105 protein-coding genes, 3 pseudogenes and 1 riboswitch (1 of these 109 only partly in view) are annotated in these 115,343 nt (G+C 38.7%); of the genes and pseudogenes, 60 read left to right on the top strand and 48 right to left on the bottom strand.

The window, feature by feature from the left end; genetic code table 11:
- Positions 1 to 325 carry the 5' portion of a permease gene (locus PDT38_RS16420; RefSeq protein ID WP_270803098.1) on the bottom strand. It extends 587 nt beyond the left edge of the window, so the window shows 325 of its 912 coding nt (coding positions 1–325); its start codon is at positions 323 to 325; the stop codon falls past the left edge of the window.
- Positions 326 to 415: 90 nt separating this feature from the next.
- Between PDT38_RS16420 and PDT38_RS16415 the strand changes: the two genes are divergently transcribed.
- The 3 genes from PDT38_RS16415 (at position 416) to PDT38_RS16405 (ending at position 2,254) form a co-directional block, all read left to right on the top strand.
- The gene (locus PDT38_RS16415) at positions 416 to 1,372 is read left to right on the top strand and encodes an acetylxylan esterase (protein WP_270803097.1); all 957 of its coding nucleotides are present in this window, start codon (positions 416 to 418) and stop codon (positions 1,370 to 1,372) included.
- A 94-nt stretch (positions 1,373 to 1,466) separates the two neighbouring features.
- Complete coding sequence (locus PDT38_RS16410) at positions 1,467 to 1,889, top strand: MarR family winged helix-turn-helix transcriptional regulator (protein WP_270803096.1); 423 nt, start codon at positions 1,467 to 1,469, stop codon at positions 1,887 to 1,889.
- Positions 1,880 to 2,254 (top strand): DUF3147 family protein, encoded by a 375-nt coding sequence (locus PDT38_RS16405; protein WP_270803095.1) that lies wholly within the window; start codon positions 1,880 to 1,882, stop codon positions 2,252 to 2,254. The genes PDT38_RS16410 and PDT38_RS16405 overlap by 10 nt, the downstream gene beginning before the upstream one ends.
- On the opposite strand, the gene PDT38_RS16400 is transcribed toward PDT38_RS16405, so the two are convergent.
- Positions 2,203 to 2,643 carry a hypothetical protein gene (locus PDT38_RS16400; RefSeq protein ID WP_270803094.1) on the bottom strand — a complete coding sequence of 147 codons (441 nt, stop codon included), beginning with the start codon at positions 2,641 to 2,643 and terminating at the stop codon, positions 2,203 to 2,205. The two genes, PDT38_RS16405 and PDT38_RS16400, sit on opposite strands and share 52 nt — an antisense overlap.
- A 57-nt stretch (positions 2,644 to 2,700) precedes the next feature.
- Here PDT38_RS16400 and PDT38_RS16395 point away from each other — a divergent pair, with 57 nt between their 5' ends.
- Positions 2,701 to 3,423 carry an AAA family ATPase gene (locus tag PDT38_RS16395; RefSeq protein ID WP_270803093.1) on the top strand — a complete coding sequence of 241 codons (723 nt, stop codon included), beginning with the start codon at positions 2,701 to 2,703 and terminating at the stop codon, positions 3,421 to 3,423.
- A 149-nt stretch (positions 3,424 to 3,572) separates the two neighbouring features.
- On the opposite strand, the gene PDT38_RS16390 is transcribed toward PDT38_RS16395, so the two are convergent.
- Positions 3,573 to 4,469, bottom strand: a complete 897-nt coding sequence (locus PDT38_RS16390; protein ID WP_270803174.1) for a DMT family transporter — start codon at positions 4,467 to 4,469, stop codon at positions 3,573 to 3,575.
- A gap of 137 nt (positions 4,470 to 4,606) precedes the next feature.
- Here PDT38_RS16390 and PDT38_RS16385 point away from each other — a divergent pair, with 137 nt between their 5' ends.
- Positions 4,607 to 5,953, top strand: coding sequence for an aminotransferase-like domain-containing protein (locus PDT38_RS16385; protein ID WP_270803092.1), 1,347 nt, complete (start codon positions 4,607 to 4,609; stop codon positions 5,951 to 5,953).
- Here PDT38_RS16385 and PDT38_RS16380 read toward each other — a convergent pair.
- Positions 5,950 to 6,621: a 4'-phosphopantetheinyl transferase family protein gene (locus PDT38_RS16380; RefSeq protein WP_270803091.1), complete on the bottom strand. Its 672-nt coding sequence runs from the start codon at positions 6,619 to 6,621 to the stop codon at positions 5,950 to 5,952. The two genes, PDT38_RS16385 and PDT38_RS16380, sit on opposite strands and share 4 nt — an antisense overlap.
- 792 nt (positions 6,622 to 7,413) lie before the next feature.
- Here PDT38_RS16380 and PDT38_RS16375 point away from each other — a divergent pair.
- Both PDT38_RS16375 and PDT38_RS16370 read left to right on the top strand, forming a co-directional pair.
- A complete protein-coding gene (locus PDT38_RS16375; protein WP_270803090.1) occupies positions 7,414 to 9,087 on the top strand; it encodes a pyridoxal phosphate-dependent decarboxylase family protein in 1,674 nt (557 codons plus the stop codon).
- Between the two features lie 3 nt (positions 9,088 to 9,090).
- Positions 9,091 to 10,809, top strand: coding sequence for a methyl-accepting chemotaxis protein (locus PDT38_RS16370; protein WP_270803089.1), 1,719 nt, complete (start codon positions 9,091 to 9,093; stop codon positions 10,807 to 10,809).
- Positions 10,810 to 10,853: 44 nt separating this feature from the next.
- Here PDT38_RS16370 and PDT38_RS16365 read toward each other — a convergent pair whose 3' ends face one another.
- The 4 genes from PDT38_RS16365 to PDT38_RS16350 form a co-directional block, all read right to left on the bottom strand.
- Entirely contained in the window at positions 10,854 to 11,597 is a 744-nt protein-coding gene (locus PDT38_RS16365; RefSeq protein ID WP_270803088.1) for an amino acid ABC transporter ATP-binding protein, read from the bottom strand.
- 12 nt (positions 11,598 to 11,609) lie between these two features.
- Positions 11,610 to 12,287: an amino acid ABC transporter permease gene (locus PDT38_RS16360; RefSeq protein WP_270803087.1), complete on the bottom strand. Its 678-nt coding sequence runs from the start codon at positions 12,285 to 12,287 to the stop codon at positions 11,610 to 11,612.
- Entirely contained in the window at positions 12,274 to 13,077 is an 804-nt protein-coding gene (gene tcyA, locus PDT38_RS16355; RefSeq protein WP_270803086.1) for a cystine ABC transporter substrate-binding lipoprotein TcyA, read from the bottom strand. The genes PDT38_RS16360 and tcyA overlap by 14 nt, the downstream gene beginning before the upstream one ends.
- A 108-nt stretch (positions 13,078 to 13,185) precedes the next feature.
- Positions 13,186 to 14,547 (bottom strand): sigma-54 interaction domain-containing protein, encoded by a 1,362-nt coding sequence (locus PDT38_RS16350; protein ID WP_394356299.1) that lies wholly within the window; start codon positions 14,545 to 14,547, stop codon positions 13,186 to 13,188.
- Between the two features lie 185 nt (positions 14,548 to 14,732).
- Between PDT38_RS16350 and PDT38_RS16345 the strand changes: the two genes are divergently transcribed.
- Complete coding sequence (locus PDT38_RS16345) at positions 14,733 to 15,935, top strand: ornithine--oxo-acid transaminase (protein ID WP_270803083.1); 1,203 nt, start codon at positions 14,733 to 14,735, stop codon at positions 15,933 to 15,935.
- Positions 15,936 to 16,283: 348 nt separating this feature from the next.
- Here PDT38_RS16345 and PDT38_RS16340 read toward each other — a convergent pair whose 3' ends face one another.
- From PDT38_RS16340 to PDT38_RS16325, 4 genes and pseudogenes are all read right to left on the bottom strand, one after another.
- A complete protein-coding gene (locus PDT38_RS16340) occupies positions 16,284 to 17,075 on the bottom strand; it encodes a hypothetical protein (RefSeq protein ID WP_270803081.1) in 792 nt (263 codons plus the stop codon).
- Positions 17,076 to 17,401: 326 nt separating this feature from the next.
- Positions 17,402 to 17,557: pseudogene (locus tag PDT38_RS16335) on the bottom strand (T7SS effector LXG polymorphic toxin); the annotation flags it as partial.
- Positions 17,558 to 17,728: 171 nt separating this feature from the next.
- A complete protein-coding gene (locus PDT38_RS16330) occupies positions 17,729 to 18,007 on the bottom strand; it encodes a YwqI/YxiC family protein (protein WP_270803079.1) in 279 nt (92 codons plus the stop codon).
- Positions 18,008 to 18,020: 13 nt separating this feature from the next.
- The gene (locus tag PDT38_RS16325) at positions 18,021 to 18,416 is read right to left on the bottom strand and encodes a YwqH-like family protein (protein WP_270803078.1); all 396 of its coding nucleotides are present in this window, start codon (positions 18,414 to 18,416) and stop codon (positions 18,021 to 18,023) included.
- A 348-nt stretch (positions 18,417 to 18,764) separates the two neighbouring features.
- Between PDT38_RS16325 and PDT38_RS16320 the strand changes: the two genes are divergently transcribed.
- The 6 genes from PDT38_RS16320 to mmsB all read left to right on the top strand — a co-directional run bounded on the left by PDT38_RS16320 (position 18,765) and on the right by mmsB (position 26,595).
- On the top strand, positions 18,765 to 19,742 hold the full coding sequence (locus PDT38_RS16320; RefSeq protein WP_270803077.1) for a substrate-binding domain-containing protein: 978 nt from the start codon (positions 18,765 to 18,767) through the stop codon (positions 19,740 to 19,742).
- Positions 19,729 to 21,495, top strand: coding sequence for a cache domain-containing sensor histidine kinase (locus PDT38_RS16315; protein WP_317134959.1), 1,767 nt, complete (start codon positions 19,729 to 19,731; stop codon positions 21,493 to 21,495). Before PDT38_RS16320 ends, PDT38_RS16315 begins: the two co-directional genes overlap by 14 nt.
- Before the next feature lie 6 nt (positions 21,496 to 21,501).
- Positions 21,502 to 22,644, top strand: a complete 1,143-nt coding sequence (locus tag PDT38_RS16310) for a response regulator transcription factor (RefSeq protein WP_270803073.1) — start codon at positions 21,502 to 21,504, stop codon at positions 22,642 to 22,644.
- A gap of 112 nt (positions 22,645 to 22,756) precedes the next feature.
- On the top strand, positions 22,757 to 23,836 hold the full coding sequence (gene chvE / locus PDT38_RS16305; protein WP_270803070.1) for a multiple monosaccharide ABC transporter substrate-binding protein: 1,080 nt from the start codon (positions 22,757 to 22,759) through the stop codon (positions 23,834 to 23,836).
- A gap of 4 nt (positions 23,837 to 23,840) precedes the next feature.
- On the top strand, positions 23,841 to 25,406 hold the full coding sequence (gene mmsA, locus PDT38_RS16300; protein WP_270803068.1) for a multiple monosaccharide ABC transporter ATP-binding protein: 1,566 nt from the start codon (positions 23,841 to 23,843) through the stop codon (positions 25,404 to 25,406).
- The gene (gene mmsB, locus PDT38_RS16295; RefSeq protein WP_270803067.1) at positions 25,384 to 26,595 is read left to right on the top strand and encodes a multiple monosaccharide ABC transporter permease; all 1,212 of its coding nucleotides are present in this window, start codon (positions 25,384 to 25,386) and stop codon (positions 26,593 to 26,595) included. Before mmsA ends, mmsB begins: the two co-directional genes overlap by 23 nt.
- 88 nt (positions 26,596 to 26,683) lie before the next feature.
- Here mmsB and PDT38_RS16290 read toward each other — a convergent pair whose 3' ends face one another.
- The 5 genes from PDT38_RS16290 to PDT38_RS16270 all read right to left on the bottom strand — a co-directional run bounded on the left by PDT38_RS16290 (position 26,684) and on the right by PDT38_RS16270 (position 33,278).
- Complete coding sequence (locus tag PDT38_RS16290; protein WP_270803065.1) at positions 26,684 to 27,943, bottom strand: MFS transporter; 1,260 nt, start codon at positions 27,941 to 27,943, stop codon at positions 26,684 to 26,686.
- Between the two features lie 15 nt (positions 27,944 to 27,958).
- Entirely contained in the window at positions 27,959 to 28,873 is a 915-nt protein-coding gene (locus PDT38_RS16285; RefSeq protein WP_270803063.1) for a bifunctional helix-turn-helix transcriptional regulator/GNAT family N-acetyltransferase, read from the bottom strand.
- A gap of 157 nt (positions 28,874 to 29,030) precedes the next feature.
- A complete protein-coding gene (locus tag PDT38_RS16280; protein ID WP_270803061.1) occupies positions 29,031 to 30,182 on the bottom strand; it encodes a phytase in 1,152 nt (383 codons plus the stop codon).
- Between the two features lie 272 nt (positions 30,183 to 30,454).
- Positions 30,455 to 31,600 (bottom strand): phytase, encoded by a 1,146-nt coding sequence (locus PDT38_RS16275; RefSeq protein WP_270803060.1) that lies wholly within the window; start codon positions 31,598 to 31,600, stop codon positions 30,455 to 30,457.
- Positions 31,601 to 31,787: 187 nt separating this feature from the next.
- Positions 31,788 to 33,278 carry a peptide MFS transporter gene (locus PDT38_RS16270; RefSeq protein WP_270803058.1) on the bottom strand — a complete coding sequence of 497 codons (1,491 nt, stop codon included), beginning with the start codon at positions 33,276 to 33,278 and terminating at the stop codon, positions 31,788 to 31,790.
- A 286-nt stretch (positions 33,279 to 33,564) separates the two neighbouring features.
- Between PDT38_RS16270 and PDT38_RS16265 the strand changes: the two genes are divergently transcribed.
- Positions 33,565 to 35,289, top strand: coding sequence for a right-handed parallel beta-helix repeat-containing protein (locus PDT38_RS16265; RefSeq protein ID WP_270803172.1), 1,725 nt, complete (start codon positions 33,565 to 33,567; stop codon positions 35,287 to 35,289).
- 9 nt (positions 35,290 to 35,298) lie between these two features.
- Here the strand turns inward: PDT38_RS16265 and PDT38_RS16260 are convergent, their stop codons facing one another.
- Complete coding sequence (locus tag PDT38_RS16260) at positions 35,299 to 35,520, bottom strand: hypothetical protein (protein ID WP_270803056.1); 222 nt, start codon at positions 35,518 to 35,520, stop codon at positions 35,299 to 35,301.
- 129 nt (positions 35,521 to 35,649) lie between these two features.
- On the opposite strand from PDT38_RS16260, the gene PDT38_RS16255 reads away from it, so the two are divergent.
- Genes PDT38_RS16255 through PDT38_RS16245 form a run of 3 tightly spaced genes read left to right on the top strand, consistent with a single transcriptional unit; the run spans position 35,650 to position 39,595 of the window.
- Complete coding sequence (locus tag PDT38_RS16255; RefSeq protein WP_270803054.1) at positions 35,650 to 37,272, top strand: spore germination protein; 1,623 nt, start codon at positions 35,650 to 35,652, stop codon at positions 37,270 to 37,272.
- A complete protein-coding gene (locus PDT38_RS16250; protein WP_270803053.1) occupies positions 37,262 to 38,461 on the top strand; it encodes a Ger(x)C family spore germination protein in 1,200 nt (399 codons plus the stop codon). Before PDT38_RS16255 ends, PDT38_RS16250 begins: the two co-directional genes overlap by 11 nt.
- A 36-nt stretch (positions 38,462 to 38,497) precedes the next feature.
- Complete coding sequence (locus PDT38_RS16245) at positions 38,498 to 39,595, top strand: GerAB/ArcD/ProY family transporter (RefSeq protein ID WP_270803051.1); 1,098 nt, start codon at positions 38,498 to 38,500, stop codon at positions 39,593 to 39,595.
- Positions 39,596 to 39,785: 190 nt separating this feature from the next.
- Here the strand turns inward: PDT38_RS16245 and PDT38_RS19520 are convergent, their stop codons facing one another.
- Together PDT38_RS19520 and PDT38_RS19515 are read right to left on the bottom strand one after the other, a co-directional pair.
- On the bottom strand, positions 39,786 to 40,733 hold the full coding sequence (locus PDT38_RS19520) for a methyl-accepting chemotaxis protein (protein WP_394356298.1): 948 nt from the start codon (positions 40,731 to 40,733) through the stop codon (positions 39,786 to 39,788).
- Positions 40,734 to 41,498, bottom strand: a pseudogene (locus PDT38_RS19515) (MCP four helix bundle domain-containing protein); the annotation flags it as partial. It lies immediately after the preceding gene.
- 343 nt (positions 41,499 to 41,841) lie between these two features.
- Between PDT38_RS19515 and PDT38_RS16235 the strand changes: the two are divergent.
- The gene (locus PDT38_RS16235) at positions 41,842 to 42,336 is read left to right on the top strand and encodes a GNAT family N-acetyltransferase (protein ID WP_270803048.1); all 495 of its coding nucleotides are present in this window, start codon (positions 41,842 to 41,844) and stop codon (positions 42,334 to 42,336) included.
- A gap of 326 nt (positions 42,337 to 42,662) precedes the next feature.
- Here the strand turns inward: PDT38_RS16235 and PDT38_RS16230 are convergent, their stop codons facing one another.
- From PDT38_RS16230 to PDT38_RS16195, 8 genes are all read right to left on the bottom strand, one after another.
- Positions 42,663 to 43,673 carry an SIS domain-containing protein gene (locus PDT38_RS16230; RefSeq protein ID WP_270803047.1) on the bottom strand — a complete coding sequence of 337 codons (1,011 nt, stop codon included), beginning with the start codon at positions 43,671 to 43,673 and terminating at the stop codon, positions 42,663 to 42,665.
- Positions 43,674 to 43,690: 17 nt separating this feature from the next.
- Positions 43,691 to 44,749, bottom strand: a complete 1,059-nt coding sequence (locus tag PDT38_RS16225; protein WP_270803046.1) for an SIS domain-containing protein — start codon at positions 44,747 to 44,749, stop codon at positions 43,691 to 43,693.
- A gap of 37 nt (positions 44,750 to 44,786) precedes the next feature.
- A complete protein-coding gene (locus PDT38_RS16220) occupies positions 44,787 to 45,644 on the bottom strand; it encodes a PTS system mannose/fructose/sorbose family transporter subunit IID (protein WP_270803169.1) in 858 nt (285 codons plus the stop codon).
- Positions 45,631 to 46,407: a PTS mannose/fructose/sorbose/N-acetylgalactosamine transporter subunit IIC gene (locus tag PDT38_RS16215; protein ID WP_270803045.1), complete on the bottom strand. Its 777-nt coding sequence runs from the start codon at positions 46,405 to 46,407 to the stop codon at positions 45,631 to 45,633. The genes PDT38_RS16220 and PDT38_RS16215 overlap by 14 nt, the downstream gene beginning before the upstream one ends.
- A 24-nt stretch (positions 46,408 to 46,431) precedes the next feature.
- A complete protein-coding gene (locus PDT38_RS16210; RefSeq protein ID WP_270803043.1) occupies positions 46,432 to 46,902 on the bottom strand; it encodes a PTS sugar transporter subunit IIB in 471 nt (156 codons plus the stop codon).
- 18 nt (positions 46,903 to 46,920) lie between these two features.
- The gene (locus tag PDT38_RS16205) at positions 46,921 to 47,340 is read right to left on the bottom strand and encodes a PTS sugar transporter subunit IIA (RefSeq protein WP_270803041.1); all 420 of its coding nucleotides are present in this window, start codon (positions 47,338 to 47,340) and stop codon (positions 46,921 to 46,923) included.
- A gap of 72 nt (positions 47,341 to 47,412) precedes the next feature.
- The gene (locus PDT38_RS16200) at positions 47,413 to 50,190 is read right to left on the bottom strand and encodes a sigma 54-interacting transcriptional regulator (protein WP_270803038.1); all 2,778 of its coding nucleotides are present in this window, start codon (positions 50,188 to 50,190) and stop codon (positions 47,413 to 47,415) included.
- Positions 50,191 to 50,677: 487 nt separating this feature from the next.
- The gene (locus PDT38_RS16195; protein ID WP_270803036.1) at positions 50,678 to 52,045 is read right to left on the bottom strand and encodes an aspartate kinase; all 1,368 of its coding nucleotides are present in this window, start codon (positions 52,043 to 52,045) and stop codon (positions 50,678 to 50,680) included.
- A 270-nt stretch (positions 52,046 to 52,315) separates the two neighbouring features.
- On the opposite strand from PDT38_RS16195, the gene PDT38_RS16190 reads away from it, so the two are divergent.
- From PDT38_RS16190 to PDT38_RS16175, 4 genes are read left to right on the top strand one after another with little or no spacing between them, the layout of a single operon-like run.
- Positions 52,316 to 53,269 carry an ABC transporter permease gene (locus PDT38_RS16190; protein ID WP_270803034.1) on the top strand — a complete coding sequence of 318 codons (954 nt, stop codon included), beginning with the start codon at positions 52,316 to 52,318 and terminating at the stop codon, positions 53,267 to 53,269.
- On the top strand, positions 53,259 to 54,203 hold the full coding sequence (locus tag PDT38_RS16185) for an iron chelate uptake ABC transporter family permease subunit (protein ID WP_270803032.1): 945 nt from the start codon (positions 53,259 to 53,261) through the stop codon (positions 54,201 to 54,203). Before PDT38_RS16190 ends, PDT38_RS16185 begins: the two co-directional genes overlap by 11 nt.
- The gene (locus tag PDT38_RS16180) at positions 54,203 to 54,964 is read left to right on the top strand and encodes an iron ABC transporter ATP-binding protein (protein ID WP_270803030.1); all 762 of its coding nucleotides are present in this window, start codon (positions 54,203 to 54,205) and stop codon (positions 54,962 to 54,964) included. Before PDT38_RS16185 ends, PDT38_RS16180 begins: the two co-directional genes overlap by 1 nt.
- Positions 54,965 to 54,974: 10 nt before the next feature.
- On the top strand, positions 54,975 to 55,916 hold the full coding sequence (locus PDT38_RS16175) for a siderophore ABC transporter substrate-binding protein (protein ID WP_270803028.1): 942 nt from the start codon (positions 54,975 to 54,977) through the stop codon (positions 55,914 to 55,916).
- Positions 55,917 to 55,967: 51 nt separating this feature from the next.
- Here PDT38_RS16175 and PDT38_RS16170 read toward each other — a convergent pair whose 3' ends face one another.
- The 4 genes from PDT38_RS16170 to PDT38_RS16155 all read right to left on the bottom strand — a co-directional run bounded on the left by PDT38_RS16170 (position 55,968) and on the right by PDT38_RS16155 (position 59,444).
- On the bottom strand, positions 55,968 to 57,380 hold the full coding sequence (locus PDT38_RS16170) for an MDR family MFS transporter (RefSeq protein ID WP_270803026.1): 1,413 nt from the start codon (positions 57,378 to 57,380) through the stop codon (positions 55,968 to 55,970).
- Positions 57,377 to 58,249 (bottom strand): TetR/AcrR family transcriptional regulator, encoded by an 873-nt coding sequence (locus PDT38_RS16165; protein ID WP_270803025.1) that lies wholly within the window; start codon positions 58,247 to 58,249, stop codon positions 57,377 to 57,379. Before PDT38_RS16165 ends, PDT38_RS16170 begins: the two co-directional genes overlap by 4 nt.
- Before the next feature lie 165 nt (positions 58,250 to 58,414).
- Entirely contained in the window at positions 58,415 to 59,152 is a 738-nt protein-coding gene (locus PDT38_RS16160; protein ID WP_270803024.1) for an NADPH-dependent oxidoreductase, read from the bottom strand.
- Entirely contained in the window at positions 59,145 to 59,444 is a 300-nt protein-coding gene (locus PDT38_RS16155) for a putative quinol monooxygenase (protein ID WP_270803023.1), read from the bottom strand. Before PDT38_RS16155 ends, PDT38_RS16160 begins: the two co-directional genes overlap by 8 nt.
- Positions 59,445 to 59,584: 140 nt before the next feature.
- Between PDT38_RS16155 and PDT38_RS16150 the strand changes: the two genes are divergently transcribed.
- Positions 59,585 to 59,881: an ArsR/SmtB family transcription factor gene (locus PDT38_RS16150; protein ID WP_270803022.1), complete on the top strand. Its 297-nt coding sequence runs from the start codon at positions 59,585 to 59,587 to the stop codon at positions 59,879 to 59,881.
- 188 nt (positions 59,882 to 60,069) lie between these two features.
- Positions 60,070 to 61,464: an NAD-dependent succinate-semialdehyde dehydrogenase gene (locus PDT38_RS16145; protein WP_270803021.1), complete on the top strand. Its 1,395-nt coding sequence runs from the start codon at positions 60,070 to 60,072 to the stop codon at positions 61,462 to 61,464.
- 80 nt (positions 61,465 to 61,544) lie between these two features.
- Here the strand turns inward: PDT38_RS16145 and PDT38_RS16140 are convergent, their stop codons facing one another.
- From PDT38_RS16140 to PDT38_RS16125, 4 genes are all read right to left on the bottom strand, one after another.
- Complete coding sequence (locus PDT38_RS16140) at positions 61,545 to 62,288, bottom strand: Bax inhibitor-1/YccA family protein (protein ID WP_270803020.1); 744 nt, start codon at positions 62,286 to 62,288, stop codon at positions 61,545 to 61,547.
- Positions 62,289 to 62,515: 227 nt separating this feature from the next.
- A complete protein-coding gene (locus tag PDT38_RS16135) occupies positions 62,516 to 63,151 on the bottom strand; it encodes a YcnI family copper-binding membrane protein (protein ID WP_270803168.1) in 636 nt (211 codons plus the stop codon).
- Positions 63,152 to 63,153: 2 nt separating this feature from the next.
- Positions 63,154 to 64,791 (bottom strand): copper resistance CopC/CopD family protein, encoded by a 1,638-nt coding sequence (locus tag PDT38_RS16130; protein ID WP_270803019.1) that lies wholly within the window; start codon positions 64,789 to 64,791, stop codon positions 63,154 to 63,156.
- 1 nt (position 64,792) lies between these two features.
- Positions 64,793 to 65,365, bottom strand: coding sequence for a DeoR family transcriptional regulator (locus PDT38_RS16125; RefSeq protein ID WP_270803018.1), 573 nt, complete (start codon positions 65,363 to 65,365; stop codon positions 64,793 to 64,795).
- A gap of 203 nt (positions 65,366 to 65,568) precedes the next feature.
- Here PDT38_RS16125 and nirB (PDT38_RS16120) point away from each other — a divergent pair, with 203 nt between their 5' ends.
- From nirB (PDT38_RS16120) to PDT38_RS16085, 8 genes are all read left to right on the top strand, one after another.
- Positions 65,569 to 67,863, top strand: coding sequence for a nitrite reductase large subunit NirB (gene nirB / locus PDT38_RS16120; RefSeq protein ID WP_270803017.1), 2,295 nt, complete (start codon positions 65,569 to 65,571; stop codon positions 67,861 to 67,863).
- Positions 67,860 to 70,019, top strand: a complete 2,160-nt coding sequence (nasC, locus tag PDT38_RS16115) for an assimilatory nitrate reductase catalytic subunit NasC (RefSeq protein WP_270803016.1) — start codon at positions 67,860 to 67,862, stop codon at positions 70,017 to 70,019. The genes nirB (PDT38_RS16120) and nasC overlap by 4 nt, the downstream gene beginning before the upstream one ends.
- Before the next feature lie 110 nt (positions 70,020 to 70,129).
- Positions 70,130 to 72,559 carry a nitrite reductase large subunit NirB gene (gene nirB, locus PDT38_RS16110; RefSeq protein ID WP_270803014.1) on the top strand — a complete coding sequence of 810 codons (2,430 nt, stop codon included), beginning with the start codon at positions 70,130 to 70,132 and terminating at the stop codon, positions 72,557 to 72,559.
- A 15-nt stretch (positions 72,560 to 72,574) separates the two neighbouring features.
- On the top strand, positions 72,575 to 72,904 hold the full coding sequence (gene nirD / locus PDT38_RS16105) for a nitrite reductase small subunit NirD (RefSeq protein WP_172292982.1): 330 nt from the start codon (positions 72,575 to 72,577) through the stop codon (positions 72,902 to 72,904).
- Positions 72,905 to 72,929: 25 nt separating this feature from the next.
- The gene (gene cobA, locus PDT38_RS16100) at positions 72,930 to 74,354 is read left to right on the top strand and encodes a uroporphyrinogen-III C-methyltransferase (protein ID WP_270803012.1); all 1,425 of its coding nucleotides are present in this window, start codon (positions 72,930 to 72,932) and stop codon (positions 74,352 to 74,354) included.
- 210 nt (positions 74,355 to 74,564) lie between these two features.
- Complete coding sequence (locus tag PDT38_RS16095) at positions 74,565 to 74,783, top strand: hypothetical protein (RefSeq protein ID WP_270803010.1); 219 nt, start codon at positions 74,565 to 74,567, stop codon at positions 74,781 to 74,783.
- Positions 74,784 to 74,914: 131 nt separating this feature from the next.
- A complete protein-coding gene (locus PDT38_RS16090; protein ID WP_270803009.1) occupies positions 74,915 to 75,385 on the top strand; it encodes an SMI1/KNR4 family protein in 471 nt (156 codons plus the stop codon).
- Positions 75,386 to 75,893: 508 nt separating this feature from the next.
- On the top strand, positions 75,894 to 77,513 hold the full coding sequence (locus tag PDT38_RS16085) for an SLC13 family permease (protein ID WP_270803008.1): 1,620 nt from the start codon (positions 75,894 to 75,896) through the stop codon (positions 77,511 to 77,513).
- A gap of 65 nt (positions 77,514 to 77,578) precedes the next feature.
- Here the strand turns inward: PDT38_RS16085 and PDT38_RS16080 are convergent, their stop codons facing one another.
- A complete protein-coding gene (locus PDT38_RS16080) occupies positions 77,579 to 77,956 on the bottom strand; it encodes a MerR family transcriptional regulator (protein WP_270803007.1) in 378 nt (125 codons plus the stop codon).
- 67 nt (positions 77,957 to 78,023) lie between these two features.
- Here PDT38_RS16080 and PDT38_RS16075 point away from each other — a divergent pair, with 67 nt between their 5' ends.
- The 14 genes from PDT38_RS16075 (at position 78,024) to PDT38_RS16010 (ending at position 92,828) form a co-directional block, all read left to right on the top strand.
- The gene (locus tag PDT38_RS16075) at positions 78,024 to 78,398 is read left to right on the top strand and encodes a carboxymuconolactone decarboxylase family protein (protein WP_270803005.1); all 375 of its coding nucleotides are present in this window, start codon (positions 78,024 to 78,026) and stop codon (positions 78,396 to 78,398) included.
- Between the two features lie 345 nt (positions 78,399 to 78,743).
- On the top strand, positions 78,744 to 80,792 hold the full coding sequence (locus PDT38_RS16070) for a BglG family transcription antiterminator (protein WP_270803004.1): 2,049 nt from the start codon (positions 78,744 to 78,746) through the stop codon (positions 80,790 to 80,792).
- Between the two features lie 16 nt (positions 80,793 to 80,808).
- On the top strand, positions 80,809 to 81,090 hold the full coding sequence (locus tag PDT38_RS16065) for a PTS sugar transporter subunit IIB (protein ID WP_270803003.1): 282 nt from the start codon (positions 80,809 to 80,811) through the stop codon (positions 81,088 to 81,090).
- 20 nt (positions 81,091 to 81,110) lie between these two features.
- The gene (locus PDT38_RS16060; protein WP_270803001.1) at positions 81,111 to 82,466 is read left to right on the top strand and encodes a PTS ascorbate transporter subunit IIC; all 1,356 of its coding nucleotides are present in this window, start codon (positions 81,111 to 81,113) and stop codon (positions 82,464 to 82,466) included.
- A gap of 82 nt (positions 82,467 to 82,548) precedes the next feature.
- Entirely contained in the window at positions 82,549 to 83,298 is a 750-nt protein-coding gene (locus PDT38_RS16055; RefSeq protein WP_394356297.1) for a Cof-type HAD-IIB family hydrolase, read from the top strand.
- Positions 83,299 to 83,562: 264 nt separating this feature from the next.
- Positions 83,563 to 84,324 carry a LamB/YcsF family protein gene (locus PDT38_RS16050; protein ID WP_270802997.1) on the top strand — a complete coding sequence of 254 codons (762 nt, stop codon included), beginning with the start codon at positions 83,563 to 83,565 and terminating at the stop codon, positions 84,322 to 84,324.
- A gap of 75 nt (positions 84,325 to 84,399) precedes the next feature.
- On the top strand, positions 84,400 to 85,542 hold the full coding sequence (locus PDT38_RS16045) for an NRAMP family divalent metal transporter (protein WP_394356296.1): 1,143 nt from the start codon (positions 84,400 to 84,402) through the stop codon (positions 85,540 to 85,542).
- Between the two features lie 64 nt (positions 85,543 to 85,606).
- A complete protein-coding gene (gene pxpB, locus PDT38_RS16040) occupies positions 85,607 to 86,338 on the top strand; it encodes a 5-oxoprolinase subunit PxpB (protein WP_270802994.1) in 732 nt (243 codons plus the stop codon).
- Positions 86,335 to 87,348 carry a 5-oxoprolinase subunit C family protein gene (locus PDT38_RS16035; RefSeq protein WP_270802993.1) on the top strand — a complete coding sequence of 338 codons (1,014 nt, stop codon included), beginning with the start codon at positions 86,335 to 86,337 and terminating at the stop codon, positions 87,346 to 87,348. Before pxpB ends, PDT38_RS16035 begins: the two co-directional genes overlap by 4 nt.
- Positions 87,349 to 87,370: 22 nt before the next feature.
- Positions 87,371 to 88,120, top strand: a complete 750-nt coding sequence (locus tag PDT38_RS16030; RefSeq protein ID WP_270802992.1) for an IclR family transcriptional regulator — start codon at positions 87,371 to 87,373, stop codon at positions 88,118 to 88,120.
- Between the two features lie 90 nt (positions 88,121 to 88,210).
- Positions 88,211 to 88,849 (top strand): GDSL-type esterase/lipase family protein, encoded by a 639-nt coding sequence (locus PDT38_RS16025; RefSeq protein ID WP_270802991.1) that lies wholly within the window; start codon positions 88,211 to 88,213, stop codon positions 88,847 to 88,849.
- Positions 88,850 to 89,134: 285 nt separating this feature from the next.
- Positions 89,135 to 90,838 carry a methyl-accepting chemotaxis protein gene (locus tag PDT38_RS16020; protein WP_270802990.1) on the top strand — a complete coding sequence of 568 codons (1,704 nt, stop codon included), beginning with the start codon at positions 89,135 to 89,137 and terminating at the stop codon, positions 90,836 to 90,838.
- Positions 90,839 to 91,193: 355 nt separating this feature from the next.
- On the top strand, positions 91,194 to 91,619 hold the full coding sequence (locus tag PDT38_RS16015; RefSeq protein ID WP_270802989.1) for a pyridoxamine 5'-phosphate oxidase family protein: 426 nt from the start codon (positions 91,194 to 91,196) through the stop codon (positions 91,617 to 91,619).
- 399 nt (positions 91,620 to 92,018) lie between these two features.
- Positions 92,019 to 92,828 carry a lipid II flippase Amj family protein gene (locus PDT38_RS16010; protein WP_270802988.1) on the top strand — a complete coding sequence of 270 codons (810 nt, stop codon included), beginning with the start codon at positions 92,019 to 92,021 and terminating at the stop codon, positions 92,826 to 92,828.
- 42 nt (positions 92,829 to 92,870) lie between these two features.
- On the opposite strand, the gene PDT38_RS16005 is transcribed toward PDT38_RS16010, so the two are convergent.
- Together PDT38_RS16005 and PDT38_RS16000 are read right to left on the bottom strand one after the other, a co-directional pair.
- Positions 92,871 to 93,164: a DUF3817 domain-containing protein gene (locus PDT38_RS16005; protein ID WP_270802987.1), complete on the bottom strand. Its 294-nt coding sequence runs from the start codon at positions 93,162 to 93,164 to the stop codon at positions 92,871 to 92,873.
- A gap of 47 nt (positions 93,165 to 93,211) precedes the next feature.
- Entirely contained in the window at positions 93,212 to 93,622 is a 411-nt protein-coding gene (locus tag PDT38_RS16000; RefSeq protein WP_270802986.1) for a carboxymuconolactone decarboxylase family protein, read from the bottom strand.
- 117 nt (positions 93,623 to 93,739) lie between these two features.
- On the opposite strand from PDT38_RS16000, the gene PDT38_RS15995 reads away from it, so the two are divergent.
- The 6 genes from PDT38_RS15995 (at position 93,740) to PDT38_RS15970 (ending at position 99,810) form a co-directional block, all read left to right on the top strand.
- Entirely contained in the window at positions 93,740 to 94,156 is a 417-nt protein-coding gene (locus tag PDT38_RS15995; protein WP_270802985.1) for an Lrp/AsnC family transcriptional regulator, read from the top strand.
- Between the two features lie 103 nt (positions 94,157 to 94,259).
- On the top strand, positions 94,260 to 94,721 hold the full coding sequence (locus PDT38_RS15990) for a 6-pyruvoyl trahydropterin synthase family protein (RefSeq protein WP_270802983.1): 462 nt from the start codon (positions 94,260 to 94,262) through the stop codon (positions 94,719 to 94,721).
- Between the two features lie 88 nt (positions 94,722 to 94,809).
- The gene (locus tag PDT38_RS15985) at positions 94,810 to 96,993 is read left to right on the top strand and encodes a DNA topoisomerase III (RefSeq protein WP_270802981.1); all 2,184 of its coding nucleotides are present in this window, start codon (positions 94,810 to 94,812) and stop codon (positions 96,991 to 96,993) included.
- Positions 96,994 to 97,216: 223 nt separating this feature from the next.
- Positions 97,217 to 98,470 carry an MFS transporter gene (locus tag PDT38_RS15980; protein WP_270802980.1) on the top strand — a complete coding sequence of 418 codons (1,254 nt, stop codon included), beginning with the start codon at positions 97,217 to 97,219 and terminating at the stop codon, positions 98,468 to 98,470.
- Between the two features lie 114 nt (positions 98,471 to 98,584).
- The gene (locus tag PDT38_RS15975) at positions 98,585 to 99,688 is read left to right on the top strand and encodes a response regulator aspartate phosphatase (RefSeq protein WP_270802979.1); all 1,104 of its coding nucleotides are present in this window, start codon (positions 98,585 to 98,587) and stop codon (positions 99,686 to 99,688) included.
- Positions 99,685 to 99,810, top strand: coding sequence for a hypothetical protein (locus PDT38_RS15970; protein ID WP_270802978.1), 126 nt, complete (start codon positions 99,685 to 99,687; stop codon positions 99,808 to 99,810). The genes PDT38_RS15975 and PDT38_RS15970 overlap by 4 nt, the downstream gene beginning before the upstream one ends.
- Before the next feature lie 54 nt (positions 99,811 to 99,864).
- Here the strand turns inward: PDT38_RS15970 and PDT38_RS15965 are convergent, their stop codons facing one another.
- The 7 genes and pseudogenes from PDT38_RS15965 to PDT38_RS15935 form a co-directional block, all read right to left on the bottom strand.
- Positions 99,865 to 100,116, bottom strand: coding sequence for a hypothetical protein (locus tag PDT38_RS15965; protein ID WP_270802977.1), 252 nt, complete (start codon positions 100,114 to 100,116; stop codon positions 99,865 to 99,867).
- A 65-nt stretch (positions 100,117 to 100,181) separates the two neighbouring features.
- Positions 100,182 to 100,723, bottom strand: a pseudogene (locus PDT38_RS15960) (GNAT family N-acetyltransferase).
- Between the two features lie 53 nt (positions 100,724 to 100,776).
- Entirely contained in the window at positions 100,777 to 102,057 is a 1,281-nt protein-coding gene (locus PDT38_RS15955) for an Nramp family divalent metal transporter (RefSeq protein ID WP_270802976.1), read from the bottom strand.
- A gap of 155 nt (positions 102,058 to 102,212) precedes the next feature.
- On the bottom strand, positions 102,213 to 102,968 hold the full coding sequence (locus PDT38_RS15950; protein ID WP_270802974.1) for an ABC transporter permease: 756 nt from the start codon (positions 102,966 to 102,968) through the stop codon (positions 102,213 to 102,215).
- The gene (locus tag PDT38_RS15945; RefSeq protein WP_270802972.1) at positions 102,965 to 103,906 is read right to left on the bottom strand and encodes an ABC transporter ATP-binding protein; all 942 of its coding nucleotides are present in this window, start codon (positions 103,904 to 103,906) and stop codon (positions 102,965 to 102,967) included. The genes PDT38_RS15950 and PDT38_RS15945 overlap by 4 nt, the downstream gene beginning before the upstream one ends.
- Complete coding sequence (locus PDT38_RS15940) at positions 103,893 to 104,360, bottom strand: GyrI-like domain-containing protein (RefSeq protein ID WP_270802971.1); 468 nt, start codon at positions 104,358 to 104,360, stop codon at positions 103,893 to 103,895. The genes PDT38_RS15945 and PDT38_RS15940 overlap by 14 nt, the downstream gene beginning before the upstream one ends.
- A gap of 16 nt (positions 104,361 to 104,376) precedes the next feature.
- Positions 104,377 to 105,234: an AraC family transcriptional regulator gene (locus PDT38_RS15935; protein WP_270802970.1), complete on the bottom strand. Its 858-nt coding sequence runs from the start codon at positions 105,232 to 105,234 to the stop codon at positions 104,377 to 104,379.
- Between the two features lie 312 nt (positions 105,235 to 105,546).
- Here PDT38_RS15935 and PDT38_RS15930 point away from each other — a divergent pair, with 312 nt between their 5' ends.
- The gene (locus PDT38_RS15930; RefSeq protein ID WP_270802968.1) at positions 105,547 to 106,746 is read left to right on the top strand and encodes a macrolide family glycosyltransferase; all 1,200 of its coding nucleotides are present in this window, start codon (positions 105,547 to 105,549) and stop codon (positions 106,744 to 106,746) included.
- A 66-nt stretch (positions 106,747 to 106,812) separates the two neighbouring features.
- On the top strand, positions 106,813 to 107,643 hold the full coding sequence (locus tag PDT38_RS15925; RefSeq protein ID WP_270802966.1) for an EcsC family protein: 831 nt from the start codon (positions 106,813 to 106,815) through the stop codon (positions 107,641 to 107,643).
- 29 nt (positions 107,644 to 107,672) lie between these two features.
- On the opposite strand, the gene PDT38_RS15920 is transcribed toward PDT38_RS15925, so the two are convergent.
- Positions 107,673 to 108,962, bottom strand: a complete 1,290-nt coding sequence (locus tag PDT38_RS15920) for a Na+/H+ antiporter NhaC family protein (protein ID WP_270802964.1) — start codon at positions 108,960 to 108,962, stop codon at positions 107,673 to 107,675.
- Between the two features lie 397 nt (positions 108,963 to 109,359).
- On the opposite strand from PDT38_RS15920, the gene PDT38_RS15915 reads away from it, so the two are divergent.
- The 5 genes from PDT38_RS15915 to PDT38_RS15895 all read left to right on the top strand — a co-directional run bounded on the left by PDT38_RS15915 (position 109,360) and on the right by PDT38_RS15895 (position 114,959).
- Complete coding sequence (locus tag PDT38_RS15915; protein WP_270802963.1) at positions 109,360 to 110,400, top strand: AI-2E family transporter; 1,041 nt, start codon at positions 109,360 to 109,362, stop codon at positions 110,398 to 110,400.
- A gap of 71 nt (positions 110,401 to 110,471) precedes the next feature.
- Positions 110,472 to 110,612: riboswitch (cyclic di-AMP (ydaO/yuaA leader) on the top strand.
- A gap of 73 nt (positions 110,613 to 110,685) precedes the next feature.
- Positions 110,686 to 111,930 carry a dicarboxylate/amino acid:cation symporter gene (locus tag PDT38_RS15910; protein WP_270802962.1) on the top strand — a complete coding sequence of 415 codons (1,245 nt, stop codon included), beginning with the start codon at positions 110,686 to 110,688 and terminating at the stop codon, positions 111,928 to 111,930.
- A gap of 70 nt (positions 111,931 to 112,000) precedes the next feature.
- Entirely contained in the window at positions 112,001 to 112,939 is a 939-nt protein-coding gene (locus PDT38_RS15905; RefSeq protein ID WP_270802961.1) for an ABC transporter ATP-binding protein, read from the top strand.
- The gene (locus tag PDT38_RS15900) at positions 112,917 to 113,684 is read left to right on the top strand and encodes an ABC transporter permease (RefSeq protein WP_270802959.1); all 768 of its coding nucleotides are present in this window, start codon (positions 112,917 to 112,919) and stop codon (positions 113,682 to 113,684) included. Before PDT38_RS15905 ends, PDT38_RS15900 begins: the two co-directional genes overlap by 23 nt.
- Positions 113,685 to 113,807: 123 nt before the next feature.
- A complete protein-coding gene (locus tag PDT38_RS15895) occupies positions 113,808 to 114,959 on the top strand; it encodes an acyl-CoA dehydrogenase family protein (RefSeq protein WP_270802957.1) in 1,152 nt (383 codons plus the stop codon).
- Positions 114,960 to 115,008: 49 nt separating this feature from the next.
- Here PDT38_RS15895 and PDT38_RS15890 read toward each other — a convergent pair whose 3' ends face one another.
- Complete coding sequence (locus PDT38_RS15890; protein ID WP_270802956.1) at positions 115,009 to 115,173, bottom strand: Fur-regulated basic protein FbpA; 165 nt, start codon at positions 115,171 to 115,173, stop codon at positions 115,009 to 115,011.
- Between the last annotated feature and the right edge of the window lie 170 nt (positions 115,174 to 115,343).

The following is a 115,343-nucleotide window of genomic DNA, read 5'->3' as shown; positions in this document are numbered from 1 at the left end:
GATTAACAATTGGAGCTGTTAGCATAAACGCTATCGCTGCATGCAGTGGAACCCCTTTTAACAAAAGACGACGGGTGATCGGTACAATGCCGCATTCACAGGCCGGGAATAACATACCAGCAAACGTTCCTGATAGTACTGCGAGAAATCGATTTTTCGGAATGATTTTCGCCATCATTTCTTCAGTCACAAACATTTGAATCAAACCTGATATGAAAACGCCGATTAATACAAAAGGGATTGCTTCTATTAATATACTAATGAAAATTGAATTAAGCTGCAGAAATGATTGTGAAACCACAAAAAAAAACCTCCGCAATGACATTTTTTAGTTCTAGCCTAATATTATATCACAAACTCGTTAAGCCGGTATGGTATCATAAAAACACTTAAACCATTAAAGGGGATGAAGGAGATGCAGCAACCCTATGATTTACCATTAGATCAACTATATACATACCAACCTGAACGAACGGCAACCGAAGATTTTGAAGATTTTTGGAAGGAGTCATTGGAAGAACTAACCAAAGTAAAAGCAGAGCCTGAGCTTAAACGATTTGATTATCCAGCTGATGGTATTCAAGTTTATTGGCTCACATACAAAAGCAGCGGCGGGGCCCTCATTAAAGGCTGGTATGCCGTTCCTGATCAGAAAGGCCCACATCCGGCCATTGTAAAATATCACGGTTATAATGCCAGCTATGACGGAGATATTCACGATATTGTCAATTGGGCGTTGCATGGTTATGCGACTTTCGGGATGCTTGTTCGAGGGCAAAACAGTAGTGAGGACACAAGTGGTTCCCCTGATGGACATGTGCCAGGCTGGATGACAAAAGGGATTCTTGCTCCGAAAACGTATTATTACAAAGGTGTTTACCTTGATGCTGTAAGAGCGGTTGAGGTGGTCAGCGGTTTTCCCGAAGTCGATGAAACACGAATCGGAGTGATCGGTGCAAGTCAAGGCGGCGGACTGGCCATTGCTGTTTCCGCATTGTCAAATATTCCGAAAGTCACAGTTTCTGAATTTCCGTATTTAAGCAACTTCCAGAGAGCGATTGATATCGCGTTAGAACACCCTTATATTGAAATCAATTCTTTTTTTAGAAAAAATAGCCATCCTGACATTGAAAAGACCGCTATGAATACTTTATCTTACTTTGATATGATGAACCTTGCAGGATCAGTAACAACATCTGTTTTGATGTCGATTGGCCTTGTTGATACAATCACACCGCCATCCACCGTCTTTGCGGCATACAATCATTTAAAGACTAACAAAGATATAAAAGCATACCGTTATTTTGGACACGAATATATTCCGGCTTTTCAAACAGAGAAATTAGCATTTTTAAAAAAACATTTAAAATGAATCATGACGAACACCTGGTGTATACTGCTGGGTGTTATTTAATGTCTTAATTTGAGAATATATCGTACACTGAGATATAAGTAGGGGGATTTCAATGAATCTAGACAAGTTAAGTGAATCAATTAATCAAAACTGGACAGATATATACTATAACTTACACGAAAGACATGCTGATAACTTAACACACCAAGCTATTCGATTGCTTCAATATCTTGAAAAAAACCAATCGGTTACCATTGGTGCTGTAGCTTATTTTTTCAATGTATCCCATAATACGGCATCAGAACATGTGAAACGATTGCTTCAAAAAAAGTTTGTGCAAAAACAGAGGGACAGCCAAGACGAACGAAAAGTTTATGTTACATTAACAGTTGAAGGTGAAGACGTAGTAAAACGGCACACCCAGCTAGACCAGAAAAAACTACAAAAGGTATTGCAACAATTAAATGAAGATCAACTTAAATTGTTTGAGGATGCATTTTCCATGTTAAGCCAGGCGGCAAAATCATGTTTTTAATTATTAAAATTATTGTTTCCGCAGTTTTGATTGGCATAGTAACCGAGATCGCCAGAAAATATCCCGAGGCTGGAGGTATTATTGCGGCACTTCCACTTGTCAGTCTCTTAAGTTTATTTTGGTTAAGTGTCCAAGGGGCTACTCCAAAATATTTAAGCCAATTTGCGGTTGGTGTGTTGTGGGGTTTCCCGGCAACTGCGGTTCTTCTTGTCATCGTCGTTCTTAGTTTAAAAGCATCATTTTCTTTCATGCTGTCTTTTATCTTTGGAATCTGTGGCTGGGGTGGATGTTTACTGTTGCAAAAAGTGACGGTTTATGGTACATATGGGGGATCTGGAACAGGCCCATATGTGCCTTTTACATGAATGTTTTGACATTCGCCTTCTGTATTTTCAAAATAGAGCCGATATGTGCGTTGCATAACAGGAGTAACGTCTTCAGCCGTACGATTCGGCATATTGCCGACGAACTCTTTTATACTTAAACTCATATATCTGCCAGAAAGATGCATCATTTGTATTTTAATTTTCGTTTTACAATTTTCGGCATTGAAAATTGTAAACCTATACCCTAATTTCCAGTGATCATATAATGGTGGAGCAAAATCAGTGTGGGGAATATCTTGGATGTGGGTCGCAGTAAAAGTCATATCTAATTTTTTGGGATACTTCACTATTTCAGCTTCTGCACGAATCCCAAAACTAAACAGACTGCTAACTAGCATAAAAACAGCTATTAACAAAAAACGTGTCAATAAACACCCCTCCTTCTTTCCATATTATAACATAAAATTTCACCTGAGGTGATTCATATGTTTTTGAAAAAATTGATGATGCTTCAAGAAAAAGTGTCTTCTTATTCGGAATATCCGTTTTCAATTCCGGCGATTCATCATTTGAAAGAATTGACTTTCCAAAAAGGTGTGACTTTTTTTGTCGGAGAAAACGGCACCGGAAAATCAACCCTGCTTGAAGCTATTGCCGATAAGTGTGAATTCAACACGGCAGGCGGGGGAAGACAGAATACATATGAAGTGGATCAATCTGAATCTGTTTTAGGAGACTATATCAGACTTTCCTGGCTCCCTAAAGTAACGACTGGTTTTTTCCTACGGGCTGAATCGTTTTATCATTTTGCATCACATATTGATGAGATAGAGGAAGATCTTAACATGTTTATCAATTATGGTGGACGTTCACTTCATCAGCAATCCCATGGAGAATCGTTTTTGTCGCTTTTTAAGTATCGATTCACAGGAAAAGGAATCTATTTACTTGATGAACCTGAAGCTGCTTTATCCCCGACAAGACAATTGACTTTCTTAAAAATGATTCATGATCTAACCAAGAAGAAGCAAGCTCAGTTCATCATCGCTTCCCACTCTCCGATTTTACTCGGATATCCAGATGCAGATATTTTCAGTTTTGATGGTGACCAGATTGCCAAAGTAAACTATGAGGACACCGAACATTACCAGTTAACAAAATATTTTCTTCAGCACCGTGAAAAATTATTGGCTGAATTGTTTAAGTAGTATAAGGAAGGAGCTGTTTAAAAAATCCTTTATCAACATGAATCAGGGGGAATTGCGAGACTCCTACGGGAACAACGAGCTCCTGCGAGGTCTCGCGGATCGCCCGCGGAACGCGAGCAAATCCCCAAATTTATTCATCCATACTACTTTCAGGACACCCCCTTCCGTTGTTGTGTTTTCGTCGCTCCAATGATTCCGGTCATAATCATGATGGTACCGATCAGATGAAACCATTCTAACCTTTCCCCTAAAGCGATAACTCCTGCTAGAATCGTTACTAATGTTGCTAAATGATTGAACATGCTCATTTTTGCAGCTTCAATTTTTGATAGAGCATAATTTGACAAAAAGGCAGTTGCAAACGATGAAAATACCCCTAAATAAAGAACTGTCAACATAAAGATTGGCTTTGTAAAGGGAATAAAGAATTCACTGAGTGTTCCATTTGAGATATGACCGAAAACAGCGATTCCGTTGAAAAAAAGAAAGCCTACCGCTAAAATCACATATGTTAGTTCCAGTGAAGTGAATGTCCGGCTCAGTTTTCTTACCATTATGCTGTAACCCGCTGAAGAAAGAGCTGACATTAGGATTAGCAAAATACCTATTAAATTGCTCATTTGTACATTGGTACTTTTCATCAAGAAGATATAAGTCACTCCTGCCGCTGATAAAACAGTGAAAAACAACTGCTGTTTGCTGAAACGCTCTTTTAAAAAATAGTGAGCCAACAGCATCGTTAAAATGGGAATGGCCGCTTGAATGATCCCTGCTTCAGAAGAAGAAGTATAGACAAGCCCAAAGACTTGAAAAGCAAAAAACATGACTGGGTAACATAAAGCGACCGGCAACATGACGAAAACGTCTTTCAAACGAATTTTAATCTTAAGCGTACCAAATAGAACGACAAGACAAAACGCAATTGTAAAGCGATGAGCGAGTATATCAAGCGGTTCAGCAACTGTAAGGGCTAGTTTAATAAATAAAAATGAAAAACCAATTATCAAAGCGTACAACAACGCTGCCAAATAAGCAGATTTATACATCATTAACCATCTCCGTCATGTATGCATGCAACATTTGATATTTGCCGGCTCATGTCATCATATCTTGAAGATCAGTTTGCTACAATATAAAAAAAGCCAATCTGTACCGGTACAGATTGTGGACCAAAGGAGACCACATGCAAAAATACGTTGAGTTGATGAATCAATTAGAAAGTTTGATTAAGAGCCGTTTTTATAAAGAAGGAGACAAGCTTCCATCCATTCGCACCCTTGCTGAGCGGCACAGTTTGAGCAAGAGCACGGTGATTAGGGCCTTAAACGAACTTGAAAAACAACACATGATCTATTCCGTTCCTAAAAGCGGCTATTATGTTGTGAAAACAACTCATCTATCAAACACTCACAGTCGTGTCATTGACTTTGTCGCATCCAGCCCAGATCCTGACGTATTCCCATATCTGGATTTTCAACATTGCATCAATAAAGCCATTGATATCTATAAAAATGATTTGTTTATTTATGGAACCCCAAAAGGGTTGCCGTCTTTAATTGAAGTTATACAAAAAGAGCTTGTGAATTCTCAAGTATTTACAAGAATGTCCAATATATTTATTACATCTGGTGTCCAACAGGGATTAGCTTTGCTCGCTTCACTGTCGTTTCCTAATCACAAACAAAAAATACTGCTTGAACAGCCTAGTTACCACTTGTTTATTCAATATTTGGAAGTTCATCAACTTCCAGTGATTGGGATTGAACGGACAGCAAACGGAATAGATTTTGACCATTTAGAACATCTTTTTCAAACAGAAGATATCAAATTTTTTTATACGATGCCGAGATTCCACAATCCGCTTGGAAACTCCTATACAGAACCAGAAAAAAAGCGGATTGTTGATCTTGCAGAAAAGTATGATGTTTTTATTGTAGAGGATGATTTTTTAGGAGATTTAGAAAGAAATAAGAAAGCAGATCCGTTATTTTCCTATGATACTTCAGAACATGTTATTTATTTAAAGAGTTTTTCGAAGATGATTTTTCCTGGACTGCGTGTCGGTATTGCTGTACTGCCTGATTCATTAACTGAGATGTTTAATCAATTTAAACGATTAATAGATATTGACAGTTCTATGCTGTCACAAGCTGCTTTAGAAATCTATTTGAAAAGCGGAATGTTTGAAAGGCACAAGCAAAAAATCAGCTTTTCATATGGCAAAAGGTCACACCAGCTTTACACATCTTTGCAGGAGGTTTCTCGATCACTTGAAGGCCTCATCCGTTTTTACCCTGGCGATCAGCTGTGTGTCCATACACATCTTGAACTCAATCGAAAACTGTCAGTTTCCCGTATCATCAGGAACATGAAAAAACACAATGTTTTACTTGAATCTGTTGATATGCATTATTTGTCTTTTTTCAAAAAAAGAAATCTGTTAAAAATTAACACATCTAATGTTAAGAAAGAAGATATTCACCATGGAATGAACCTGCTCAAGCACGTCATTGAAACATCCTATTACTAAAGTTCATCATATCGTTTTTTGATTACCTCATCAGGCAGATCATCAGCTGCTGAGCAAGCTGCCATTTTATAATCTGGATCAAGTTCAAAAGTTTTGAGATAACATGGCAGATAGGTCTGGGGTGCGTTCACGAAGACACGGCCTTGTCCATCAAGCTTGATAGAAAATGAATCAAGCGGTAATGCCAAACCTTTCCCAGCTTGTTTGACAAAGCTTTCTTTGATTGTCCATAAATGATAGAAATAGGAGAGCTGCTCTGCTGCTTTTTTTGCCATTAAATCACGGTATTCTGCCGGGGAAAAGAATCGTTCTGCGATATCGAAGCTAATCGGCTTGATTTTTTCGACATCAACTCCTACCGCTGATCTACCAGCTCCGCAGATGACCCAGCTGCCTGAATGAGAAATATTAAAATGGAAATCAGGCAAACCTTTGGCAGAAGGTTTGCCATGCGGTCCTGTCGTAAATGAAATATCTTCATTTGGTAGTTGATATGTTTCTTTGATGATATGTCTAACAAGGACTTCACCGATCAATGTCCGATTGGCATCTTCAGGATACCTGTAGCGTTTTACTTTATGTCGCTTCTCTTCAGAAACGATAGCCATCATCCGCTCAAATTGGTCGGGCTCGGGGAGTTGATCCAGATAAACAGCGTAAATTTTCATGATATGCGACCTCTTATCGATTATTTGTCTTGTTTTATTCTAGCAAATGGATGATAGGAAAGATAGTCCTGATAAGGGCTCATGCAGAAATGACTTTTTATTCATCTGTTTCATCAGGAAAGATGTTTTTCAAATGTATGGTCAGACCTTTAAATATATGAACTAAAAGAGAGTCTTCCCGACTATAAACATTATTTAATTCCAGTATGCCATTTTCTAAAAGTTCAACATATTTCCTACTCATCTTACTTACCAGAAATCATCTCCTCTCAATCTTTATTAAAAGGAAATGCAAGATTAGAAGTTACCAATGGAGCTGCACAAGTTGCCGGATCTGGACTAGGCGGGTATTTGGTTCAATTGTTGACAGCTCCTATCGCCATTTTGTTAGATGCCGTAAGCTTCCTGATTTCTTTTATATTCACACTTTTTTTACCAGACAACAGTTTGAAAGATCGAGACCAATAGGTTGTTGTGGTTCACTTTTCGCCTTAATAAGAGATTCCCTCCTCCAACTCATTTGCTGTGTCATCCACTATTCCATGCTGTGACTAGAGTAAATTCTAGCTAACAATATTTGTTTGAATCATACATAATCTTCAAAATCGAGTCAACTTATTTTAAATTGATAGGGGCAATTTTCCTTAGGATAAATCTTTTAGTACTTTAGGAATATGAAATAAATATATGAAAAATGGACTAAATACCTAAAATAATGGATTCTATTAAACGATATTTCAAAGGGGGACATTTTTTCATACATAAAAAAGACAAGTCAGGAGAGAGAAAATCATGCAGCAAAATAGCACCTCAGATGTACAGAAGTGGTTTCCAAGTGAGGATGGAAATGCAGCGAAAAGAAGTGAATTGATGGATTTGATCGGCCAACTTATCAAAGGTGTGGATGAGTTGAAAAATCCGGATCAGGTTAATCTGAAAGGACAGAAGAACCGGGAAGGCTTTTTTTATGAAAAATTGATTTCAGAAAGCGAGATTCCGTCCACGGGTATGCCAATGAAGAATGTCAATGATGAGCTGCTCAAACTTTTACATGACCATCCCTATCACTCAAAATATTTTTTGACAAATATTCTTCCAATGGCTAGTATTCCGGGAATCTTAGGCATGATTGCCGCTTTTATGGTCAATGGTAATAACTTGTGGGATGTCTACGGTCCTGCTGGAGCTGAGGCTGAAGTCAAGGTAACTGCAATGATGTCAAAATTAGCTGGTTATGATGCTGAAAAAAGCGGAGGTTATACAACATGGGGTGGTCAGGGCGCTGTCTATAGCGGACTGCGGATTGCGATTGCCAAGATGGCACCTTCATCTCTTCAAGAAGGGGTTCCCGGGAATTTCTATGCTTTCTGTTCTGAAGCGGCCCATTATAGCTTGTATAAGTCCATGGAAGCGGCTGGACTTGGAAGTCATCATCTGATCAAAGTGAAAACACATCTTGATCATTCCATGGATACAGAAGATTTAAGAAGAAAATTAAAAGAGGTTTGTGAAACAGGGGGAATCCCAGTTTATATTGTGGCAACGACAGGAACAACAGATGCGATCGGAATTGATGATGTCCATGCCGTGCGACTAGCTGCTGAGGAAACGTCGCGCGAGTTTGGATTGCCTGTTCCTCATATTCATGCGGATTCCGCTTTAGGTGGTTTTTTGGCCTTTTTTAATGATTATGATCTGAAAGAGAATGCACTATCATTTAGTCCGGGTGTTGTCAGGATGATAAGCGGGATCAAAGAAAAAATGAGACATTTGCATTTGGCAGATTCACTATGTTTTGACTTTCAGAAGCTTGGTCAGACCCCTTATGTGACAAGTCTGTTTCTTGTAAAAGATGCCAATGATCTGAAACGGGTTGATCTTGATCCTGATGAGACTCCTTATGTCGGGCATCGCGGGTATGGAGACTATCATACAGGCTATACGCTGGAATGTTCTCGCATGGCTAGTTCTATCAGTATGTACAGTGCGTTAATGGCATTTGGTATTGAAGGTTACCAAAAGCTTTTCGGACAGTTTCTTGAAGTGAACCTTCATTTTCGTAAGCAGCTCAGTGAACGAATTCCACAGGCGGAGATTATGAATCCGGACAACTATGGAATGTCAACACTGTTTCGTATATATCCTCAAGGAGCACCACGGTTTGCAGAGGAGATCTCAGGGAAATGCAGCAGTGAGGATTTGGAGAGAAACAATCGCTTAAATGAAAAGTTATTCGAAAAACTGGGAGAGCAAAGAGACAAAATCTTTTTTGGTGACACGAAAAAGCATCTGTTGGTTGGAACCCGTGAAGGAGTTGAGGTTCCGTTATGTGTGAGCAAGTTTTTTGTGATTTCTCCTTATACAATGCCTGAACATGTTCCGCACATTATCGATTATTTAAAAGAGCAAATTGATCATGTTTGCCAACAATACGAAACATTCATGACGAATGAGAAGGGAATATAGAAGATGAGTAAATTGAAAAGTTTAACTGAACATATTTCTGTAAAAATCATGATTGGCGTTGCATTGGTGTTAATCATTACGATCGCAAGCTTTTCAGCCGTTTTTCATATTGTTAGTCATGATTTATCAAATCAATTAAAAGAACAATTTAAAAATCGTCTACATACTGACATTAATCTCGCCGAAAATGAACTGAAACGGATAGAGGGAAATAAATTGGAGATCACCTCCGCAAACAGTCCTCTTTATCAGGAAACGAAAAAAGCTGTAAACGAAATTAAAAAGAAAAGCCATCTGGAAAACCTTTATATTCTCTCCAATAAAGGAGGAAAAGAACAAATTCTCATTTTATCTGATACACCTGATGACTTCGGTACAGAGTATGCCTTTTCACCTGAAATGAAGGATGCTTTAGCAAAAAATGAAGTCACTGTTAGTGATATTTATGAGGATGAATACGGAATTCATCAGTCGATTTTTTTGCCGCTAACTGATGAGTCGGGAAAACAGACCGGTATTTTAGGTATTGATCTCGATGCTTCTGTCATTACCGAGACTGCGCAAAAAACAACTTGGTATACAATTGGAATCGCTGGATTTGTGATGATCATTGGAATGATTATGGCCTATTTCCTCGGTGCTTATATTGCTAAACCGATTCGTAAATTAATGAAAGCTGCCGAAAAAATTGCGGATGGTGATATGACTGCGGAAATTTCTGTCAAAAGCCATGATGAAGTTGGTAAGTTGGGTGAAGCCTTTGTAAGGATGAGTGACAACTTAAAGCAGTTAATCGGACATATTTCTACCTCTTCTCAAGAGGTCTCAAAAACGAGCCAACGTTTGAAGCATGTTTCGTTTGAATCAAGTGAGAGTGCGGCACAGGTGGCAGAATCGATGAATAGTATGAGTGAGGGAATTAATGAAGTGGTTTCATCTGTTACAGATTGCCAATCATCAACGACTGAGATTGATCAACAAATTTCTCATGTCAGTGATGAAGTAAACGAAATGAAGCATGTTGCTGAAGGTGTCAGCAATGATTCGAAGACAGGCCAGGAACTTGTTGAAGAAACGTTACGACAAACACATACGATTAAAAATGTGATGGAAGAGTCTCAACAAGCAGCTCAGGAAATGCACAATCATACAGAGGAAATCGAAAAAGTAATTGGCATGATCTCTTCAATTGCTGAACAGACAAATTTACTGGCACTCAATGCTTCGATTGAAGCGGCACGGGTTGGAGAGGAAGGTAAAGGTTTTGCTGTTGTTGCTGGCGAGGTCAGAAAACTCTCTGAACGTTCAGCAGAAGCTGCTTTAACAGTTTCACAGCTTGTGGAAGGCACACAGGAGAGCAGCCGTCTTGTAATGGAAAGGATTAATGCTGGAAATGAAGCAGTTGATAAAGGACAGTTATTAATCAATGGAACATATGAGAATTTTTCAGGGATTTTCCGCGGGATTTCTCAATTTGTCGAAAGAACAGATCAATTGCTCGAATCGCTCCTAAAAGTACAAGGATCTTATCAAAACATTGCTTCTGCGATTGAGCAGATTTCTGCGGTTACACAAGAACAGGCAGCAGGATCAGAAGAAGTGGCTGCCGCAGCTGAGGAACAAAGTGCTGGTATGCAGGAAATTGCCTCGGCCATTCAACAGCTATCTGATTTATCAGAAGATTTAAATCAAGCAGCATCCAGCTTTAGATTATCCGAATAGAAATGAAACAGCCTGACCATGTCTGTCTGGTCAGGCTATTTGCTTTACAATGGATTCAATATACGCTTCAAAAATTGTTTTGTTCGTTCTTCTTTTGGGGCAGAAAGAATTTGTTCAGGTGGCCCCTGTTCAACGATGACACCACCATCGATAAAGACGACTTCATCAGCGACATCTTGGGCAAATTTCACTTCATGAGTGACAACGACCATTGTCCAACCCTCTGTAGCAAGGTCTTTCATCACTTTCAGCACCTCACCGACTAACTCTGGATCAAGAGCTGAAGTCGGTTCATCAAACAGCAACAACTCAGGTTTGATGGCAAGAGCACGAGCGATCCCGACACGCTGCTGTTGTCCCCCAGAAAGCTGGAATGGATAGAGATCCAGCTTGTCTGCTAGACCAACTTTTTGAAGCAGTTGGATGGCTTCCTTTTTGACGTCCTCTTTTTTGCGCTTTTGCACCTTTACAGGGCCTTCCATGACATTTTCTAAAACTGTCCGGTGAGGAAATAGATGATATGCTTGAAAGACCATCCCTGACTTTCTTCTCAGTCGAACAAGATCAACTGGTTTATTTTTTTGAGAAAAATCGATCGTTAAATCATGGAATGATAGGACACCGCGGTTAGGTGTTTCAAGTGCGTTTAGACAGCGGAGCAGTGTTGTTTTTCCAGAACCAGAAGGCCCTAAAATGGCCATCACTTTTCCTTTTTGTATCTGCAAATCGATTTTCTTTAAAACTTCGTTTTCTCCAAACGATTTATTAAGCCCTGTGATCGTAAGCACTGTTCTCCCTCCTTATTTGGCCACATATCGGTCTAAGCGCCGTTCAATCAGTTGCTGGCCAATTGAAAGTACAAAACAAATGATCCAGTAAATGAATGCTGCTTCTATATAAATGAATAAAATTTGATCAAGGTTGCTAGCGCCAATTTCTTGGGCTTTCCGGAATAATTCAGCGACCAATATTTGTGATGCGAGAGATGTGTCTTTGATTAAGCTAATAAATGTATTTGATAATGGCGGAATTGAGACACGTACAGCCTGTGGTAAGATTACTCGGAAAAGCGCTATTTTCGAAGTCATCCCAATCGAGTAAGCCGCTTCCCATTGGCCTTTTGGAACTGACAAAATAGAAGCGCGAATAATCTCTGAGGCATAGGCACCGACATTTAATGAAAACGCAATGATTGCACTAGGAAAAGGATCAATTGTTACTTGAAATGCTGGAAATAAATAAAAGATAATAAATAGCTGAACAAACAACGGCGTTCCCCTGATGGCGGAAACATAAATGCCAAAAACGGTTTTTAAGATTCGTGATTTAGACATTCTCGATAGCGCTGTAATGAGGGCAATCATCATCCCAAATATGAAAGAAATAATGGCAAGGGGAATCGAATAATAGATTCCCCTTAAAAAGATTGGCCAAAATGATTCTCTTACTAAATCCCACGGAATATCATTGAGAAACATCTTCACCAAACCATTTCTTTGCAATTTTAGAAAGTGTGCCATCCTTTTTCATATCTTTCAGCGCTGAATTCACTTTGTCAACCAGTTCACCGCTTCCTTTGCGGAAGGCGAAATGTGTTGTTTGTGGTTCTCCTGTTTCAAAAGCAATTTTTAAATTTTTATTTCCTGAAGACTTTAAGTAGTTTAAGACAGCGAGTTTATCATTATAAGTTAAATCAACACGACCTTGTTGGATAAGCTGAAACGATTGCGCCATTCCTTCAACACCTTCGATGTCAGCTCCAGCTTTTTTGGCAAGATCGGTGTAGTTGCTTGTTAATGATTGAGCCGCTGTTTTTCCTTTAACATCGTCGGCAGATTTCAAATTGTTGTTGTCCGCTTTTGTTACAACAACAGCTTGGGACGTTGTATATGGATTAGAGAAATCGAATTTTTTTTCACGGTCTGTTTTGCCTACTTGATTGGCAATCACATCAAAACGCTTAGAATTAAGACCAGCAAACATGCTGTCCCACTGCGTTTCTTTAAAATCAACTTTCAGCTTCAGGCGTTTGCCGACCTCTTTCATGACTTCGACATCATAGCCGGTTAATTGATTGGTTTTTTTGTCATGGAATGTAAAAGGTTCATATGTTCCTTCTGTTCCGACAGTCAATACACCTTTTTCTTTGATTGATGACCAAACGTTTTTGTCATTATTTTTGTTTGCTGCATTGTCACCTGTGGCACCGCAAGCAGCTGTTACAGTGATCAGTAGTGTCATCAGTACAGCAAATATGGCTTTTTTCAACTTTATTCCCCACTTTTCTGATTGGATTTAATTTATTTTACTGAAGGATCTTTTAAAAGTAAAGCAGAAAGTATTATTATTATAGGTCAAGAAGTCTGATTTTAGTGATTAGCGGGTATTCCATTTTTTTAAACGGTACTGAAGACTTTGTCTGCTAATCCCAAGTTGTTTTGCTGCTTGTGAAATATTGTCATTGCATGTTTTCATGACTTTTTCTATATAGTATTTTTCAGCATATTTAATCTGTTCTTTTAAAGGTAGAGTTGGTTCTGTTGGTTGATACGGTTTTTTGTTTGTCATCGTTTTGTTCCGATATTGTAATGGAAGATGAATGGATTCGATTATTTCTTCAACTGACATTAAGTTCATTGCGCCTTCAATGAAGTGTTCGAGCTCCCTAATGTTTCCTGGCCAATCGTAAGCCAGCAGAAATTCACGAACTTCATCTTCGAATCCTTTCACTTCCATTTGAAAGAGTGCATTGTATTTTTCAATGAAATGCTGAGCTAGTTCTAAAATATCTTCTTTTCGATCTTTTAAAGGTGGTATGAAAAGCGTGACAACGCTCAGCCGATAATACAAATCTTTGCGAAGACGTTGACCACTTATCGCATCAATCGGATCTTCATTTATTGTTGCGATAATTCTGACATCAATTGGTACATCTTTTGAAGCGCCAATTCTTCTCACTGTTTTCTCTTGAATCACACGTAGAAGTTTCGCTTGTAAATTCAAATCCAAAGAATTGATTTCATCTAAGAGGAGTGTCCCACCATTGGCTTGTTCAAAAAGTCCTCGACGATCGATCGCTCCAGTAAATGCACCTTTCGTCGTTCCGAATAAAAGGCCTTCAATCAGGTTTTCCGGTAGTGCGGCGCAATTTTGTGAAATGAATGGCCCTGTTGAGCGCTGACTGCCGTTATGTATACTTTGTGCAAAAACTTCTTTTCCAGTTCCAGTATCTCCAGAGATGAGAACTGATGAGGAGGTTCGAGTTGCTCGCATTGCATGTTCACAAACCTCTCTGATCGCTGGGCTATTGCCAATTAAGCTATCAAACGTATACTTTGTATTTTCAGTTTTATTCATATTTTCTCTAATGAGCCGTTCCAGTTTAGTGACATCTTTGGCCATCTCGACAGCACCTTTAATATCTCCATTTTTCAAAATAGGAAAGGTGTGATTGATTGTTGTGATTTCTTGACCTTTGTTATTAAAGTATGTCTGCTTGACGTTTTTGCTTGTTTTACCATAGCGTAGTGCTTCAACAAGTGTACTACCTTGCTGATTTACAAATGTAAAAACGTCGAGCAGGTTTTTACCGAGGACATCATGACCATCCATTTCTTCAATTTGCATCATTTTTTTGTTATACAGGACAGAAGTGCCGTTTTCATCAACAACATGTAGACCGATATCAATTTCATCCATAATCGTTTGAAAGATCAATGGTAGCCATTCATGATCCATTTCCAAGTGAACATCCCCCTTTTAGATAGCAGGTGCAAAATTTTTATGCATATAGCATATCAAAAGTGCAAAAAAATTTACATATCATTGTCCTGGAGTTTTGATTTTTCAGGGTTTTATATTTGGCACGAAACTTGCATATAAAAAGATGGCATGTTGTCCGAAAACAATAAGGGGGAATGAGTATGACAGTATTATCGAAATCAGAAGAAATTATCAATCAAACAGCACATTATGGTGCCCATAATTATCATCCTTTGCCAATTGTAATTTCTGAAGCAGAAGGAGCATGGGTGAAAGACCCTGAAGGAAATCAATATATGGATATGCTCAGCGCGTATTCCGCTGTTAATCAAGGACACAGACATCCGAAAATCATTCAAGCATTGAAAGATCAGGCTGATAAAATTACATTAACTTCAAGAGCATTTCATAATGACCAGCTAGGACCTTTTTATGAAAAGGTTGCACGTTTAACTGGGAAAGATATGGTACTACCGATGAACACTGGAGCTGAAGCGGTTGAATCAGCAATTAAAGCTGCACGGCGCTGGGCGTATGATGTCAAAGGTGTTCATGACAATCAGGCAGAAATCATCGCTTGTGTAGGAAACTTTCATGGCCGAACAATGCTTGCGGTATCCCTTTCCTCGGAAGAAGAGTATAAACGCGGATTTGGCCCGATGCTCCCGGGAATCAAGCTGATTCCGTATGGTGATGTAGAAGCGTTGAAAAATGCAATTACACCTAATACCGCAGCGTTTTTATTTGAACCGATTCAAGGAGAAGCAGGAATTGTCATTCCACCAGAAGGCTTTTTAAAACAGGCACTTGAGGTTTGTCGTGAAAACAATGTCCTGTTCATCGCTGATGAAATTCAGTCTGGTTTGGCTCGTACAGGTAAGATGTTTGCCTGTGACTGGGAAGACGTTGTACCTGATATGTACATCTTAGGAAAAGCACTTGGCGGCGGTGTGTTCCCAATCTCATGTATTGCAGCAAACCGCGATGTGCTGGGTGTGTTTAATCCTGGATCACATGGCTCAACCTTTGGTGGGAACCCGCTCGCATGCGCCGTTTCAATTGCTGCGCTCGACGTATTAGAAGATGAACATCTTGCTGAACGGTCTTTAGAACTTGGGGCTTATTTTAAGGAGAAACTGTCACTCATTGACAACCCTAAAATCAAAGAAGTACGCGGAAAAGGTCTGTTCATTGGTGTAGAGCTGACAGAACCAGCACGTCCTTATTGCGAGCGTCTAAAAGAAGAAGGGCTGTTATGTAAAGAAACGCACGAAAATGTGATTCGCTTTGCACCTCCTCTAGTCATTTCAAAAGAGGATCTTGATTGGGCGATTGAAAGGATAGCGCGCGTGTTGGCGAAGTAAAGAAATTTGGCTATCTGAAAAAGCAAAATTGATTCAAAGATACTGATGTATGATTAGTATGAAAAGGCTGTCCGAAAGTCAAAAATCGACTTATTGGACAGCTCTTTGTCATTGTATTTTTAAGTTGTGCATGTTTCTGAGGGGTATCTCACTTCTATTATAATCATATTTAAACTTTAAAAATAAAATATAAAATATCAGATATAATAAAAAAATAAAGTGATATATAACTCCACCGATCATAATGAAAAGCAAAAAATATAATTTTCTAAAGAAACGAATTATATTTATAAAGTACATTCAATTTGAAAGATTCAAATAATATAAAGCATCTCAATGTGAGATGCTTTATGTATGAATGGCAAAACTCTCAATGCTTTTAGTTAAATCGTACCATTGTTCAAGATTATATAATGAAATATGGACAGGTTTTTCAAGGTGTTTATCATATTTAACAACCCAAACCCCATGTGCAGATGGAATAAAGAAAGTAATATTAGTTAACTTTGAATCGCCATTTGAAATATTAAAAATTGAAATACTATTTATTGACCACTCATTTTCTTCTAGATCTTCTATCAATTGATTGAAACAATGCTCTTCCGTAGTAGAAAAAAAACTTTCTTTGCGAATTATTTGTATTTTTTCTTTATTTCTAAGCCAGTCAAAACACTGATCTGAAAGACGCAATTCCAAAGGAAAAAAGTCTTTTTCAGGTGTAAAATGAAAATAATCGTTAATCAGATGTGAAATCTCCTGTTGCTCTATATAGGCGAATTCATGGATGATGTCACGATCAATAATGTGGAGAAGCCAAGATTCTTTTTCAATTTGATGCAGCATTAAAATATTTTGATCTTTCAAGTTTGCACAGTGAATTAACTGCCTTGTATTTAAATAGGAAGTAATGAATTGCTGCATGTCTTCGGTAAAGGGGTTTTCGTCTTTTGCCCTTTTTTCTTCATCCCAATACCCTTTTAATATTAATTGATTAATCGTTGATGCGGCAATTGCATCCCATTCTTCATCTGGTCTTTTTCCTAATGAGGCTTCCATAATTTCTTTTGCAACACCGGGAAAACCGCAGATACTTGATATTATTCCTAGTTCTTCGGATGTGCATGTAATGATGTGTTCCAATGGTTTCACTTCCTTTTTTAATTAAATTCTGAATATAAAATATAAAAAAAAATAATACTTATCATTCAGTTTTCTCAGAACAAAGTAACCTGAACCAAAAAAGAGTGCAGTTCCAAAATTGACGGATTTTTGGAATCGATTCGTAGGGTTTTTAAAAATACCCCATTCATAATACTCCATCATGATACTGATAAGTAGAAAGATAGTCAAACAAGTCAATCTCCACCTTCGGGATCGTATACATCTTCTTCAATTGGTCGATATCCTGTTTCATCGGTCATCTTCATTGTCGTTTTTTTGGCTTCGTTGACACCTGATTCAAGTTCATCTTTAAGGAATTGTTCTGAAATATAGCCGTTTTCGGTCGGTTCGAGGGAACTTAGGGTTTTTTTCGTCTTTTCTAAAATTCCTTTGTAGTCTGAGATAAAAGAATCATAGAAAAGCAGAAATGTTGTGTGGCATTCTTCATAGAAGGAACGGATCGCTTCTTCGCCTACTCCTTTTAAGGCATCATCAAGAGAAGTGATTCCTTTAACAGCTTACTTTACATTTGTGATGTCTTTTACTTGTTTTTTAATTCGGTCAATGTTTGGTCAAGACCATGATGAAACTCTTGAACATCTAATGTTTTCAATTTAAACGTCCCTGCCTTCCTACTTGCTTTTGATTGATGAAGCGGCCTTTTTGTCCGCATCTTCCATCATTTCGATAGCCGCTTCGGTTTGGGCAATTTGTAAAGAGAATGCATGATCATACTCATCTGTTAATTTTTTTAAATCTTTGTTCATGCCCTCAATTTTTTTGACGACATCAAGGTTGTTTTTGCCTTTAATGTCTGTCGGTACAGTTGTCTTGGTCGCTTTTGTGGAACTTTTGAGGGTGGAGAGAGCGCGTTTGACTTCACCGGACTTGATTTTGATTTCTTTGCTCATCTTTCTGTCTCCTTTAATGGTGTGCTTTGTTTTTTTCTTTTTCTTTTTGAAGCTTTTCTTGCTTTTCAATTTTCTTTTCTTGTGAATGGATATCTTCTTTGAGCGATTGAATATCTGATTCTAAAGAGGAGATCGCTTTGTTTATTTTTTTAAATAGCTCATCAAATTGCTTGCCTTCAATATTATTGTAGTCTTCTTTCATTTTGTTTCGGGCGTTTTTAAATGAATCGGCAAGACTCCCTTGCCATGTGGTCGGTGTGAGCCCGGGTTTTTTTATGTTTTTTTTCCAATCGGTAAATTCTTGGTGCTTTGTTTTTAGATCTTCTTTGCATTTTTTTAGTTCTTTAAGATCTTCTTTTTTGCCTGTTAATGCACCTTTCATTAAAAATAAATAAACTGTATCTATCATGAACCGATCCTCCTTTAAGAATAGACTTGTTATTTGGACGACTTTATTATTTTACCTTATGGAATAGAGTGGATGAATAGGATTAAAGAACTAGTTGATTTTGTCTTTGTCTTCATGAAAGAGTGGTAAAGGTTGATATAACAGAAAAACAAAAAATGATCAGGTATTAAGAACTAGAACTTAATTCCTATTAATCTATGCTTAAACTCCCACAAATTAAGGTAATTTTAAGGAAACAAAAGACTCTTTTCAAATCAAAACAGGGATTTTCGGGCATCATGTCAAATAGATTAGTTGTTTCAGATGATGAAAGCGTTGTCTTTTTCTATAACCGACAGGAGGGTAAAAATGAAAAAACTGTTAGTTGTTTATGGAGTTGTGCTTGGGTTGTTTTCTCTTTATATTTTCAATTATGCTCGCAGTGAAAAAACCAGTTCATTGAAAGATGAAGCTCCTTTAACGGGAAAACTGTCGGAAAAGTTTGTGATGGTAACGTTTCAGTCAGGGATTGAGTATTGGAAAAGTGGTTTGAAAGGTTTTGAGGATGGAGCACAGTTGTTTAATGTGTCTGTTGAATATCGCGGAGCGGCTCGTTATGACGTTCATGAACAAATCACTGTACTTGAACAAGTCATTGCGAAAAAGCCAGCAGGAATTGCGCTCTCGGCAATTGATCCAGAGGCTTTGACTCCAGCTATTAATAAGGCACATGAGCAAGGAATTCCGATTGTTTTATTTGACTCAGATGCGCCTTCAAGTAAAGCTTTGACATATATCGGAACGAACAATAGTGAAGCGGGTTCTGTTGCCGCTCAGAAAATGGCTGAACTACTCGACCAAAACGGGGAGACTGCGGTTATTACCCAGCCACGTCAGTACAATCAGCAAGAGAGGACGAAAGGTTTTCAAAAAACGATCCTCCAAAAATATCCGAACATGAAGGTGTCAGCGGTGCTGGACGGCAAAGGGGATGAACTCACGTCAAAAAAACAAGCGTTGGCCATTTTGAAAAAAAATCCGAATATGAAAGGGATTTTCGCGACTGAAGCGAATGGCGCACGGGGAGTGGCCCAAGCTGTAAAAGCAGCAGGATTGCAACGAAAAGTCAGTATCATTGGTTTTGACAAAGACAAAAAAACACTTGATGGTATAAAAGATGGATCGATAGCGGCTACCCTCGGACAAGATACTTGGCAGATGGGATACTGGTCGCTACACATGCTGTTTCTCGCCAATCATCATTCCCGTTCACGCCCAACATCGATAGATACAGGGGTGACGATGATCACGAAAAACAATGTGGATCATTATTATGCGAACGATTAGACGGAGGGGAAAACTGACAATCAACAATGTGCCGATTCGTTATAAATTGGTCAGTCTGCTTCTATTAATTAGCATGCTACCGTCCATTGGTCTTGGTATTTTTTCAGGATGGGCAGTCGAAAATGTGATTGAGCAACAGGTGATCAATCAAACATTACAGTTGATAGGTGAAGTCAACAAAACGACTGAAGTGTATGTCAGTCATATGCAAAACCTTTCATATTTGATTTCAATGAATGAAGAGATGGATGCGTTTTTTCAACATGAAAAAGGTGATAGTGAAGCAGATTACAAGCGGAGAAAATTTTTGCAAGGGCTAACCTCTCTTTATTCAGAAACGGCAGGAATACTTGTTGTCAATGATAAAGGGGAGATGATCAGCAATGAGATGTATGCACGGACACCGACCAATTTGGCAAAGGAACCTTGGTACAAGGAAGCAGTTAAAAATGAAGGGATTTTTAAAATGATTGGAAAGCCGGTTAATCGCAATGTGAGAAATCATGTCCACTATCGTGAAGATGAAGTTGTCTCAGCTGTTAGAGCAGTGATTGATCCGGATTCACAGCGTGTCAAAGGTGTTATTTTAATTGATTTGAAGCTAAGGGTGTTAGCTGAGGCAGCAGAAAATATCCGCTTAGGAAAAACCGGTTATCTCTTGATTATGGATGAAAATGGTGGTGATATTTATTCACCAACTGCTTCAAAATTCGTTTTGCGAAGGCAGTGGTTTCAAAATAAATCATCAGGCGATTTTTCTCGATCGATTAAAGGAGATGACTATCAGTTTATTTATGAAACTTCAGCTTTTACAAACTGGACGATAGTCGGTGTCTTTAAAGCGAGTGAACCGGTATTAGAAGTGAAAAATATCCATCTATATGTACTGCTTTTTTTATTAGTGGTCGCGTTTTTAGGGATGATAGCTTCGTATTATTTATCATATTCAATGTCAAAACCGATTTTAAGCCTGAATTCTTTTATGAAGCAAGCAGAAAGTGGCGACTTTTCCATTCTTTATCAAGAGGACAGACAAGATGAGATCGGTCTTTTAGGAAAAAGTTTTAACAGTTTGATGCTCAAAATTAAAGAGTTAATGGTTTTGACAGAAAAACAAGAGAGGCAAAAAAGAGAAGCAGAATTAAGAGTGTTGCAGGCGCAAATCAATCCGCATTTTCTCTACAATACGCTTGATACGATCAACTGGATGGCCAGAAAACAAGGGGCGGATGACATTATCGTTTTGGTTCAGGCACTATCAAAGTTGTTCCGTATATCATTGAGCAAAGGTCATGACATCATCCCTTTATCAGCCGAATTCGAGCATGTTGAGAACTATTTAAAAATCCAGAAAGCCCGTTATCAAAACAAGCTGAATTATTCGATTGAGACCCCTGCATGTTCTGAGAATCGTTTCGTTCTCAAACTTGTGCTTCAGCCGATTGTCGAGAACGCGATATATCATGGTATTAAAGAGAAAAAGGGACCTGGACACATTAGAATCAAGGGGGAAGAACAAGAAAATGGTCTGATCATCAAAGTCGAGGATGATGGAGCTGGAATGGAAGAGCAGCAGTTAAAAGAGATAGCTAAACATTTAACAGCGCAAAAAAGTGAAAAAGGGTATGGAATGGTCAATGTCCATGAAAGGATCATCTTGAATTTTGGGGAGCCGTACGGAATAAAGATTGAGAGTGAAAAAGGAGCTGGAACCATCGTCACAATTCATCTTCCGATTTTAAAAAAGGAGTGAAAACATGTGAATGAGTATTGGCGGGTAGTGATTGCTGATGATGAACCATGGATTCGGGAAGGAATACGAGATGCTGTTTTGTGGGAAAAGTTTCACATGGAAGTTTCAGCGGAAGCGGAAAATGGTGAAGAAGCATTTGAACTTGCCATTAAACATTCCATTCATATTATGATTGTTGACTTAAATATGCCAATCATGAACGGTTTAGAATTAATGAAAAAAGTCCGGCAAAAGTTACCTGAATGTCGTTTTATCATTGTGACTGGATATGACTGGTTTTCCTATGCTCAGGAAGCGATTCGCCTTCATGTTGATGACTATTTGTTAAAGCCTGTCGAGCCTCAGCAACTTGAAGCAGTGTTGGAAAAGGTCAGTCAATCGCTTCTGTCTGAACAGCAGAAAGAACGCCATCTTCAAAAAAACCTCGACCTTCTGAAGGAACACTTTTTTCTTAAATGGATCAATGGACAGGTGTCTGAGCATGATGTGGAACAACAGCTCAAATTTCTTCATTTGCCGACGCGTCATCCAGAGATGCTCTGTATGATTCGCTCGTTAAAACTGGATGAAGTCGATCGTGTCAAGGAAGTAACAGAACAATTTTTTGTAGAGAAAACTGAAAAAGTTGTTTTTTTGAATGATGAGCGGCTAGTAACCATCTGTTTGTGGTCCATGTTAACAAATCATGAACAGCAAATGTTTGTAGACAGGCTGAACATCGAAATAAAAGCAGGAACTTCTGTGTTTTTTATGAATCTGACAGAGGCGCGGCAACCCATTGCCCATTCCTATCAAACTTGTAAACAAAAACTTTCGCAAGCCTTCAATATTTCCCCGATTGTTGTACGAGCCAAAGCATATATGCACAAGCATTTTGATTCAAGGGAGATTTCCTTAAAGCAGGTGGCCGATACACTGCAAGTCTCGTCTGTTTATTTAAGTCGGATGATGAAACATGAACTTGGTATGACATTTGTCCAGCTGTTAACCGAGATGCGCATGCAAAAAGCGGTTCACCTTTTGAAAACAACGACATTACCGATTCATGAGATTGCCGAACAAACAGGATATGAAACACAGCACTATTTCAGCACGGTGTTTAAGAAAACGATAGGTGCATCACCAAACCAATATCGCCGTATAATGTAAGCGCTTTAAGAAAGTTTGTTTTTTTATAAAAATAGTTAATTTATTCAAAAGACGAGGATCTCGAAGAAATGATACAGTGGCTTTGAAAAAGAATAAAAGGGGGTTAATCAGTTTGAAAAAAAGCTGTCTGTTGATCATTTCATTGTTGCTATGTTTCATGGTTTCAGCCTGTTCCGGAAATCAGGTAGGCGGAGGTAAAGACAAGGGCTATGTCGGAATTTCAATGCCGACAAAATCATCAGAACGCTGGGTTTATGACGGAAAGTATATGGTGAAAGAGTTTGAAAAACTAGGGTTTAAAACGGACTTACAATATGCGGAAGATGTTGTCGAAAACCAAGTAGCACAAATTGAAAATATGATTACAAAGGGTGTAAATGTCCTTGTAATTGCTTCCATTGATGGAGAAGCATTAACAGATGTTCTAAAAAAAGCACATAAACAAGATATTAAAGTTATTTCTTATGACAGACTGTTAATGAATAGCGAGTACGTAGACTATTATGCGACATTTGATAATCATAAAGTTGGTAAACTACAAGGATCATATATTGAAGACAAGTTAGGTTTAAAGAATAAAAAAGGTCCTTTTAACATTGAAATGTTTGCCGGATCACCTGATGACAATAATGCTCATTATTTCTTTGATGGTGCAATGTCCGTATTAAAATCTTATATTGATTCAGGTAAATTGAAAGTGTTAAGCAAACAGACTTCGTTTGAACAAGGAGCGACTTTAAGGTGGGACGGAGCAACAGCCCAAGCGCGTATGGATAATTTGTTAAGTGCTCATTATACAAAGGCAAAGCTTGATGCGGTTCTTTCTCCATTTGACGGAATAAGTATTGGAGTTATTTCGTCATTAAAAGGAGCTGGTTATGGAACGGATAAGAAACCGTTGCCGATCATTACCGGGCAGGACGCTGAGCTCGCTTCTGTGAAATCGATTATGAAGGGCGAACAAACATCAACGGTTTTTAAAGATACGAGAAAACTAGCGAAAAAAGCGGTTGAAATGACGACATCTGTTCTTAAAGGTGAGAAAGCTGAAGTCAATGACACAAAAACATATGATAATGGGAAAAAAGTTGTTCCATCTTATTTGCTTGAACCTGTCATTGTCGATAAAGAGAATTTTGAAAAAGTTTTAGTGGAAAGCGGCTACTATAAAAAATCGGAGCTAGGGAAGTGACGTCATGTCAGATGTCATCTTAGAAATGAAAGGGATTACAAAAGAGTTTCCTGGTGTTAAAGCGCTTGACAATGTTCATTTATGTGTCAAAGAGGGCGAAATTCATGCACTCTGTGGAGAAAATGGAGCCGGTAAATCAACACTAATGAAAGTGTTAAGCGGTGTGTATCCACATGGGACATATACAGGCGATATTTTGTATAAGGGAACGGTCTGCCGTTTTAAAAATATAAGACAGAGCGAGGAAGCGGGAATTGTTATCATTCATCAAGAGTTGGCCTTGGTCCCTCAACTTTCGATTGCAGAAAACCTCTTTCTCGGAAATGAACAGGCGAAAAATGGTGTCATTGATTGGAGAAAAACAAAGCAAGAAACGGTTGAACTCATGAAAATGGTGGGGCTTCGTGAAACCTCTGACACACTAATTTCAGAGATAGGAGTGGGAAAACAGCAGTTAACCGAAATCGCAAAAGCACTTGCGAAAAAAGTCCAGTTGTTAATTTTGGATGAGCCGACAGCTGCATTAAATGAGGCGGATTCAGAAAACTTATTGCAACTGTTACTAGAGCTAAAAAAACAGGGGATTACTTCAATTATGATTTCTCATAAATTAAATGAGATTACCAAAATAGCAGATTCAATTACGGTGCTCCGTGACGGACAGACGATTGAAACACTTCATGTACAAAGCGAACAGCTCACAGAAAACCGGATTATCAAAGGGATGGTTGGCAGGGAACTGCAAAATCGATATCCTCACAGAAACGTTAAGGTTGAGGGGACGGTCTTTGAAGTTGATGATTGGTCAGTTGATCATCCTTTTAGGGAAGGGCAAAAAGTAGTCAAAAATGTCAGTTTATCAGTTCGAAAAGGTGAAATTGTCGGAATTGCTGGCTTGATGGGCTCAGGTAGAACAGAGTTGGCTATGAGTATTTTCGGTCAGTCATATGGGAGAAATATGACTGGGACACTGAAAAAAAACGGACAAGAGTTACGGTTGCGCCATACTGGGGATGCGATCAAAAAAGGTATTGTGTATGTGACAGAAGACCGAAAAGGTGACGGTCTCATTTTAATGAATAACATTAAAGAGAACATGACACTTGCTAAATTGGAGAAAGTATCGCGCCGGATGGTATTGAATCAGCGGAAAGAAACGATTGAAGCGGAAACATTTCGTCAGAAATTAAATATTAAAACACCTCATATTGATCAGCAAACTGGGAACTTAAGCGGCGGAAATCAGCAAAAGGTGATGTTGAGTAAATGGATTTTTGCAGAGCCGGATGTTTTGATCTTGGATGAACCGACCCGTGGCATTGATGTTGGCGCAAAATACGAGATTTATACAATTATGAATCAGCTTGCCTTAGATGGAAAAGCGGTCATCATGATTTCATCTGAACTTCCTGAATTGCTGGGAATGTGTGACAGGGTTTATACGATGTGTGAAGGAACAATCACAGCAGAATTTACGAAAGATGAAGCGAATCAGGAGTTATTGATGAAATATATGACAATGCACACGAAGAAAGGGGAAGAAGGCTATGCAGACACCGGTGCAAACTGATAAAGACCGGGCGCAGCCAGGGTATCGTCAGCTATTTCGTGAAATGTATAAACAAAATATTCGTAAATATAGTATGATGATTGCGCTCGTATTCATTATGCTGCTTTTTCAAGTGCTAACAGACGGTATTTTGCTCAGACCATTGAATATAACCAATTTGATTTTGCAAAATAGTTACATTCTTATTTTGGCCATTGGGATGATGCTCGTCATTATTATGGGGCATATTGATTTATCAGTTGGCTCAGTTGCTGCTTTTGTCGGTGCAGTATCAGCGATGATGATGGTTGAACATGACATGCCACTATTCGCCGCTGTTATTTTGTCACTATTATTGGGAGCGCTTATTGGGGCCTGGCAAGGGTTCTGGATTGCCTATGTGAAAATACCTGCTTTTATTGTCACATTGGCAGGGATGTTGCTGTTTAGAGGATTGACGATGATCGTTCTAGAAGGAAAATCAATTGCTCCTTTCCCTGTGTCATTTCAAAGAATGGCTTCAGGTTTTATTCCTGACTGGTTCAATGGTGACATGTTACACTTCACAACAATCGCGATTGGAATTGGACTTTCTATTCTCTATCTATTGTTTTGTCTTCAACAAAGAGCTATGCAGAAAAAATACCAATTTGATTTGCAAGGTAAAGGTTTATTAACAGTTAAAGTATGTTTTGTAATGGCGATCATCAATCTCTTCACTTATATTCTTGCGACCTATGAAGGGATTCCAGTTATCCTGATTACTTTGTTTATTTTGATAGCGGGCTACACCTTTGTTATGAAGAAAACCGTTATCGGTCGTAGAATCTATGCCATTGGTGGAAATGAAAAAGCGGCTGCGCTTTCGGGAATTAAAACAAAGCGGTTGACTTTCATGGTTTTTGTCAATATGGGTGTACTAGCCGCACTTTCAGGTCTCGTCTTTGCAGCTCGTTTAAATGCAGCCACTCCAAAGGCTGGAAACCTGTTTGAACTCGATGCAATTGCAGCTTGTTTTATCGGTGGCGCATCTGCTTATGGAGGAATTGGTACAATCGGCGGTGCGATTATCGGTGGTCTTGTCATGGGTGTGATGAATAACGGAATGTCTTTGCTTGGGCTTGGTATTGATTGGCAGCAAGCAATTAAAGGACTGGTTCTTCTGATGGCGGTTGCGTTTGATATTTATAATAAAAATAAAGCATCATAAATTTTTTCGCAACACGGGATAAAACAAAATTTCTCCTAAATCGTGCTGGAAAACCTGTTTTTGAACCACTCAAAAACAGGTTTTTTCGTTAGCATGTGGTCTCATTGTCTAGATTTCGAGTACTCTTATTTAGCTCAGGTAACAAGATATTTAACATACTGGCACATATTAATAAAATAATAGATATGGTGAAAGATAGGTTGTAACTGCCTGACTGGCTGTACCAGACTCCCGGTAAATAGGCGCCTAGAGCTGAGCCGATTTGGTGACTGAAAAACAGCCAGCCGAGAATAAACCCGACGGAATATTGTCTAAAATATTGAGCAGCCAGCATTTGTGTCGGAGTGACGGTCGCAAAATCGACAAGACCAAATAAAACAGCAAACCCGAGTAGAAGCAACGGCTCATGGCTTAGTAACAAAATGATAAGCGAGACAGCCCGCATTGCATAGAGAAAACATAATAGTTTTCTATTGCTGAAGCGATCTGCAACCAGTCCTGATATTAAAATGCCAATGATATTAAAGCCGGCCAGCAGACTAACCGCAACGCTAGTCGTGCTTGTTGAAAAACCGTGGTCATGTGAAAAAGGAATAAGATGAGTATCCATTAATCCTGTTGTCGTAAATCCGCAAATAAAAAACGGCAAAATAAGCAACCAAAACCTTTTGTTTATGAAAGCGGACTTATATGAAATGTTATTTGATTGATCAGTTGTCTTGTGTGTTGACCCCGACTGATGGAAGCCACCGACAGGTTGCATATTTTTTTCAGTTGGGTTATTTCTTAAAAACAAACCGGCAATCGGAAATATGATGAGTGTTAAAAAGATTCCTAAGACACAGACGGTTACTTTCCAGTTAAACCAATCAATAAGTATCAGCGATCCTGGGACAAGTAGCATTTGGCCAGCTCCGAATCCTGCTTCCATTATCCCTAAAGCAAGTCCGCGTTTTTCATTAAACCAGTTCGTAACAATAATGGTTGATGCTATATTTGATGCTCCGCCAACACCAAGGGAGACAATAATGCCGTATAAAATAAAGAGCTGCCAAGGCGAAGTGACGAAATTTGTAAAAAAGATACTTAGCCCAACTAACAGTGTACTCAATGATAAAACAATTCTTGGTCCAACCCGATCAACGAGTCTGCCGATGACAGGTTGTGATACACCGTAAACGATGAAGCTCAGCATGGAGATCAGTGAAATTGTTCCTCTATCAAGTGAAAAATCTTCTTCCCAAGGCTTGATAAAGGCTCCAAATGAAAGACGGACACCTTGGACAGCTAATAAAGTTAAAAATGTCACAAAAACGATCAGCCAAGCATAGTGTAATTTTTGTTTCATGAATCCTCCCATTTATCAGGAAAATAATAAATCCCAACGTTCTTCTTGGAGTACTTGCCCCCATAATAAGGCTGCTTCTTTTGTTTCAGTTTGTTTGAAACCAAATTTTTCATATAATGGGCGTGCTTCTTTCATTGTTTTGACAGTCCAAAGAATAATCTGTTTAAAGTTCATCCTTTGGCAATAATCGATGAGCTGCTGAATGAGGCGAGTTCCGATCCCTTTACGATGGAAAGCAGAGTCAACAAGGAACCATCTGAGCTGTGCTGTATGATCATCGAGCTTGACAAGCCCAATACATCCCGCAAACCTTCCTTCACTTTCGGCAATCCATATTTTCTCGATCTTTGCAGCAAATGTTTCATGAAGATAGTCTGTAAATGTATCATCCCAGCCGTGTGTTTCCGCATAAAAGGCCCGCTGTTTTTCTATCATCAGCTTAATATCGTCAGAAATATAGTAATCTCTTATTGAAATCTCTGTGTTTTTAGGTGAGAGGTGTTCAGACAAAATACATTCAACTGTATTCATTGCTTCGACAAGTTTTTTTTGGGCCTGGTCGTCAATTTGTTTGAGAATATACTCAATCTGCTGATTTGCTTTTGCTTCTAGTTTTTTATAAATCGTTTGGCCAAATTCGGTTAAATAAATATAATGGTGGCGGCTGTCCTCTTCACTTTTTTTTCTGTAGATGATCTTTTCTTTCTCAAAATGCTTGATCAGTCTACTTACATAACCGCGATCTAAACCGAGTTTATCTTGAATCATCTTGGCTGTGCACTCACTTGTATGATGGATTTCAAATAAGATCCTTGTTTCTGTTAAAGAAAATGGACTGTCATAAATATGTTCATTGAGAAAGCCTAAAACATTTGTGTAAAATCGATTGAACTTTCTGAATTTTAAAAGTGTAGATTGGCTCATTTCCATGACGCTACATTCACTCCTTCAATTGTTGATAATGTCAATTATAGCAAAAAAGTTGACTAAGTCAATCATATATTGAGCGATCATTCCATAAATGGGGATAGAAGGTACTCAAGCATGCAAAAAAATCCGGGTGATCCCGGATTTTTAAAAACTTGCATTAGTTTTTATTACGATTTTTAAGTTCACGCGGATTTACCTGATCATCAAAATCTGGTTTATCATCTAATTTTTTAGCGATCTTTTCCCAAGAGGTAATTTTGAAATTTTGGTTAGCCACTGTTCCATCTTCAATATTTTCATCATCCTGTGCGACGAAGATTCCGTATGGATATTTCTTACCTAACCCAAAACCGAGGACATCGATGCCATCGGTGTGACTTGTTCCATCTGCATGATGTCCGTCTTTAACAGAAAATGATCCAACATACTCGTGATCACCTTTACGATCATACATCACATATTTACTGTCTCCCTGGCTGGAAGCGATCAAATATCCTTTACCATCCTCTCCATAATAGAGGGTCAGCCCTTCAATATCAGCTGTTAAATGTTTTCCGCCAGCACGATCAACAATTTCACCTTTTGAACCCCCATCTGGTTCAGCACTAAATTTCCAAATGGCAACATCTTCTTCTGAAATAAACATTGTCCCATATTCATCATCTGTGACAAGCCCTTCTGTTTGTGAACCCATTTTAAAGGAGCGGACTTTTTTGCCCTCGACTTGGCCTTGTCCATTATCAAATAATTCGTACTGTTCAAATTCACCGGTTTTCCCTGTCACCATTGCATAGAATTTCCCGGTTTTCTGACTGTGATATAAGCTAAACCCATAGACTTCGTCAATGTCTGTCTTAATTGGTTTATTTGGATTGACAATACTTTTTAATTCATTTGAATGACCATCAAAAGCATATAGGTCAACCGTGTTTTTTCCATCTGAGCGGTTTGAAGCACCAACAATGTCGACTTTTTTATCACCGAGTGGAAAATTGTAGCGAAGGTCAACATTGTTTAGCTTTCCAAAGTCATAAGAATTCAGCTGTTTTCCTTTTAAATCATAAACAACCAGACCTGATTTCTTATTTGTTGTGATGAGTTTACTTTTATCCGGATGCTTGGGGTCAACCCAGATTGAAGGATCATCTGCTGCATCATCACCACTTTGTACCGGTTCTGTCTCTGCATGTGGTGAAACTTCAAAGTGTTCAGGTGAATGGTGTTCCTTTGCCTGTGTTTGGCTGATGAATGCCGGTGCTAAAATGCTCACTGATAGAGCTGAGATCGCAAGTGTTTTATAAATTTTCATAGATGTTACCTCCTTTTTTGTTGGACTTCATCATAACAAAAGAATAGGTATTTTATTTTAAAGTGATATTAAGGATAAATTAAATGTGATGTCAAAATGATGTCAGTGGGTATAAAGAACTGAGTCTTTTTGTAGAATTTCACCTAGAAAAAGATAAATTTAAAAAATATAAACATTTCTTGGGTAATAATAGATAACAAATACGATGGGAAAAATGACCAAATATAAGAGTCCGAGATATATGATCTCGGACTCTTATCCAGTTAATATGATTAGTCATCAAGACGATTTTCTAGTTCACGCGGATTCACCTGATCGTCTAAGTCAGGTATCTTATCCATTTTTTCAGCAATTTCTTCCCAAGAGGTGATTTTAAAATTTTGATTTACCACTTTTCCATGATCAACGTTTTCATCATCTTGTGCGACGAAGATTCCGTGTGGATATTTTTTGCCCAAGCCAAAGCCGATCACATCGATACCATCGGTATGGCTTGTGCCATCAATATCTTTTCCGTCTTCAATCATAAATGATCCAACATATTCATGGTCATCCTCACGATCATACATCACAAATCTGCTATCACCTTGACTTGAAGCGATCAAATAACCTTCGCCATCTTCACCGTAATACATTGTCAAGCCTTCAATATCAGCTGTTAAATGTTTTCCGCCAGCACGATCGATGATTTTACCTTTCGATCCGCCGTCAGGTTCAGCACTAAATTTCCAAATCGCAACTTCTTCTTCGGCGATGTACATTGTGCCATACTCGTCATCTGCAACAAGACCTTCTGTTTGTGAACCCATTTTAAAAGCACGGACTTTTTTACCTTCGACTTGGCCTTGTCCATTATCAAATAACTCATACTGTTCAAATTCGCCATTTTTCCCTGTTACCATGGCATAAAACTTGCCGGTTTTTTGACTGTGATAAAGGCTAAACCCATAAACTTCTTGAATGTTTGTTTTAATTGGTCTGTTAGGATTCACGATATCTTTTAGTTTGTTCGAATGGCCATCAAAAGCATATAATTCAACTGTGTTTTTTCCATCTGAGCGGTTTGAAGCGCCAACAATGTCAACCTTTTTGCCGTCAAGGGGAAAATTGTAACGAAGGTCGACATTATTCAGTTTTCCAAATGGATATGAGTTCAGCTGTTTTCCATTTAAATCATGAATGATCAGACCAGACTTTTTATTTGTCGTAATCAATTTGCTTTCTTCAGGATTCTTAGGATCAACCCAGATGGCTGGATCATCAGCGGCATCATCAGCTGTTTCGACTGGCTCTGTTTCCGCATGAGCGGTTACATTAAATTGTTCGATCGGTTGTGCTTTTGTAACTGAACCGATAAAAGCCGGAGTTAAAATACCAAGTGTGAGAGTCGAGATTGCAAGTGTTTTATAGATTTTCATATCATTACCTCCTTTTGATTGGGTTTATCGTAACAAACGAATTCATTGTTTATTTTAAGAAGAGGTAAAGTTTAAGTTAAAAGAGATTTCAAAAAGATTTTTTTAGGTAGAAGGAAATGGTAAGGAAGAATCTCTCGAAGAAATTAGAAACAACCTGCCCAAAGAGACAGGTTGTTTTAGTTTTCAGCTATTTGACACCCTTCATAAATTTTTGAATTTTTGGAGAAAGCATAAACAGAAGGATCCCAAGGAAAATTGATACGGCACCGATAATTCCAAAATATGAAATTTCATTATTTTCATTATAAAATCTGACAACTTGCGCATTAATTGCTTGTGCAGAAGCATTTGATAAAAACCACAAGCTCATGGTTTGTGCTGAAAAAGCAGCTGGTGCTAACTTTGTTGTTGCTGATAGCCCTACAGGTGAGAGACACAATTCACCGAGTACAACGATGAAAAAGCTGAGGACAAGCCACATTGGGTTAGCCAGTGAGTCAGTACCATTAATATATGCTGGGAAGATCATGACGATAAATGATAAACCAGCAAGCATCAAACCGAGTGAAAATTTCGTCGGAGTCGATGGCTGCCGTTTCCCGAGCCGCATCCAAAGCCAGGCAAAGACCGGGGCCAACACAACGATAAATAATGGATTTAATGATTGGAACCATGATGATTGCAATTCAAACCCTAAAAACTCTAAATGGGTTCGTTTATCCGCATAAGTAGCTAAAATATTAGCGCCCTGTTCTTGAATCGCCCAGAACATCATTGATGCGATAAACAGAGGGATGTAAGCAATTAGACGAGAACGTTCATCACTTGTTGTTTTAGAACTTACGAACATGACAATAAAATAAATGCAGGGGATAATGATCCCTAAACAGCTGACGATCATGGTAAATAAATTGATGGTCATTTTACCTGTTACAATTGAAACTGCACCAATAGCAGCAATCACAAGAATACTAATTCCGAAAATGAAAAATGCTCGCTTTCTCTCAACGACTGACAACGGATTTGGCACTTTTTGTCCGGCAGACCCGAGACTCTTCTTTTTCGTCAAGACATATGTAACAAGTCCGAAGAACATACCGATAGCAGCAAGACTGAAACCGAGGTGGTAATTATAAGTTTGTCCAACTGTACCGACAATAATAGGTGCGACAAATCCACCTAAGTTAATTCCCATGTAGAAAATACTAAAACCTGAATCGCGGCGATTATCTTCAGGGCTATAAAGATCCCCGACAACACTTGAAACATTAGGTTTCAAAAGGCCAGTTCCGATAATGATGAGAAACATGCTGATGAAGAAAGCGGGAACGCTTCCAGGAAATGATAACATAATGTGGCCTAACATGATGAAAATGCCGCCGTAAAACACGGTTCTAGCCGTACCGAGCAGTCTGTCTGCGATCCAACCGCCAATTATGCCAGACATATAGACGAGAGAGCCGTATACGGCCATAATTGAATTGGCTGTAGTTTCCTCAAAGCCAAGACCGCCATTTTTTACTTGAGTATACAAATAATAGATAAGGATTGCTCTCATACCATAATATGAAAATCGCTCCCAAAATTCAGTGAAGAACAGAGTGAAGAGTCCGCGGGGATGTCCAAAAAACCCCTTTTGCGGAATGTTTTGAAAAGTTTCATTTTGATGATTTGCCATTCGCAGTACTCCTTCTTTTTTGAACTTATAAAAATCATATTCTTATATAATGATCATGTCAATATTGATTCATTTCACTTAAGAGTTTGCTAGGTCATGAAACCTAGTAAATAAGCGCTTTTTATTAAAATAAAAAAAATACTTTTCCTGTACTATATTAAAATGATTTTTCAATAAAATTTTAGCTAATTGTACAAGCAAATGTTAAACGATTTCCATATAGATAATCGTGAACACAAAATTTTAGAAGGAGGCTGACATTTTGCTTCAGCAGCAACCCGAAGAGATGACAATGGTGATTGTCGATGTGAGGAAATTTGGCGCTGTTGGTGATGGTAAGACAGACAGTACAAAACAGATTAATGAATGTCTGAGTTGGACAAAGTCTATGGGTTACAATACGGTTTGGATACCAAATGGAACGTACTTGATTGACGGAACGTTCAATGGTGATCCAACATTTCCAAACAAAAATGCCGGGATCAATGTCCCAAGTAACATCACGATTTTGATGGATGCGGAAACGATTATCAAAATCAAGCCAAATAGCTCATGGGGGTATTCAGCTTTTTATATTGGAACGGAATCTAATATCAAGATAACCGGAGGCACACTTATCGGTGATCGGGATGAACACATATACACACCATCTCCAAGACCGACGCATGAGTGGGGGTTTGGATTTTGTCTTGAAGGTGCTTCACATGTGCGAATCGAAAATGTTAAGATTACTGATTTTACCGGTGATGGCATTATTATTAGCTCCTCTGGTAGTAACGATTTCATACCTTCAGAACACATTGTTGTAAGAAATTGTGAAATCAGACGTTCTCGGAGAAATAATATCTCGATCACAGGTGCTGACGATGTTTTAGTGGAAGACTGTAACATTGAGAATGCAAATGGGACACAACCGGAGCTTGGAATTGATATTGAAGGATATAGTGAAGGGAATATCATATATGAGAAACCTGTCCATGTTATCATTCGAAATAACGTCTTAAAAGAGAATTCAAACGGAGCGATCACCAATTTTAATGGGAATGCAGTTTTAATAGATGGAAACCATGTTGATGGTACGATTTTTTATGGATATGGAACACAGACGGTGATTGCCAACAATACGATCATCAAAAATCAAAAAACTGAGCAGACAACAGGAATTGCCGGATTGGGAACAAGCAATTTAGAAGATGTCAATGATGTGGTTATTCAAGGTAATTTAATTATCGATTTTGAAAAAGGGATTGATATTCGTGGAAACAGTGTACTTGTCTCAGGAAATAAGATTCGAAATTTTGAAGGGGTTGGTATTTTAGCATATCAGGCGACAAAAGTTTTTATCGAGGGTAATGATATTGAAAACGGACGTCCGGAAAAAAAGAAAAGTATCGGTTTTAGTATGAAACAATCAGAACAGATTACTTTCACAAATAATAAAATCACAAATGTTATCTATGCTGTTAGAAGTAGGGGACAAGAGATTTATATAAAGGGAAATGTCATCACCAAGTTTTCTCGGGGCATCTGGGTCTCCGAAGGTCATACTGTTGTTGAAGAAAATCACATTTCTCCAGCCGCTTTTCAAGTGGTTCCCGAATCTTATTCGATATCAGTGACAAACTCAGCTTCCGCTATCATTCAAAATAATAACATTAGCCATTTTAAAAATTTCCCGATTTACTGTACAACAGATAGGCATACGAAAATAATCAATAATGTGATTGAAGATTCCCCACTGATCGTCACGATCTTTTTGTCACACGGAACATACGAGTTCATCGAAAACACCATTTCTGTAGTTAGAGAAAAACCATCAGCCACTATGATTCACCTCAGTTATTCTACAGGTTCATTGATAATCAATAACACGCTCCTTAATCAATTTAACAATAACACAGCAATCCACACGAAAACAGCTACGCAAACGGTAATTGTTGGTAATACAATAATTAAAGGAACCATTCAACATCATCAGACAGATGTTGTGAAAGGAAATATTGAAGTTTAAGGGCCCCTTTTATGATTGCTGTTTCTTCTTTTTTAAAATCATTACCACTTCAACAAAAATGATGACGAAAAAGAAAGTAACTATTAGCCAATCGCCTGTTGTCAATATCCCAAATGCTGCGACATTATTTTGAGAGGCTTCGATAAAAGTCATCCCCTGCAAAACATCCAGCATCACAGAAACGGTCATCATGCAAATGAATAGAAAAGCTGAAATTCCAGTTATTCTCACGATACCACTCTCCAATACCGTTATTTTTTCAAAATTCAATTGACACTATGCCAAGAAATAAAAACAGGTTTGAATAAATAGTAGTTCGTGAGGAAAAATATGAAAAAATGATGAAAGGGATTCTGATGTATGCCATTATTTTTCAAACGACATAAGCAATCGAATAAAAATCGGAAATCTCTTCAACATGATTCGGAAAAAGATGGACCTAACATTTATCATTCATTGGCTGAAAATCTTACATTTATAAAAGAAAAAATGGGTCACAGTTCTGATATTGTAGTTCGCAAGATCAAAACAGGAAAGCAGTCACAATTAGAAATAGCTGTTGTTTATATTGAAGGCATTGTCGACACAAAAGCGATTCATGAATTTATTCTTGAATCGCTAATCAATGATGCTTCATTAGCGAAAAAAGAAGATGATGATACTGTTTTGAATGTCATAATTGAAAGAGCTGTTGCCCTTGGCAGTGTTAAGAAAGAAGACAAGTTAGATGCATTAATTACGGCATTAATATCTGGGGATACCGTTATTTTGCCAGATGGTCATAATAGCGCGGTCATTGCAAGTACAAAAGGAGGGGAAAAGCGCTCCATTAAGGAACCAGATAGCCAGCAATCATTCCGGGGACCGCGCGAAGGTTTTATTGAATCATTGGGGACGAATATTTCGATGGTGAGACGGTATATTAAAAGTCCAAATCTTTGGGTGGAAACAATGACGATTGGCAGTGTTACAAATACAAGTGTTGCTTTAATGTATATTAACGGCATTTGTGATCAAAAAACAGTTACTGAAGTCAAGAAAAGGTTAAAAGGTATTGAAATTGACAGTATTTTGGAATCGGGCTATATCGAACAGCTGATCGAAGATAATTCGTTTACACCATTTCCATCTATTTATCATACAGAAAGACCTGACATGGTAGCTGGGAATCTTTTAGAAGGAAGAATTGCTATTATGGTTGATGGAACACCATTTGTTTTAATTGTTCCGGCAGTGTTTATTCAGTTTTTTCAATCAGTTGAGGATTATTATTCACGGTTTGATATTTCTACATCGATCCGATTCTTACGTATTTTAATTTTTTTTATATCATTAATTGCACCCGCTGTGTATGTAGCGGCAACGACCTTTCATCAAGAAATGATTCCGACACAGCTCTTGGTCGTGATCGCCGCCCAGCGTGAAGTCGTTCCTTTTCCGGCGGTGATGGAAGCTTTGCTGATGGAAGTTGCTTTTGAGATTTTGCGGGAAGCAGGGATTCGCCTGCCAAAAGCGATTGGATCGGCTGTTTCAATTGTTGGCGCAATCGTGATCGGACAGGCCGCTGTCCAAGCTGGAATAGTGTCTCCGGCTATGGTCATTGTTGTTGCAATCACTGCGATTTCCAGTTTTGCGACACCATCTTTTTCAATGGCCATCTCAGCGCGACTTGTTCGATTCCTTTATATTATAGCCGCTGCAATGATAGGATTTTATGGCGTTATACTAGGGCTGATGATGATGTTTGTTCATTTATGCAGTCTTCGTTCATTTGGTGTTCCATATATGACTCCTATTGCGCCTTTCATTCCAAAAAACGCAGGAGATACAATCTTTCGAACACCATTGTGGGCGCATAAAAAAAGGCCTGAACAAATTGGTAATGACAATAAAAACCGACAAGGTGATGCTCAGAAGCCTCAGCCCCCGAATACAAGAGAAATGGTGACAAATCAAGAGGATGGTGACCAGAATGAGACGTAAATGTTTGCTGGTCTTTTTCATGCTGGTCAGTCTTTTGCTTCAAGGTTGCTGGGATAAAAAAGAACTCACAGATTTAGCATTAATTTCGGCAGTTGGAATTGATAAAGGTAAGGATAAAAGATATGAGATCACCTTTCAGATCATCAATCCCAGTAGTGTAGCGGGCGGTCTTCAAGGAGGTCAAGGTGGAGAACGGCCGCCGGTAACAAGCTTTTCAGTTGCTGGAGACAACTTTACTTCTGTTAGCCGTAAGGCATCATCCGAAGTTTCCAGAAGATTATATTATGCTCATACAAACGTGGTTATTATTAGTGAAGAAGTAGCGAAAGATGAAGGAATTGTAAAATTACTTGATGTCATTGACCGAGATACAGAGTTCCGTTCTACATCAACACTTGTGATTGCCAGCGGAACAAAAGCGAAGGACATTGTGAGAACGGTGACAACGATTGAAAAAATTCCGGCGAATAAAATTAATAAACTGTTGCAGTTTACTGAGGAACAAGAGGGTGAACATATCAAAGTGGGTGTTCAAGATGTTTTGCAATCTTTGGTATCCAAGTCAAAACATCCCATGGTACCGCTCATCAGGCTAACAGGTGATAAGGAAAAAGGTAAATCAATGGAAAATGTTCAAACAACATCTCCTTCTGCGGTGGTAAAGGCTGGAGGTATGGCGGTTATAAAAGATGGGAAGTTTACCAAGCGCCTGACAGGGAAGATTGCTAGAGGAGTTTTATGGATCAGGGGACGAGTGAAAAACACGCACATTAATATGAAGTGGAATCACCAAGAAGATGCTGTCACATATGACTTAATAAGGCAAAAAACAAAGGTTATCCCCCAGCTTAAAAATGGAAAATTAAAAATGGCCGTTCATATTGATACAGAAGGGGATGTTGGTGAAGTCAACACACCGATTCGGTTAGAGGATCCAAAGGTACTTCATCAAATTGAGCAAAAGATTGAGAAAAAAATCAAAAAACAGTTGGAGGAGACTGTCCGTTTTGCTCAAGAAAACAAAATCGATGTCCTTCAGTTCGGAGATATTGTTTATCAGGAAGAACCTGACATGTGGAAAAAAATAAAAAATCACTGGAATGATCAATATTTTCCACAGTTAGATGTTGATATTTCGGTTAAAAGTTTTGTCGACAGAACAGGGCTAAAAGCCGATCCGACAATGTAGATCGACAAAGAAGGGAAGAGAAAGGAGAGCATTTCGATGGAAAAGGCAAAAATTAGTGCCAAGCAGTTATTTGTCTTAATTGTTCTGTTTGAGCTTGGCAGTGCGTTGCTGATTTTCCCAGGGCTCTCAGCCAAACAAGACAGCTGGCTCGCGATTTTGTTTGGCGGTCTTGGTGGTATTGTTCTATTTTTGATGTACCATTATCTTTATCAACTCGATCCTAAAGCTTCACCATTTGAAACGGTCAGCAATCTTCTCGGACAACGGATTGGCTGGATTTTTTCCTTTCTCTACGTTATGTATGCTACATATATTGCAGCAAGAGTGTTGCGCGATTTTGGAGAGATGTTGTTAATATCTGCCTATCCGGGAACACCGCTTCTTTTTATCAATGGGTTGTTGATCATCGTTTGTATTTTTAGTGTACGTAAAGGGATTGAGGTAATGGCACGGACGGGTGAGATCCTGTTTACGATTATGACTTTCCTTGCTCTTATAGGCTGCTGTTTGATCATTGCTTCGGGATTGATTCATGTAGATAATTTAAAGCCCATTTTGGGAAATGGGATTAGCCCGGTACTAAATGCCACTTTCACACAAACGCTTTATTTTCCGTTTGGAGAACTTATTGTATTTATCTTCATATTTCCGTATCTTAATCGGCCGAAAATAGTCAGAAAAACGGGAATATGGGCCATCATTATTAGCGCTCTCATCTTGGCTGTAAATACTGCGATTAATATTAGTGTGCTGGGTGTTGATATCACTGTTCGGTCTCGATTTCCTCTCCTTAGTACCATTCAAACGATTCAAGTTGCCGAATTTTTGGACAGGCTTGATGTGTTTTTTATGCTGGTTTTAATCATAGGTGGTTTTTTTAAGGTGAGTCTATTTGTGTATGCTGTCAATATAGGTGCGTCTATGTTGTTCAAAGTGGAGCATCCGTCAAGACTTGTCGTTCCGAGTGGTTTGATCATCTTAATTTTATCAGTTTCAATCGCAAGCAATATTTCTGAACATGTTGTAGAGGGACTGAATGTTGCACCTATGTTTGTTCACTTGCCGATTCAGATTATCTTTCCAGCGGTCCTTTGCTTAATAGCTTTCTTCAAAAAGTGGAAAAAAGGCAAATGAACAGTAGTCAATCCTTTTGGAGAAATTTCAACTTTGTTAAACTTCATCAAGGAACTGTTGAAATCACACTAATGAGAAAAATAAAGAAACCAATTTGCATTCGGTTCCCATTATCACCTAGGTGTAATGATTAATTCGGAATAATCAACGAGGCTGTCGAACAAAAATCGACAGCCTCGTTTCATCATGTTTAGATTTTAAATTTCCGAATTAAATGTTGCAGTTCTTCCGCATTTTGTGCGAGAATTTGGGAAGAAGCTGCGATTTCTTCCATTGATGCCAGTTGTTCTTGTGTTGCAGCACTTACCGTTTGGGTGCTTCCAGCTGCTGTTTCGGCTATTTCTTTAACATCGAAAACAGCTGTTTCAATTTCATCTGCTCCAGCAGTCAAATTTTTGACTAATGCTGCGACACCATTAATTTGTGTCACAACATCTTTAATTGAACTTTCGATTTTTTGGAAAGCGCCACCGGCTTCGCTTACGACGACAAGTCCTTCTTTTACTTCACCAGTCGCTGAGACAACGGTATTCATCGTTTGTTTCGTATCATTTTGAATAATTGTAATTAGTTTTGTAATCTGTTCCGCAGATTGTGCGGATTGTTCAGCTAACTTCCTGACTTCATCTGCGACAACGGCAAAGCCTTTGCCTTGTTCACCGGCTCTGGCGGCTTCAATTGCTGCATTTAATGCCAACAAATTCGTTTGTTCTGCAATGCTTGTGATGACTTCTGTAATATTGCCAATCTGATTAGAGCGTTCTGTTAATTGCTTAAATGACTCGGCTAGTGAGACAACTGTTTCATTAATAGACTGCATTTGAGCGTTGACCTTGTCAATCGCCTTTGTCCCTGTAAGTGACATTTGTGCTGTTTGATCGACGGTTGTTGCTGCTTTTTCAGCATTAGATGCAATTCTTCCTGCAAATTCTGTCATCCCTTTAATGACCGTTCTGCTATGTTCAACACTTTCCACTTGTTTATCCGAACCTAAGGCAAGTTCTTGAACCGTTGTGGAAATATACTCGCTCGCTTTTGTGCTTTCATCTGCACTTGCACTTAACTGCTGAGATGAAGATGCGACTTGATGAGATGTTTCACCGACAGTTTCAATAATGGAGCGAACACCTGAGACCATTTTGTTGAAAGAAGCTGTTAACAAACCTAGTTCATCTTTCGACTGATAGGTTCCTTCTACTGTAAAATCACCTTGCTCCGTTTTTGCAAATAATGCCTGAATGTTTCTGATTGGTCCTGCAATCATTCTTGCCATGATAAGGCTGATGGCGATGGTCAAAAGGAGACTGACAGCAATCACAATGATTAACATGGTTGTCGTTGCACTTGCATCTTCTGAGTCTCGCTCATAAATCGTTTTCGCATTTTCACTATTTAATGTTTGAATGTCTTCGATTAACTTAGTCACATCATTTCTTTGAGGTTTCATGTCTGTCAAATAAAGACGATATGCTTCATCATTTTTATTAGCTAATGCCAAGTCAAGCATCTTTTTGCTAATGTCTTGTAGTTCAGTATATTCGGTTTTAAACGTGTGATATTTTTCTTTCACGTTATTCGCTAAATTAATTTGATCAATTTGTTCCATTATTTTAGTGTTGTCTTCAAGTTTTTTCTCAATATTTTGTTGTAGTTGTTCATTTATACTACGGTCTTTCGTTATCATTAATTCAAATTTGTTTCCATCCATTTCAAGATTATTTGCTCTTAGTTTGGCAAATAACTGATTAGGAATCAATTGATCTTGATAAATGATTTCTGACCCTTTCGAAAATTTATTGAGCCCCATCATCCCTTCTATTCCAACAATAGATAATGAGAGAGCCGATATGAGCATAATAATAAAGAATTTATTTCTAATTTTAAGGTTTTTTAGCAGTTTCATACTTTTTCCCCCGTGGTTTATTTACTATCCATATCGGCAATTTGGCGAGAGAAGTAAAGTATTAAAAAGAGGAAAAACAGATTTAGGTAGTTGGTGTCTATCTTGGCGGAAACTGTCTCGATTCTGTCATGTGCACGCGATTGTTTTTTTAAAGGGGAAAAAGGGTAGTGAATTGTCAATGAGTATATGTCTTTTTGTTGGGGTACAGATCCATTTTTACAAATGGTTCGAAAAGATCAGGAAGTAAATCATTAGCTAGTTCTCCTAATATAGAGGAGTTACCACTACTTTGTCTCGTTTTATTGGAAAACATGGTAAAATGTATAAAAAGGAGAGGTCTACAATGATCATTAGACCGATTGCAGTAAGTGATGCACAACAATTTGTAGAGTTCAGTAAGAAACTTGATGAGTCTGGTTTTATGTTGTATGAACCTGGGGAACGAAAAACGACTGTTGAAGAGCAAAGAGAATCAATAGAAAGAATTCAATCTGAAAGGAATTCAATCTTTTTTGTAGTAGAAGTTGATAACAAAATTGTTGGGTTTATTTCGGCGTTAGGTGGCAAAGTAAAACGAAACCAACATTCTGCTTACCTTGTTTTAGGTGTCCTTGAAGAATATCAAGGACAAGGGATAGCAACTAAACTATTTCATCAAGTTTTTGAATGGGCAAAAGAAGTAGAAATATCGAGGCTAGAGCTCACTGTTATGAAAGACAATATAAAGGCATTCAATTTATATAGAAAGATGGGGTTTATTTTAGAAGGTGAAAAAGTGCATTCATTGACCTTAAACGGAAAGCCTGTTAATGAATACTATTTATATAAGTTGTTATAAACTAAACTGATTCTTTGGTAGCCTCCAAAGATAGACAAAATAAAGAACATATTTGCTCTAATGGTAGAAAGTTCAGAGCAAGACTTCAAAAATACGAGTGTGAAGATTGTAAAAACAGCCCATTATACAAGGCAACAGAAAATCGACAAGTCCACTGGAATCAGATCTTCAAAGAGAAGGTAAATGCAGTCCTTTATGTGACGAATTGGGCACAAAAGGGCGACCGTTGCTTACATGTCGAGTTTGCAATTGTAGGATTAGATCACAAACATACTGAAAGTAGCAAGCATTCGCCAGCTACTCTCAGACAAATTTTTGGATTTCGTTCAATAATCAAATTGACGATAGTATCGACGTAAATCTAAATCATGGCCGCTATATTTTTCATAGTAACGTGCCAAACGATCAACAAGAAGAGTTGACGAAATTGTTGGTGCGAGAAGCCAGCGAAATTCATCATCAATCCCTTCTAAATCATAGTCTTTCGTATCAATCACAACAAATTTTTTGGTATGTTGTTTGCAAAACTTCTCAACACGTTCATCCAACACTCGACGTTTCCCTTCGCCTTTTACAAGAAAAACAGGAACGTTTTCTTCTATTAATTCTAATGTACCATGGAAGAATTCTGATGATGAAACAGCCTTTGTTCGAACCCATTGCATTTCTTCAAGAATACACATTGAAAATAGATATACTTCACCCCACATCTCACCACCACCGACCCAAATGTTATAAGGCTCACGATGATACTTTCTCGCTATTTCGTCAGCAGTTGGTTCAAATTGCTTCTTTGCACGTAATAAATGTTCAGGAAGCTTTTCAAGCTGGTTGACAAACCGCTCATAGGCAGGGAATTCTCCCGCATTATTCAATAGTTTAAAGATGAGCATAAATAATTGTATATATTCGAATTCAACACCGTTTTTTGCTTTATTTGGAATCACCCAGCGGCTCAACTGTTCTAATGGAGTGTTCGGTGTTCCGACAAGCGATACGACCCGATAACCTTGTTCTTTGCACCATTCGGCTGCTGCAACCGTTTCTTTTGTATCACCAGATTTAGATGCCATAATAACAATTGAATCGCTCGATAATTGATTATGACCTGTTAACACGAGTTCACCTGCTTGTTCAGTGAAAATAGGAATGTCTGTCAGTTGTTTCAACATTTCTTGAATCGGCCACATGATCGCTATTGAACCGCCTACCGAAATGAAAAAAATATTTTTAAAGCCTTCTTCTGTTATTTCATCAGCAATTTTTTCAATTTCCTCTCGAGTTTCGTACGTTAATCTAGCATTCTCTAAGTAAATGTTTTCATTAAATTTCAACATGCTTTTTCACCTCAACTTTAGATTTTGCTTTTTAAAACTTGGTCAAAATCATCAAAAATTCGGACTCCTAAATTGATTCCTTTACCTGTAGCAATTCGATAGGATAGAATTTGAAATGGTATAGCCATAATGAGTGGACTCATCAGTTCGTCGACTTCAATACATAATGCAAGTGTTTTTTCATTTGATTGATGACTAGAATTTGTGATCGTAAAACAATGTTCTGTATAGGAATGGAAGTACTGTTGTAATCGATCAGATCGTTTCGCAAGCGTGCTGTTCGTTTGGATAAAAAACAAGCCATGTGAATCATTCACTTCTAAATACGGTCCATGCATATAAGCCTCTAATTCAAAACCTTGTGAAGGCACGCGAACCGTTTCTGTAAACTTCGTTTCAAATTCTAACGCTGTTCCAACTGTCGGACCATAACCAATTGCGCAATAGCGGGGAATCGCATTCAATTCTTTTGCATGTTTCGCATAAAAGTGTTCTGTTTTTTTAATGATAGAAGGAATATTCTCAGTTAGCTTTTTTAGTTGTTTCATTTCTCTTTCAGCAACTTCTTTTCCCAAACAACCTGATGTCTCTCCAGCAATAATACCGATTAACATTGCTGTTAAAACTGTAGCTGTGAATCCTTTTGTTACAAAACCTACTTTTTCAATGCCGCATCCGATATCAATCACCATATTCGTAAAATCCACAATCGGGCTATCCATTCCGGAAGTTAGTACAGCGGTCGGTAAATCGTTATTTTTGTGAACTTTCTTTAGCGCTTCAATCGTTGAATAGCTATGACCGCTTTGTGAAACAGCAAGTACAAAATCTGTGGATTCTCTTTGTTTTTCATAATGGACAAAGTTAAATGGTTCCTGAATCTCTATCGATACACCAGCTGTTTTTTCGATGTAATATTTAGCACTTAACATAGCATTAGCACTTGAACCGGTTGCAAGGACAAGCCAGTTTTTCGGCTGTTTTGCCGCTATCAACTGCTTGAAAGTGTTTAAATTTTTATCGATATTCTTAATCACTTGTTGACATACTTCTGTTTCCTCATGAATATAAGTCATCATGGTTTCCTTCATTAGCTGTCACATCCATCCGATTTTAATTCGTTCCAAAAACCCCGATCCACGCACCTAATATGCCAACAACAGCTATGCCAAGAAGAATGGTTGTTGCTTTAACCTCTTTTCCTAACAGCCAATAAATAATCCCAAATGCACACAATGGTAAAAGACCAGGCATAATATTGTCTAAGATGTCTTGAATACCGCTAGCACTCTTTCCACTGCCTATTTTCAGTGGAACGTGGATATTGATCATTGTCGCGCTCATCCCACCAATGACGATAAGCCCCAGAATAGCTGCGCCAAATGTTAAATGCCCCATTGCCCCGCTTTTTTGTAATCGCTGCAAGAACCCGGTCCCTATTTTATATCCGAACCTTGCAAGTAAATAGCGAATGGCGATATGTGGGACGTTGAAAATCAGCAAGAACAAAATGGGACCGAGAATATTACCCTGTAAAGCGAGAGAAGTTCCCACGCCTGTTGCGATTAATCGAAGTGTTCCCCAAAAGAACGAATCTCCTAAGCCTGCAAGCGGGCCCATTAAGGATGCCTTTACGTTATTGATTGTATCCGGGTTAAATTGTCGATTCTTTGCATTTTGTTCTTCCATTGCAGCTGATACACCTAACATCAATGTCACGATGTGAGGGGTCGTATTGAAAAATTCTAGGTGACGTTTCAATGCATTCGCTAAATCTTCTTTTTTCTTATATAATTTTTTGAGAATTGGAATCATCGCATACGTATAAGCCATATTCATTTGCCGTTCATAGTTCCAGGAAAATTCTGCTTGAAATGAACGCCAAAACAGTCGGTTCAAATCTTTTTTACTTAAACTATGATTTGTTTCCTCACCAACAGACATTTCTTTGTCCTGATCAAAAGTCTTCATCTTCATCTGCCGCTCCTCCTTCAGTTGCTATTTGCGTCTTCTTGGTTTGCATGACGTTTACCATAATTACGGCAACAATCGCACCGAGTATAGCAATTCCTGTTACAGGAACATGCAAGTAAGCCGCAATGACAAACCCTAAGAAGAAATAAGGAACAACTTGTTTATTAATGAGCAATCTTGCCAGCATTGCAAAACCAAGTGCAGGAAGAATTCCTGTCGCTATTTGCAATCCTGTTTGAACAAATTGAGGAATAGTATCTAATAGATGTTTAATCGCATCGCTTCCAACATAAAATGAAATTGTAACAATGCATGCAAGTAGGAAGGAGAGTCCGAATCCTCCAATTAAATGCATCGCTTCAACACCGCGAGTGTTTGCTTTTTCGGCATACTTGTCAGCTTTATGGGAAAGGATTGGCAAGAAAATGCCTAAGTATATATTTTTTAAAACGAGAGTTAACGTTGCAATTGGCAATCCGAGCAATAGGGCCGTTTCTGTTCCTGCATGTGAAGAGATGGCAAATGCAGTTCCAAGTATTCCTCCAGTTACAACATCTGGTGGAATGGCAGCTCCAACTGAGAATGACCCGATAAAGGCTAATTCCAGTGTCGCTCCCATGATAATGCCTGTTTTGATATCACCCATGACAAGTCCAGTTAACAACCCTGTGAACAGTGGGCGTGATAGCAAGCTCGTTCCTAACGCATATTCACTTTGGGCAATGAAGGCGACTAGTCCTAGCAAAAGTGCAGTCAGCATATTCTAACCTCCCTCGGTTGAAATTTAAAAAAGGGTTTCTGCATCAATCTTTTTATCATTTGGAACTTGCCTAATTTCGACTTCAACACCTTGTGATATCATTTTTTTAACTAACTCTTCCTCGTCAGGTAAAAGGTTGACGGCTTTTGAAATATGACGGGTTCCTTTTTTGGCTTTCACTCCACCTAGGTTAACTTGACGAATGTCTGAATATTGGCTTACAATTCTTTCTGCATCGGCAACTGATTCGACCACGATAAACAGCTTGTATTTATCGGTTACACCACTTTTCAAAGCTTGAATGGAATCCTCAATCGTTTTGATGACTAGTTTTACACCTTGTGGTTTTGCTAATTTAATTGTTGTTTTTCTCAATTCATCAGTTGGTACATCGTCATTGGCAATCAAAATACAATCTGCCCCTAAATGTTGTGTCCAAGAGAAAGCGACTTGTCCATGTAATAAACGATGGTCAACACGTAACAACTTAATCAAGAGAACCATCCTTTCTGTTTAAAAATCCTCATCTGCATCCTCATTGTTCAATATTGCGTTACAATATTGAATAGATCGTTTTGAGTTAACCAATGCCGTTTTAATTAAATTCACCACATCTTTTTCATGCTTACTCATTGTCACAAGCTCAATGACAAGTGGTAAATTCAATCCTGCAATCACATGAATACGTTTATCATCTAATAGGTTCATAAACTCATTGTTAATACTACCGCCGAAAATGTCTGTCACGACAACAAGTTCGTCATTTACATCAAGATCTTCTAATAATTCGTTCATTTGTGTTTGAAGGTCTTCATTTTCGTTTGTGTATGCATTAATCGTCCTAATGTTTTCGTGTTTACCTTTTATCAATTCAAGTGAATGAAGAATTCCATCAGCAAATTTTCCATGGGATGCAAGTACAAAGTGTCTCAAGTAGCATCACCTCCTCTTCGTTTTCTCACAATATTTAAAGTGCAAGAAGCGTGCCAAATTAGTGGCACGCTTTTAAAATTCGCTATCATTGCTTGATTCGGCTATTAAATAATCATAAATATAACCAATTTCAGCAAGATTAATTTTGACATTATAAATGGATTCTATGACACTAAATGCTTCTTTTATATAATTGATCATATCTTTTTGACACTGTTTAAATGTTTCAGCATTTATATAGTTTTCAATTGGAGCTTGCCGGATTAAACGTTCAACCAAACAGCTGACATGAACATAGAGAGCGATTTTTTTAACATTGGCTAGACGTTTATTTAACAATAATTCTAACCGGTTAAGAAACTCTTCGACATGAGTAAGGATCTTGTTTGTATCTAATATTGTAAGGGATTCAATGACACGTTCTAGCGAACAGTTTCGAATCAGGTTATCATTAATGCCTTGAATTTGTTCGTTACTGTAGTATGGTTGAAACATTTTGCGGAACTTTTCTTCTCCTTGACCAGAGATCAAATCTTCAAGAGAAATGTAAGCGATTTGATCAAGCCCCGGGTCTGCAGTCCCAATCACTGCAAGCACTTGATACATTTGAAAAATTGCCTCAGATGTACCATGCTCTTTTAACCGATTGTAGTCATGGGCCATCACCTTTATTTCTAAATCTTCTGGAATGCTTGCTGTAAGCAGTTTCTGAATTTGGATCGCTGTTCCCATTCCTGTCATACATGATGTGACAATTACTTTTTCTTTCTTTGTTTCAGGATAAATGATGCTATATTCTGTTTGATTAGCAGCTTGAAGTCTCTCAATCATATCTTCCAAATACAAATCTTTGTTAAGCATGTCTCCGAGATAAAGTGCCATCTGTGTTGAAACATGATTCATAATGACAATCGGTCCATTGATATGCATTTTGAATTGTGAGTAGATATCTTTTAATGACCCCATATCGACCAAAATCACGAGACCTTTGGAGACATCATTGTGTTCAATATAATTCAACACTTGTGCTGCAATGTCTTCGACGGAAACATCAATTGGCATATCGAATGCTTCAAACATATTTTTGTGGAGTAAACGGTTCGCAACATTGGCAATACTTGAGGCGGTTGCATAGCCGTGAGCGAGAATGATGGCTTTTACTTTGTTATTTGTCTGTTCCATTGCGATACTCCGCAAGTAAAAGGTAAGAAAGATTTTATCCATTTTATATAATTTTACGTCAAGCTTACTTTCGATAAAATGAACAAGCTGTTTAGCCAACTGTTTCTCTATTTTATAGTTTAAATCTACAAACTTAGACAAATTTTCAATTACGGTTTTTTGTTTTTTTACCAACTGCAATTCTGCATTGCCTTTGTAATAAAGAAAGTATGCCATTGCATACACACTGTTGCCATTAAATCTAACATTAAACATGTTTTCAAGATGGTGAAAGATTTCTTGGACATTTACTGTCGTTAATTCCATCATGACTCCCGCATGTTTTTTTGACGCATGAAAGATGAGGTTGTCAAATAGGAGATTTGTTTCATTAAATATATATTTTTCAAAAATTGGGCGATCAAAGTTTGTAGATTGGTGTTCTTCGTAAAATTTCAGGATGTGAGAATAGGTTGTTTTGATTTGACTTAAATATGAAGTACTTGATTTAAATAATTGATCCAATGTTGTATTTGGTGAGATAATGATCTCATGATTTTGCTTATATTTGCTGTCAGTATAACGAATCGTGTCTTCCAAAATGTTTTCCGGTAAGTCAAGCAGTGTAATTGACACTTCTTTTTTCTGCGCTTCCTTTTTTATAAACGCGGAAGCAGCGATATATTTGATAAGGTTTTTTAACTCCCCCATGTTTCCGTCATAATGGTGTTTCGTCAAGGCATCAAGTGCCCTTGTAGATATTCGCAGTGGAAGCCGAAGCTTTTGTGCTTCATTTATCAAAAATAGATAGACAAATTGTTTTTTTTCTTTTTCTCCTCGTTCATCAAGACCTGGAATCCAGACTTTGATGGGAATTCGTCGCAGGAATGTACGGAGGAAACTTCTTTCCAACTCCTCAGTTGTAGCAAAAATAAGACGTACATTCGCTTGATGTTCGCCTTCGCTTTCTCCCATTCGCCGAAAGATTCCTTGATCAAGAAATGTGAATAATTTTTCTTGTCCTTCTTCATTTAGCCGATGAACTTCATCTAAAAATAAGATGCCACCATCTGCTGCATCAAGCAACCCCCGTTTTGTCGCATCAGCACCGGTAAAGGCGCCTTTTACATAACCAAACAAGTTGCTTGACAATAGTTCAGCATTATTGGCATATTGTGCACAATTAAAGCTAATAAACGGGGCATTTTTCGGAAGAATGCCTTTTTCCAAACTGTATTGGTAAATCAAATTCGCCATATAACTTTTTCCTACACCTGTTGGCCCGTGTAAAATAATCGGCAACCCGTCCGGATAACAAACCGATGTCTTAATTTGTTCAATTGCTCTCTTTAAACTTCCATCTGCACCAATTAATTGGTCAAACAGATCTAAGTCGATTACAGATATCGGCTCCGACTCTTTTAATTCTTGAAAACTATCAAATATACAAGTCGAAAGTTGAAACTTCTTCTCCTCAAAAATTTTTCGACTTAAAAAGTAAACGGGTCTTGTATTAATCTTGATAACGAGCCCCTCATGAACAAGTTGATTTAAATAATGGCTGACCGTATTCCGTTTGACATGAAAGATTTTCGATATTTCCACTGCCGTAAATGTCACAGATGGCTTGTCCAAGTCAAAATGACACGTTTCTTCCTCAAGATATGAAAGCAAATCTTTTTTTAACATGTATGACCCACCTTTTTTGTAAACGATTACATTTGTGATCTTTACAAGTGAACTTACTGCAAATTCAATTGTACAGTATTGAAAACAAAAATAGTGCAGTAAGTAAAGGTGGAACCTCTTTCATCAAATGTATGAATGAGGTTCCGTAAGACTTTTTCTCTATTTTTCAAATCGCATTGTTTCTGTATCATCACCTTTTTGCATTTCTTATACTCGAATAGAACTGTCATGCTCAGTTTCCCTGAGATTCTGTAGCCTAGCCTTTATTCCAATGCTTCTCAAGGGAACCATAGTCGACCTCAACTGCATCCCAATGGTTTATCAAATGATCAAAGTGGATTGAAATTTCTAGAGCATTGATCTACCGTAAGTTGTGCGGGATTTCTATTTAAATGCGAAAAGGTGTTCAATGAGTGGTTAACATCAAAGATTGACTAGAACTTATCTGACTGACGAGGGTTGTCTGCCTTTCATTTTGTGTTTGTGTTCATTCTGTAATCAGCGCTTTTTCGAAAAACGCTTTGTATAAAGCGATAACCGCCTGTTTTTCTTGAGCTTCTTTAACACCAAACATGATGCTGACTTCAGATGAGCCTTGATTGATCATTTCGATGTTGACCTGTGCATCTGAGAGTGCTTTAGTTGCTCTTGCTGTTGTCCCAACATTATGGCGCATCGCTTGACCAACCACCATCACTAAGGCAATGTGGTGTTCAACTATCACTTCATCTGCATCAAGTTCATCTTTGATACGCTTAATCATCCTGTTTTCAATTGTTTCATCCATCTGATCCTGTCTTAGGATAATGGTGATGTCGTCAATACCTGAAGGGATATGCTCATATGTTAGGCGATCATCTTCAAAGATTTGCAGGACACGGCGTCCAAATCCAATTTCGCGGTTCATCAAATACTTGCTGATATAAATGCTACAAAACCCGCTGTCACTTGCGATGCCGATAACTGGTCCATTCGTGCTGTCACGTTTTGGAACAACTGTGGTTCCTTCCGCATCGGGGTTATTCGTATTTTTAATTTGAACTGGAATATCTGCGCGATAAGCTGGAATTAGGGCCTCATCGTGGAAGACGGAGAAACCGGCATATGATAGCTCACGCATTTCTCGATAAGTAAGTTCACGGATTTCTTTTGGGTTTGAAACGATTGAGGGATTGACGGAATAGACAGCATCAACGTCTGTAAAGTTCTCATATAGATCAGCTTTTAAGGCGTTTGCTAAAATTGAGCCTGTAATATCTGAACCACTGCGCGAGAAAGTGATCATGTCTCCATGGTGATTAAATCCGAAAAATCCAGGAAAAATGATGATTCCTTGCTGCTTTTTTAGTTTAGATAAATTTTGATATGATTCTGGTTGGACTTGGGCATTTCCAGGTTCACTTGTAACAAACAGGCCAGCATCTTTCGGACTGACATAATGAGCATCAGCTCCTTGGTGCCGGAAATAAGCTGCTACTAACTTGGCATGATGATCTTCTCCACTAGCTTTAATCGAATCAATGTAACGACTAGGGTCTTGTTGATCACCTTCAAGAAGCTGACATAAATCTGAGCGAATCAGATTGATCACGTCATTTGAAAGTCCCAGTTCATCAGCGATATCAGCATAGCGGCTAACAATGGATTCTACCAGTTCAGGCGCTTCACCAAATAATAAATACTGCTTAGCGCAGTTAATGAGCAAATCTGTTACTTTCGTATCTTCTGCATTTCGTTTCCCGGGTGCAGAAACAACGACAACTGTTCGCTCAGGATCTGACGTCACAATTTTAAAAACCTTTTCTAGCTGAGCTCCTGTTGCCAGTGAACTGCCACCAAACTTTACGACTTTCATAACTTACATCCCCTAATTTTAAATTTTCTAAATAAATTTAATCTTTATTATTGCGCTTTTCGAAAGAAGAAGCAAGTTTTTTCTTTTTGTGGAGTACAAATGTTTTTTTGCAATGGACTTTGTTTAGTTATTTTATAATACCTCTAATTTTTATATCAATCATCTTGACTATGTTAAAAAAGATGATAATATGATGAAAGACCCTATTGATAATGATAATCATTTACACTTGGCGTTGGGATAGGTTGGTATGCAAGGAGGCGATAGCAGATGAAATTACGGTATTTACTGCTTTTGCTAATGATTTTTTCGTTTAGTTCCATTTTCATTGGTGTTAAGCAGTTGTCACCGCTCGATCTATTCCACCTTAATAAGAATGAGATGCAAATCTTATACATAAGTCGGATTCCACGGATGGTCAGTATTGTGCTTGCCGGAATGAGTCTCAGTATTTGCGGTCTTATCATGCAGCAGTTGACGCGCAATAAGTTCGTGTCACCGACAACAGCTGGAACGATGGAGTGGGCAAGGCTTGGTGTGATTATTGCCATATTGCTGTTCTCGTCTGCCAGCATTGTTGTAAAAATGCTGTTTGCCTTTGGTTTTGCACTATTTGGCAGTTTTTTGTTTGTGAAAATATTAGAAAGAATCAAGTTTAAAGATACCGTGTTTATCCCTCTCGTCGGTTTAATGCTAGGGAGCGTTGTCAGTGCGATCTCAACTTTTATTGCTTATCAGTATAACCTCATTCAAAATGTCAATGCATGGTTTGAAGGGAATTTCTCATTGATGATGCAAGGGAGATATGAACTTTTATATCTGAGTATTCCGCTCGTTATCATTGCCTATCTATTTGCCAATCGATTTACTGTGGCTGGGATGGGAGAGAGCTTTTCAGTCAATTTGGGTTTACATTATCGACGCGTGATAAATATTGGGCTAATCATTGTCGCTGTTATTTCGTCAGTTGTCATTTTGACGGTTGGTATGCTTCCCTTTTTGGGTCTGATTATTCCCAACATTGTCTCCCTTTATCGAGGAGATCATTTGAAAAACAGCCTTCCCCATACAGCAATACTTGGTGCAGTCTTTGTTCTGTTCTGTGATATGTTGGGGAGATTGGTCATTTATCCATATGAAATCTCGGTCGGTTTAATGGTCGGTATCATTGGAAGTGTCATTTTTCTTTACTTGCTTTTAAGGAGAAAAGCTTATGCAGCATAAACGGAAAATGCTCGTACTTTTCATCATAGCAGTCTTCACAATCGGGTTGTTCCTGTTTTACGGTTTGCCTTCTGTTTGGGAATATGCATTGCCGCGAAGAATGACCAAGGTGTTAGCGATTATTGCTATCGGTACAGCCATTACGTATTCAACAATGATTTTCCAAACCATTACAAATAATAGAATTTTGACCCCAAGCATTCTTGGTTTGGACTCCCTTTATGTTCTGCTGCAGACTGCGGTGATTTATTTTTTCGGTGCTACCAGCTTGGCTGATTTGGGGAAAAATGAAAACTTTCTATTGTCTACAGGATTAATGGTTTGCTTTTCATTTCTGTTATTTGTGTTGATGTTTCGCCGTGGAGGAAGGCATGTCTTCCTGCTTCTTCTTGTTGGTATCGTGTTTGGTACATTGTTCAGAAGTTTGTCTTCTTTTATGCAAATGCTGATTGATCCGAATGAATTTCAGGTTGTACAAAGTAAAATGTTCGCTAGCTTCAACAATTTAAATACGGATATTTTAGGGCTTGCTTCCATAATGATACTAGTGGTTCTTGCCTATGCATGGCGGTTTAACAGTTATTTTGATGTGATATCACTAGGCAGAGATCAAGCAATTAATCTTGGAATTGATTATGATCGTATCGTCAAGAAAATGCTGATTGTTGTCGCTCTACTTGTTTCTGTCTCAACCGCGCTTGTTGGACCGATCACATTTCTAGGTTTGCTTGTCGTCAATGTGGTGCGGGAAGTGTTTAAGACATATAAGCACAGTATTCTCATTCCCGGAGCGATTCTGTTTAGCATCATCACACTTGCCGGTGGTCAGTTTATTGTTGAAAGGCTATTTGGCCTAACAGTGACTTTAGTTGTGATCATTGATTTTATTGGTGGGATTTATTTTATTTACCTGCTGCTAAAGGAGCGTAAATGATGATAGAAGTACAGCATGTTCATAAACAATACGGAGATCAAGTGGTTGCTTGTGATACATCATTAACAATACCAAAAGGCAAAATTACCTCTTTTATCGGACCGAATGGAGCAGGGAAAAGCACATTGCTTTCTATCATGAGCAGGCTGATAAAAATGGACTCGGGTAAAGTGTTAATCGATGGCAAGGAAATCGATGCGTATAAAAGCAATGATTTAGCGAAAAAAATTAGCATTTTGAAGCAGTCCAATCAAATTAACATTAGACTAACCGTCAGAGAGCTCGTCAGTTTTGGCCGGTTTCCTTATTCACAAGGGAGACTAACGAAAGCTGATTGGACATTTGTTGATGAAGCGATCGATTATATGAAACTGAAAGACATTCAACATAAACATCTTGATCAGTTGAGTGGAGGTCAATGCCAACGGGCCTTTATTGCAATGGTTATTGCACAGGATACCGATTATATTTTGCTTGATGAACCATTAAACAACCTTGATATGAAGCATTCCGTAGATATTATGAAACTACTGAAAAACATAGTCGAAAAACTAAATAAAACGATTGTGATTGTCATTCATGATATAAACTTTGCTTCCGTTTATTCTGATCGAATTGTCGCCTTTAAAAACGGTCAGATTGTCAAAGAAGGGGCGACAGAAGAAATTATTCAAACATCGGTGTTGAAAGACGTTTTCGATATGAATATTCCGATTCAACAAATTGATGATCAAAAAATTTGTGTTTATTTTAAAGGATGAGGTGATTGTTGTGAAAAAATTATCATTACTAATAATGACATTAATTGCAGTTCTCGTAATCGCTGCTTGTGGTAACAAAACATCGGATTCAAATGGAACTAAAAAAGGAGAAACGGTCACGATTAAACATGCCAGTGAGACAACAGATGTTCCAAAAAACCCGAAAAAAGTTGTCGTCTTGAACTATGGGATACTTGATACACTTGACAAATTAGGACTCAGTGACCGGGTCGTCGGACTTCCAAAACAACCCCTACCGAATTATCTTAAAAAATATAATGATAAAAAATATGAAAGTGTTGGTAGCCTGAAAGAAATTGATTTTGAAAAATTGAAAGAACTTGACCCGGATTTGATTATTATTGAACCGAGACAGTCTGAGCAGTTTGAAGAATTTAAAGAGATTGCACCAACAATTAATATTCAAGTTGATCAGAAAAACTACATGGAAAGCTTTAAAGAGAACACCGAAAAAATCGGGAAAATTTTTGACAAAGAGGATGCAGTCAAAGATGCACTTGCGAAAATTGATGCTCAAGTCAAAAATGTGAATAAATTAGCGAAAGAAAAAGGCGGAAAAGGGCTTGTTGTTTTAACGAGTGATAAACAGATTAGCGCGTTTGGAAGTGGATCAAGATTTGGTTTAGTTCACGATGTACTAGGTGTTGCACCAGCTGACCAAAATATCGAAGCTTCCCTTCATGGAAAAAGCGTAACTTCCGAGTATATTTCAGAAAAAAATCCGGATTACCTGTTTGTCATTGACCGGAGCGCAGCCATTGGTGAAAAAGGATCAGCTAAAGAAGTGATTGAAAATCAAATGGTCAAATCAACTAATGCTTATAAAAACGGACATATCACATACCTTGACCCAGGTTACTGGTACTTATCAGGCGGCGGTCTTGAGTCTGTAGCTGAAATGACAAACGAAATTGAAAAGGGCTTGAAATAAGAAAGAAAAAACACCCCTAAAGCTACATTAGCTTTAGGGGTGTTTTATTTGTTATGCAAGCTGTTTTTGTTTTTGCGGCTTTTTCTTCAGTGTGAACGAAAGGATAAAGCCAATCAGTGCTAAAATCGCCGCAACGATAAATGCGGAGTCTATTCCATGTGTCAATGCGTTGAGCGGATTTGTGGTACTGGCATTTTTTGCTGAACTGCTCATGACGGAGATTAAGACAGCAGTACCGATCGAGCCGCCGACTTGGCGCATCGTATTGTTCATTGCAGTTCCATGTGGAATAAGGTGCGGTGGCAACGCATTAATACCAGCTGTTGTCAGCGGCATCATGATCATTGAAGTCCCGATCATTCGCACAGTGTACATCACGACGATAAATGGAAGTGGTGTATCCATATTCAAATCTGCGAACGGAATCGTTGTAAACAACAAGATCGCAAAACCGATAATGGCTAAACCTTTTCCACCAATTTTATCAAAAACTCTGCCAATGATCGGCGACATAATACCCATGGCAACTGCTCCCGGTAAGAGCATCAGACCGGAGTCAAAAGCCGTAACATCTCTCACATTTTGTGTATACAACGGCAAAATCGTTTCGGTCCCAATCATTAAAGCAAAGACAATCATTCCAAGGAAAGTGGTGATGCTGAATGTCCATGATTGAAAAACACGGAATTCGAGCATTGGCCTTTTAAGCGACATCTGTCTCATAATAAAGAAGAATAAAGAGATCGCTCCAACTAAAAAGGAAATCAGCACGGTGTTACTTAGCCAGCCGTCTGAACCAGCACTGCTGAAGCCATATAATAATCCCCCAAAACCTAAGCTTGACAGAATGATTGAAAACATATCAAGCGATGTTTCTCTCAATTTCGTTACGTTTTTCATCAGTATCGTGACTAATAGTAAGTCGATAAGAGCAATTGGCAAAATAATATAAAATAATGATCTCCATGTGTAGCTATCAACAATCCAACCGGATAATGTCGGTCCAATAGCTGGTGCGAAAGCGATCACCAAACCGACCATGCCCATTGCTGACCCGCGTTTTTCAATTGGGAAAATCGTTAAAAAGATCGTTTGCATCAATGGCATCATAATGCCTGCACCTGCGGCCTGAATGATTCGTGCGGTTAAAAGAATCGGAAAATTAGGGGCTAATGCACCAACAATTGTTCCTGCCGTAAAGATCCCCATTGCGGTGATCACCAGTGTGCGGCTTGAAAATTTTTCGATTAAAAACGCGCTAATCGGTATGAGGATACCGTTCGTCAGCATAAAAGCAGTTGTTAGCCATTGTCCCTTTGTTTCATCTATGTTTAAATCTGCCATGATATGCGGCAGTGCAGTCACGAGAAGTGTTTGGTTCAAAATCGCAATAAACGCTCCTAGTATGAGTAAACCGACAATAACTTTTCGATTATATGTGTGTTGTTCAGTTTGTGGGTTCATTGTACATCCCCTCTTAATGTGGTTTTCATTTGTGAAATCTCTTGTTGTAATTCTTTCATTTTTTCTAAATAATCAAGGAGAGCCTCAATTAAGAACATCCGAGGCTCTTCAGCAAACAATTCTTCTTCAAGTAAGGCAACTGTAGATAATAAATCTTTGTGATTTACATGTGAAGTGATCAAGCCTTTCATTTGCTGTAAATGACTAGCTAGCAGTTCTTCTTTTTGAGGATAGTGGGCTGTTACCGAACTGGTGTAGCTGGCAATCATCTCCTCATTTAATAAAGACTTCTGACCGATCGATTTCTCCACATACAGATCTAATACAGTTAAAATAAAGTGGGGAATGGCATCAATATCCGGTTTGGTTTTTTTGATGGTCACTAAGAAGTAAAATTCCCTCATCAGCCCATGGAAGATCATGACTAGGTCCCATATAAATGGCTTCACTTTATCTCCATACGCTTGAATGATCGAATCTTTGTGCCAACAGATGATCATTGACTTTGTCTGGCGAAGATGTTTTTTGAAGACTTTCGTGTTTGGAAATGAACCATCATCTGACATGAGATGAACCCATTGACGGTTTTCTTTAAACTCGATGATTTCCAAAGCGATTTTCTTCGTTAGTTTTTCCCGTGGAGATAGGCTTGAATCAGCATTTATTTTTGCCCCCTTTTTTAACATTTCCTCTTTTCTGAAGTTGGTCAATGCTAGTAAAAGGTCTTCTTTTGATTGAAATAACTTATAAATGGAGGCTTTTGATATTTTGCACGCTTCAGCGATCGCTTGCATGGAAACATTGTGATAACCTTTTTCGGTAAATAACTTTTTAGCAGCCTTGATAATAGCTAATTTTTTCTCGTTCATGCTAGAGTCCTTCTCTCAAAAAAGATAAAACTCATGAGTCACTAAAAAACCCAAGAGTTTTGATACGAGAATATTAGCAGATTGATTTGGTGTTAGTCAACGATTTTACCTTATGATGACAAAAGAACGCTTGTATCGTGAAAAGATACAAGCGAGAGATGAAGGTTATTTTAATTTAAATCCCTGTTTTTCAAGCATCATCCGAATGTCGGGGTAGTAGACGCGGTTGTAATAAGAGGTAATCCCTTGTGACCAGTTTCTTAATTCCTGCCCATTTGTACGTTCTTTCATATATTCAGCTATTTCATCATCATATTCATCGATCTGTGCTTTTAGATCGTTTTGGTAAGTTTCCTGATGAATAACCGCTTCTTGAGGCAAGCGGGGCTTTTTAGCAGAACGATTTGCCGGATGTCCAATGACAAGTCCTGATACTGGAAATACATATTTCGGAATATCGAGCAGTTCGATGAGTTCCACAGCTTGACCGCGCACAGCCCCAATCGGTACAATGCCAAGTCCCATAGACTCAGCGGCTGTCATCGCATTTGCCAGAGCAATTCCGACGTCACAGGCTCCAACGAGGATCGATTCAATCCCATCTGTGATAGCGAGCTCTTCACCATTTTTCTCTAAAGCAATCTTTGCTCGATTGAAATCGGCGCAAAACAGGAGAAAGACAGGAGCCTCTTCAATCCAAGGTTGGCCGCCAGCAAGTTCGGCGATTTTCTTTTTCCGCTCCTTCTCCTGAACAGTAATAACGGTAACTTGTTGACCATTAATCGAAGTCGGAGCAGCCTGTACAGATTGGATGATACTGTCAAGCTGTTTTTTACTTACTGGTTCATCCGTATAGCTGCGAATTGATCTGTGATCTGTTAATGTTTTTAATACGTCATTCATATGTATTGACTCCTTTCTCAGTCCGAATGATTTGAAGCGGTTCTGCCAAAGCTTCAGTAGAAGACCCAATAAAGGATTGAAAATGTTCTGTTTGTTGATGAGCTAAAAGTGCTTTTTCATCTTCCCATTGTTCAAGCATGACAAAGTGATTCGGGTTTTCTGTATTTTCAAATAGCTGATATTGCGTATTTCCCGTCTCTTTTCGTGAACTCTTGAGAAGGGTCTGAATCCCGTCCAAAAAAGATTGACGTTTTTCTGGTTTTACATTCATATAAGCCTGCAAGATAATCATAAGTTAATTCCTCCATTATGACCGATTGTTCGATGATCGTCGAACTGATTGAATCTTATCATTCACTAGAGCCATTCGGCAACCATTTTGCTTACTAGACAACAATTGTTTTCAAATCAGGGTTATGATACATTTAACCCATGAAAACACATAAAATGACTTTAACTTCTGTTTTACATGCTTTGAATGATCCGATCAGATTGGAGATTGTCAAATGTTTGGCAGAAACAACCGAAAAAACGTGTGGCGCATATTCCAATATTAATGTGGCAAAATCGACGTTATCTCACCACTTCAAAGTACTTAGGGAAGCTGGCATTCTTAAAGTGCGAATTGAAGGAAAGCATCACTATTATTCGCTTTGTAAAGATGAGATCGAACGTCAATTTCCGGGGTTATTGAAAGCCATTCTTCAGGTTGAAAAAGAGCGATGGTAACGAATTTTAACTTCAATGAAATTGTTCTGGCATAGCTTACACTCTCCGTTCATCAATTCATCTATTTATTTTCAAACACATAACTGGAAAACAACAGGTTGATTTGCTATCCTCTTAAGACTACCTTTTATCTCCGGGCACTTGCTCGGTGTAATAGAGTATTGGAAAAACAGGGGAGGGGATTTGAATTGACTAGTAGATTAGAAGTGTTTAATCCAGCGACAGGAGAAAAAATTCGGTCTATTCCCGAGCAATCCGCTCAGCAAGTCAACGAAACCATCGAACGATCACATCGAGCGTTTCAACAATGGTCGAAAATCTCGGCAAAACATCGAGCTTCATTACTAAAAAAATGGTTCGATCTCATTGGCGAACATCAAAAGGAATTGGCGAACATCATTACGCTTGAGAATGGAAAACCATTTCAAGAAGCGCTTGGTGAAGTGACATATGCGGCAGAGTATATCGAATGGTATGCAGAGGAAGCTAAGCGTGTTTATGGAAGAACAATTCCTGCATCTGTTACGAATAAACGGATTATCGTCACACGTCAAGCTGTCGGTCCGGTTGCGGCCATTACACCATGGAACTTTCCTGCGGCAATGATCACGAGGAAAGCGGCGCCAGCTTTAGCTGCAGGTTGCACCTTTATCATAAAACCTGCTCCTGATACACCACTGACCGCGCTTGAACTAGTACGCCTTGGACATATTGCTGGTATTCCAGAAGATGTTTTACAGTGTGTCATTGGTGATGGAGAAGAGATTGGCTCTATTTTTACAAACCATCCTTTCATTCGCAAAATCACATTCACAGGATCAACACCAGTCGGTAAGCAATTGATGAAAAACAGTGCCTCTACGGTAAAGCATTTATCTATGGAGCTTGGCGGTCATGCGCCATTGATCGTTGATCAGGATGCTAACATTGATCTTGCAGTCAAACAGACGATGCTTTCTAAATTTAGAAATGCTGGACAAACTTGTGTATGTGCAAACCGGCTTATCGTCCATGAATCAATTAAAGATCAGTTTGCTGATCGACTCAATCAGGAAGTTGCTAAGTTAAAAGTGGGGAACGGTCTTGAAGAAGGCATTTCAGTCGGTCCCATTATTAATCAAAAGGGTTTCCAAAAAATTGTTGAGCAAATCAATGATGCGGTCGATAAGGGTGCAAATGTGTTGATCGGTGCGAAGTATGATGTTGATGATGAAAAATCATGTTATTTTGTTCATCCGACTATCTTAACTGATGTCGATCTTTCAATGAAAATCATGCATGAAGAAACGTTTGGCCCAGTTGCTCCAATCATTACTTTTCAAACATTGGAAGAAGCAATTAAACTAGCTAATGATACTCCATACGGTTTAGCGGCTTATTTCTTTACGGAAAATTACCGCCGTGGCATTTATTTGTCAGAACAGCTTGATTATGGGATTGTCGGCTGGAATGATGGTGGACCGTCAACTGTACAGGCACCATTTGGTGGGATGAAAGAAAGTGGAATTGGACGTGAAGGTGGACAGGAAGGAATAGAACCTTATTTAGAAACGAAATATTTGTCGATCGGATTGGATGAATGAGTGTGGAAAACCCCTTCTGAATCAGATAGATTCGGAAGGGGTTTTGATATCCTCGAGTAACCCTGCTAGAGGTCATCCACTTAATTATTTAATAGACGAGAAAGAATTCTTAGTATTCTTAGGACTTCTACATAGACCCAGACAATAGATATCATAAGTCCCAATGCAAAGTACCACTCCATATATTGAGGGAGTCCTTCATTTGCTCCATCATCAATCATCCGGAAATCAACGAGTAGATTACTTGCGGCAACAAATAGACAGAAAACACCAATCCCTAAGGCGATCCAGTTGCTTCCAAAGATCAGACTTCCAGATGTGACATGTAACGACATTAACAGTAATTCAATGCAATAAAATAAAGCAATTCCGATTGTTAGTCCTGTAATCAATTTTACAAAACCATTTGAAACGCGGAGGACTTTTGCTCTATATAGAATGAACAGAGTGAAAAAAATCACAGCTGTAATGATAAATGCTTCAAGCATAAATTCGTTGAACAGTGTAAAGGAGCCTAGTACAATTCCTTCGGCGATTGCATAAATCGGTGCCAAAACAGGACTCCACTGAGGTTTAAAGCATGAAATGATAACGATTAAAAAGGCAATAAAGGCCATAATGCCAATCATAGGACTAAAGGTTAAATGGTAAGTCGTCATATACCATGCAGTTCCTATGAAACTTAAAAACATGAGAATGAATAATAAACCGGTCTTTTGTAAGGCCCCGCTTTGAGTCATTAGACCGTCATTTTCGACACCTATTTGATTTTCCCATCTATTTAGAGATAATGCTGGATTACTAGTCGTTCTATTTCTAATCAAAATACGTTTCCTACCTTTCACAATATGTAAATAGCTAATATTAATTTTTGTCTAAGATTAAAACGATCCTCCTTCTATTTCCTATCTAGACCATAGTCATTTTATAACAATCACTCATGTTATGCACCCGAAATCCGTTAAAATGTCAAGAATGAGTAAAAGAGACTATATCCTATTTCCTATAAAAATTCAGACGATATGGATAAACATATCGTCTGAATCAAAAATTATGATTTTTTTCTGCGAATTGTCACGATTAAGGCAATGCCTCCAAGCAGCACGGCAAGGATCGAAAGAATTAGAGAAGCGGTTTGAATCCCTTGATTTCCTGCCGATTCCTCTGCCGGGCTTTCTTTTGTTGTTGCACCATGTTCATTTACCGTTTCTTGGCCAAGTTTAGAAGCATTGACAATGTTTGTTAGAGCGTGCGGAGTATCGGCATTTTCGTCACCGGTCCATTCGACAATACTTCCGTCTTTGTAATATTGATAGGCGTCCCAAGCAGCTTTTTGTTCTTTATCAGGGTTTTTGGCAGTGAAAGTAAACTGTTGAAACTCTCCAGGCTTTATGCCGCCGTTCTTTGCTTCCCAAGTTACTCTCATCACTTTTCCATTTTTTCCTGTTTCTGAAGTGAATTTCCAACCTTGTACTGGTTCATACTGCTGAAATTCAACACCGTTTGGCATACTGAGAACCACTTTTGTTGTTGCGATGTCTTTTTCAACAGGAACTTTCATTGTATACGTCTCCCATGAACCTGTCGCAGATTCTTTTGGTTTTATGGTAACATGGGCGCTGGCTGGTACGGTAAAAAGCAGAAATGCGGCAATAATTGCACTTAAACAGATGGTTTTTTTCATTATCATCAATACTCCTTTTTGTTGGTTTTGACATTAAAAATGGTTTTAATTTCAGTAAATGATGCGGTTAATCCATGAACTCGAATTTTCCAGAGACCTTCTTCATTCAAGTTTAAATGTTTTGAACGGAAGATTCCTTGTTTGTTTTTGGTCAAGTTGAAGGTGCTTTCTTGTTTATCTCCGAAAAGGCTAGTTTTGCTCATTGTTAGTTCAATTTTTTGAATATCTTCGATCACTTCTCCATTACGGTTTCTGATGCTGACTTCAAACGTATTTGAGCCTGGTATGTTCGGGCTGATTCCAAGAGATAACGTTTGCCCGTTTTCTAGCTGTTTCGTCTCGTTAAACGGCAGTGGAAGGGGTGCGTGTGGACTAGGAATATTGGTGAAAACAGCTGTTGTCATCAAAATAAGGAGCGCAATCAACCATTCTGCTTTGATCGTTTGTGCTCGTATGTGTTTTGGCTTTTTTCTGAAATGGACATAGTGAAATGTTCCAAGCCCAATCATCAAACAAAAGAGTGCCAATTTGATCAGCAGAGCTTTTCCATAATAGGTCGTAAAAAGATTGTTTAATGTGTGAACGATAAAAAAGCTGTTAATGAAACCTGAGAACACAAGTAATCCTGCTGAACACAACGCCCAAGGTGAAAAGCGACGAATCGATTCCCAAATGTGGGTTCTGTCTGTATTTACCCAGTCCTTTCCAAATGATAGAGAGATGACCGCCAATCCACCTACCCAAACAGAAGCTGATCCCAAGTGAACAAAGTCCATGATGATCGTCATCATACTCGAACTTGTTGAAGCTGCATGACCAGAAAGCGATTTGACAAATAAGAGGCCGATAAGTGGAATGATCATCAGCGCATGATTTGTTTTCCATGTAAAAACAAAAAGTACGATGAGCAAGCCAATATTGATCATCCATAATGTTCCGCCTGTTGTATACAGTAATGTTTCTTTTAGCAGATTCGGTTGAAAAGCTTCATTCCAAGCAACACCGGCATTTGCTTTTGTTTGAAGTGGAAGCTGAATAAGCAAACCTGCTCCAATCAGGACTAGGGCCAACTTCATCAGCCATTGCACACGCCGCTTCATCTGTTGAGACCAGCCCATGATGGGGCGATACCAAACAAGCTGAAAGAGAATCGAACCCATCAAAAAAGAAAATCCTGTGTAAAGAAGCACACGTTCGATGATGGTGTCTGCTTTCGGCAGCTGATTTGCAGCCGTACTTTGCTCGTCTTTCGGCAGACTACCTTGAACTTTTCCGATACTAAAAGGAATTGTCCCTGAGACCGGATGTCCGTCAGCAGAAACAGCTCTCCATTCAGCCGAATAAACGTCATCTTTTAAGTGTTTCTGAAGTTTTGTTCTCATCACTTTGGCGTTTTTCGGGTCAATCATGGTTTGTCCTTTATCAACACGTTCACCTGAGGAATCTCTGACAATGATGGAATGAAATCCCTCCTGAATCACTTCGTTAAACTCAAGTTTGATCTCAGAAGGTGCTTGATTCAGTTCTTGATTTTCTTGAGGTGTTGAATTGACGATGTAAGCGTGTGCCGAAACGGCTTTAGGAATAATAAATAAACAAACAATCATCGTCATGATCCAGAGTGGCGCTTTTTTTCTAACCATGCTATTCATCGTGACAGCAGCAACTTTCTTTCATTTCCTTTTGAATAATCTGTGCAGCTTCGTCAAAGGAGCAAATCCTTCCACCAAACCCTTTTCGGAACTTCTCAGCATCAGTAACTGAGGCGAAACAGAGTGCTTGCGGTTGACAACAATTTAAGTGGAGTTCAGCATGAAGCAGAAAAACGGCCATTTTAGCGCTGATCGTTATGTCTAATAAAAAATCACGGCAAATGATTTGTGACACATTGTCTTTTAATTTTTCATAGCCAAGCATTGCACAGTGAGCGCAGCAAAACTGCTCAATCTGGCTGTCCGTTTTGACGATCTGTACAGATAGCCTTTGACTGAGCGGTTTCCCGCAAATTAAACAGATCTGTCCTGGCGTCTGTTTGGCGCGGTTCATCGTAATTCCGCCGGCCGTTTTGATCACTTGTCCCTTTTCGATGAGCGGCTTAATATCGCGATACACAGTCATTTCTGATACATTAAGCCTTTTAGAGATAACGGAAATTTTGAGTGTATCCTCTTCTTGAACCCATGTTAAAATTTGTTGTCTACGTTTGATCGGTAACATTCTCCTCCCCCTTTATTCTGTATGTCCCTCTATAAGATTAGTAGATAAATGGTAAAGATACAAGTGGGGGATGATAAAATGTGTTAAAAAGTGTGATTTTTAACATTGTCATGTAGTGGAAATTTATTGGTGAGAAAATGTAACAAGTTTAAATAACTGTACGACGCAATATGAAATAATGGTGTTTAAGAGGGGGTGGGAATATGGAGAAACAAAAGCTAGTTTTAATAGGGAACGGTATGGCAGGGATTCGAGTGGTTGAGGAGATCTTAATGCATAATAAAGATCTATTTGATATCACCATCATTGGTCGTGAACCGCATCTTCACTACAATCGGGTCTTATTGTCTTCTGTTTTACAGGGTGAAATGGAGTTGAACGATATTATCGTGAACAGTCAAAGTTGGTATAAGGAGAATGGTATTCATCTTTATACAGGGGAAACGGCTGTTCAAATTGATATTGGGAAACAGACTGTAACGACAGATATCAATCGTGAACTAACCTATGACAAATTAGTGATCGCTACAGGATCTTCCCCATTTGTTCCCCCAATTGTGGGCGTAGAAAAAGAGGGGGTATATGGATTTCGGACGATTGAAGACTGTCAGATGTTGATCAATGCTACTAGGCGTCGTGTTCGAAAAGCAACGGTTATTGGCGGAGGGGTTTTGGGACTTGAGGCAGCGCGAGGATTGGTGAACCTTGGGATGAAGGTTGATGTCATTCACCAAGCCTCATATATCATGCAGAACCAACTGGATAACCAATCAGCAGCCATGCTCCAACATGAGCTAGAACAACAGGGGATTCGTTTTCTATTAGAAAAAGAGACGGAAGCCATATTGGGGGAATCCAGTGTCAAGGGTGTACGGTTCAAAGATGGTACAGAGACTGACACTGACCTTGTTGTGCTAGCTGCTGGTGTGAGACCAAATATAGAACTAGCAAAAATGAGCGACATCTCCGTCAACCGTGCGATTATTGTCAATGATAAATTGGAGACAAATGTTAACGGTATTTATGCTGTTGGAGAATGTGCAGAACATCGCGGAGTCGTCTATGGGCTGATCAAACCCATATATGAACAAGCAGAAGTGTTGGCAAAACAAATTTGTGGATTGCCATCTGATGATTACAAAGGTTCTCTTCAATCGACTGTGCTGAAAATTGCTGGAATTGATGTTTTTTCAGCAGGCAAGGTGATGGAGGATGACACGACAACGACTATCAAACTTGTCGATGAGTCAGCTAAATTATATAAAAAAGCCGTTTTCCAAGCTGATCGATTAGTCGGTGTGATCTTATATGGGGAGACAAACAGCAAACAAAAACTGTTAGAAAGTCTGGTCAAACAAAGGGATATTTCAATAGTAAAAAAAGAACTTTTGCAATTAGATGAAGAAAGTCCAGTTGCCTCAATGGGGGTTGAAACAACGGTTTGTCAATGCAATGGGGTATCAAAAGGCATGATAATTGAAGCGGTGCAAACGTATCGCTTAGAAACAGTTGAAGATGTAAAGTATTGTACAAAGGCGTCTGGCTCATGTGGTGGCTGCAAATTGTTGATTGAGGAGTTGTTAGTCCATATAGCAAATCAAGAATATCAAACCTCATCAAAATCATTCTGTTCCTGCACGATGCTACAGGAAGATGAAGTTGTCAATGAAATACAGATGAAAAATCTTACTTCTGTTAAGGATGTCATCTCAGCATTGAACTGGAAAAATCGCGATGGATGCTCTAGCTGTCGACCCGCGATTGATTATTATGTCACGATGATTCACGCTGGTTTTAGTGGGAAAATGGGAGAAGTCGATGAGAAACATCGTTTATGTACAATTGTTCCGCAAATGTACGGGGGAATAACAAATGCTTTCGAACTAAAACGAATGAGCATGGTCATTGAAAAATATCAAATTCCACAAGTGTTTATCACAAATGATCAAAGAATCATGTTGGCGGGGATAGACAAAGAAGATCTCACAAATATAAAAGAAGAATTAGGAACACCGCTTTGTTTATTACAAAAACAGGTGATCGGCTCAATCAAAACGTGTTCATGCGGCCAACCAGATGTGATGCTCGACTTTGCCGCTGAGCTTGAGAAGGTGATCGAAAGGCTTTTACTACCGGCACAGGTATCGATCGGAATGTCCAGTTGTTTGAATGATTGTATTTATGCTTCTTTACAGGACATAGGAGTGATCCGTTCAATCAGTGGATTTGACATATTTGTTGGCGGAAAAGGCGGACCGAACCCTTATGCCGGAGAGCTGCTTGTTGTAGCGCGTACATTAGCGGAGGCGGGAGAGTTTCTGAAAGGTTTTCTTCAGTACTATCGCGAATCGGCACATTATCGCGAACAAATCAGACAATGGATTAAACGCGTTGGTCTCATTCATATTCGAGAGGTATTATTTGATCATGGTCTACGTCATCAACTGAACAAACAACTTGAAAACGCAAAACATTTGGAAAGGGTTGAGTTGATGTGACCAAACCATTATCTAAAAATTTCCATATACAACAGACACAAGTACAGTCAGAAAAAATATATGATACTCAGTGCCCGTTTTGCAGTATGCAATGTAAAATGCAGTTAATTGAACAAACAATGGACACAAGCAAACAATATATAGCTAGAGGAATTGATCATGTAACAACAAAAGGTCGTTTATGTCTAAAAGGAATGAATGCCTATCAACATGTCTTTCATTCGGAACGTTTGACCTATCCGCTTCTGAAAAGAAACGGCACATTTGTCCGCGTCTCTTGGGAAGAAGCACTTCAATATATAGGAGAGCAAGTAACAAGCATTCAACATCAAGAGGGGCATCATGCCTTAGGTGTTTATGGAAGTGCATCATTAACAAATGAAGAAGCTTATTTGCTTGGAAAATTCGCCCGTGTTGCCTTGAAAACGAAGTACATTGACTATAATGGTCGGTATTGTATGTCAGCGGCAGCGACAGCTGCAACTCAAACTTTTGGCATGGACCGCGGTTTTACAAACACAATATCCGAGATTCCACATACAAGGGTCATGATTCTTGCAGGAACGAATATTGCTGAATGTCAGCCGACGATGATGCCATATTTTAAAGAAGCAAAAGAAAACGGTGCATTCATCATCGTCATTGACCCTAGGCAAACATTGACCGCCCAGATGGCTGACCTACATCTTAAGGTGAAGCCAGGGAAAGATGCTATGCTAGCAAACGGGATTCTGAAGATTATCATTGAAGAACAGCTGACAGATGATTCATTCATAGAGAGACGGGTGTCAGGATTTGAAGCTGTCAAACACTATGTTATGTCTTTAGATCTTAGAGACATATCAAATAAGACAGGTGTTTCAATCGAACAAATCCGAAAAACGGCTATAAAATTTGCACAGGAAGAAACAGGGATGATTTTTACAGCAAGAGGGGTTGAACAGCAAACAGATGGGGTGGCAGCCGTCAAAAATTTACTGAATATTCTAATATCCGTAGGGAAAGTTGGAAAGTGCGGTTGTGGATATGCTGCGATCACTGGTCAAGGGAATGGGCAAGGGGCGAGAGAACACGGACAAAAGGCAGACCAGTTACCAGGGTATCGTTCAATTGAAAATGAAGCAGACCGTTCCTTTATAGCAAATGTCTGGAATATTAAAAAAGAAGAATTACCGAGAAAGGGTGTTTCTGCTTATGAAATGATCAAGAAAATTGACAAAGAAGAGATCACTGGCATGTTGATATTCTGTTCAAATCCTGTTGTCTCAAGTCCAAATGCCAACTTTGTCAAAAACGCTTTAAAGAAATTAAAGTTTTTCGTCGTTGTAGATATGTTTGTTTCGGAGACTGCAAAACTGGCCAATGTGATTTTACCAGCATCATCTTTTCTTGAAGATGAAGGGACAATGACAAATGTAGAAGGTAGAGTGACTTTAAGGGAGGCAACAAAACCTTGTCCAGAAGAGGTGAGGCATGACTGGCAGATAATTTGTGACATTGCCGCTGTACTTGGAAAAAGCCAGTTTTTCTCTTATCAATCAGCAGAAGACATTTTTAATGAACTTAGAAGAGCGAGTCAAGGGGGAATGGCCGATTATTATGGCATCACTTATGAGCGCCTTCGACAGAAAGATGGCATTTTATGGCCTTGTCCGAAACTTGGTCATTCTGGAACAGAGCGTTTGTTTGAAACAGAGTTTGCTCATCCAGACAAAAAAGCGAAAATGTTTGTCATTCCTAATGAACCGACTGTTCAAAAAGAGCAACCAACAGAACATTACCCGTTGTTTTTAACAACAGGGAGGGTGATATCACACTATTTAACAGGTGTGCAGACAAGGAAGAGTCCTGCGCTTTTAGCCAGACATGTCGAATCATTTATGGAGATTCATCCAAAAACAGCTGACAAGTATAAAATTGAAGATCGTGTTTTGGTGAAAATCGAATCAAAAAGAGGCAGCATTATCGTTAGAAGTGTGCTGTCTGAAGCGATTAGACAAGATACCGTTTTTGTACCCATGCATTGGTCAGGTATACAAAATGTCAATCATTTGGTCGCCGCTGATTTAGATCCGTCATCTAAAATGCCTAGTTTTAAAGTTTGTGCTGTCCGTATCCAGCCTATTCTTGACAATCATGTGAATGAATTGTCATAAAAAGTCATAGAAAGTTTACAAAATTAAGTTTAATTTGTGATAATTTTAAACATGTATAGGAAATACATCTTTTGAGTGTAGCGTTGTTTTTTGAGAAGGGGAGGATGATCGTGGAAAAAAAACAGTTAGTCCTTGTTGGGAATGGGATGGCTGGGATCAGGGCCATCGAAGAAATACTTAAAGTGTCAAACGATCAATTTCAAATTACAATTTTCGGAAATGAACCATATCCGAATTATAATCGGATTATGCTTTCTAAAGTATTGCAAGGAGACACAAATATTAATGACATTACATTAAATGATTGGGATTGGTATGAAGAAAACGGTATTCAACTGTATACAGGTGAAGCCGTTATCAAAGTTGATCCTAAACAAAAGACCGTTGTGACTGACTCAGGAAGGGTTCAACCATATGATGAACTGATTTTGGCGACAGGTTCTCTTCCGTTCATCTTGCCGCTGCCAGGAGCGGATAAACAAGGTGTCACAGGTTTTCGGGATATAAAAGATACAGATGTGATGTTAGAAGCTTCGAAAACGTATCAAAAAGCAGCAGTCATTGGCGGCGGATTGCTAGGGCTTGAAGCTGCACGGGGGCTACTTAATCTCGGTATGGATGTCACTGTTGTTCATCTTGAACCATACTTAATGGAGCGGCAACTTGATCCAACAGCAGGTCGTCTATTACAAAATGAATTAGAAAAACAAGGTATGAAATTTTTACTTGAAAAACAAACCGAAGAAATTTACGGTGATCAGCGTGTAGAAGGATTAAAATTTAAAGATGGTTCAACAGTTCAGACCGATTTGGTTGTCATGGCGGTCGGTATAAAACCGAACGTTCAGCTTGGGAAAGACTGTGGGATTCCTGTTGGCAGAGGGCTTATTGTTGATGATTATATGCAGACAGAAATCCCTAACATTTATGCTGTCGGTGAGTGTGCAGAACATCGAGGTATCGCTTATGGGCTTGTTGCACCACTTTACGAACAGGCAAAAGTACTTGCCAAGAAAATTTGCGGTGTTGATACAGCACCATATGAAGGCTCTATTACAGCTACACAATTAAAAGTTTCTGGAGTCGAGGTTTTTTCTGCCGGCGACTTTATAGAAGCAAATGCTGAAGACAAAAAAGCGATTAAAGTGTTTGATGAACAAGAAGGTATTTATAAAAAGATTGTTCTGTGCGGCAATCAAGTTGTCGGAGCCGTTTTATTCGGTGATACTAGCGAAGGTAACCGACTGTTTTCGATGATTCAAAAAGGATCTGATATTTCCGAAACTTCCAAAGTTTCTATTTTGCAGCCGCTGAATCAAGAACATGGCACAAGTGTTACAGCAGCCATGAGTGATGATGAAATTGTTTGTGGTTGCAATGGTGTTTCCAAAGGAATGATCATCGAGGCGATCAAAAATCAAGGCTGTTCATCAGTTGATGACATCAAAGCCTGTACAGGAGCATCTCGTTCTTGCGGAGGCTGTAAACCACTCGTGGCAGAGATTCTTCAACATACACTCGGTTCTGAGTTTGATGCATCTGTGCAAAAAGAAGCAATTTGCAGCTGTACCGATCTTTCGAGAGAAGAAGTCATCGCAGAAATAAAAGGAAAAGGTCTGACCCATACGAGAGAAGTCATGAATGTCCTCGGCTGGAAAACGGCAGAAGGTTGTTCCAAATGTCGTCCAGCGCTGAACTATTATCTAGGAATGATTAATCCGACTGAATATGAGGATGAACGAGCATCGCGATTTGTCAATGAAAGGATGCACGCCAACATTCAAAAAGACGGTACATACTCTGTCGTTCCACGGATGTATGGTGGTGTTACGAATGCAAAAGATTTGCGTCGCATTGCTGATGTCGTTGATAAATATGAGATTCCTTTGGTGAAAATGACGGGGGGACAGCGAATTGACTTGATCGGTGTTAAAAAAGAAGACCTTCCAAAAGTTTGGGAAGATCTTGATATGCCATCTGGCTTTGCCTATGGAAAAACAGTCAGAACCGTAAAAACCTGTGTAGGTGAGCAATTCTGTCGCTTTGGCACCCAAGATTCAATGGCTCTTGGTATTGCATTGGAGAAAAAATTTGAAGGGCTTTCTGCACCTCATAAAATTAAAATGGCGGTGTCGGCATGTCCTAGAAACTGTGCTGAGTCTGGTATTAAAGATGTCGGAGTTGTTGGTATTGATGGAGGCTGGGAAATTTATGTCGGTGGAAATGGCGGAACCCATTTGCGGGCTGGAGATTTGTTAATGAAAGTCAAAACAGCTGAAGAAGTCATCGAGATTACAGGTGCTTATCTTCAGTATTATAGAGAAACAGCCAATTATTTAGAGCGGACTTCGGCATGGATCGAACGGGTTGGTCTGTCTCATGTTCAATCTGTATTAAGTGATGAAACAAACCGGAAAGAGCTAAATGACCGTATGAATGAAGCACTGTCTGTCTACCAAGACCCATGGAAGAACTTTTTGGAGGACAAAAAAACAGCAAAACAATTGTTTCATCATGTTGTCACATCTTCATCACGTTGAAAAGGAGGCATTCGGATGGTGAATAAAAACATAACAAAAGTATTTATTGCAAAACTGAGTGAACTACCGGAACAATTGGGGAAAACGGTCTTTATCGATGACAAAGAGATTGCTGTTTTTAAACTTTCAAATGGCAGTGTCCGTGCCGTCGAAAATCGTTGTCCTCATAAAGGAGGCGTTCTCGCCGAAGGAATGGTCAGCGGCGAATTTGTATTTTGCCCAATGCATGACTGGAAGATCAGTCTGAAAGATGGTAGAGTTCAAGAACCAGACACAGGCTGTATCCAAACCTTTGAAACTGTAATCGAAGGAGAAGACTTGTTTATTATCTATGAAAGAGATTAATCGGTAGATGGAAGGATGACCGTTGATGGGGAATGGGAAAGTATATTTTGTCGGAGCAGGACCGGGAGATGTGAGGCTTATTACATTAAAGGGAAAAACTTTGCTTGAAAAAGCAGATGTCATCATGTATGACAGACTTGTTAATCCGCGTCTGTTAGAATATGCGAAAGCAACATGTGAATTCATCTACTGTGGAAAGCTTCCAACCCGACATTATATGAAACAGACTGAAATCCATGCATTGCTGATTGAGAAGGCTGGAAAAGGTCTTCAGGTTGTACGACTCAAAGGAGGAGATCCCAGTGTATTCGGCAGAGTTGGAGAAGAAGCGGATGCCGTCAGTGAGCATGGTATCCCATATGAAATGGTCCCCGGCATTACGTCTGGAATCGCAGCACCACTGTATGCCGGCTTACCAGTAACCCATCGGGATTTTGCGTCATCTTTTGCTGTCATGACCGCACATGATCAATCAGGTAAACCAGCGTTGAATTGGAAAGGTCTTGCTGGAAGTGTGCAAACTCTTGTTTTTTATATGGGCATCAAAAATGTCGCTTATATATGTGAGAACTTGATCAAAAACGGAAAATCTCCCTCTCTTCCCGTTATGGTGATCCAATGGGGCACATGGGGACGGCAGCGAAGCATTAAGGGAACACTTGAAAATATTCAGCGAAAAATAAATGAACACGAAATCAGAAACCCCGCCATTATTGTTGTCGGTGATATTGTTTCATTTCAGCGCAACAGCTGGTTTGAGAAAAAACCGTTAATTGGACGGAATATCATGGCGATCCAAAGTGGAGAAGAAGAGAACTTACCGAAAGATGTTTTGCGTGAACAAGGTGCAGAAGTGATTGAATGGCCAAAATGGAAAGTGACTGAAGCAACCATGGATCAGGTGGATGTAGATGAACTTGCTACTTTTGACAGTTTGTTGTTCACCTCAAAGACAGCAGTGCAACAGTTTTTTAGCAAGCTTGCTGTCTTGAAAATCGATGTTAGACAAATAAGAGGACAGTTTTATGCTTCAACTCCATCGATTAAAGCTGTTCTAGAAGAGTACGGATTTGTAGCATGTTTACAACAAGATCATTTAAATCTAGAAACATGTTTAACTGTCGGCAGTCGAGGTGCAGTTCAATCGTATTCAAAGTGTCAAGCGTTGATCACACACGAACAAATGATAGATAATCGTTTTACAGATATTGTCAAACGAGAGGTTGCAGAGTTTCCTGTTGACATCCTTCTTTTTTCAAATCGAACATGTGTCGAACTTTTCATGCAAGAAGCGGAAAGCATCGGTATGGCCATTGACAAAACGACAGCAAATATTCATGCGATTTGTGTTAGTGAAGAAGCAAAAGAAGCAGCAATTGAATCTGGATTCAAGCTCATTCATGTACCAAGCGGGGATATGCAACTTACGGATGATATAAAGAAACTTTAAGATGAAGGGTGTCCAAAAAGTCTACACTTTGCGGAGGCCCTTTTTTGCTGAACTCGAAAGGAACATATTTAAAGTGGATTCGCTTTGTGATGCTGAAGATTGTATAGAAAAACTTCTGGTGGGTTTTTTAAGTTTTATGGCTAGTTCAATAAAGATAGATTTATAAGTGAAGACGATACATAATGAATCAATTTTAAAGGTGGAGAAGATATGGAACAAAATAAATTAGTGATCATGAATGAAAAGTTTAATAAAGAGGGATCAGAAGAGGAAATTGAAGGGTTAACGGTTATGGTTGACGGGGTCATTAAACAAGCTTTTGATATCATCAAATCTAATAAAGATTATGATACATATACCGAAGTATTAGGTGATGTGATATTTGCAGGAATAAAGACAATTGTGAATGATGATCGAAAAATAACATGATGTTAGCCAAGATCGAAAAAACTTTGGGGAAGAGGCAATGAAGCCAGAGTTTTTTTGCATAAGAACTATAAGTTTCAATTACTAAAAGAAGTTGAACATAAGCTCTACTTTAAATTTAAGCAGGTGAAGAGATGAACAATTACAATTTTCTATTAAAGTATATTGTGAATGAAGACAATACTCAAAACATGAAACACGAGTTTTACCCTTTAAAGAAAGATGAAATAAAAAGTGCTGAGGAGCGAATGGGATTAAGCTTTCCAAAAGAGTTAAGAAATTTTTACATGACAATTGGTTATGGGTTTATGCATAGGGATCTTGAAAATCAGTTTAACAGACTTATCGATCCACATAGTGTAGTTGATATCAGATTAAGAGAAGATTTCTATGAATTTGATCCTGATTTAGAATTGTATGAAGATGACACTAAATTAGTCTTTTTCGAAATAGTAGAGGGGTTCTATTTATCGATTGATTTTAAAGAACAATCCGGAAAAAATGCAGTTTATTTTGTTGATACACTTATCTGTGATTCGTTTGGTGAGTTTTTAATGAGGTATGACCAAAATTCGAAATTTTACTACGATTTGTTAGAGTCATAACGTCAAAAAATTGATGAATTCTCAAGCCTTACGAATCTTTTTGATCATATGCCACATTTTATTGATTCACAATTAGTGAATGTAGAACTTAAGAGAGGTGGTCCTTGTTTATTTATTCGACTAGTGACAAGAGAAACAGTTGAGAATAAACCTAAACGTTGAGATGAATGGAATGTTTTATTTTCCTTTATAGGAGTCCGTCATTTAGTTTTAAAATAGCTGAAAGATTAAAGATGACTTGCAGTAACCGAATGCAAATTGAATGCCAATTTGATTGGGCCAGAGTTGAAAAGATTACATCTGGTTTAATAGGTTTGAAATGAATTCAAAAATGGAGACTCATGAAGTGAGCCCCTGATTGAGAATATGAGCGTAAAACACCCTTCAACAGCCGCTTCCTCTTTGATATAAAATAAGTAAAATCCCTCCAGAAAAATGACCAAATTGTGACAAAAAATAGAATCTTTCGATATAATGAATTTGTTACAAAAAGAGGGGAGGGGTTTTTATGAAATTAATGGTTTCCTCGGCATGGGATATGCTTTGGACAACACATTGGAAAGCAAAGGGGTTGCTGTTGTTTTCTGTGCCTGCAAATACAGGTAAAAAGCTTGAATCTCAAAAGACAACAGCTGGTCAAAAAAAAGACAGGCCGCCCAGCTATCAACCTGCACAGAAAATCGGTTTAGTGCTTGGGCCAGCCTTGTTTTTGGCTATTTTGTTATTCTTTTTTCCTGAGGGTTTGAGTGATGGCGGACGAATGGTACTGGCAACCACTATATGGGTGGCTGTTTGGTGGATGACTGAGGCTGTCCCCATTCCTGTAGCTTCACTACTGCCAATCGTGTTGCTGCCGGTGACAGGTGCACTTAAGGGGTCTGTTGTTACGGCAAGTTATGGCGATCCGATCGTGTTTTTATTTTTAGGAGGTTTTTTGATTGCGCTTGCGATGGAACGCTGGAATCTTCATAAACGGATTGCACTTAACATTATTTCTGTAGTTGGGACAAGTACTTCAACAATTATTCTTGGATTTATGACCGCCACTGGTTTTTTGTCAATGTGGGTCTCGAACACAGCTGCGGTGATGATGATGTTGCCGATTGGTACAGCGATCATCCATCAAGTGTCTGCTGTGATGAAGTCGGAACCTGAAGAAGAAGCGAAATTTTCAAAGGCTTTAATTTTCAGTATTGGTTATGCAGGGACAATTGGTGGACTGGGCACATTGATTGGTACACCACCAAACATGATCCTAGCGGCAAATATGAAAAAAATATATGGAGTTGAGATTTCCTTTGCAGGATGGATGGCCTTTGCTGTTCCAATTGTGATCATCCTGCTTTTCATCGTGTGGTTGTATTTGACAAAAGTCGCTTATCCTCTGAAGGTCAAGCAACTTCCCACTGGAAAACAATTAATAGAAACGGAAAAGAAAAAGCTTGGAAAGGTCGGCTTTGAAGAATTGATGGTACTCCTCGTGTTTTGTTTTGCTGCATTTATGTGGGTCACGAGAACATTTTTTTGGGAAGGTGTAATCACTGGTATTAATGATACAATGATTGCTATTTTTGCAGCTTCGCTGCTCTTTTTAATTCCAGCAAGAAATAAAAATGGGCGGATTTTGGATTGGATCGCCTCAAAAGAGTTGCCATGGGGTATTCTCCTCCTGTTTGGTGGTGGTCTTGCATTGGCAGAAGGTTTTGGTAAGACAGGTTTGACAAAGTGGATCGGCAGTCAATTAACAATATTGGAAGGTTTTCATTTTGTGGTCATCATTTTCGTGTCTGCTGGTTTAGTGCTGTTTCTGACCGAAGTAACCTCTAATACGGCAACAGCAACAATGATTCTTCCTGTCCTTTCATCACTTGCCATCGCGCTTCATGTTCATCCATATGCATTGATGATACCTGCTGCAATGGCAGCAAACTGTGCGTTTATGCTTCCTGTCGGAACACCTCCGAATGCCATTATTTTTGCATCAGGAAAAATAAAGATTAGAGAAATGGTAAGTACCGGATTTATGATCAACATCTTTACCTTAATTATCATTGTTGGAGCTGTGTTTTATATTTTACCTCAGCTTTGGGGAGTGGATCTTACGGTTTTTCCGAATCAGTTGAAATAAACAAAAAAGCAAGGAGAAGACGGCTTAGCCCTGTGTTACATCTGGGGATCTTAAGCCGTCTTTTTTCATTTAAGTGATGAATAAAACTCAATTTTGTCATTGATTTTTTCTAAATTGCTTTGTAGTTTGTTGATATCCTCCATCATTTTTGTGCGGTGAATCTTCAGCATGTTTTTTCGTTCTTCAATTGTTTGCTTCCCTTGACTACGAAGGTCGGCGAATGTCTTCATATTCTCGATTGACATTCCTGTGTCTCGCAGGCGAAGCAAAAAGTAGATCCAGGAAATGTCTGCCTCTGTATATTCCCGATAACCGTTTGGATCACGTTGGATCTTGGGAAGAAGACCGATTTTCTCATAATACCGTAATGTATGTGCCGAGAGATTTGTCAGTTTTGCAGTTTCTTTAATTGTAAATGTTTTGTCCATATATTGATTATACAAAAAAAGCTTGCCTTAGAGCGAGCTCTAAGGTGTATGATTCATTTATTCACTAAAGGAGGAATAGAACATGAACCAACAAAGATATCAACAAGGACTTGAAAATCTCAATGAAATTGATGGTGAAGGCGGTAGAAAAGTAATTGAATCTTTAAAAGATATTGCACCTGATTTAGGCAGGTATATTATTGAATTTGCTTTTGGTGATATTTATGCGCGCGAGGGCTTAAGCTTGAAAGAACGTGAACTCATTACAATCTCATCTTTAACGACCCAGGGTGATTGTGAACCCCAGTTGAAAGTACATATCAATGCCGGATTGAATGTCGGGTTAACACCTTTAGAAATTGTAGAGACGTTAATCCAATGCATTCCTTATACAGGGTTTCCCCGTGTCCTAAATGCGGTCAACATTGCCAAAAGTATTTTTCAAGAACGGGAATGATCTGCTTAATTAAGCTGCCATGGTTTTGGCAGTTTTTTTGTCTTATAGAATTGAATCAATTTCATCATGGCGACATGATTTTATTTGTGGGTGACTTTGGTTTCTAGTAGCCATGGGTAGTGATGAACGAAAAAAATAAGAAACGTATGAAAATGATTTTTCATGCGTTTCATTTGTGTCAGAAAGAATTGGGAATGATCTTCGTCATTTCTATTTCTGCATCTTTTCAAGCCAACATGATCCACCAGCCCAATTTTGTAAATCTAAAGTCCCATGATTTGTGCTCAATTCACCAACAAATTGTAAGCGCTTTATTATATGATGACATCAAGGGAGGGCAGAGGCATGATCAATGAGAAACGTCCTGCCCGGTTACTTCAATATTTGGTCCGGGCCAGAGAAGTGACAATGCATCAGCTGATTGACCATTTTCAATTATCTAGACGGCAAATTTGCTATGATCTGGAGAAAATCAATCAATATTTGACTGACCATGAGATGCCTGTCATCGAATATAAGAGAAAAAAACAGCTTAAGATGTCCGATGAGGTACTAGAGTTTGTTTCTCATCAAGCTCAATTAAAGATTGTCCGCTCTTTCGTTTTAACAGAAGAAGAACGAATTCAATTGATCTATTTGTTCCTGTTTGTTCGCAGGGAACCTGTTTCAAGTGCTCATTTGACACAGTTATTGCAAGTGAGTAAAAACACGGTGGTAAAGGATGTGAAAAAAGCGAATCAAAAGTTACAGCCTTTTTTAGTAGCCATTCATTATACAAGAGAGAGAGGTTATCACTTGAAAGGAAGTGAATTTGATAAAAGAGTTCCGGTTATGCATGTTCTTGCTGCTTGTTTACAAAAACCAAATGGAACAGCATTGCTTCAACATATGTTGAAAATGTCAGGTGTAAACCATCGTCCGCAGGAAATTAAAATGGTCATTGAAAAGGTTACCGAAGTTTACAATCTTCAATTTGTTGAAGAAAGGCTGAATGAATTCATCTATTTTTTAATGTTGTATTCTGAGAGGGCAAAAAGTGGCAAGGTTGTCCGTTTTCATCAGCAAGAAACAGAGCTCTTCAAACAAAACCCATTAAGATGTTCAGCTAAAAATCTATTAAACGGTTTAGGTATTCCAACAAGTGATAGCGAATTGTGCTACATGATGATTCAGCTGTTAGGTCTTTCTTTCGGAAAACCATCAGCATGCGATCCACTTTTTCAACTCTGTGAAAAACTTGTCTTTGAATTTGAATCAAGAGCCTGTATTACATTTGCTGAGAGAAGCGGTGTGGCTCAATCTCTGTACCGTCATTTGAAACCAGCATTTTTCCGAATAAAATATCGTATTCCGATTCACAATCCTTTACTAAACAAAATTAAAAAAGAGCATCGAGAACTTTATACAATTGTCCAAAAATTAATCCATCCGCTGGAATTGTTGCTTAATATCCCAGTACCGGAAGAAGAGATTGGTTTTCTGACGATTCACTTTGCTGCAATGCTTGAGAAACCTGCCCAAACCCGATTAACCAAAAAGACAGCAGTTGTTATTTGTCCAAGTGGTGTCAGCGCTTCTTTACTGTTGAAGCAACAGCTCGAAACGTTATTTTCAGAAATATGTGTTGTGAAGACATTATCTCTACATGAATTTAGATCAGAGCTATTTCAGAAATATGATGCGGTTTTTTCTGCGATTGAACTCGATACAAAAGAGCGCTACTACATGGTAAGTCCTTTAATGACACCAGCAGAAAAAAGCCGGCTCGTCCATGATGTGTATCAACATTTGTTTGGTATTAAAAGCAGAGAACTGCTGATAGATGACTTTTTTCATATTCTTAAAAAATATGCCAAGATTATCGATGAAAAAGGGTTGAGAGAATCTTTGAGAGAGGTCACGATTTTACAAAAGATGAAGGAAATAAAGGGGGAGCGACCAGTGTTGAAAGACTTGTTAACAGAGGAAACAATCCAACTGGCTGAGCGAATAGGTGGCTGGGAAGAAGCGATCAAAACAGCTGCCAAACCTTTACTCGAACAAGGAGCAATTAGTGAAGGATATATAGAAGCGATGATTCACAATCTTAAAACAATGGGTCCATATATGATTATCGGACCAGAGATCGCTGTTCCTCATGCAAGGCCTGAAATGGGTGTAAAAAAGGTGGGGATGAGTTTTCTAAAATTGAATGAACCTGTCTACTTCTTAAATGATAAGCAATACCCTGTTAAGTTGTTATTTTGTATTGCAGCGATCGACCACATTACTCATTTGAAGGCGCTTTCGCAACTAACACGTCTTCTCAGTAATAAAGAGAACCAAGACATGTTGAAGGAAGCAGATTCTATCAAATCTATTCAACATCTAATAGAATCGTATTCATCATATTAACCGAGGAGGTATTCATATGAAAATATTAGCGGTTTGCGGATCTGGGCTTGGAAGCAGTTTTATGCTTGAAATGAACATTCAAGATACGTTAAAGGAGCTTGGTGTAAACGATGTTGAGGCAGGTCATTCAGATTTGAGCTCGGCATCTGTAGATCAGGCAGACTTGTTTGTTGTTGCTAAAGATATTGCAGAGGGAGCTTCACACTTAGGAGATTTAGTCATACTTGAGAGTATTATTGATCTTGATGAGCTAAAAACGAAATTAACAGACAAATTACAGGCGAAAGGAATGCTTTAACAAGAAAGGAGAGGCTGCAAATGATTGAAAGAATGATGAAGTTGCTCATGGATATTTTAGGTCAGCCCGCTGTTTTAATTGCCATCATTTCTCTTATTGGACTGGTGTTTCAGAAAAAGTCCGCCAATGAAATTGTCAAAGGGACGACGAAATCTTTTTTAGGTTTTATCATTATTTCAGCCGGTGCCGGTATTCTTGTGAACTCACTTGAACCATTCGGAAAAATGTTTCAAGCGGCCTTTCATGTGAATGGTGTTGTTCCAAATAATGAAGCCATTGTTGCTGTAGCATTGAATGAGTATGGAACAGTAACAGCGTTGATCATGTTTTTTGGAATGTTTACCAATATTTTAATTGCTCGTTTTACAAACTTAAAATATATTTTCCTAACTGGACACCATACATTGTATATGGCATGTTTGATTGCTGTTATTTTAGCTGTAGCAGGTTTGAGAGGGCCGCTTTTAATTGGTGCTGGAGCAGTCTCGCTGGGCTTAGCGATGAGTGTATTTCCGGCAGTTGTTCAACCTTTTATGAGAAAAATAACTGGAAATGATAAAGTGGCTTTTGGGCATTTTTCTTCAATTGGAAATGTTTTGTCTGCCTTAATTGGTAAGGTTTGCGGTAAGGGCTCGCGTTCAACAGAGGAGCTTCGTTTCCCAAAAGGTCTAGGCTTTTTAAGGGATAGTTCTGTCAGTATTGCGCTAACGATGACCTTATTATATGTCTTGATTGCGGTTTGTGCAGGACCCGCATTTGTGGAAGATAAGCTAAGCCATGGCACACACTATCTCGTGTTCTCTGTTATTCAGGCTGTTACTTTTGCCGCCGGGGTTTTTATAATCCTTACAGGTGTGAGGCTTGTGCTTGCTGAGATTGTTCCGGCTTTTAAAGGAATTTCTGGCAAACTTGTTCCAGATTCCAAACCAGCACTCGATTGTCCAATTGTCTTCCCGTATGCTCCTAATGCGGTACTGCTAGGATTTTTTTGCAGCTTCATTGGAGGGATTGTTGGGATGGCTATTCTCGGAGCTTCAGGTCTTGTGATTATTCTCCCAGGTGTGGTACCTCACTTCTTTACCGGGGCTTCGGCTGGTGTATTTGGAAATGCTACAGGAGGTTTGCGGGGTGCTGTCATAGGTTCATTTGTTAATGGGCTAGTGATTACGTTTTTGCCTGTATGTTTACTACCGGTTATTGGCGATTTAGGGTTCCATAATACGACATTTTCAGATACTGATTTTGCGGCTATAGGTATCGTTCTTGGTCATACCGTCAAGTTCCTCGGTTCTGTTGGGGTAATGATCGGCTTAGCAATTGCTGTATTGATAGCCATTCTGTTTGGAATGAAGCAGAAGAAACAGAAAACGACTTAGAAAATTGCTTCTTTGTTTCTGGATCCTTTTTATATTAGAATATATAGGAGCCTAAAAAGTGGAGGTATCTTATATCGTGCCAATCAATCAAGGATATCGTGAACAAGTAAAACTCGTTGCATTAGATATGGATGGGACATTATTGAATGCTGAGCATGCCATTTCAGAAGAAAATAAACAAGCGATTAAAGAAGCAGAAGAAAAAGGGGTTCATGTTGTGCTCAGTACGGGACGAACGCTGAGGACCGCCCGTGAATTCGCTGAGTTTTTGGGACTGTCTTCTTATTTGATTACAGTAAATGGTAGTGAAATATGGGATTCTTCTTTTAATCTAGTAGAGCGCCAAGTGTTGCATCCCGATCATGTTCAAATGATGTGGGGTTTGCGCAATCAGTACGAGACGAACTTTTGGGCGTGTAGTGTTGATAAGGTGTGGCGAGAAGATTTTCCGGAAGATATTTATGCTCATGAATGGCTAAAATTCGGGTTTGATATTCCTGATCATCACGTGAGACATCAGGTATTAGAAGAACTGAAAAAAAACAAAGAATTAGAGATTAGTAACTCAAGTCCGACCAATATTGAGGTCAATACCATTGGCATTAATAAAGGAGCGGCTTTGGCAAAAGTATCTGAACGTCTCGGTTTTTCAATGAAGAACGTGATGGCAGTTGGTGACAGTTTAAATGACATTGCGATGATAAAAGAGGCTGGTTTAGGTGTGGCGATGGGAAACGCTCAGGACATCGTCAAGAAAACGGCTGATTGGGTAACAGAAACAAATATTGAAAATGGTGTTGCAAAAGCGATTAGATATTGGGTGTTATCATAATTGCTCGGGAGCCTGATTAAGGCTCTTTTTTTATGTTAAAAAATTTTTTCGCCTCACATTAGATATGAAAAAACCGTGATGTGCAACCAATTGATAGCGCTTCATTCGATGTTAGGTTTTATAACAAACAGATGCTAAGAAAGCAAAACCCTGTTATAATCTAATTCAAGTTTGATTATTCGGAATTATTGTTCCGATAATCGGAACAAATCAGACTTTATTATTTCTTGAAAAAATGCACATGAATATAAAAGGAGGGATTTGATGGTTTGTGTTGATTTAAACTGTGATCTTGGAGAGAGTTTTGGTGCATATCAGATTGGATTAGACAAAGATATTTTGCAGTTTGTCACTTCAGCCAATATCGCTTGTGGATTTCATGCTGGAGATCCGAGTGTTATGCGAAAAACCGTCACCCTGGCAGCTGACAAAGGTGTTGCCATTGGTGCACATCCTGGGCTTCCTGATTTAGCTGGATTTGGCCGCCGCAATATGGCGATTACGCCTGAAGAAGCCTATGATCTTGTCACTTATCAAATTGGTGCCCTTTCAGGTTTTCTAAAAGCAGAAGGTGTTCAGATGCAGCATGTCAAGCCACATGGTGCACTCTATAATATGGCTGCAAAAAATAGAGGATTAGCAGATGCGATTGCCCGCGCTATATTCAAGATAGATTCTGATCTCATATTGTTCGGTTTGGCAGGAAGTGAACTTGTACTTGCTGGAGAAAGAGCTGGTTTGAAGACGGCTCATGAAGTGTTTGCTGATCGTACATATCAAGAAGACGGTACACTTACTTCACGGGCACATGATGATGCGCTGATTCAAGAGGATGAAGTGGCTGTCAATCAAGCGATCCGAATGGTCAAGGAAGGAAAAGTCCGAAGTCGTATGGGGAAAGATATTTGTCTAAAAGCTGATACGGTTTGTATTCATGGAGACAATGCTCATGCCCTTCAATTTGCAAAAAAAATTCATGCAGAATTTGAAAAATCAAATATAAAAGTTCAAGCTTTTTCAACATGATCAACAAAAATGGAGGAATGCGATTTGAAGCAAAACAAAAGTAACTTGACATTATTATTGGGTGCAGCCTTTTTGATGGCTACATCTTCAATTGGACCAGGATTTTTAACACAAACTACAGTATTCACACAAAAGTTAGCAGCTAGCTTCGGTTTTGTTATTTTAATTTCCATTATTTTGGATATTTTTGCGCAAACAAATGTGTGGAGAATTATTGCCGTCTCTGAAAAAAGGGGTCAAGAAATTGCGAACCTTGTTTTTCCGGGTCTTGGCTATTTTATCGCCTTCCTCGTTGTTCTTGGAGGACTAGTTTTTAACATTGGCAACATTGGTGGAGCTGGTTTGGGGTTGCAAGTTTTATTCGGGATCACGCCTCAGACAGGGGCGATCATAAGCGCTGTTATCGCCATTCTTATTTTTATGATTAAAGAAGCGGGAAAAGCGATGGACCGTTTTACGCTAGTTGCCGGTTTTGTTATGATTCTTCTAACCGTATATGTTGCGATAACGACAGGTCCGCCGGTCGGAGAAGCTGTTACAAAAACAGTAGTACCTGATAAAATTGATATTCTTGCCATTGTCACACTTGTCGGTGGAACAGTCGGTGGTTATATTACGTTTGCTGGTGGACATCGTTTGCTTGATGCGGGTGTGAAAGGAAAAGACTCGATTTCTGAAGTGACAAAGAGTTCTGTATCAGGTATTTTAATTACATCTGTGATGAGAATTGCGCTTTTCCTTGCCGTTCTTGGTGTTGTTTCAAAAGGTTTGGCCATTAATCCTGATAATCCGCCAGCTTCTGTATTCAAGCTTGCTGCCGGAAATATCGGTTATAAGATGTTTGGTCTTGTCATGTGGGGGGCAGCCGTCACCTCTGTTATTGGGGCCGCTTATACTTCGGTATCATTCTTTAAAACATTTTCACCTAAAATTGAAAAAAATTCTCGCGGTATTATCATCGGATTTATTATCATCTCGACACTCTCTTTTGTATCGATTGGAAATCCTGTTAATCTTCTTATACTTGCGGGAGCTTTAAACGGACTCATCCTCCCAATCGCTTTAGGGGCACTTTTAATTGGTGCCCATAAAAAGAAGATTGTTGGGGATTATCGTCATCCGATTTGGCTGACGATCGCAGGCATTATTGTCGTGGTCGTGATGGCCATCATGGGTTGGCATACACTTACTCATGCGATTCCTAAGCTATGGGGATGATTGATCATATGAAAATCAATACAGAGCAAGTTTGTCTGTATTGATTTTTGATTTTAGGGGGGAGATGAAACAATTGACCAATTTACACGTTGAAATGGCGCCGCTTGGGGACTCAGCGCTGATCATTAAGTTTGGAACGGATATTAATGAACAGACTCACCGGATAACAAGTGCATTGACAAAGCAAATTGAAAGTGCTCCGTTCCCCGGTTTGATAGAATGTGTACCAGCATTTACAAGTGTGACGGTTTTTTATGATCCGCTTGAAGTGTCTCGAAATTCGAGTAAAGGCGTTTCTCCTTTTGAAAAAGTAAAAGGGATCATCAAAAACACTCTTTACCGGTTAACTATAGAGGAAGAAATCGACAGGCGGACGGTAGAAATCCCTGTTTGTTATGGTGGTGAATTTGGTCCTGATTTAGAGGAGGTCGCCCAGATCAACAATTTAACAACAGAAGAAGTGATAAATATTCATACAGCGGGAGAATACCTCGTTTATATGCTTGGGTTTGCGCCAGGTTTTCCTTATTTAGGGGGGATGTCAGAAAAAATCGCGGCTCCGCGCCGGTCTTCACCGCGAACGTCAATTCCCGCTGGTTCTGTAGGGATCGCTGGTATGCAGACAGGCGTCTATCCGCTATCAACTCCAGGCGGCTGGCAGTTGATTGGTCATACACCGCTTGAATTATTTCGGCCTTGTGAAGAGCCGCCAAGCCTTTTAAGAGCAGGAGATATGGTCAAATTTGTTCGCGTGACAAAAGCAGAGTACGACAAGTTAAAGGAGGGAAAATGTTGAGCTTAGAAGTGTTAAAGCCAGGTCTGATGACAACTGTGCAAGACTTGGGTCGCACTGGATTTCAAAAATATGGTGTTCTTGTTAGCGGGGCAATGGATAGCGATTCTTTACGAATTGCCAATCTTCTCGTTGGCAATGAGCTAGATGAAGCAGCCCTTGAAGTGACATTGTTAGGACCAGACCTGTCTCTCCGTTTTTCAAACACGACACTAATCGCTGTTACAGGAGCGGATTTTTCATTATCAATTGACCATCAAGAGGTTCCTTTATGGAGACCGATTTTAGTTCAAAAAGGAAGTGTTTTAAACTTCGGGATGTGCAAGTGGGGCAGTCGTGCTTATTTGGCTTGTGCTGGCGGATTTGATGTACCATCTGTGATGAATAGTAAAAGTACGTATGTAAGAGCCGGAATTGGCGGTTATCAAGGAAGACCGCTGCAAAAAGGAGACCTTTTAACAACCGGTGAGATATCATCCTTATCAGAAAAAATGTTGTGGGAGCTGAAAGAGCAATTGGATGAACGGGGCTTTGCCGCTCCAAATTGGGCGGTGAATCGTCACTATTTTCTCCCGTTAAAGAAAAACCCGGTCATTCGTGTAATGAAAGGGGAACAGTTCGATTATTTCACATCGGCCTCACAGGAACAGCTTTTGGCAGAAGCTTTTCGAGTATCGGCAAAATCAGATCGGATGGGTTACCGACTTGAAGGAAATCCACTTGAAATGGAAATGCCACTTGAAATGATTTCTGAAGCTGTCTCTTTTGGAACCATTCAAGTTCCGCCTGACGGCAATCCTATCGTTCTTCTCGCTGATCGTCAGACAGCTGGTGGTTATCCGCGAATTGCCCATGTCATTTCAGCCGATTTATCTACTGTTGCGCAAATGATGCCTGGAGAACAGATACGGTTTCAGCTGGTTCAACTTGAACAAGCAGAGCGCCTCTTTATCGACAGGGAGACCAAAATTTGTGAACTAGCTGCCAGATTAAAGTTTGAATACGTGGTATGATGTATTTCAGGAGGGGAAGGGATTGGAATGCAAGAATAAAACGGTTGTCAAATCAATGGCATTACTCAATCTGTTTTTAACGAAAGAACGGCTCTCACTCAATGATATGATTGAACTTACGGGAATGCCAAAAACATCTGTTTATCGGATGGTTTGCTCTCTTTGTGAGATGGGGTTTCTCAATCGTGATGAAAGTGGAATGTACGGTTTAGGTCTATTATTTTTACAATATGGTCAGCTTGTTTCTGAACGGCTAGATATTCGAAAAATAGCATTGCCGGTGATGGAAAAGTTACGTGATGAAGTAGATGAAGCTGTCCACCTAATTGTTAAACAAGGAAATGAAGCGATATACATTGAAAAATTAGAAGGGACGCAAATGGTTCGTCTCTATACGGCGATTGGGAGACGATCACCATTATATGCCGGGGCATGTGCAAGAAGCATTTTGACGTTTCTTCCAGAGGACGAAAGGGAAGTCTATCTTGAGGAAACAGAACTAGTTCCAATTGCTTCAGGAACGATTTGTGATAAAGCTGAACTGATTCGTGTGTTGGATATGTCATATAAAAACGGCTATACAGTCAGTCATTCAGAACTTGAAGATTACACCTCAGCTGTTGCAGCGCCAATTTTTAACCATCAGAAACAAACTGTTGCTGGCCTCAGTATTGCTGGGTTTGAAGCGAGGTTTCAGAAAGATCGATTACCTTATTTAGCTAAAAAAGTAAAAACAGCAGCACTTGATATTTCGAAAAAACTAGGTTTTTAAAGAAAGTGTATCCTTTTGCCCGGTTGTCGAGTACGATATGGTAGCTGTCACGATCATGGTGGCGTGACAAAAACCAAAGGGGGAAAGGATATGGCTTTTCACTATACAGCTCTTGGCGATTCCTTAACCGTCGGTGTTGGTTCTGGTATGTTTGAACCTGGATTTGTTCAGCGCTACAAACGGAAACTTGAGGAAGACTTACATGAGCCCGTTATGTTAATGGTTTTCGCCAAATCAGGTCTTGAAACAGCAGAAATTCTAAAGCTGTTTGATCGACCGTTTGTCAAAGAACAACTCAAAAAAGCAAATGTGATCACGATCACAGGTTGCGGAAATGATTTGCTTGAATCTCTGGGAATCTATGAAAAAGAGAAAGATGATGACGTCTTTTTAGAAGCCTCATCACACTGTCAAAAAAACTACGCTGAAATGCTCGGCAAAATAAAAGACATTAAGGGAAAAGATCATCAGGATTACATGATCAGACTACTTAACTTATACAATCCATTTCCGAAGATTAAATTAGCGGATCGATGGGTATCTGACTTTAATCAGCACCTCCAACAATTAGCCAATCCTCCACAAGTCAAAGTGATTGATGTTTATTCCATTTTTAAAGGGCATGAAACGGAATATTTATCAATAGATAAGGTTCACCCCAATGGGAAAGGGTATGAGGCGATTGCTGAAAGCCTTAGGGAGTCCGGATGTAAACTAGTAGAACATTAAATATATTGATAGAGATCATTCCAATTGTGAATGGTCTTTTTTAGTCTCTATAAAGACGAAGCCGACTGATCATGTCGAAACGGGCTGAATTTCAGTGACAAGCTCACCATTGGAAAGAACACTTGCTATCTCTTTTTTTGTATTTCTAAAAAAGTAAATGATGCAAAAAAATAATGATGCTATATTTCTTTTTGAAAGAACCGATATATGTCCTAGAAGGAGGAGATTGTCATCGTCAAACAGAGAGGCAGTAAACTGAAAAAAGAAAGTCTTTTTATTAAATTAATGATCGTTATCGTATTTATTACGGTTCTGACTGGATCAATCGTTGGGATTAGCGCTTACCAAATGGCAAAAAAAGAATTGGTCAATTCAGGGAAGCAGGATTTAAAACATTTGGCTGATACGTCCACTGCTGTTTTGAATGTGTTAAATGCTAAAGTAGAGAAAAAAGAAATCACACTTGAAGAGGCAAAAGCAGAAGCGCGAGAAATCTTGAACGGTCCAAAACTGTCGGGTGAGCAGGGGTACGATTTCCAAAAATCGAAGTTTTTATATAAAGACAAAGGATATATTGTGGCATACCAATCAGACTATTCTACACAGGTCCATCCAAAAAATCCGATCGGACAAGTTCCGTCTTCTACCGAAAATCGGAAAAAAATGGTTGCTGCCGCTAAGGCGTCCACTGCAGAAGATCATTTTGTCTCATATCCTGATCAAGACGATGAAACCGGCGAAGCTAAGGATAAAATGGCATATATGACTTATTTTGAACCTTGGGACTGGAGTGTGGGGATTGCTGTTTTTGAAGACGAATTTTATAAAGGCTTAGAGTATGTGAAAATATTCATTACCGTTACTGTCTCCGTTATTACGTTGTTGAGCCTAGTGTTATTTTATTTCTTAATTAGAAAGAAAGTAAAATTGCTGAGTGATGTAACAGCAGCTGCTTTAAAGATTTCTGAAGGACACCTTGAAGAAACAAACTTGCCGGAATCAAAAGATGAAGTCGGGCTGTTGGGTGCGGCATTTAATAATATGTCTTCACAATTGAGAGGACTGATGCAAGGCTTGCAAAGTACAAGCATCAGATTGCTTGATTCTGCATCAGATTTGTCTGCTATCTCAGAAGAAACTTCAGCAAGTAGCGAAGAAATCGGCAGAGCGATTTCAGAAATTTCTGCTGGAACGGTTACACAGGCAAGTGATTTAGAAGGAACAAATGAACGGCTCGTATCATTTACAAAGTCTTTTGATAAGATGAATACGCAAAGCGATTTTATTGAACAAATGGCTGATGATACCGAAACCGCTGCACGAGAAGGACAAAACATTGTTCAGAAACTCAAATCTTCTAATGAAGAATCATTAAAGGCATCGGGGCAAATCCGTACGGGAATTACGAGTTTGAATAATAAAGTGCAGGATATTTCACAAATTACAGAAACGATTGAAAATATATCAAATGAGACGAATCTGCTGGCGTTGAACGCAAGTATTGAAGCAGCAAGAGCAGGTGCACACGGTAGCGGTTTTGCAGTCGTTGCTAGTGAAGTACGCAAACTTGCTGAACAATCAAAAACAGCTGTGAGTCAAATTCAAAACATGATTAACGGGATCAAACAAGAAACAGAAAACACAGTTTCTTTAATGTCAGAAACAATGGAACATACAAGTGAGTTGGATGATGCCGTCAAATTGACTGAACAAGAATTTAAAAAGATTACAGTGTCGATTGAGAAAACGATGACAGAAATCAGAGCTCTTAATAAAGAACTTCAAAATATCAAAGGGCAAAATGATCAAATTACCGAATCGGTCCAAAGTGCTGCCGGCGTTTCACAGGAGACAGCTGCAGCAGTGGAAGAAATTACAGCTTCAGTGGATGAACAGGTATTAGCGATTACAAATGTGGCTCAAGCTGCAGAAGCCTTGACTGAACTTAGCAATCACTTGAACCAAGAAATTGAGAAATACAAACTTTAATCAAAAAGCATCAGCATTCTGCTGGTGCTTTTTGAAATATGATCAGTTCGGCCTTGTCCGAAGACTGTTTTCAGATCAGTATGAGAAAGAATGCTTTATCATGAGCTCGAATCAAATACTAGAAAAGGGACAGCGCTGCTTTCAAAATTGTACTAGTCAAAGAAATGGACGGAATCTTCGTCAATATGAACAACTGACCCCCAGTTTAAAAACGTACCCGACAAAAATCTGATTTGTCGTACACCAACCTCAAGATGTTGTTTCACAAATTTATCAGAGTCAAAGTGGAAGAGTGTGTCCGTGTTTAATATGTCGCAAAATGTGGAAAAGTAACAATAAAAAGGAGGGACTTTAAATGGACCAGCAGCAATTGAAACAAAAAGTGTTTGATATTCTTGATCATCATAAAGTTGGCTCGCTTGCAACAGTTGAAGGAGGTAAGCCACATTCACGCTTCATGACATTTTTCCATGATGGACTAACGCTTTATACACCGACAAGCGATGAGACACATAAAGCGGAAGAGATTGATCATAATCCAAATGTCCATGTCCTATTAGGCTATAATGGTGATGGTTTCGGTGATGCATATCTTGAAATCGAAGGTACGGCAACATTAAATCATTCAGAAGCATTGAAGGATCGAGTTTGGAATGATCAGCTTAATCGCTGGTTTGATGGAAAAGATGACCCAAACTTATCTGTACTTGAAATCCATCCTTCACAAATCAGGTTAATGAATGAAGGAGAAATTACCCCAGTTACACTTGATTTGTCATAGCCGGAATCATGTGGTATGATGTTAGGATGTGAAGAGCAAATGTATAAGTAAACTTCTTTTTTCTTTCTTAGAAGATGCTTATCTCTTCCTCTGACCCGCCCCTATAGGGATAGAAGGGAAAAAGACTTTTTGTTTCACAATTCGCACTGGCGCGGCTTCGGAGTCGCAAGGACGATTGAGAGGTAGGGCTTTCGTTGTCTTGTTTTCAGAAATTCCATGGTGTTTACTTTTATTCGGAACAATGTTTAAAAAATTCGGATTTTTAGCGGATTTTACGATAATATAAACATATTTGCTCAACCGAAAAACCGTTTTGGCCTCTTGCCAAAGCGGTTTTTTAAAATCCAGAAACATTTTTCCCTGCCCATCAGTCTAATGTTTAGATTGGAGGGGCGAATCATGGAGATTATCACAGGAAAAGTGCTTTTGGTTTTTTGTTTTTTATTACTGATTCATTCAATTGAAACATTAGCCTATGCGGCACGGCTTTCCGGTGCCAAAATCGGGTTTATTGCATCAGCCCTATCTTTATTCAATGTGATGGTGATTGTCTCGAGAATGTCTAATATGGTTCAACAGCCGGTGACAGGAAAACTCGTTGATATGGCAGGAGTGGAGGCGCTCTCCCTTATTGGGAAACAGTTTCGCTTTTTAATCTTTGGGTCAACAGTCGGAACCATTTGTGGCATGTTGCTCTTGCCGACATTTGTGGCTGTTTTTTCACGGGCTATTGTTCATTTGGCTGGAGAAAACGGCTCGGTTTTGCAAATGTTTCGAAAAGGGTTATCAAAGAACAGTTTAAAATATCTTAAGAGTTATGTGAAAAAGCCTGAATTTCAATATGTAAAAGGTTTTCAATTTCGTCTCATTCCAAAACGGTTGTTTGTTTTAAATATGATGATCACATCAATTTATACGATCGGTGTCCTTGCTGCTCTATATGCAGGTGTGCTCATTCCAGAAAGGCAGACAACTGCAGTCATGGCATCAGGGCTTGTCAATGGAATTGCGACAATGCTTTTGGTGTTGTTTGTTGATCCGAAGGTTTCTGTGTTAGCTGATGATGTAGCAAAAGGGAAACGAAACTATGTTGATTTGAAATGGGCATCAATTACAATGGTTGCATCAAGGGTGGCCGGCACAGTTTTTGCACAAGTTTTGTTTATCCCTGCCGCTTACTATATTGCCTGGATGACGAAATGGATCTAGCTATAATAAACGATCCGCCAACGTTTTTCGGCGGATCAGGATTTAATGATGATAAGTTTTTAAGCTTCTATCATAAAGAAAATTTCCAAATGGAACAAAAGCGACGATAAGCCCTGTAGCAGGCCATTTCAGCGACCATCGTAACACAAATGTCGCATATAAAAGAACAAGCAAATAGATAATAAACAACCCACCGTGAACAGCACCGACAATCGTAACGGCCAGCGGATAGTCTGCAAAATATTTAAGTGGCATGGCAATAAACAGCAGAACAAGAAGTGACATCCCTTCAATAAAACCCATTAATCGAAGGCGGCCAATTGGTGTTTGCAGCAATGAAATACCTCCTGTCGTTTATATTCTATCTTTATACTATAAACGATTTATGCATCTGCCGGAAGCTTCATTAATGCGCCAAAATATTGCTGGGCAGTCGTAAAGCAAATAAATGCCGTTAACTCAATGATTTCTTCCTCAGAAAATAACTCTTTTAAAATAGCAAACTGCCTGTCTGATATGCGATCTCTCTGCGCTAAAAAGACCTCTGCAAAGCCCATGGCCAGGCTTGTTTTTTCATGAGTAGAAGTCTCAGGTTTCCCTTTTGCTTTGCAATATTCACAGCCGTTTCCTTGAGCTAGCACTCTGCGTACTTGTTCCTTCAATTCTTTTGAGAGAAACCCGTCGTTTGCTAGTTCCTCTGCCAAAGCAGTCCAACTTGATAACAGGTTCTCAGAATACCCTAGTAGTTGTTGAAATGGGGTAGCTCCTTTATCTGTTAGATTGATTCTTGTCATTTGTGATCACCTCCCCATTATCATATCTAATAGAATCGATTGAATAAATTTCAACTGTAAAGAAGTCTGTTAAAATATTAAATAAATAAAACAGAATTGAAGGGAATTACATAACAAATGAAATTAGATGACATTGATTTGAAAATCATAACGGAATTGAAAAAAGACAGCCGTCTGTCGATGAGAGAACTGGGCCGGAAAATTAGTCTTTCTTCACCGTCTGTAACAGAAAGAGTTAGGCGACTCGAATCGTTTGGTGTTATCAAACAATATACATTGAATATTGATTACTCGAAAGTGGGTCTCCCCATTTCATGTATTATTGAAGCAACAGTGAAAAATGGCGAATATGAAAGATTTAAAACATATATTAAACGGCTCTCCAATATCGAATTTTGCTACCGGATCGCAGGGGCGGCCTGTTACATGCTGAAAATCAATGCGGAAAACCTGGCTCAGATTGAAGCGTTCATCAATGAAACGTCAGCCTATGCCCACACTGTAACACATGTGATTTTTTCTGAAATTGAATGATTTCTATCTGTTATAATAAAAGGAATGCATGGACTAGGTATAGCAAAGGGGCAATCATCCCGTTTAAGGATAAAAAAATATTGGTAGGTAAGGTGAATAAATAATGGCAATGAATGATGTTATGGTGTGTAAAATTTTTACGTTTGATAGCTCGCATCAGCTGCTTAATCATAAAGGAAAATGTGCAAATGTTCATGGACATACTTATAAACTTGAAGTGCGTTTAAAAGGACAAACGAATAAGGAACCATTATCATCTGATGAAGGATTTGTCATTGATTTTGCAGATATGAAAAGCGTCATTAAAAAGGAGCTACTTACTGATTTAGATCATGCTTTTTTAGCTCAAGGAAATGAGCCAATCGTTAAGCAACTACTTGACTCAGGTTCAAAAGTTTATGAATTGGGGTTTAGAACCACTGTTGAGAATTTAGCGATCTATATTTGTTGGAAGTTAAAGGAATTGAAATTACCTGTTTATTCTGTAAGACTATGGGAAACACCAACAGGTTGGGCTGAGGTACTTGCACATGAAATACCTGAGGATGGGCCAACTTTTTTCTGATTGATGCTTGGTGAATGTACATTAGAGTTGCATCTTCTCCATCTGTTATAATAAAAGGATGCATGAACAAGAAAGTGATGTGAGAGACTTGGCAAAAACAGTTGTTTTAGCTGAAAAACCTTCAGTTGGTCGGGATTTAGCCCGTGTTCTGAGGTGTCATAAAAAAGGAAATGGCTATCTTGAAGGGGACCGCTACATTGTGACGTGGGCGCTCGGCCATTTAGTCACGTTGGCTGACCCTGAAGGCTACGGAAAAGAATTTCAATCATGGCGGCTTGAAGATTTGCCGATTATTCCTGAACCTTTAAAATTGGTTGTCATCAAAAAAACAGGAAAACAGTTTCACGCTGTCAAATCACAGCTTATCAGAAAAGATGTCAAAGACATCGTCATTGCGACAGATGCAGGACGTGAAGGTGAGCTTGTCGCCCGCTGGATTATCGAAAAGGCGAAAGTCAACAAACCATTGAAACGGCTATGGATTTCATCTGTTACAGATAAGGCGATCAAAGACGGTTTTAAAAACTTAAAGAACGGTAAGGAGTTTGAAAATTTATATGATTCGGCTGTCGCAAGAGCTGAAGCGGATTGGATTGTTGGGATTAATGCAACAAGGGCACTGACAACAAAATTCAATGCCCAACTTTCCTGTGGACGTGTGCAAACACCGACTTTGGCGATGATCGCTAAAAGAGAGAAAGATATTAAAAACTTTAAACCGGTTCCTTACTTTGGTTTGCGCGCTGCTGTTGATGGTATGACCTTGACTTGGCAGGATAAAAAAACGCATCAAACCCGGACATTTAATGAATCTGTTACCTCTCAGCTTGTTAAAGCGCTACAAGGCAAACCGGCTATGATTGCCGATTTGAAAAAAACAGCGAAAAAAAGCTTTGCGCCTGGTCTTTATGATTTAACAGAGCTGCAAAGAGATGCTCATAAACGCTTCGGCTTCTCGGCAAAAGAAACGCTGTCCGTTTTGCAAAAACTTTATGAGCAGCATAAGCTAGTCACTTATCCGCGGACAGACTCGCGCTTTCTCTCAAGCGATATTGTTCCGACATTAAAAGATCGTTTGGAAGGGATGCAAGTTAAACCATTTGCCCAGCATGTTACGCGGATTTTAAAGCGCGGCATTAAAGCTAGTAAAAGCTTTGTCAATGATGCGAAAGTTTCTGATCACCATGCCATTATTCCAACTGAGGAACCGCTAGTGCTCGGTGCTTTAAGTGAGAAAGAAAGAAAGCTTTACGAATTGATTGCCAAGCGTTTTCTTGCTGTTCTGATGCCGCCATTTGAATATGAAGAAACAAAAGTGGTTGCCCAAATCGGTGGAGAAACATTTATGGCAAAAGGAAAAGTCGTTCAGTCCCAAGGTTGGAAAGCCGTATATGATCATACTGAAGAAGATGATGACGAAGAAGACAAAGATCAAACTCTTCCAAAGCTCACAAAAGGTGATACACTTGCTGTTCATTCATTAACAGAGACAAAGGGAGAAACAAAACCGCCCGCCCGTTTTAATGAAGGAACACTGTTGTCGGCAATGGAAAACCCATCTGCATTTATGCAAGGTGAAGAAAAAAATCTTGTCAAAACACTTGGCGAGACAGGCGGTCTGGGAACGGTTGCCACCCGTGCAGATATAATTGAGAAACTTTTCAACACGTTCTTGATCGAGAAAAAAGGAAAAGATATTTTTATGACTTCAAAAGGAAAACAACTGCTTGAGCTTGTTCCCGCCGATTTAAAATCACCGGCACTGACCGCTGAATGGGAACAAAAATTGTCAGGTATTGCAAAAGGGAAACTGAAGTCGTCGTTTTTCATTAAAGAAATGAAAAACTATACAAAGGAAACGATTAAAGAAATCAAAAGTAGTCAGCAAAAATTCAAGCATGACAACCTCACAGGCACACACTGTCCTGATTGCGGAAAACTAATGCTAAAAGTTAACGGTAAACGCGGGACGATGCTCGTCTGCCAAGACAGAGAATGCGGCCACCGAAAAGCGATTGCCAAACAAACAAATGCCCGCTGTCCGAACTGTCATAAACGCATGGAGCTGCGCGGCCATGGAGAAGGTCAAACTTTCGCATGTGTTTGCGGCCATCGAGAAAAACTTTCCGTATTTGAAAAACGCAGAGCGAAAGACAAACATTCAAAAGCAACAAAACGTGATGTTTCCTCTTACATGAAAAAGCAAAACAAAGATGAGCCCATTAATAATGCGCTTGCTGAACAGTTGAAGAAGTTGAAGTTTGATTCATAAACGATATCAAAAATCTCCTCTAAGTCTACAGAAATATCTGTTTGCTTAGGGGGGATTTTTATGATTAGGGAAGATCGGAAAGATGTCCTTGAAGAGTCAGAGAAACCAGAAAATGATTTGGATTATTATACTGAGAAGTTGTATTTACAAAAAAATTGACAAATATAAGTAAAATAAGATAATATTTTACAGTGTTATGATGTGAAATAAAGGAGGAAAAAAATTGAATAACAGTGTGTGGCAAAGAAATTTCACCTTTCTTTTTTATTCTAAATTGGTGAAAATAATTGCAGATAACTTTGCCTTTCATTCTATCCTTTGGTTTTTGATTTTCGATGGCAAAGGGGCTATTGGTACAGCTTTATTAATAGCAGTCACTTTTCTTCCACAGGCAATCTTAGGCCCAATCATTACCCCGTTCATGAACTCAGATTCTCTAAAATTCTGGATGTTTTTTTCGGATTTAACGAGAGCGATTCTCTTGCTGATCATTCCAATTTGCTATTTTAGCGGCTTTTCTCCATTATGGTTTGTCATCTTTATGATGTTAATGCATTCAGCGACAGGCGCTTCTTATAAACCTGCCTCTGTTTCTTTAATTCCGAAAATTGTGAAAAATGACCTCATTCAAAATGCAAATGCTATTATACAATCTTCTGAACATATCGTTAGGCTTGCAGCAGTTACCCTTAGCGGAATGGTGATTGTTGTAATCGGTGCTGCACAAACCATGTTAATTACTCTTCCGTTGTATATCTTTTCTGGCTGTTTGGTGCTTTTCATTAAATATAAAGAGAAAAATGATAGTGTTGAAAAAAATAAATTAAACCCCAAAAATACATATATTAAAAAATTAAAAAAAGGCTTTGTTCTTGTAAGACATCATCATATTTTATGTCCCTTAGCTGTTTATTGTGTTTTTTCAAATTTGGCGTCAGCTCCTTGGGAAGCACTTTCAGCCATTTACATAGCAAAAGTGTTGAATGGAGGACCAGTCATTCATTCATTATTAAGAGTGATTACAGCTGGAGGCGCCTTTTCAGTAGGCTTTGTGTTAGCAAAAATAAGGGTAAATCGCTTTGGATTATTGTTTATCACTGCTGGAATAATAGAAGGGATTGCTTATTTTATTACTGGAATTAATTCTCTTCTGCCATTAGTGTTCCTAGCTGCGTTTGCACTAGGAGCTACAATTAGTGCCATTAATGTACCCGAGCATACCATTATTCAAATGTCAGTAGAAGATGAAGATCAACCACAAGTATCGGCAATTATGAGTACGATTTCTTTTATTATGATTCCATTAGGTGCTGTCTTAGCAGGGTATGCAGCAACCATTTTTGGTGTTGGAAAAGTAATTGCTGTAGGTGGGGGGATTGAAATCATTGCTGGTATTGGAATGCTCATATTTACGAAGCTTGGTAAAGCTCAGCGGTCAGATTTAATAAAAGAAAAAGTGGAAAGGTTAGAAGTGTGAATGTGAACTATTATAACACAATTATTGTAAATTAATGATATATTTTGTAAAATGAGACGTGGCATAAGTAATGATTAGAAAATTCAAATATTAAAATGAGAGGATGATCACTAGTTGGAAAAAACAAAAATAGCACCTGAAAAAGTTGCGAAGATATTGAATCAATGGTATGGAATGATTAAACGACACCAAAAGGCAGAGGCTGCTGCCTTGAAAGAAGAGATTCCTAGTTTGTTACAACATATGGATGAAGATCAAGACTTGTTGATCTATTACAATCTGTTAGATTTTCGCTATAAAGTTATGATCGAAGAATTTGAAGAAACAGATAAAGTATTTCAAAGTATTAAGGATATTGGGGAGGAAAACACCAATAACATGATTGTCTATTATTCACTGTTTTTCTCGGGCGTATATGAATTTTACAAAAAAAATTATGTTGAAGCGATCCATTTTTATCAGCTTGCAGAAGTTAAACTTCGTAGTATCCCTGATCAAATCGAACATGCAGAATTTCATTATAAATTATCACAGGCATATTATCAGATTGATCAACACCTTATTTCGATGAGTCATGTTTTTAAAGCAAGAAGTATTTTTCAAGAAAGTGAAGCCTATAAACTGAGAACGATTCAATGCGAAATGGTTCTTGGAGCCAATATGTATGATATGTACAGATTCAGCTCGGCAGAAGATCATTATCATAAAGCTTTAAATGAAGCCATGAGTGGAAGATTTAAAAGGCAAGTTGGAATGATATATCATAATCTTGGATTGATATATGATAGACAAAAGATCTCAGGGTTGGCTGAAGAATACTTCAAAAAGGCAATTCATATCACAGAACACGTAGAATCAACAGATGGGGTTAGAACTCTATACATGATGGCGAGCATGTTGTACAGGGAAAATCGAACAACCGAAGCGAAAATTTGGTATGACCGAGGTATTAAACATGCCAATTTATTTGGTGAAGAGGAGTACAAAGCAAAATTACAAGTCCTTCACACTTTATATGTTGATCACAATGAATCTGCAATAAAAGAATCTTTGCAATATCTTGAACAAAAAAATCTATGGCCAGATACGTCAGAATTGACTGAACAAATTGCGGAATATTATTTTAAAAAAGGGTATTTATCCCAATCTGTTGAATATTTTAAAAGAGCATTAAAAGCCAAAAATCAAATGATGAAAGTAACGGAGGTGATAGTATGAGAAAACTAAGAATAATCGGAATGTTAAGTATTTTCACCATCACACTGGCTTTTGGGACTTTAAATAATGCGATCATTGACAAACAACCGGAATTTCAAGTAGCTGAAAAAGCCATTGTATGAATCAATGAATAAGACTATCGTTGCCAGACGATAGTCTCTACCTGCTTTATACGATTACCCTTTTTTCTTCATCCCTGCAGCCATAAACGGAAGAACAGTCCCAAACAGTATCGTTCCACCAAAGAAATTGCCGAGATAGGGCTGTCCCATTAAGTAGCAGACAGCGAACACGCAGACAGCCAATCCGATCATAACATAGGCCGGATAAAATCTTTTAGGAAAGCTCGTCCTTTGTGTGATCCGGAAAAATACAATACCGATAATCAATGGGATAATCCATAAATAAAATAAGATCAATATTTTCATAGCAAAAAACTCCATCTTTTTTTCTTATCATAACAAATGATGAGCGAAAAAGCGTTTCCTAAATCTTAACCGGTATATTCTTCTCGAAGTAGACCGTAAACAAAGTGATCGACATAACCGTGATGGAGCCGTTCATATTGTCTGAGACAGCCTTCTTTTGTAAACCCCAATTTTCAGGAATCGCTTGGCTTTTAAAGTTTTTGGTTGCTACTCTGATTTCGATTCGATTCAGCTCATATTCCTTAAAAAGCATCTCGATCATAGCTTGGCATGCTTTTGTCATGATGCCTTTTCCTTGGAAAGGCTCTCCAAGCCAATAACCTAAAGAAGTGTTGTGGTTGATCCAATTAATATCGTGCAGTCCGATTATGCCGGCGAATTGATCTTGGTACCAGATCCCAGCCTGGAAACCGTTGTTTGCTGTGGCCTGCTTCATACTTTTTTCAATAAAGGCTTCACTGTCTTCAATCGTCTTTGTTTCATCCACCCAAAATAGCCAATCCCTCAAATTATGTTTAGATTGTTGAATCAACGTATAAATGGTACGTGCATCCTTTGGTTCGAGTAGTTTTAAGTATAGTCCATCATTTATGTCTAGTGTGAACATACAAACCCCTCCTTTTTAACAGTATAAAAAAAGCCGACTTGGAGTCAGCCTTTTTAACCAAAAATTGTATCGAAGATCAGGAAAATATTAAGTGCAACAATAAGTGCAGCAATTAGCCATGATACGATTGTTACCCATTTGCTATTTTTTAAACTCCCCATAATCCGTTTATTGCTTGTAAAGATAATGAGCGGGATTAGGGCAAAAGCGATTCCGAAGGACAAGATGACTTGGCTTAGGACAAGTGCAGTTGTCGGATTGACACCTGATGCAATGATGGCAATCGGCGGTATCATTGTAATAAACCTTCTTAAATAAAGAGGAATTCTAAAATTGATAAATCCTTGCATGATAATATCTCCGGACATCGTTCCGACAGATGAGCTTGATAAGCCCGCTGTTAACAATCCAATTCCAAATAATACAGCGGATAAAGGGCTGATCATGCTACTAAAGTAATTGAAAGCGACATCCAAGTCTTCAACGAATAAACCGTTCTTATAAAATAATGCGGCAGCGACGATGAGCATACTTGCATTAATTGCCCCAGCAACTAGCATCGCAATCAGAATGTCGATAAATTCAAAGCGAAAAATCTTTTTCTTTTCTGCTTCCGTTTTCCCAACGACTCTGCGCTGAGTGAGAGCAGAGTGTAGATATATAGCATGTGGCATAACGGTTGCTCCTAAAATCCCAGCTGCTAAGAGAATGCTGTCAGCTCCATTAAAACGGGGAATGAGCATTCCTTTCATAACAGAGGTCAGATCAGGTTTAGCAAAAAAAGTCTGAAAGGCAAAGGCGATCACCACAATAAATAGCATTCCTGTTATCGCCGCTTCAAGGGGACGGACACCTCGTCTTTGCAGTTCTAAAATGGCAAATGAACCCGCTGCAGCAATAATTGATGCTTCAAGAAGTGGAATGCCAAACAACAGATAAAGACCGAGAGCTGCTCCAATAAATTCGGCGAGATCTGTTGCGATGACGACAAGTTCTCCTTGGATCCATAAGCCAATAGAGACTGGTTTAGGGAATTCCTGTCTAGCAATTTCGGGAAGGTTTTTTCCTGTCGCAATTCCAAGCTTAGCTGATAAAGACTGAATAAGTAGTGCCATTAAATTAGAAAATAAAATCACCCATAATAGCAAATATCCATATTTAGAGCCAGCAGCAATATTTGTCGCGAAGTTACCGGGATCTATGTAGGCGATTGCTGCGATAAAAGCTGGGCCTAAGAAAGGAAGCAGTCTTTTGAATCCTCTGCTTTTTCCCTCCAGAGCATCTTGAGCGTCCTTAGAGATTTTTGTATGTTTGGACATATCGTAACTAACCATGTGATTCACCTTGATTCTATATTTTTTCCTTGTACACAAAAGTTTCCTTGATGCAAAATCTACATTCATCATATGATTGGAATGATAAATTGTCAACTATTTTATGTATTTAAATAAAAAATCAGCATCACCTGTTAGTGATGCTGATTTACGTACTATGAAGCTGTTTCTTTATTCAGTCTCCAAAGTGCTAAACCAAGACTACAAACACACATGAAAACGAACAAAGCAATGATTGATAAAACGGTTTGGGGAGAAATTGTTTCTCCTAATATGATGCTTCGTAAAACATTGATAACATGTGTAAATGGATTAAGATTAATCACCGTTTTAAGGAGACTTGAGACATTTTCAACAGGAAATAATGCAGTGCTTAAAAAGAAAATGGGTAGCACAATGAGGTTCATCATTGTTTCATAAATTACTTCATTCGGTAACAATAGACTGAGCGTGTATGTAAGTCCTGACATAAAAAACGCTGTCAAAAAAATGAGTAGTATCATAACAAAGATATCGATGATATCAATGGGAAATCTTACACCAAACAACAAGCTTATGCTATATAAAATAGAGACTTCCAGAAAAGTGCATAAAACGGCTTCTAGCATTTGTCCTAGTACAATTGAGCTTCTTTTCATTGGCGCAATAAGTAGTCTGTAAAAACTTCCGTTCGATTTCATGATAAAATTAATGATCCCGGTACTACTGCAGGCAGCCATTGTAACTAGGATGATAATGCCTGGTAGGATATAAGCAGGGTAGTGATCAATTCCTGTATGTTGCATTGTTCCGTTTGCAACTGCACTATACAGTAAAAGCCAAAGTATAGGTTGTGAAATTGTGATGATAATGGATAGTGGGTTTTGAAACCGCCACTTCATATTTCGCCAAAGGATATAAAAAACGATCATCTAGACACCTCTTCTCCGTCTTTTGTCAAATATATAAAGACCTCATCTAGACTTGGCTGGCCAATTTCAATACCAGTAAAAGGGATGTTATGTTCAAGTAACCAACTATTCACAGTACGCAGTTCTTCTTGACTGTTATTTGCTCCAACAATAACAAAATGCTCTTCAGTAATGACAGGTTTACATTTTTGCAGTTGAGTGGCACAGGCTTTTGCCTGCTCTATTTTAGCAAAGCCGATTCGAACGATATCTTGGTGCATATACTGTCGCAGTTCATGTGGAGAGGCTTGAACAAGCTCACGTCCGTCCTTCATTAAACAAATTGTGTTTGAAAGTTGGTCGGCTTCTTCTAAGTAGTGAGTTGTAAGAAAAATGGTGACTCCGAAATCATCACGAATTTTCTGCATCATTTCCCACATGGCCATTCTTGACTGAATATCCATGCCTACGGTTGGTTCGTCCAAAAACAAAATTTTTGGGTGTGACATCATGTTCATCGCAATATCCAATCTCCGTTTGACACCTCCCGAAAAAGAGGATACCGGGTGTTTGCGATAGTAGTCTAACTCAAAACAGCTAATCAGATCGTTCATTCTCTTTTTAGCAGTACCACCATTTACTTTATAGAGCCTTGCTTGAAACAACATATTTTCTTCCATTGACAAGTGGGTATCAATAGAAGTTTGCTGTGCAACACATGCAATTTGTTTTCGGATAGAGCAGGGGTCTTGATCAATATCCTTTTCCAAAATCGTTATTGTTCCCGAAGTTTTGGGGAGATAGGTTGTCAGGATATTGATGAGTGAAGATTTACCAGAACCATTTTGTCCAAGAAGTGAGAAGATCTCTCCTCTGTCTACTTTCAGGTTCAAACCATTCAAAGCTTTTACACCATTCTTATACTGCTTGGTCACATGTTGAACATTAATAGCATTCATGTGATTCAACCTCTTTTATAGGATAGAGAATCTCGGTCATATACTGATGAGGGTTGCCTTTGAATATCAATCCCGGCCCTTTAATATAGACTTCCCTAAATGGCAGATGTAGCTTGAGATGGTGTTCTTGGGCGTATTGTTCAATTTTTTGATGCGCACGAGATAATGTTTCATAAGGACCAACATGGATAATGGATATTGCTTTGACTCGTGGCATCTCTTTTACCTCAATACCGTTTCCAACTGGAGTTTTTGCAGTAGGAACGCACAACTCGAGTTCACCGAGTTTTGTTTCAGGGTTCATCATATAGTAGCAGAAAAAAGGTGCGCCATTTGTCTTACCACCAATAGACTTAAACACACTGGGAAATACCTTGTTTGCCTCTGATACCATCCCTTTATAGCGCATATAAGCTACACGAATAGGTTCAACATCTCTCATTTTAATAGTCATTTTTATGACCTCCAGTTTACTGTTTTTTGATTGCAATCCATATTTCAGAATGTCCGCCTGTTGGTTTTTGATTGCTGACAGGATAAACCTCGATATCCGGAAGTTCAGCATATTGATAACCTGAAAAAGGAAGCCATTCAGTTAAAAAGCGTTTATACATGGATTGAATAGATTGTGGATAGCGTCCATCACATTGTAAAACGACCCAAGTAGCAGCAGGAATCTCGTACCCTTCCATTCCTTTAGGTACAGGCTTATTTGTTGCCACAGCGACATAGTAAAAAATATAGTGTCGATGCGAATAAATACTGACACCTAAAAGCTTTTGAGGTTCTTGTTCCGATAGATTGGTGATTTCTGAAATGCGATGTTCTCTCCACAACTTTTCCCAAAAAGTTGGAACTGTTTGCGAATTTTCCTCCATGTCCTCTGAAAGTGGAATTCTGACACCAACAATTCGAAATGCTTCTTTTTCTTCAATTCGATACCTCATACTCTCATCTCCTGTAACTGTAATCTTTAAACGGATTGGTAAGTAAGCCTTGAGTGGCATACTTTGAGTTCTTGCAGCTGTTGGAGAAATTCCGTGAACATTTTGGAATGCGCGATTAAAGGCAGTGGGTGAAGTATATCCATATTTGAATCCAATATCTGTTATTTTCGAATTATGAGTTTGAATATCAAAAGCTGCCTGTGTCATTCTACGGTCACGTATATATTTGGAAAGTGGCACGCCTGTGACATATGAAAACATTCTTTGAAAGTAGTAGGTTGAGCAACAAGCTATTTTAGCTGCTTCATCGTAAGAAATTTCACCGGTTAAATTGTCTTCTATATATTCGATTGATTTACTAAATTTTGTGAGCCATTCCATGTGATCACCTCTTGATAAAAGGTTAGCATAATAAAAAAATGAACTTCTCTCTTTCTATGCTCAATTTTGTAAACTTTTAAAAAAAGTAAATTTGACTCTGTAATGGAAGGTGTCAAGAAGTAAATCACCTGTTTCCGTTGGTTAAATTTACTTAATTGTAGAAAAACAACGTAGAGGAGAAAGCTATGTTGATAAATCAAAGTAGTCAAATAGTTCGTTTTATATATTATTAACTTAATTAAATAACTTTACGATTCTACCTTTTTGTAGTAATGTGCTATATAAATTGCGAATGAGAAAGGAAGAATTAGGATGGGACATGTATTAATGGTTGGTTTTCCTGGTGAAGGTCATATTAATCCTTCTCTAGGATTAATAAAGGAGCTTCAATACCGAGGAGAGAAGATTGTATATTATGCGATTGAAGAATATGCTGAAAAGATTAAAATAACGGGAGCTGAAGTTCGTTTTTATCCAGATTTCAGAAACGACTTAGGACTCGCCAAAAACTTAACTGGCGATGAAAAACGCGATTTTTCAGAACTGATTTACAAAATGACGAAATATGTAAAAAAAATTGTTGAACTCATTTATCAGGAAGTGAGACATGAAACATATGACTATGTCCTGTTTGATCATCATTTTTTGCCTGGAAAAATGATCGCGAATATGCTGAGACTGCCGGGGATTTCATTGTGCACAACATTTGCCATGAATGAAAAGGTAGTGAAATCATTTCATCAACAGCACCAAGCTGATCTGGAAAATTCGCCATACTTTGAAAAATGTATGTTGGCCTTAGAGGAATTAAGTGCTCAATACCCTATCAATCTTCGACATCCAAGTGATGTTTTCTCTTGTTCAGGAGACCTTACAATTGTTTTCACTTCTAAAGAATTTCAGCCTCACCCAGAAACTTTTCCAAATGACTATTTATTTGTGGGACCGTCGATTACTAACCGGACAGTAACTGCTGATTTTCCATTGGCAGAGCTTGAACATGAAAAACTAATTGTCATCTCAATGGGTACAATTTTTAATCAACAAAAAGACATTTATAATATGTGTCTTGAAGCTTTAAAAGATTTTGATGGCAAAGTGGTCATGTCAATTGGAAAATATACGAATACCGACGAACTGAATGAGATTCCTGGACATTTTATTGTTAAACCTTATATACCACAATTGGAACTTTTGAAAAGTGCAGATTTATTTGTTACTCATGGAGGAATGAACAGTACAAATGAAGGGCTTTATTTTGACACACCACTGCTTGTCATTCCAATGGGAGCTGATCAATTTATGGTTGGCGAACAGGTTGAAAGGGCAGGGGCAGGAATAAAGCTTGATAAGAGGAAATTATCTTCAGTTGTGTTAAAAGAAAAAATAGACAAGATCTTAGGAAATCATCAATATGCGGATGCAGCGTCCAAAATTGGAGAGTCCCTTCGAAATGCCGGCGGCTACCATCGAGCGGCAAATGCCATTTTGGAAGCATGCGAAAATAAGTGAAAATGGTATCCATCGCGAAAATCATTGTATACTAATAACAATACAACGAGGAAGGATGGACTTTTCATGCAAAATGATCAGGCAGACTTAGAAGCTCAACTGAAATTGATTAAAGAATGGGAAAAAGAACAGCAGAAAGAATGGTTTTGGGAAAAAATCGGCCGTCTCCCGTTCAAAGTATTAGATAAGCTCACACCAGCATTTATTCAAGATAAAATTGGAGTCCTCCTTGATGAAGTCGGCGGGTTTATTCAAAATGGTGGCCAATATTTAACATCGGAAAAACGATTAATTGAGCACTTTCAAAACAAACTACCGAACGAAACGATGGAGACGGTTGCTGATATTCAGAAAGCTCCTTTATCTGTGATGGATCAGATTTGTGAAGAACTTGGAAAAACAAGAGCAAATATGGCAACTGTTCAAGGGGCTACTACAGGAGTCGGGGGTCTATTTACCTTGGCTATTGATATTCCCGCCATTCTTGGTCTTTCCTTGAAAACCTTGCAGGATATCGCGATATCGTATGGTTATGATCCAAAAGAAAAAACGGAGCGGATGTTTATCATTAAGTGTCTTCAACTTAGTGCGGCAGACATCGTCGGAAAAAAAGTGCTTATTCAAGAGTTAAGTCAGTATCATCAACAACCGGAAGTACGTCAAAATATGATTTCGCAAATTCAAGGGTGGCGTGAAGTTGTGTATAATTACCGTGATTCATTTGGTTGGAAAAAGCTTTTTCAAATGGTCCCTGTTGCCGGTATTCTCTTTGGCGCTATCTCAAATCGTTCGATGGTAAACGGTGTAGCTGAAACCGGTATGATGATGTATAAAAAACGAAGGATCTTGGAGAAACTTGCAGAGATTGAGAAAATAGATTTGGAAAAAAAAGCTTAAAGAAAAGGCTGCCGTATCAAAACGGCAGCCTAAGATTTTTCTGTAAAGCGTGGAAGTCTGAAGACAATAGCGCAAATTCCACAAATCCCGATCAAAATCGGATAAAAAGAATAAGGGAGGATGCTAATTGGCGATATTTTTGCAATTTGGGCCGCTGATAACATCTGTGCTCCGTATGGAATCAGCCCTTGGATCACACATGAAAAAATATCGAGAATACTTGCTGATTTACGCGGATCAATTTCGTATTGATCAGATAAGTCTTTGGCCAGAGGTCCAGCTGTAATGATGGCAATCGTATTATTGGCAGTAGCCAAGTTGACCACACTAACAAGTCCGGCAATCCCTGCCTCTGCTCCCTTTTTCGTATGAACGCGTCTGGAAATGAACTGAAGAAGAAAAGCGATCCCGCCATTTCGCTTCATCATTTCTGCCATTCCACCGATCAGAAGAGACAAAATGATAAGCTCTGACATTCCGCTGATCCCTTCGGTTATGGCCTGTAAATAAGCATGAAGTGTTAGGCTACCATCAAATATTCCGATGACACCAGCCAAAACGATTCCACCAAAGATCACCGCCATTACATTAAAACCAATTATTGCAAATATTAAAACGCCAAGATAAGGTAAGACCTTTATCCAGCTGAAATCACCTTCTTGAGCTTCAAGTTGACCTCCTGAAGTGAAAATCATTAAGACAATAATGGTGATAATTGCAGCAGGTAAAACAATGATGAAATTTGTTTTAAACTTGTCCGACATTTTTGTTTTTTGCGTGCGAACTGCGGCAATTGTTGTATCAGAAATAAATGATAAGTTATCTCCAAACATGGCACCACCTACAACGGCAGCTACTGAAAACGCTGCAGAGACACCGATTTCAGCACTAATGCCGGCAGCGATCGGAGCAAGTGCCGCAATCGTTCCTGTTGATGTCCCCATTGACACCGAGATAAAAGCAGCAATGATAAATAATCCACTAACCATAAACTGCTCAGGAACAAAGGAAAGCGCTAGATGTACTGTCGAATCAACAGCTCCCATCGCTTTTGTAGCAGCAGAAAAAGCTCCTGCTAAAATAAAGATCATGACCATAATCATAATATCAGGATGGCCTGCACCTTTTGCAAACCACTCGGTTTTCTGATTCAGTGATTCTTTTCGATTCATTGCGAGTGAAAGAACCGCCGCGACCAGTGCAGCAACAACGATTGGAAGACTATAAAAATCGCCAGTTATGACGCCTGATCCCACAAATAAACAAACAAATAATAACAGTGGTAAAAGTCCTGAAGCTTTTGCATTTAGCTTTTGCATGATGTAACACCCTCTTCTATTGTTAAAACCGTTTTTCACCAATATTCAACACTTTAAAAGGCGGAAGGTCAAAAGTCAAATGGTAAAATGAGTTTAAGAAAAAGTCAACTATGAAAAAATATTGATAGAAAAGAATAAAGACAATGGGAACCATCATATTTTAAAAAAGACAAGCCAATTCGGATGCTGAAAATTTAATATAATTGGAAAATGGTAGAAATCAAAAAACGAATTTTTCTTTTTTTGGGATAAGATTAAAATATTATAAATAAATGACCTTCAAAAGAGATTTCCGCTCTGTTTTGTTATATAATTTACAGATGATACACTGAAATGTATTTCAAAACTTTTGAATAGATTAATAGGAATAAAGTACTGGTGGGAGAGTGTAACTTGAATGGCAGCGTTGTTTAAATTTTTTCAACATTCTGGGGTTAGGCGTTTTTTTGTTTTTGTTGTGTCGGCGGGAATTTTATATTTATTTAGCAGTATGATCAATCTGATACTACTTACGTTTATTTTTACGTTTTTAATGAACCGTTTAGAGAATGTCATCAGAAATTTCTTGAATCGTTTTATGAATGTCAGTCAAAAACTCATTATATCTTTATTATACTTAGCATTGGCCATCGGACTTACGATTGGTGGAATCATGTTTTATCCAGTGATCGTCGAGCAGATTCAGCAGCTTATTAGAAGAGGGAAATATATTGCCGCACATCCTGATAGCATTCCATTTCTTGATATGGTTACCGATATGTTTGGTGATATTAATCTGTCGGCCTATTTTGAAAAAGGATTTAATTTTATCTATGAATATATAACAGATATCAGCACATTTGGCATACAGGTTGTCATGTCTTTAATTCTCAGTATGTTCTTCCTAATTGAAAAAGATAAAGTTATCAACTTAATGGATAAATTCAAGACGAGTAAAGTCGCTTCATTTTATGAAGAGTTTGCTTACTTTGGAAAGAAATTCACAAGTACATTTGGTAAAGTCATTGAAGCCCAGTTCATCATTGCGACTGTCAATTGTGCATTAACAACGATTGCCCTTGCATTTATGGGATTTCCCCAGCTTTTTGGTCTGGCAGTCATGGTGTTTTTCCTCGGCTTAATTCCCGTTGCCGGTGTTGTGATCTCTCTCATTCCGTTAAGTATAATTGCCTATAGTATTGGCGGCGTCGCCTATATCTTTTCAATGGTGTTGGTCATCATGATCGTTCACGCAATTGAAACGTATTTTCTCAATCCGAAATTGATGTCGGCGAAAACGGAATTACCTATCTTTTTCACATTTATCGTCTTAATTTTTTCTGAACATTTTATCGGGATTTGGGGATTGATTATTGGGATTCCAATTTTTGTGTTTGTTTTAGATATCCTGAATGTTACAAATAAAGAAGAAAATAGGGCGTCTGTCACCGGAAAATAGCAAATAATTGTAAATATAAAAATTTTGTTTACATTTTTCGAATTTTCAGGTATAAATGTAATATAACATTATAGCGCCACACGTTTAATCCTTATTAAGGAGTGGGGGACCCGATCATTTGGGGTGAATTTCTCAGTTCACGGAGAACTGAGAGACGGACATCTCTTCGTCCGAACCCGTCAGCTAACCTCATCAACGTGAAGAGAGTCATGTGGAACCAAAATTAAAAATGGTAAAGTCCATGAGAGATCTCTCATGGACTTTTTTTGGAAAGGGGATGCTTCAATGAAGTTAGCTACAAAGATTATCATTTCTTTAATACTAGGTGCAGTTGTCGGAATTATTTTAAATGTTACTTCACCGGATCTATTTGACAAGCTCAATACATTTTTGTTCGGACCGCTTGGTACGATCTTTCTAAATCTAATCAAGATGCTTGTCGTTCCAATCGTGTTCTTTTCTCTTACTCTAGGAGTTGCCGGTCTTGGAGATCCAAAAAAACTTGGAAGAATCGGTGCGAAAACGATCTCTTATTTTCTAGTGACAACAGCAGTCGCTATTACAATCGGACTTTCTTTAGCATTGATCATTAAGCCTGGAACAATCGGAAGTTATGATAAAAGTGCCGCGGAGTTTTCAGCTGAAAAAGCACCGAGTATTGCCGAAACACTGCTTAATATCATTCCGACGAACCCCGTTCAAGCAATGGCTGAAGGGAATATGCTTCAAATTATTGCTTTCTCCATATTAGTCGGTTTTGGTATTACAGTACTTGGCAAAAAAGCAGATGCTTTGCTGAGAGTGGTCGAGCAAGGTAATGATTTGATGATGTATCTCGTCAATCTCGTTATGAAATTCGCACCATTCGGAACTTTCGGATTAATCGCAACAGCGATTGGCAGTCAGGGATGGGATGCCATTAAAGCGATGGGTCTTTATATGATTGTTGTTGTCTTGGCGCTTTTCATCCATGCAATCGTCACTTACGGTTCAACAATCGCCTTACTTGCTAAACGAAATCCGTTAACATTCTTTAAAGATTTTTCAGAGGTGATGCTTGTTGGCTTTAGTACATCAAGCAGTAATGCAACATTGCCGATTTCAATGGATGTTGCGCAAAGAAAACTAAAAGTTCCTGAACCGATCAGCAGTTTTGTACAGCCGCTTGGAGCGACGATCAATATGGATGGAACAGCGATTATGCAAGGGGTCGCGACCGTGTTTATCGCACAAGTTTACGGTCAAGATCTAACATTCACACAATTGATCATGGTCGTGTTGACAGCCGTATTGGCTAGCATTGGAACTGCAGGGGTCCCAGGAGTCGGTTTAATCCTGTTAGCGATGGTTCTTCAATCAGTTGATCTCCCTGTAGCTGGAATTGGGCTAATTTTGGGAATTGACCGTCTATTAGATATGATCCGAACAGCTGTCAATATAACAGGAGATGCAGCATGTGCCGTCATTGTCTCTGAAACAGAGAAAAAGCATGGCAAGATTGAAGCGCCACATTCAGACGTGTCTGCCTAGAAAAATGATATAATCAAACAGTGTCTTTTTGGGCACTGTTTATTTTTTTTTGAAAAAAAGGAGAATTGTTATGACAAAGCATCCTGTTTTACAAATAAAAAGTATTGATAAAGTCATTGATGGCCGTCCGATATTGAAAGACATTGATTTTACAGTCAAAAAGGGAGAAATCGTTGGTCTACTTGGTCCTAATGGTTCAGGAAAAACAACGCTTATCAAACTGTTAACAGGTTTAATCAAAAAGAGCAGTGGAGACATTTTCATCAATGGTTTTTCGATTGACCGTCAGTTTGAAAAAGCGATCCAAGCTGTGGGCGCCATTGTGGAAAATCCAGAATTTTATCCGTATCTTACAGGCTATGAAAACCTTAATCTATATGCGAAAATGTATGCGGAAATCAGCCAAAATAGGCTAAATGAGGTGATTGGACGGGTCGGTCTTGAACAAGTGATTCATCATAAAGTGAAAACCTATTCACTTGGGATGAGACAACGTTTAGGAATTGCTCAAGCGATTCTTCAGCGTCCAAAACTGTTGATTTTGGATGAACCGACAAATGGTTTGGATCCAGCTGGAATGAAAGATTTTCGTGAACATTTACGGGAACTTGCTGAACAAGATGAAACGGCTATTGTCTTTGCGACACATTTATTAAAGGAAGTCGAAGACTTATGCGATAGGGTGATCATCATCCAGCATGGCAAGGTAAAATCAGCTGTTAGCTTGACGGAAAAACAAAACCAAGAAAAAACGCTTCTTGAAGTAGAACCCCGTGATCAAGCGCTCAAGTGGCTAAAAGAACATGGCTACAACGTGAAGATTGAAAGAAATCTGTTGGCTGTTCAAGTAGCAAAAGCGGACATCCCTAGTTTGAATAAACAACTTGTCACGGCGGGTCTTGATGTTTTTTCAATTACGCAATGTAAACTGTCTCTTGAAGATGAATATATGGCTTTAACAAATGTTAGGGAAGGGAGGGGTTCTGATGTACAAATTAATTCAAAATGAACATTATAAACTACTAAAGCGAAAAGTCACTTTAGTATCGCTCGCATCTCTTGTCATTTTACAATTTTCGCTCGCTTTGGTTATAAGACAAATCATAGTCGGAGCGGGTGTGGAAGATCATTTTATCGGTTATTTTTCATTTGCCACCCACTTACAAATTCTTTTACAGGGATTTTCGATTGTAGTGGCGGCTTCAATTATTTCCTTTGAATATGATAAAAAGACGATAAAGTTTTTGCTGATCCGCCCTGTCAAAAGAGAAAGAATTTTATTTGCCAAATTGATGACAAGTATATTGGTAAGTATGTGGCTATTTTTGTTTTATTACGGACTTTCTTTATTATTTGGTTTACTCTTTTTTGGAACAAAGTTTGATGCAAAAGCCGAATCCTTATTTTCTAACACGTTAAAGCTAATCGGTACACAATGGCTTGAAGTCTTTCTTATGATCACCTTTGCCTTTTTATGTTCAGCTTTGTTTAGGAGCAGTGCACTTAGCATGATGGTCTCGATTGTTGTGCTGTATAGTGCAAAAGTTCTTGTTTCAATTACAGCCTATCTAGAAGAGCCCTGGGGAAAATGGTTGTTGTTTGCCAACACCGATTTTAGGCAATATGCTGAACATGCAAAACCGCTTTTTCCAGGAATGACCCCTTTATTTTCACTTTTTATCATTTTCATTCATTTTGCTTGCTTTATTGGTCTCGCTTGGTGGAGTTTCTGTAAAAGAGATATAAAGATATAAAGCGTTTGAAAGGAAGAGGTTGCCCGGTCATTTCAGTTCATGTTGAATCCAATATGTTGCAGATCCGCTTTTTGGAAACTATAATACTTATTAAATTAATCGGAATTGTATGGGGGATGCCTAGTGAACTCTATATTTGTAAAAAACGTGAAACAACAGGAGTGGCTTGAGAAAATTGGAAAGTTAGCCGATGAATTTGAAAAGTCGGCAGCTTATTATGACGAACACGCTTTATTTCCGAAAGAGCATATTGAAAGATTACGCGATTCAGGTTATACCGCATTAACTGTTGCCAAGGAACAGGGCGGTGAAGGTATCAAGCTTTATGACATGCTGTTATTACAAGAAAGACTTGCAAAAGGGGATGGGCCGACCGCACTGAGCATCGGCTGGCACTTGAGTGTGATGGGAGAATTGGCTGAAGGAAACAGCTGGGATTCCAATGTGTTCAACTTCGTGTCTGAAAAAGTATTAAATGGAGCGCTTATCAACCGGGCCGCTAGTGAAGCACAGACGGGTAGTCCAACAAGAGGCGGTCGTCCTGGAACATTTGCTGTCAAGACAGATGATGGTTGGGTTGTAAATGGCAGAAAAACATTTACAACGATGTCACCGGTTCTTGATTACTTTCTCGTAACGGCATGGATTGATGAAAAACAATCGATCGGCGTTTTTTTGATCCACAAAGATACCGATGGGGTCATGATTGAGGAAACATGGGATATGATGGCAATGAGAGGGACAGGGAGTCATGATCTTATTATGACAAATGTCCGCCTTGATTTCTCTATGTTAGTTGAGCTTCAAACGAAAAAAAGAACAGATAAAATAAACGGCTGGCTTTTGCATATCCCGGCTGTCTACCTTGGGATCGCCCAAGCAGCTAGAGATTATGCAGTTCAATTTGCAAAAGAATATCAACCTAATAGTCTGAAAGTGCCAATAAAAGATGTACAAGCAGTTCAGCGTCAAATTGGGGAAATTGACCTAGAGCTCATCAAAGCCCGCCATTTTTTGTATCATGTCGCAGAACTTTACGATGATTCGAAGCGACGCAGGCAAATAAAGGGAGAACTGGGTGCCGTTAAATACACAGTGACAAATTCAGCTATTCATGTTGTTGATAAAGCGATGAGAGTCGTTGGAGCGAAAAGTCTGGCGAGGACGAATCCTTTGCAACGGTATTATCGTGATGTTCGGGCTGGCCTCCATAACCCGCCAATGGATGATGCAACCATTTCAAAATTAGCGGGAATGGCATTTAATGAAACATAATGTGCTGCTAGGGAGAAGCCGGGTTTTCTGCCGGCTTCTTTCATTATGATTAATCGGTTTTTTGAAGAGATTTGTATTCTCTTTCAAGCTCGCTCAAAGATAGTTCATAAAGGTGGCGTTCTGACTTTTTATATAAACCGAGTTGAATTAGTTGCTTGATCAAGTGTTTTTTTCTCGCTTCGACCGCTTTTCGTAATTGAGGGGCCAAATACATTCACCTCACAAATATTGTTATTCTAATTGAGAATCGTTATTATACAAAAGAATCTGAGGGAATGTAAAGGAAGAAGCATTACTAAAAAAACCGGCAAGGCCTTCCTTTGTAACCTTTACCGGAATTTGAAACGATTTTAACGTTGATCTCGTCTATAATATATTGGATGA

The sequence above is a fragment of the Bacillus changyiensis genome (assembly GCF_027706145.1).
Classification (GTDB): Bacteria; Bacillota; Bacilli; order Bacillales; family Bacillaceae; genus Bacillus; species Bacillus changyiensis.
The sequence above is the reverse complement of the archived record's forward strand: the minus strand, read 5'-3'. Positions and strand labels throughout refer to the sequence as shown.

Excerpts from the sequence above, each read along its gene's own strand:
- PDT38_RS16415 (WP_270803097.1), top strand. The coding sequence starts at position 416 with ATGCAGCAACCCTATGATTTACCATTAGATCAACTATATACATACCAA.
- PDT38_RS16410 (WP_270803096.1), top strand. The coding sequence starts at position 1,467 with ATGAATCTAGACAAGTTAAGTGAATCAATTAATCAAAACTGGACAGAT.
- PDT38_RS16405 (WP_270803095.1), top strand. The coding sequence starts at position 1,880 with ATGTTTTTAATTATTAAAATTATTGTTTCCGCAGTTTTGATTGGCATA.
- PDT38_RS16395 (WP_270803093.1), top strand. The coding sequence starts at position 2,701 with ATGTTTTTGAAAAAATTGATGATGCTTCAAGAAAAAGTGTCTTCTTAT.
- PDT38_RS16390 (WP_270803174.1), bottom strand. The coding sequence starts at position 4,469 with ATGTATAAATCTGCTTATTTGGCAGCGTTGTTGTACGCTTTGATAATT.
- PDT38_RS16385 (WP_270803092.1), top strand. The coding sequence starts at position 4,607 with ATGCAAAAATACGTTGAGTTGATGAATCAATTAGAAAGTTTGATTAAG.
- PDT38_RS16380 (WP_270803091.1), bottom strand. The coding sequence starts at position 6,621 with ATGAAAATTTACGCTGTTTATCTGGATCAACTCCCCGAGCCCGACCAA.
- PDT38_RS16375 (WP_270803090.1), top strand. The coding sequence starts at position 7,414 with ATGCAGCAAAATAGCACCTCAGATGTACAGAAGTGGTTTCCAAGTGAG.
- PDT38_RS16370 (WP_270803089.1), top strand. The coding sequence starts at position 9,091 with ATGAGTAAATTGAAAAGTTTAACTGAACATATTTCTGTAAAAATCATG.
- PDT38_RS16360 (WP_270803087.1), bottom strand. The coding sequence starts at position 12,287 with ATGTTTCTCAATGATATTCCGTGGGATTTAGTAAGAGAATCATTTTGG.
- PDT38_RS16350 (WP_394356299.1), bottom strand. The coding sequence starts at position 14,547 with ATGGATCATGAATGGCTACCATTGATCTTTCAAACGATTATGGATGAA.
- PDT38_RS16345 (WP_270803083.1), top strand. The coding sequence starts at position 14,733 with ATGACAGTATTATCGAAATCAGAAGAAATTATCAATCAAACAGCACAT.
- PDT38_RS16330 (WP_270803079.1), bottom strand. The coding sequence starts at position 18,007 with ATGAGCAAAGAAATCAAAATCAAGTCCGGTGAAGTCAAACGCGCTCTC.
- PDT38_RS16325 (WP_270803078.1), bottom strand. The coding sequence starts at position 18,416 with ATGATAGATACAGTTTATTTATTTTTAATGAAAGGTGCATTAACAGGC.
- PDT38_RS16320 (WP_270803077.1), top strand. The coding sequence starts at position 18,765 with ATGAAAAAACTGTTAGTTGTTTATGGAGTTGTGCTTGGGTTGTTTTCT.
- PDT38_RS16315 (WP_317134959.1), top strand. The coding sequence starts at position 19,729 with ATGCGAACGATTAGACGGAGGGGAAAACTGACAATCAACAATGTGCCG.
- mmsA (WP_270803068.1), top strand. The coding sequence starts at position 23,841 with ATGTCAGATGTCATCTTAGAAATGAAAGGGATTACAAAAGAGTTTCCT.
- mmsB (WP_270803067.1), top strand. The coding sequence starts at position 25,384 with ATGCAGACACCGGTGCAAACTGATAAAGACCGGGCGCAGCCAGGGTAT.
- PDT38_RS16290 (WP_270803065.1), bottom strand. The coding sequence starts at position 27,943 with ATGAAACAAAAATTACACTATGCTTGGCTGATCGTTTTTGTGACATTT.
- PDT38_RS16285 (WP_270803063.1), bottom strand. The coding sequence starts at position 28,873 with ATGGAAATGAGCCAATCTACACTTTTAAAATTCAGAAAGTTCAATCGA.
- PDT38_RS16280 (WP_270803061.1), bottom strand. The coding sequence starts at position 30,182 with ATGAAAATTTATAAAACACTTGCGATCTCAGCTCTATCAGTGAGCATT.
- PDT38_RS16275 (WP_270803060.1), bottom strand. The coding sequence starts at position 31,600 with ATGAAAATCTATAAAACACTTGCAATCTCGACTCTCACACTTGGTATT.
- PDT38_RS16270 (WP_270803058.1), bottom strand. The coding sequence starts at position 33,278 with ATGGCAAATCATCAAAATGAAACTTTTCAAAACATTCCGCAAAAGGGG.
- PDT38_RS16265 (WP_270803172.1), top strand. The coding sequence starts at position 33,565 with ATGACAATGGTGATTGTCGATGTGAGGAAATTTGGCGCTGTTGGTGAT.
- PDT38_RS16255 (WP_270803054.1), top strand. The coding sequence starts at position 35,650 with ATGCCATTATTTTTCAAACGACATAAGCAATCGAATAAAAATCGGAAA.
- PDT38_RS16250 (WP_270803053.1), top strand. The coding sequence starts at position 37,262 with ATGAGACGTAAATGTTTGCTGGTCTTTTTCATGCTGGTCAGTCTTTTG.
- PDT38_RS16245 (WP_270803051.1), top strand. The coding sequence starts at position 38,498 with ATGGAAAAGGCAAAAATTAGTGCCAAGCAGTTATTTGTCTTAATTGTT.
- PDT38_RS19520 (WP_394356298.1), bottom strand. The coding sequence starts at position 40,733 with ATGGTCTCAGGTGTTCGCTCCATTATTGAAACTGTCGGTGAAACATCT.
- PDT38_RS16235 (WP_270803048.1), top strand. The coding sequence starts at position 41,842 with ATGATCATTAGACCGATTGCAGTAAGTGATGCACAACAATTTGTAGAG.
- PDT38_RS16230 (WP_270803047.1), bottom strand. The coding sequence starts at position 43,673 with ATGTTGAAATTTAATGAAAACATTTACTTAGAGAATGCTAGATTAACG.
- PDT38_RS16225 (WP_270803046.1), bottom strand. The coding sequence starts at position 44,749 with ATGACTTATATTCATGAGGAAACAGAAGTATGTCAACAAGTGATTAAG.
- PDT38_RS16220 (WP_270803169.1), bottom strand. The coding sequence starts at position 45,644 with ATGAAGACTTTTGATCAGGACAAAGAAATGTCTGTTGGTGAGGAAACA.
- PDT38_RS16215 (WP_270803045.1), bottom strand. The coding sequence starts at position 46,407 with ATGCTGACTGCACTTTTGCTAGGACTAGTCGCCTTCATTGCCCAAAGT.
- PDT38_RS16200 (WP_270803038.1), bottom strand. The coding sequence starts at position 50,190 with ATGTTAAAAAAAGATTTGCTTTCATATCTTGAGGAAGAAACGTGTCAT.
- PDT38_RS16195 (WP_270803036.1), bottom strand. The coding sequence starts at position 52,045 with ATGAAAGTCGTAAAGTTTGGTGGCAGTTCACTGGCAACAGGAGCTCAG.
- PDT38_RS16190 (WP_270803034.1), top strand. The coding sequence starts at position 52,316 with ATGAAATTACGGTATTTACTGCTTTTGCTAATGATTTTTTCGTTTAGT.
- PDT38_RS16185 (WP_270803032.1), top strand. The coding sequence starts at position 53,259 with ATGCAGCATAAACGGAAAATGCTCGTACTTTTCATCATAGCAGTCTTC.
- PDT38_RS16180 (WP_270803030.1), top strand. The coding sequence starts at position 54,203 with ATGATAGAAGTACAGCATGTTCATAAACAATACGGAGATCAAGTGGTT.
- PDT38_RS16170 (WP_270803026.1), bottom strand. The coding sequence starts at position 57,380 with ATGAACCCACAAACTGAACAACACACATATAATCGAAAAGTTATTGTC.
- PDT38_RS16165 (WP_270803025.1), bottom strand. The coding sequence starts at position 58,249 with ATGAACGAGAAAAAATTAGCTATTATCAAGGCTGCTAAAAAGTTATTT.
- PDT38_RS16160 (WP_270803024.1), bottom strand. The coding sequence starts at position 59,152 with ATGAATGACGTATTAAAAACATTAACAGATCACAGATCAATTCGCAGC.
- PDT38_RS16155 (WP_270803023.1), bottom strand. The coding sequence starts at position 59,444 with ATGATTATCTTGCAGGCTTATATGAATGTAAAACCAGAAAAACGTCAA.
- PDT38_RS16150 (WP_270803022.1), top strand. The coding sequence starts at position 59,585 with ATGAAAACACATAAAATGACTTTAACTTCTGTTTTACATGCTTTGAAT.
- PDT38_RS16130 (WP_270803019.1), bottom strand. The coding sequence starts at position 64,791 with ATGGTTAGAAAAAAAGCGCCACTCTGGATCATGACGATGATTGTTTGT.
- PDT38_RS16125 (WP_270803018.1), bottom strand. The coding sequence starts at position 65,365 with ATGTTACCGATCAAACGTAGACAACAAATTTTAACATGGGTTCAAGAA.
- nirB (WP_270803017.1), top strand. The coding sequence starts at position 65,569 with ATGGAGAAACAAAAGCTAGTTTTAATAGGGAACGGTATGGCAGGGATT.
- nirD (WP_172292982.1), top strand. The coding sequence starts at position 72,575 with ATGGTGAATAAAAACATAACAAAAGTATTTATTGCAAAACTGAGTGAA.
- cobA (WP_270803012.1), top strand. The coding sequence starts at position 72,930 with ATGGGGAATGGGAAAGTATATTTTGTCGGAGCAGGACCGGGAGATGTG.
- PDT38_RS16095 (WP_270803010.1), top strand. The coding sequence starts at position 74,565 with ATGGAACAAAATAAATTAGTGATCATGAATGAAAAGTTTAATAAAGAG.
- PDT38_RS16090 (WP_270803009.1), top strand. The coding sequence starts at position 74,915 with ATGAACAATTACAATTTTCTATTAAAGTATATTGTGAATGAAGACAAT.
- PDT38_RS16085 (WP_270803008.1), top strand. The coding sequence starts at position 75,894 with ATGAAATTAATGGTTTCCTCGGCATGGGATATGCTTTGGACAACACAT.
- PDT38_RS16075 (WP_270803005.1), top strand. The coding sequence starts at position 78,024 with ATGAACCAACAAAGATATCAACAAGGACTTGAAAATCTCAATGAAATT.
- PDT38_RS16070 (WP_270803004.1), top strand. The coding sequence starts at position 78,744 with ATGATCAATGAGAAACGTCCTGCCCGGTTACTTCAATATTTGGTCCGG.
- PDT38_RS16065 (WP_270803003.1), top strand. The coding sequence starts at position 80,809 with ATGAAAATATTAGCGGTTTGCGGATCTGGGCTTGGAAGCAGTTTTATG.
- PDT38_RS16060 (WP_270803001.1), top strand. The coding sequence starts at position 81,111 with ATGATTGAAAGAATGATGAAGTTGCTCATGGATATTTTAGGTCAGCCC.
- PDT38_RS16050 (WP_270802997.1), top strand. The coding sequence starts at position 83,563 with ATGGTTTGTGTTGATTTAAACTGTGATCTTGGAGAGAGTTTTGGTGCA.
- PDT38_RS16045 (WP_394356296.1), top strand. The coding sequence starts at position 84,400 with ATGGCTACATCTTCAATTGGACCAGGATTTTTAACACAAACTACAGTA.
- pxpB (WP_270802994.1), top strand. The coding sequence starts at position 85,607 with ATGAAACAATTGACCAATTTACACGTTGAAATGGCGCCGCTTGGGGAC.
- PDT38_RS16025 (WP_270802991.1), top strand. The coding sequence starts at position 88,211 with ATGGCTTTTCACTATACAGCTCTTGGCGATTCCTTAACCGTCGGTGTT.
- PDT38_RS16020 (WP_270802990.1), top strand. The coding sequence starts at position 89,135 with ATGATCGTTATCGTATTTATTACGGTTCTGACTGGATCAATCGTTGGG.
- PDT38_RS16015 (WP_270802989.1), top strand. The coding sequence starts at position 91,194 with ATGGACCAGCAGCAATTGAAACAAAAAGTGTTTGATATTCTTGATCAT.
- PDT38_RS16010 (WP_270802988.1), top strand. The coding sequence starts at position 92,019 with ATGGAGATTATCACAGGAAAAGTGCTTTTGGTTTTTTGTTTTTTATTA.
- PDT38_RS16000 (WP_270802986.1), bottom strand. The coding sequence starts at position 93,622 with ATGACAAGAATCAATCTAACAGATAAAGGAGCTACCCCATTTCAACAA.
- PDT38_RS15995 (WP_270802985.1), top strand. The coding sequence starts at position 93,740 with ATGAAATTAGATGACATTGATTTGAAAATCATAACGGAATTGAAAAAA.
- PDT38_RS15990 (WP_270802983.1), top strand. The coding sequence starts at position 94,260 with ATGGCAATGAATGATGTTATGGTGTGTAAAATTTTTACGTTTGATAGC.
- PDT38_RS15970 (WP_270802978.1), top strand. The coding sequence starts at position 99,685 with ATGAGAAAACTAAGAATAATCGGAATGTTAAGTATTTTCACCATCACA.
- PDT38_RS15965 (WP_270802977.1), bottom strand. The coding sequence starts at position 100,116 with ATGAAAATATTGATCTTATTTTATTTATGGATTATCCCATTGATTATC.
- PDT38_RS15955 (WP_270802976.1), bottom strand. The coding sequence starts at position 102,057 with ATGGTTAGTTACGATATGTCCAAACATACAAAAATCTCTAAGGACGCT.
- PDT38_RS15950 (WP_270802974.1), bottom strand. The coding sequence starts at position 102,968 with ATGATCGTTTTTTATATCCTTTGGCGAAATATGAAGTGGCGGTTTCAA.
- PDT38_RS15945 (WP_270802972.1), bottom strand. The coding sequence starts at position 103,906 with ATGAATGCTATTAATGTTCAACATGTGACCAAGCAGTATAAGAATGGT.
- PDT38_RS15940 (WP_270802971.1), bottom strand. The coding sequence starts at position 104,360 with ATGACTATTAAAATGAGAGATGTTGAACCTATTCGTGTAGCTTATATG.
- PDT38_RS15935 (WP_270802970.1), bottom strand. The coding sequence starts at position 105,234 with ATGGAATGGCTCACAAAATTTAGTAAATCAATCGAATATATAGAAGAC.
- PDT38_RS15930 (WP_270802968.1), top strand. The coding sequence starts at position 105,547 with ATGGGACATGTATTAATGGTTGGTTTTCCTGGTGAAGGTCATATTAAT.
- PDT38_RS15925 (WP_270802966.1), top strand. The coding sequence starts at position 106,813 with ATGCAAAATGATCAGGCAGACTTAGAAGCTCAACTGAAATTGATTAAA.
- PDT38_RS15920 (WP_270802964.1), bottom strand. The coding sequence starts at position 108,962 with ATGCAAAAGCTAAATGCAAAAGCTTCAGGACTTTTACCACTGTTATTA.
- PDT38_RS15915 (WP_270802963.1), top strand. The coding sequence starts at position 109,360 with ATGGCAGCGTTGTTTAAATTTTTTCAACATTCTGGGGTTAGGCGTTTT.
- PDT38_RS15910 (WP_270802962.1), top strand. The coding sequence starts at position 110,686 with ATGAAGTTAGCTACAAAGATTATCATTTCTTTAATACTAGGTGCAGTT.
- PDT38_RS15905 (WP_270802961.1), top strand. The coding sequence starts at position 112,001 with ATGACAAAGCATCCTGTTTTACAAATAAAAAGTATTGATAAAGTCATT.
- PDT38_RS15900 (WP_270802959.1), top strand. The coding sequence starts at position 112,917 with ATGTACAAATTAATTCAAAATGAACATTATAAACTACTAAAGCGAAAA.
- PDT38_RS15890 (WP_270802956.1), bottom strand. The coding sequence starts at position 115,173 with ATGTATTTGGCCCCTCAATTACGAAAAGCGGTCGAAGCGAGAAAAAAA.